The sequence below is a fragment of the Thermodesulfobacteriota bacterium genome, assembly GCA_040753795.1.
Lineage (GTDB): Bacteria > Desulfobacterota > Desulfobacteria > Desulfobacterales > Desulfosudaceae > JBFMDX01.
Genome location: JBFMDX010000003.1, coordinates 173015 through 288357 on the forward strand (window position 1 = coordinate 173015; position 115343 = coordinate 288357).

The 115343-nt window shown below is 57.2% G+C and carries 106 protein-coding genes, 1 other RNA gene and 2 pseudogenes (2 of these 109 running past the window's edge); 64 read left to right on the forward strand and 45 right to left on the reverse strand.

Annotation, left to right across the window (positions count from 1 at the left end):
- The 4 genes from AB1724_05650 to AB1724_05665 all read right to left on the reverse strand — a co-directional run.
- Nucleotides 1-1105: the 5' portion of a DUF362 domain-containing protein gene (locus AB1724_05650; GenBank protein MEW6077273.1), read on the reverse strand. It extends 29 nt beyond the left edge of the window; the window shows 1105 of its 1134 coding nt (coding positions 1-1105); its start codon is at nucleotides 1103-1105; its stop codon lies off the left edge, out of view.
- A 61-nt stretch (nucleotides 1106-1166) separates the two neighbouring features.
- Nucleotides 1167-1991, reverse strand: coding sequence for a sugar phosphate isomerase/epimerase family protein (locus AB1724_05655; protein MEW6077274.1), 825 nt, complete (start codon nucleotides 1989-1991; stop codon nucleotides 1167-1169).
- Between the two features lie 178 nt (nucleotides 1992-2169).
- The gene (locus AB1724_05660) at nucleotides 2170-3696 is read right to left on the reverse strand and encodes an acetyl-CoA acetyltransferase (GenBank protein MEW6077275.1); all 1527 of its coding nucleotides are present in this window, start codon (nucleotides 3694-3696) and stop codon (nucleotides 2170-2172) included.
- 190 nt (nucleotides 3697-3886) lie between these two features.
- Complete coding sequence (locus tag AB1724_05665) at nucleotides 3887-5152, reverse strand: thiolase family protein (GenBank protein MEW6077276.1); 1266 nt, start codon at nucleotides 5150-5152, stop codon at nucleotides 3887-3889.
- Between the two features lie 145 nt (nucleotides 5153-5297).
- Here AB1724_05665 and AB1724_05670 point away from each other — a divergent pair, with 145 nt between their 5' ends.
- Nucleotides 5298-6284: an MBL fold metallo-hydrolase gene (locus AB1724_05670; protein ID MEW6077277.1), complete on the forward strand. Its 987-nt coding sequence runs from the start codon at nucleotides 5298-5300 to the stop codon at nucleotides 6282-6284.
- Nucleotides 6285-6335: 51 nt separating this feature from the next.
- Here the strand turns inward: AB1724_05670 and AB1724_05675 are convergent, their stop codons facing one another.
- A complete protein-coding gene (locus AB1724_05675) occupies nucleotides 6336-7235 on the reverse strand; it encodes an acyltransferase (protein ID MEW6077278.1) in 900 nt (299 codons plus the stop codon).
- A gap of 397 nt (nucleotides 7236-7632) precedes the next feature.
- Between AB1724_05675 and AB1724_05680 the strand changes: the two genes are divergently transcribed.
- The 3 genes from AB1724_05680 (at nucleotide 7633) to AB1724_05690 (ending at nucleotide 9910) form a co-directional block, all read left to right on the forward strand.
- Entirely contained in the window at nucleotides 7633-8847 is a 1215-nt protein-coding gene (locus AB1724_05680; GenBank protein ID MEW6077279.1) for a molybdopterin molybdotransferase MoeA, read from the forward strand.
- A 178-nt stretch (nucleotides 8848-9025) separates the two neighbouring features.
- Nucleotides 9026-9205: a twin-arginine translocase TatA/TatE family subunit gene (tatA, locus tag AB1724_05685; GenBank protein MEW6077280.1), complete on the forward strand. Its 180-nt coding sequence runs from the start codon at nucleotides 9026-9028 to the stop codon at nucleotides 9203-9205.
- A 165-nt stretch (nucleotides 9206-9370) separates the two neighbouring features.
- Nucleotides 9371-9910 carry a tetratricopeptide repeat protein gene (locus tag AB1724_05690; GenBank protein MEW6077281.1) on the forward strand — a complete coding sequence of 180 codons (540 nt, stop codon included), beginning with the start codon at nucleotides 9371-9373 and terminating at the stop codon, nucleotides 9908-9910.
- A gap of 3 nt (nucleotides 9911-9913) precedes the next feature.
- Here the strand turns inward: AB1724_05690 and AB1724_05695 are convergent, their stop codons facing one another.
- The 16 genes from AB1724_05695 to AB1724_05770 form a co-directional block, all read right to left on the reverse strand.
- A complete protein-coding gene (locus tag AB1724_05695) occupies nucleotides 9914-10834 on the reverse strand; it encodes an NAD-dependent epimerase/dehydratase family protein (protein ID MEW6077282.1) in 921 nt (306 codons plus the stop codon).
- Between the two features lie 16 nt (nucleotides 10835-10850).
- The gene (locus AB1724_05700) at nucleotides 10851-11780 is read right to left on the reverse strand and encodes a DUF4037 domain-containing protein (GenBank protein ID MEW6077283.1); all 930 of its coding nucleotides are present in this window, start codon (nucleotides 11778-11780) and stop codon (nucleotides 10851-10853) included.
- Nucleotides 11781-11794: 14 nt separating this feature from the next.
- A complete protein-coding gene (locus AB1724_05705) occupies nucleotides 11795-12205 on the reverse strand; it encodes a pyridoxamine 5'-phosphate oxidase family protein (GenBank protein MEW6077284.1) in 411 nt (136 codons plus the stop codon).
- A gap of 19 nt (nucleotides 12206-12224) precedes the next feature.
- A complete protein-coding gene (locus tag AB1724_05710) occupies nucleotides 12225-13016 on the reverse strand; it encodes an enoyl-CoA hydratase (GenBank protein ID MEW6077285.1) in 792 nt (263 codons plus the stop codon).
- Nucleotides 13006-13971, reverse strand: coding sequence for a nitronate monooxygenase (locus AB1724_05715; GenBank protein MEW6077286.1), 966 nt, complete (start codon nucleotides 13969-13971; stop codon nucleotides 13006-13008). Before AB1724_05715 ends, AB1724_05710 begins: the two co-directional genes overlap by 11 nt.
- Before the next feature lie 12 nt (nucleotides 13972-13983).
- A complete protein-coding gene (locus AB1724_05720) occupies nucleotides 13984-15561 on the reverse strand; it encodes an acyl-CoA carboxylase subunit beta (GenBank protein ID MEW6077287.1) in 1578 nt (525 codons plus the stop codon).
- A gap of 46 nt (nucleotides 15562-15607) precedes the next feature.
- On the reverse strand, nucleotides 15608-16192 hold the full coding sequence (locus tag AB1724_05725; GenBank protein MEW6077288.1) for a DUF4125 family protein: 585 nt from the start codon (nucleotides 16190-16192) through the stop codon (nucleotides 15608-15610).
- Nucleotides 16193-16194: 2 nt separating this feature from the next.
- Nucleotides 16195-17763: an AMP-binding protein gene (locus AB1724_05730; protein MEW6077289.1), complete on the reverse strand. Its 1569-nt coding sequence runs from the start codon at nucleotides 17761-17763 to the stop codon at nucleotides 16195-16197.
- Between the two features lie 234 nt (nucleotides 17764-17997).
- Nucleotides 17998-19542 (reverse strand): vWA domain-containing protein, encoded by a 1545-nt coding sequence (locus AB1724_05735; protein MEW6077290.1) that lies wholly within the window; start codon nucleotides 19540-19542, stop codon nucleotides 17998-18000.
- A 133-nt stretch (nucleotides 19543-19675) separates the two neighbouring features.
- Nucleotides 19676-20521 (reverse strand): AAA family ATPase, encoded by an 846-nt coding sequence (locus tag AB1724_05740; protein MEW6077291.1) that lies wholly within the window; start codon nucleotides 20519-20521, stop codon nucleotides 19676-19678.
- An 80-nt stretch (nucleotides 20522-20601) separates the two neighbouring features.
- Complete coding sequence (locus AB1724_05745) at nucleotides 20602-20814, reverse strand: hypothetical protein (protein MEW6077292.1); 213 nt, start codon at nucleotides 20812-20814, stop codon at nucleotides 20602-20604.
- Nucleotides 20815-21031: 217 nt separating this feature from the next.
- Entirely contained in the window at nucleotides 21032-21268 is a 237-nt protein-coding gene (locus AB1724_05750; GenBank protein MEW6077293.1) for a hypothetical protein, read from the reverse strand.
- 167 nt (nucleotides 21269-21435) lie between these two features.
- Nucleotides 21436-21798 carry a hypothetical protein gene (locus AB1724_05755; protein MEW6077294.1) on the reverse strand — a complete coding sequence of 121 codons (363 nt, stop codon included), beginning with the start codon at nucleotides 21796-21798 and terminating at the stop codon, nucleotides 21436-21438.
- A gap of 82 nt (nucleotides 21799-21880) precedes the next feature.
- A complete protein-coding gene (locus AB1724_05760) occupies nucleotides 21881-24379 on the reverse strand; it encodes a pyruvate formate lyase family protein (GenBank protein ID MEW6077295.1) in 2499 nt (832 codons plus the stop codon).
- Nucleotides 24380-24434: 55 nt separating this feature from the next.
- The gene (locus AB1724_05765) at nucleotides 24435-24599 is read right to left on the reverse strand and encodes a benzylsuccinate synthase gamma subunit family protein (protein ID MEW6077296.1); all 165 of its coding nucleotides are present in this window, start codon (nucleotides 24597-24599) and stop codon (nucleotides 24435-24437) included.
- 283 nt (nucleotides 24600-24882) lie between these two features.
- Nucleotides 24883-25020 (reverse strand): PDDEXK nuclease domain-containing protein, encoded by a 138-nt coding sequence (locus tag AB1724_05770; GenBank protein ID MEW6077297.1) that lies wholly within the window; start codon nucleotides 25018-25020, stop codon nucleotides 24883-24885.
- A 110-nt stretch (nucleotides 25021-25130) separates the two neighbouring features.
- On the opposite strand from AB1724_05770, the pseudogene AB1724_05775 reads away from it, so the two are divergent.
- Nucleotides 25131-25498, forward strand: a pseudogene (locus tag AB1724_05775) (type II toxin-antitoxin system RelE/ParE family toxin).
- Entirely contained in the window at nucleotides 25429-25707 is a 279-nt protein-coding gene (locus AB1724_05780) for an addiction module antidote protein (protein ID MEW6077298.1), read from the forward strand. Before AB1724_05775 ends, AB1724_05780 begins: the two are co-directional and overlap by 70 nt.
- 492 nt (nucleotides 25708-26199) lie before the next feature.
- Here the strand turns inward: AB1724_05780 and hsdR are convergent, their stop codons facing one another.
- The 10 genes and pseudogenes from hsdR to AB1724_05830 form a co-directional block, all read right to left on the reverse strand.
- The gene (gene hsdR / locus AB1724_05785; GenBank protein MEW6077299.1) at nucleotides 26200-28587 is read right to left on the reverse strand and encodes an EcoAI/FtnUII family type I restriction enzme subunit R; all 2388 of its coding nucleotides are present in this window, start codon (nucleotides 28585-28587) and stop codon (nucleotides 26200-26202) included.
- Entirely contained in the window at nucleotides 28584-29780 is a 1197-nt protein-coding gene (locus AB1724_05790) for a restriction endonuclease subunit S (protein ID MEW6077300.1), read from the reverse strand. Before AB1724_05790 ends, hsdR begins: the two co-directional genes overlap by 4 nt.
- Nucleotides 29777-31263 (reverse strand): annotated as a pseudogene (locus AB1724_05795) (N-6 DNA methylase). The gene AB1724_05790 and the pseudogene AB1724_05795 overlap by 4 nt, the downstream one beginning before the upstream one ends.
- Nucleotides 31263-32027 (reverse strand): DUF1829 domain-containing protein, encoded by a 765-nt coding sequence (locus AB1724_05800; GenBank protein MEW6077301.1) that lies wholly within the window; start codon nucleotides 32025-32027, stop codon nucleotides 31263-31265. Before AB1724_05800 ends, AB1724_05795 begins: the two are co-directional and overlap by 1 nt.
- Nucleotides 32024-32470, reverse strand: coding sequence for a hypothetical protein (locus AB1724_05805; GenBank protein MEW6077302.1), 447 nt, complete (start codon nucleotides 32468-32470; stop codon nucleotides 32024-32026). The genes AB1724_05800 and AB1724_05805 overlap by 4 nt, the downstream gene beginning before the upstream one ends.
- Before the next feature lie 261 nt (nucleotides 32471-32731).
- On the reverse strand, nucleotides 32732-34135 hold the full coding sequence (locus tag AB1724_05810; protein ID MEW6077303.1) for an IS110 family transposase: 1404 nt from the start codon (nucleotides 34133-34135) through the stop codon (nucleotides 32732-32734).
- A 234-nt stretch (nucleotides 34136-34369) separates the two neighbouring features.
- Nucleotides 34370-34597, reverse strand: coding sequence for a hypothetical protein (locus AB1724_05815; protein ID MEW6077304.1), 228 nt, complete (start codon nucleotides 34595-34597; stop codon nucleotides 34370-34372).
- A 98-nt stretch (nucleotides 34598-34695) separates the two neighbouring features.
- Nucleotides 34696-35250, reverse strand: a complete 555-nt coding sequence (locus AB1724_05820) for a hypothetical protein (GenBank protein MEW6077305.1) — start codon at nucleotides 35248-35250, stop codon at nucleotides 34696-34698.
- Nucleotides 35247-36581: an HD domain-containing protein gene (locus AB1724_05825; protein MEW6077306.1), complete on the reverse strand. Its 1335-nt coding sequence runs from the start codon at nucleotides 36579-36581 to the stop codon at nucleotides 35247-35249. Before AB1724_05825 ends, AB1724_05820 begins: the two co-directional genes overlap by 4 nt.
- 26 nt (nucleotides 36582-36607) lie before the next feature.
- Nucleotides 36608-37057, reverse strand: coding sequence for a helix-turn-helix domain-containing protein (locus AB1724_05830; GenBank protein ID MEW6077307.1), 450 nt, complete (start codon nucleotides 37055-37057; stop codon nucleotides 36608-36610).
- 242 nt (nucleotides 37058-37299) lie between these two features.
- Between AB1724_05830 and AB1724_05835 the strand changes: the two genes are divergently transcribed.
- The gene (locus AB1724_05835) at nucleotides 37300-38343 is read left to right on the forward strand and encodes a Fic family protein (protein MEW6077308.1); all 1044 of its coding nucleotides are present in this window, start codon (nucleotides 37300-37302) and stop codon (nucleotides 38341-38343) included.
- Here AB1724_05835 and AB1724_05840 read toward each other — a convergent pair.
- The 7 genes from AB1724_05840 to AB1724_05870 form a co-directional block, all read right to left on the reverse strand.
- Entirely contained in the window at nucleotides 38340-39320 is a 981-nt protein-coding gene (locus AB1724_05840; GenBank protein MEW6077309.1) for a glycyl-radical enzyme activating protein, read from the reverse strand. The two genes, AB1724_05835 and AB1724_05840, sit on opposite strands and share 4 nt — an antisense overlap.
- Before the next feature lie 25 nt (nucleotides 39321-39345).
- On the reverse strand, nucleotides 39346-40692 hold the full coding sequence (locus tag AB1724_05845; protein MEW6077310.1) for an MmgE/PrpD family protein: 1347 nt from the start codon (nucleotides 40690-40692) through the stop codon (nucleotides 39346-39348).
- A 55-nt stretch (nucleotides 40693-40747) separates the two neighbouring features.
- Entirely contained in the window at nucleotides 40748-41056 is a 309-nt protein-coding gene (locus tag AB1724_05850) for a hypothetical protein (GenBank protein MEW6077311.1), read from the reverse strand.
- A 16-nt stretch (nucleotides 41057-41072) separates the two neighbouring features.
- Nucleotides 41073-42017: a methylmalonyl Co-A mutase-associated GTPase MeaB gene (meaB, locus tag AB1724_05855; GenBank protein ID MEW6077312.1), complete on the reverse strand. Its 945-nt coding sequence runs from the start codon at nucleotides 42015-42017 to the stop codon at nucleotides 41073-41075.
- An 82-nt stretch (nucleotides 42018-42099) separates the two neighbouring features.
- Nucleotides 42100-43866: a methylmalonyl-CoA mutase family protein gene (locus tag AB1724_05860; protein MEW6077313.1), complete on the reverse strand. Its 1767-nt coding sequence runs from the start codon at nucleotides 43864-43866 to the stop codon at nucleotides 42100-42102.
- Between the two features lie 25 nt (nucleotides 43867-43891).
- Nucleotides 43892-44305 carry a cobalamin B12-binding domain-containing protein gene (locus tag AB1724_05865; protein MEW6077314.1) on the reverse strand — a complete coding sequence of 138 codons (414 nt, stop codon included), beginning with the start codon at nucleotides 44303-44305 and terminating at the stop codon, nucleotides 43892-43894.
- 336 nt (nucleotides 44306-44641) lie between these two features.
- The gene (locus AB1724_05870) at nucleotides 44642-46546 is read right to left on the reverse strand and encodes a sigma-54-dependent Fis family transcriptional regulator (protein MEW6077315.1); all 1905 of its coding nucleotides are present in this window, start codon (nucleotides 46544-46546) and stop codon (nucleotides 44642-44644) included.
- Nucleotides 46547-46622: 76 nt separating this feature from the next.
- On the opposite strand from AB1724_05870, the gene AB1724_05875 reads away from it, so the two are divergent.
- Together AB1724_05875 and AB1724_05880 are read left to right on the forward strand one after the other, a co-directional pair.
- Entirely contained in the window at nucleotides 46623-47372 is a 750-nt protein-coding gene (locus AB1724_05875) for a DUF364 domain-containing protein (protein ID MEW6077316.1), read from the forward strand.
- A 17-nt stretch (nucleotides 47373-47389) separates the two neighbouring features.
- Nucleotides 47390-48118, forward strand: a complete 729-nt coding sequence (locus tag AB1724_05880) for a DUF364 domain-containing protein (GenBank protein ID MEW6077317.1) — start codon at nucleotides 47390-47392, stop codon at nucleotides 48116-48118.
- Between the two features lie 41 nt (nucleotides 48119-48159).
- On the opposite strand, the gene AB1724_05885 is transcribed toward AB1724_05880, so the two are convergent.
- Together AB1724_05885 and AB1724_05890 are read right to left on the reverse strand one after the other, a co-directional pair.
- A complete protein-coding gene (locus tag AB1724_05885) occupies nucleotides 48160-48915 on the reverse strand; it encodes a MerR family transcriptional regulator (GenBank protein ID MEW6077318.1) in 756 nt (251 codons plus the stop codon).
- Between the two features lie 11 nt (nucleotides 48916-48926).
- Nucleotides 48927-49505: a formylmethanofuran dehydrogenase subunit E family protein gene (locus AB1724_05890; GenBank protein ID MEW6077319.1), complete on the reverse strand. Its 579-nt coding sequence runs from the start codon at nucleotides 49503-49505 to the stop codon at nucleotides 48927-48929.
- Nucleotides 49506-50072: 567 nt separating this feature from the next.
- On the opposite strand from AB1724_05890, the gene AB1724_05895 reads away from it, so the two are divergent.
- From AB1724_05895 to AB1724_06015, 25 genes are all read left to right on the forward strand, one after another.
- The gene (locus AB1724_05895; protein MEW6077320.1) at nucleotides 50073-50291 is read left to right on the forward strand and encodes a hypothetical protein; all 219 of its coding nucleotides are present in this window, start codon (nucleotides 50073-50075) and stop codon (nucleotides 50289-50291) included.
- 53 nt (nucleotides 50292-50344) lie between these two features.
- Entirely contained in the window at nucleotides 50345-50917 is a 573-nt protein-coding gene (locus tag AB1724_05900) for a Rieske 2Fe-2S domain-containing protein (GenBank protein ID MEW6077321.1), read from the forward strand.
- On the forward strand, nucleotides 50914-51216 hold the full coding sequence (locus tag AB1724_05905) for a 4Fe-4S dicluster domain-containing protein (GenBank protein ID MEW6077322.1): 303 nt from the start codon (nucleotides 50914-50916) through the stop codon (nucleotides 51214-51216). The genes AB1724_05900 and AB1724_05905 overlap by 4 nt, the downstream gene beginning before the upstream one ends.
- A 116-nt stretch (nucleotides 51217-51332) precedes the next feature.
- The gene (locus AB1724_05910; protein ID MEW6077323.1) at nucleotides 51333-54308 is read left to right on the forward strand and encodes a molybdopterin-dependent oxidoreductase; all 2976 of its coding nucleotides are present in this window, start codon (nucleotides 51333-51335) and stop codon (nucleotides 54306-54308) included.
- Nucleotides 54309-54350: 42 nt separating this feature from the next.
- Nucleotides 54351-55016 carry an ethylbenzene dehydrogenase-related protein gene (locus AB1724_05915; protein MEW6077324.1) on the forward strand — a complete coding sequence of 222 codons (666 nt, stop codon included), beginning with the start codon at nucleotides 54351-54353 and terminating at the stop codon, nucleotides 55014-55016.
- A gap of 61 nt (nucleotides 55017-55077) precedes the next feature.
- Complete coding sequence (locus AB1724_05920; protein ID MEW6077325.1) at nucleotides 55078-56244, forward strand: 4Fe-4S dicluster domain-containing protein; 1167 nt, start codon at nucleotides 55078-55080, stop codon at nucleotides 56242-56244.
- 94 nt (nucleotides 56245-56338) lie between these two features.
- Complete coding sequence (locus AB1724_05925; protein ID MEW6077326.1) at nucleotides 56339-57097, forward strand: molecular chaperone TorD family protein; 759 nt, start codon at nucleotides 56339-56341, stop codon at nucleotides 57095-57097.
- A 5-nt stretch (nucleotides 57098-57102) separates the two neighbouring features.
- Nucleotides 57103-57858: a cytochrome b N-terminal domain-containing protein gene (locus AB1724_05930; GenBank protein MEW6077327.1), complete on the forward strand. Its 756-nt coding sequence runs from the start codon at nucleotides 57103-57105 to the stop codon at nucleotides 57856-57858.
- A gap of 8 nt (nucleotides 57859-57866) precedes the next feature.
- Nucleotides 57867-58613, forward strand: a complete 747-nt coding sequence (locus AB1724_05935) for a hypothetical protein (GenBank protein ID MEW6077328.1) — start codon at nucleotides 57867-57869, stop codon at nucleotides 58611-58613.
- On the forward strand, nucleotides 58610-60844 hold the full coding sequence (locus tag AB1724_05940) for a c-type cytochrome (protein ID MEW6077329.1): 2235 nt from the start codon (nucleotides 58610-58612) through the stop codon (nucleotides 60842-60844). Before AB1724_05935 ends, AB1724_05940 begins: the two co-directional genes overlap by 4 nt.
- 126 nt (nucleotides 60845-60970) lie before the next feature.
- Nucleotides 60971-63619 (forward strand): right-handed parallel beta-helix repeat-containing protein, encoded by a 2649-nt coding sequence (locus AB1724_05945; GenBank protein MEW6077330.1) that lies wholly within the window; start codon nucleotides 60971-60973, stop codon nucleotides 63617-63619.
- 16 nt (nucleotides 63620-63635) lie between these two features.
- The gene (gene glp / locus AB1724_05950) at nucleotides 63636-64928 is read left to right on the forward strand and encodes a gephyrin-like molybdotransferase Glp (protein ID MEW6077331.1); all 1293 of its coding nucleotides are present in this window, start codon (nucleotides 63636-63638) and stop codon (nucleotides 64926-64928) included.
- Between the two features lie 40 nt (nucleotides 64929-64968).
- Nucleotides 64969-65778, forward strand: a complete 810-nt coding sequence (locus AB1724_05955) for an SDR family NAD(P)-dependent oxidoreductase (GenBank protein MEW6077332.1) — start codon at nucleotides 64969-64971, stop codon at nucleotides 65776-65778.
- 64 nt (nucleotides 65779-65842) lie between these two features.
- Complete coding sequence (locus tag AB1724_05960) at nucleotides 65843-67354, forward strand: acyl-CoA dehydrogenase family protein (GenBank protein ID MEW6077333.1); 1512 nt, start codon at nucleotides 65843-65845, stop codon at nucleotides 67352-67354.
- Between the two features lie 89 nt (nucleotides 67355-67443).
- Nucleotides 67444-68562 (forward strand): acyl-CoA dehydrogenase family protein, encoded by a 1119-nt coding sequence (locus tag AB1724_05965; GenBank protein MEW6077334.1) that lies wholly within the window; start codon nucleotides 67444-67446, stop codon nucleotides 68560-68562.
- A gap of 59 nt (nucleotides 68563-68621) precedes the next feature.
- Nucleotides 68622-70232, forward strand: coding sequence for an AMP-binding protein (locus AB1724_05970; protein ID MEW6077335.1), 1611 nt, complete (start codon nucleotides 68622-68624; stop codon nucleotides 70230-70232).
- Between the two features lie 14 nt (nucleotides 70233-70246).
- Nucleotides 70247-70732 carry a molybdopterin-guanine dinucleotide biosynthesis protein B gene (mobB, locus tag AB1724_05975; GenBank protein ID MEW6077336.1) on the forward strand — a complete coding sequence of 162 codons (486 nt, stop codon included), beginning with the start codon at nucleotides 70247-70249 and terminating at the stop codon, nucleotides 70730-70732.
- A gap of 320 nt (nucleotides 70733-71052) precedes the next feature.
- Nucleotides 71053-71442: a DUF2294 domain-containing protein gene (locus AB1724_05980; protein MEW6077337.1), complete on the forward strand. Its 390-nt coding sequence runs from the start codon at nucleotides 71053-71055 to the stop codon at nucleotides 71440-71442.
- Between the two features lie 332 nt (nucleotides 71443-71774).
- Complete coding sequence (locus tag AB1724_05985) at nucleotides 71775-72314, forward strand: carbonate dehydratase (protein MEW6077338.1); 540 nt, start codon at nucleotides 71775-71777, stop codon at nucleotides 72312-72314.
- Nucleotide 72315: 1 nt separating this feature from the next.
- A complete protein-coding gene (purE, locus tag AB1724_05990; GenBank protein MEW6077339.1) occupies nucleotides 72316-72831 on the forward strand; it encodes a 5-(carboxyamino)imidazole ribonucleotide mutase in 516 nt (171 codons plus the stop codon).
- A gap of 263 nt (nucleotides 72832-73094) precedes the next feature.
- Nucleotides 73095-73949 (forward strand): biotin--[acetyl-CoA-carboxylase] ligase, encoded by an 855-nt coding sequence (locus tag AB1724_05995; GenBank protein MEW6077340.1) that lies wholly within the window; start codon nucleotides 73095-73097, stop codon nucleotides 73947-73949.
- 18 nt (nucleotides 73950-73967) lie between these two features.
- A complete protein-coding gene (locus tag AB1724_06000) occupies nucleotides 73968-77651 on the forward strand; it encodes a pyruvate carboxylase (GenBank protein ID MEW6077341.1) in 3684 nt (1227 codons plus the stop codon).
- A 206-nt stretch (nucleotides 77652-77857) separates the two neighbouring features.
- A complete protein-coding gene (locus AB1724_06005) occupies nucleotides 77858-78919 on the forward strand; it encodes a glycosyltransferase (GenBank protein MEW6077342.1) in 1062 nt (353 codons plus the stop codon).
- A gap of 235 nt (nucleotides 78920-79154) precedes the next feature.
- Nucleotides 79155-80450, forward strand: a complete 1296-nt coding sequence (locus tag AB1724_06010) for a radical SAM protein (GenBank protein ID MEW6077343.1) — start codon at nucleotides 79155-79157, stop codon at nucleotides 80448-80450.
- Nucleotides 80451-80525: 75 nt separating this feature from the next.
- The gene (locus AB1724_06015; protein ID MEW6077344.1) at nucleotides 80526-81293 is read left to right on the forward strand and encodes an NlpC/P60 family protein; all 768 of its coding nucleotides are present in this window, start codon (nucleotides 80526-80528) and stop codon (nucleotides 81291-81293) included.
- A 24-nt stretch (nucleotides 81294-81317) separates the two neighbouring features.
- Here the strand turns inward: AB1724_06015 and AB1724_06020 are convergent, their stop codons facing one another.
- The 3 genes from AB1724_06020 to AB1724_06030 are packed head-to-tail and all read right to left on the reverse strand — an operon-like array spanning nucleotide 81318 to nucleotide 83877.
- Complete coding sequence (locus AB1724_06020; GenBank protein ID MEW6077345.1) at nucleotides 81318-82028, reverse strand: hypothetical protein; 711 nt, start codon at nucleotides 82026-82028, stop codon at nucleotides 81318-81320.
- A 26-nt stretch (nucleotides 82029-82054) separates the two neighbouring features.
- Complete coding sequence (locus AB1724_06025) at nucleotides 82055-82714, reverse strand: cobalamin-dependent protein (GenBank protein MEW6077346.1); 660 nt, start codon at nucleotides 82712-82714, stop codon at nucleotides 82055-82057.
- 2 nt (nucleotides 82715-82716) lie between these two features.
- On the reverse strand, nucleotides 82717-83877 hold the full coding sequence (locus AB1724_06030; GenBank protein ID MEW6077347.1) for a uroporphyrinogen decarboxylase family protein: 1161 nt from the start codon (nucleotides 83875-83877) through the stop codon (nucleotides 82717-82719).
- 388 nt (nucleotides 83878-84265) lie between these two features.
- Between AB1724_06030 and AB1724_06035 the strand changes: the two genes are divergently transcribed.
- The 17 genes from AB1724_06035 to AB1724_06115 all read left to right on the forward strand — a co-directional run bounded on the left by AB1724_06035 (nucleotide 84266) and on the right by AB1724_06115 (nucleotide 104757).
- A complete protein-coding gene (locus AB1724_06035) occupies nucleotides 84266-87067 on the forward strand; it encodes a PAS domain S-box protein (protein MEW6077348.1) in 2802 nt (933 codons plus the stop codon).
- The gene (locus tag AB1724_06040) at nucleotides 87051-88538 is read left to right on the forward strand and encodes a sigma-54 dependent transcriptional regulator (GenBank protein MEW6077349.1); all 1488 of its coding nucleotides are present in this window, start codon (nucleotides 87051-87053) and stop codon (nucleotides 88536-88538) included. Before AB1724_06035 ends, AB1724_06040 begins: the two co-directional genes overlap by 17 nt.
- A gap of 337 nt (nucleotides 88539-88875) precedes the next feature.
- On the forward strand, nucleotides 88876-89274 hold the full coding sequence (locus tag AB1724_06045; protein ID MEW6077350.1) for a hypothetical protein: 399 nt from the start codon (nucleotides 88876-88878) through the stop codon (nucleotides 89272-89274).
- Between the two features lie 26 nt (nucleotides 89275-89300).
- Nucleotides 89301-89624: an STAS domain-containing protein gene (locus tag AB1724_06050; protein ID MEW6077351.1), complete on the forward strand. Its 324-nt coding sequence runs from the start codon at nucleotides 89301-89303 to the stop codon at nucleotides 89622-89624.
- A 112-nt stretch (nucleotides 89625-89736) separates the two neighbouring features.
- A complete protein-coding gene (locus AB1724_06055; protein MEW6077352.1) occupies nucleotides 89737-91845 on the forward strand; it encodes a chemotaxis protein CheA in 2109 nt (702 codons plus the stop codon).
- Between the two features lie 50 nt (nucleotides 91846-91895).
- Complete coding sequence (locus AB1724_06060; protein ID MEW6077353.1) at nucleotides 91896-93971, forward strand: methyl-accepting chemotaxis protein; 2076 nt, start codon at nucleotides 91896-91898, stop codon at nucleotides 93969-93971.
- Between the two features lie 46 nt (nucleotides 93972-94017).
- A complete protein-coding gene (locus AB1724_06065; protein ID MEW6077354.1) occupies nucleotides 94018-95958 on the forward strand; it encodes a methyl-accepting chemotaxis protein in 1941 nt (646 codons plus the stop codon).
- A gap of 28 nt (nucleotides 95959-95986) precedes the next feature.
- The gene (locus AB1724_06070) at nucleotides 95987-96493 is read left to right on the forward strand and encodes a chemotaxis protein CheW (protein ID MEW6077355.1); all 507 of its coding nucleotides are present in this window, start codon (nucleotides 95987-95989) and stop codon (nucleotides 96491-96493) included.
- The gene (locus AB1724_06075) at nucleotides 96486-97391 is read left to right on the forward strand and encodes a CheR family methyltransferase (GenBank protein ID MEW6077356.1); all 906 of its coding nucleotides are present in this window, start codon (nucleotides 96486-96488) and stop codon (nucleotides 97389-97391) included. The genes AB1724_06070 and AB1724_06075 overlap by 8 nt, the downstream gene beginning before the upstream one ends.
- 20 nt (nucleotides 97392-97411) lie before the next feature.
- Entirely contained in the window at nucleotides 97412-97861 is a 450-nt protein-coding gene (locus AB1724_06080; GenBank protein ID MEW6077357.1) for a response regulator, read from the forward strand.
- Nucleotides 97858-98418, forward strand: coding sequence for a chemotaxis protein CheD (locus AB1724_06085; protein MEW6077358.1), 561 nt, complete (start codon nucleotides 97858-97860; stop codon nucleotides 98416-98418). Before AB1724_06080 ends, AB1724_06085 begins: the two co-directional genes overlap by 4 nt.
- Nucleotides 98411-99532 (forward strand): chemotaxis response regulator protein-glutamate methylesterase, encoded by a 1122-nt coding sequence (locus tag AB1724_06090; GenBank protein MEW6077359.1) that lies wholly within the window; start codon nucleotides 98411-98413, stop codon nucleotides 99530-99532. Before AB1724_06085 ends, AB1724_06090 begins: the two co-directional genes overlap by 8 nt.
- 406 nt (nucleotides 99533-99938) lie before the next feature.
- Nucleotides 99939-101732, forward strand: coding sequence for a hypothetical protein (locus tag AB1724_06095; protein ID MEW6077360.1), 1794 nt, complete (start codon nucleotides 99939-99941; stop codon nucleotides 101730-101732).
- A gap of 78 nt (nucleotides 101733-101810) precedes the next feature.
- A complete protein-coding gene (locus tag AB1724_06100; protein ID MEW6077361.1) occupies nucleotides 101811-102182 on the forward strand; it encodes a response regulator in 372 nt (123 codons plus the stop codon).
- Between the two features lie 63 nt (nucleotides 102183-102245).
- Nucleotides 102246-103874, forward strand: coding sequence for an HD domain-containing phosphohydrolase (locus AB1724_06105; protein ID MEW6077362.1), 1629 nt, complete (start codon nucleotides 102246-102248; stop codon nucleotides 103872-103874).
- Entirely contained in the window at nucleotides 103828-104382 is a 555-nt protein-coding gene (locus AB1724_06110; protein ID MEW6077363.1) for a hypothetical protein, read from the forward strand. Before AB1724_06105 ends, AB1724_06110 begins: the two co-directional genes overlap by 47 nt.
- A gap of 51 nt (nucleotides 104383-104433) precedes the next feature.
- Nucleotides 104434-104757, forward strand: coding sequence for a PilZ domain-containing protein (locus AB1724_06115; GenBank protein MEW6077364.1), 324 nt, complete (start codon nucleotides 104434-104436; stop codon nucleotides 104755-104757).
- A 12-nt stretch (nucleotides 104758-104769) separates the two neighbouring features.
- Here the strand turns inward: AB1724_06115 and AB1724_06120 are convergent, their stop codons facing one another.
- Complete coding sequence (locus AB1724_06120; GenBank protein ID MEW6077365.1) at nucleotides 104770-105507, reverse strand: J domain-containing protein; 738 nt, start codon at nucleotides 105505-105507, stop codon at nucleotides 104770-104772.
- 455 nt (nucleotides 105508-105962) lie between these two features.
- Here AB1724_06120 and mgtE point away from each other — a divergent pair, with 455 nt between their 5' ends.
- The 13 genes from mgtE (at nucleotide 105963) to AB1724_06185 (ending at nucleotide 114942) form a co-directional block, all read left to right on the forward strand.
- A complete protein-coding gene (gene mgtE, locus AB1724_06125) occupies nucleotides 105963-107345 on the forward strand; it encodes a magnesium transporter (GenBank protein MEW6077366.1) in 1383 nt (460 codons plus the stop codon).
- A 91-nt stretch (nucleotides 107346-107436) separates the two neighbouring features.
- A complete protein-coding gene (locus AB1724_06130) occupies nucleotides 107437-108024 on the forward strand; it encodes an isoprenylcysteine carboxylmethyltransferase family protein (protein ID MEW6077367.1) in 588 nt (195 codons plus the stop codon).
- A gap of 47 nt (nucleotides 108025-108071) precedes the next feature.
- Nucleotides 108072-108599, forward strand: coding sequence for a hypothetical protein (locus tag AB1724_06135; protein MEW6077368.1), 528 nt, complete (start codon nucleotides 108072-108074; stop codon nucleotides 108597-108599).
- Between the two features lie 89 nt (nucleotides 108600-108688).
- On the forward strand, nucleotides 108689-108919 hold the full coding sequence (locus tag AB1724_06140; protein MEW6077369.1) for a hypothetical protein: 231 nt from the start codon (nucleotides 108689-108691) through the stop codon (nucleotides 108917-108919).
- Nucleotides 108916-110295 carry an SAM-dependent methyltransferase gene (locus tag AB1724_06145; GenBank protein ID MEW6077370.1) on the forward strand — a complete coding sequence of 460 codons (1380 nt, stop codon included), beginning with the start codon at nucleotides 108916-108918 and terminating at the stop codon, nucleotides 110293-110295. Before AB1724_06140 ends, AB1724_06145 begins: the two co-directional genes overlap by 4 nt.
- A gap of 30 nt (nucleotides 110296-110325) precedes the next feature.
- Complete coding sequence (locus tag AB1724_06150; protein ID MEW6077371.1) at nucleotides 110326-111891, forward strand: hypothetical protein; 1566 nt, start codon at nucleotides 110326-110328, stop codon at nucleotides 111889-111891.
- 186 nt (nucleotides 111892-112077) lie between these two features.
- On the forward strand, nucleotides 112078-112302 hold the full coding sequence (locus AB1724_06155; GenBank protein MEW6077372.1) for an addiction module protein: 225 nt from the start codon (nucleotides 112078-112080) through the stop codon (nucleotides 112300-112302).
- Nucleotides 112303-112376: 74 nt separating this feature from the next.
- Nucleotides 112377-112592, forward strand: a complete 216-nt coding sequence (locus AB1724_06160; GenBank protein ID MEW6077373.1) for a type II toxin-antitoxin system RelE/ParE family toxin — start codon at nucleotides 112377-112379, stop codon at nucleotides 112590-112592.
- 697 nt (nucleotides 112593-113289) lie between these two features.
- Entirely contained in the window at nucleotides 113290-113682 is a 393-nt protein-coding gene (locus AB1724_06165; GenBank protein ID MEW6077374.1) for a hypothetical protein, read from the forward strand.
- Between the two features lie 168 nt (nucleotides 113683-113850).
- Nucleotides 113851-114138 (forward strand): type II toxin-antitoxin system RelE/ParE family toxin, encoded by a 288-nt coding sequence (locus tag AB1724_06170; GenBank protein MEW6077375.1) that lies wholly within the window; start codon nucleotides 113851-113853, stop codon nucleotides 114136-114138.
- Nucleotides 114139-114141: 3 nt separating this feature from the next.
- On the forward strand, nucleotides 114142-114438 hold the full coding sequence (locus tag AB1724_06175) for a HigA family addiction module antitoxin (protein MEW6077376.1): 297 nt from the start codon (nucleotides 114142-114144) through the stop codon (nucleotides 114436-114438).
- Nucleotides 114439-114544: 106 nt separating this feature from the next.
- Nucleotides 114545-114730 carry a type II toxin-antitoxin system HicA family toxin gene (locus AB1724_06180; GenBank protein ID MEW6077377.1) on the forward strand — a complete coding sequence of 62 codons (186 nt, stop codon included), beginning with the start codon at nucleotides 114545-114547 and terminating at the stop codon, nucleotides 114728-114730.
- Nucleotides 114727-114942, forward strand: coding sequence for a type II toxin-antitoxin system HicB family antitoxin (locus AB1724_06185; protein ID MEW6077378.1), 216 nt, complete (start codon nucleotides 114727-114729; stop codon nucleotides 114940-114942). The genes AB1724_06180 and AB1724_06185 overlap by 4 nt, the downstream gene beginning before the upstream one ends.
- 192 nt (nucleotides 114943-115134) lie before the next feature.
- Here the strand turns inward: AB1724_06185 and ssrA are convergent.
- Nucleotides 115135-115343: a transfer-messenger RNA gene (gene ssrA, locus AB1724_06190) on the reverse strand; it runs 141 nt beyond the window's last position.

A 115343-nucleotide genomic window follows, 5' to 3' on the forward strand; every position in this document is an offset into this window, starting at 1 on the left:
TCACCCGACCGCGCAGGACTATGGCGTTCTCCGGGCACATTTCCTGGCAGCAGTAGCAGCTGATGCACTTGTTCTTATCGGCCTGGGGGCATTCCCCCGGTTTGACGGTCATGGCTCCCGTGGGGCAGTGCTCCACGCACAGACGGCAACGCTTGCAGGCGGCCTCGTCAATTTCGGGAAGGCAGTTGATCCAGCGCGACAGAAACCGGTTCAGAACGATGCCCATCAGGCCGGGAACAAAGGTGGCCGGCATGACAAAATCCCTGACCGGCACGAAATCTCCGTTGACAATGATTTCATCGGCGTCGATGGCGCCAAGGCCCCTGGCGGCAGCCACAGCCAGATGAGGAATGGCTTGCGGGTCTTTTCCCACCAGGCGCAAAGCGATCGCGTCCAGGCAGACGGCATTGTCGGCGGCCATTATTTTTCCCACCCGGCGCGGCCGGCCGTTGCTCGGCCCGTTTCCCTCCATGGCCTCCACCGCGTCCATGATGTTGAACTCCGGCGGCCGGATGGCATAAATGTCCACCAACGCTTCGGCAAAGCGCCGCGGCGTCACGGCCCGGGCGTGAATCCGCATCTTGTCCCCGCCGGTCACATAACCAAAGGTATTTTTCACGGCACCGGTGTAAAAGGTCAGGCCATGGGTCTTGAGCTTGGGAAGATTGACGACGATGTCGGCCGTCAGCACATCCTCTGAAATCATGGCATGACCGATACCCCGGCCGGGCAGTTCATGGCGCACCGGTTTTCCGCCCAGGTGGATAAAGCAGTCGCCGGCGGCGTCCATTATCCCTGAAATCCGGGCGGCCTCGTCGGACCGGCCGTAACCATGGACACCGGAATTGTCGCCCACCATGACCTCGGCCCCGCCTTTTTTCAGCCGCGCGACCACGGCGGCGATCACGGAAGGATGGGTGGTCACGGCCTTTTCCGGCCTGTGGCCGCCGAGGATGTTGGGCTTGACCAGAACCCGTTTGCCGGTCAATTCCAGGGGAAAAGCCTCAAACGCGGCCTCCACGGCCGCGGACATAGAGCCGTCCCGATAATCGGCGTCAACCATCATGACCCGGTGAGGGGCTGTGCTGATATTTTTGCTGGTCATGGATCGGTCTTCCCGTTCACCCATAATGATATGATGTCAAAAAAAGCATTTTGTTCTGTAATTATAAACCCATCAGCGACTTGAAGTACGCCAGGCTCTGGCGGGCCGCCTCTGGATCGGTGCCCACCTTGACCACCTCCAGGATAACGATGCCGTCGAAAGTCCTGATAAAATCAAGGCAGGGCGAATAGTCGAAATTGCCCGTGCCGATAATCAGATGGTCATCGGTCTGTCCGAAATTGTCGGTAAAATGGACCTGCCGGGCATAGGGGCCGAGTTTGGCGATGGCCGCCTCCAGTTCGTTGTTCAGCCGAGCGTGCCCGACATCGATGCAGAAGGACAGGGCCGGCGAATTGACGGCCTTGCGGATGGTCAGCAGATCATCGACATTGCGATCGATGGCGTTATGCTCGTAACCGATGTTCTCCAGGCAGAGGGTGATCCCCCGGGACAGGGCCCGGGCCGCTATCTTTTCCAGGGACTCGATGTTGTACTCCCACTGGATCTCGGCGATCTGGGGGATTTTCTTGCGGAAGTTACGGGACAGGACATAAAGACCGTTATGGATGGTCACGTTTTTACCGCCGATATCGGCGCACAGGTCAATGGCGTCCGACACCTGGCGTATGGACTCGGCCCGCACACCCGGGTTCAGGGCGGCGATGTTCAGGCTGGTAAAGGGCGCGTGCACGGAAACCATCAGGCCCGCGGACTCAACCAGCCGCCTGGCCTCCTTGCGGTCAAACGCACTCACCTGGTCGCACAGGCACTGGGGAAACTCTCCGGACAACTCAAAGGCGTCGTATCCGAGTTCGATGGCGACCGCCATGGCCTCCCGCATGGGTAACAGCATCACGGCGATGCCGGACATGCCGATTCGGGGCATAACAGATCACCTTTCGATAATTGTTGGGATCAGGGCATTCAGTGGGAACAGTTTTTCACCGGCTGATGTTTCTGTCAAATGAAATTGTTTTCCGCCAGGACGATGTAGGGGAAACCTTCAGGTTTCCCGGTTTGCAGGCTGCCTGAAGGTCCGCCCCTACCTGTGCGATAAGCGCGGGCTACAGGGGTTTGAAGGTGTTGACCATGCCTTCCTGGGAAACAGTCCCCGGGACGTCGAAAAAGTCCTCGCGGGTCATGGCGGCCAGCAGGTCAGGATCCTTGGGCGTAAAGGCCGCGAACCGCCGGCCGTCTTCGGTCCGGCCGATGATGATGCCCGAATCCGGCTCGTTGCGCTGATTAAAAGTCACGGTATAGGTCTCGATCAGCCCGGTCCCGGTGGGATCTTCGGCTGCCTCCGGCATGAGGCGGTCGTCCACGGTTCGCTGGCAGCGGTCGAAATCCTCGCGCCAGGGCGTTCCCACCACCGGCGCGGTGCTGTAAACGGCAGCGCAGTGCTTGGTCAGATAAAAGGAGTTGCCGGTCACCAGTCCCCGGCTGCCGGGCCTGGCCCGCAGGACCTCGACCATCCGGGCGATGGCGTGCATGACATAGTTATTGCCGGGACCGCCAAAGTACGGCAGCCCGCCGGTAACCGTCAGGTCCCGGTCGGCATCCGGCGACAGGCCCAGCATGTCCCGGGTGATCTGGATGGAAGAAGGAAAGCAGCTGTAAATATCAAAATAATCGATGCCATCCGGCGTCAAACCGGTATCGGAAAAAACACGGTCGCCGATGGCCCGGACAGCGGGCGAACTGTAATAATTTTCGCGGGTGAGCACATGCCAGTGATCGTGGGCCTCGGCGTATCCGTGAAGGTACACCGGTTTGTCGCCGCCGACCCCCAGCCGCTTTGCCTCTCCGGCGGAAGTCACGATCAGGGCGGCGGACTGATTGACCATCAGCATGGAATTCATCAGTTTGGTATAGGGAAGCGCCGTGTTGCGGTTGGCCGGGGAAACCGTAATTATTTCCTCGGGCGTGCGGAATTGCGGAAACCAGGCCAGAGGGTTTGCCGCGGCCACCGCTGAAAACCGGCTCATCAGACGGCCGACGGCCAGCAGATGATCATGCAGGGAACGGTTATAATATTTGCGCAGGGCGTTTTCGAACAGGGGATAGACATAAGGCGGTACGGACAGGCTGTGGGCGTGCTCGCTGTTGGTGGCGCCATCCGCAGGCCCGACGGTTGAAAACAGGGCCGGCGTTTCCCGGTTTGTTTCGACGCCCCAGTTCAGCTTCAAGCCGAGGCGCCCGGCATCGAGCTTGGTCCGCTGGGCTTCAGCGCCGGCCATCACCACCAGACGGGCCTTGCCGTCGGCGATCAGCCCGGCGGCATGGGCCAGCATGCACTGGGGCGAAGTGCCGCCGAACCCGGACATGACGCAGACGGCCGGTCCGGCGTTGATGGCGTCGGCCAGGCACCCGGCCGGATTGCTCATACCGTCATCCGTGAACATCGTCGTGACCATGACATGATCGGCGGTTTTCAGAATGGCCTCGGCAATACCGGCGTCTCCGGCGGCCAGCTTCACCGCGTCAAGCATGAGCTCCAGGGGCGAGCGCGCCTTATCCGGCGGTACGTCCTTTTCCGTGATCTGCCCGACGCCGATGATGACGGGGGTGTTGTCTGTGCTATCGCTATTCATGATGTAAGCAATCCTTTTTTTCCCAATCTCCCGTCAAAGAACAAGTCAGGATCCGAGGGGTCGAGGGGTCGAGGAGGCAGAGGATTTGCCCGTGCCACCCTTTAGCCCCTTAAGCCCCCTTAAAACCCTAACACCATAACACTTTAAAGCCTTAACCACTTAATCACTTAACCACTTAATCACTTTTCCTTTAAAAATCGGCCTGCAAAATGGTGATAACCATGGCCGCCTCTTCAATGCCGATGTTGCCGCCGCCGTTCTCGGCCAGGGCAGTGCGGGCATTCTGGACCTGCCGGCCGCCGGCTTCACCGCGCAGCTGCCAGACCAGTTCCGCGATCTGGCCGGCGCCGGTGGCGCCCACGGGATGGCCCTTGGACTCCAGGCCGCCGGAGGGGTTGATGGGCAGCTTGCCGCCCAGGGTGGAATGGCCCTGTTCGGCAAAAATCCCGCCTTCACCCCGGGGGCAGAAGCCCATGGACTCGGCCTGAATCACTTCACCAAAAGCGGTGGCGTCGTGGAATTCAGCCACATCGATATCCTCGGGGCCGACGCCGGCCTTTTCATAAGCGATTTTGGCCAGGCGCTCGCCGAGATCCGGATCGTCAAAGCCCCGGTCCATGCCGCCGCCCAGCACCGTGGCCAGAATCTTGACCGGTTTGGACACGCCCAGTTTCTTGACATAGTCTTTGGAGCAGATGATCAGGGCCGCCGCGCCGTCGCCCACCGGGGAGCACATGGGCTGGGTCAGGGGATAGGCGATCAGCGGGGCCGCCAGCACCTCGTCCACGGTCATGGGCTTCTGATACTGAGCGTAGGGATTGTGCACGCTGTGGTTATGATTTTTAGCGCTGACACAGGCCAGCTGCCGCTGGGTCAGGCCGTATTTGTCCATGTGCAGCCGGGTGCCCATGGCATATATTTCCATAAAGGCGCTGCCGCCCTTGGATTTCTTTTCGCCCTTACTTTCGTCTTTGGTTTCGCCCCGGGCCTCGGCCTCCTTGCGTTTTCTCTCGGCGTCGGCCTTCATGGCCGCCACGAGGGCCTCGACGATCTCCACGTCCGCCGAAGATGAAAAAAGCTTGAGCCGTTTCTCCCGGTCTTCCATGAACATCTTTTCCATGCCCAGCACCAGGCCCACGTCATGCAGACCCAGGGCCACGTCCATCCAGGCCACCTGCAGGGCCGTGGCCGATGAACAGCAGGCGTTCTCCACGTTGGTCACCGGAATGTTGCCGATGCCCATGGCCCGCAGCACCACCTCGCCCCGGATGGATTCCTGGCCGGTCACCAGCCCCTGATAGGCGTTGCCGACCACCGCCACCTGGATCTTGTCCTTGGTGATCCCGGCATGTTCCAGAGCACGGTTGACCGCCTCCCCCGCCAGGCTCTTCATGTTCCTGTCCATATGTTTGCCGAACTTGGTCATCCCCGCGCCGATCACATAAACGTCACGCATCACAGACTCCTTTTCTTATCATTGCATTTTTGTTGAAAATGGTCGACACCAAGTAAACATTACAAAGTTGAACTTTAAACTAAACAACTTCCAAATAGCAAGAGACTATTTCAAAAAAGAATGAAGCCTGTATATAATAAATGAAATGGAAGAAATATACCCCGACATTTTCATGATCACCGAAACCGGCACCCTGGGCGCCCTCATGCCGCCGGTGAATATCTATGTGCTGACAGGTCCCGACGGCCTGATCTTTGACGCCGGGTACGGACGGAAAAAAATCCTGGAACACCTGGGCAAGGAACTGCATCGAATCAGGGAACGGGTCCTGTCCAGAGGCGGCCGGTGTACCATCACCCGGGCCCTGCCCAGCCACAGTCATCCCGACCACATCTCCGGCCTGCCTTATCTGAAACGGGAGTTCGGCGTCCGCACCCTGCTGACGGAAAAGATGGCCGCCAGCATGAGTTCCCGGAAACACTACTACAAGGTCGCGGCCGACAGCGGCGGCGGCGCCGGCCCGGCGGAACGGCTGCTGACCACCGTTGTGCTGAAATATTTCCAGCCGGCCCTGCTGGGAACCCGGTTTTCCCGGAACCCGGATGAAATCCTCGGTGAAGACGCCGAGTTGTCCGTCAACGGCGAGCCCTGGCGGATTATGCCGGCGCCCGGCCACTGCGATGACCATATCTTCCTATATAATGAAGCCCGGGGCATCCTCTTTTCCGGGGACAACATCATGCGCTCGGTCACCACCTGGCTCGGCCCGCCTCGATCCGATCTTAAAGCCTATGAGCGGACCCTGGAACAGGTCCTGGCCCTGCCGAGTCTTAACCTGATCTTGAGCGCCCACGGCAGCCCCATCACCGATCCAAGGCCCCGGGTCCGGGAACTGCTGGATCACCGCGCGGAACGCACCCGGGAAGTGCTGGCCCTGATCAAAGGCGCCGGGCCGACAGGCCTGACGATCAAGGAGATCCTGCTGCGGCTTTACACCGGAGCCGAATCCCAGAAACGGCTCTTTGCCGAAGGCTGGGTCCGGCTGACCCTGGAGTATCTGGAAAAACGGGGGGAGGTCGAAAGCACCGGTTCCGGCATGGGCAAAGCCGCCGCATATCGCGCCGTCTCCTGAACGGCACCTGTTTGATCCCCGAGCCACCTGGGGTTGGCCTGGGCCACCTTTTTACAAAGACAGATTGCGGTCCAGTTCCGCCACCCGTCTGTCCTTGTCTTCCCACAGGACGTTGACCCATTCCTGGAAGCGATCACGAAAGGCTTCATCCTCGAAGTAATCACCGATCAGTTCTTCGGTGATGGGGATGGTTTCCACATGGACCCGGACACAGGTGACCCGGCCGCAGAGAAAATCCCAGAAACTTTTCGGCCCCGGCGGGTAGGCGATGGTAACATTGACGATGCTGTTGAGGTGCTCCCCCATGGCGGCCAGGACAAAGGCGATACCCCCGGCCTTGGGCCGCAGCAGGCGGTTATAGGGCGACTGCTGGGACTTGTGCTTGTGGTCGGTGAACCGCGTGCCTTCCAGAAAGTTCATGACCGAAACCGGCATTTCGGAAAACTTCCGGCAGGCCTTGCGGGTGATCTCGATATCCTTGCCCTTCAGGTGCGGATTCTTTTTGATAAATTCACTGGTATAGCGTTTCATGAAAGGGAAATCCAGGGCCCACCAGGCCAGCCCGAGAACGGGCACCCAGATCAGTTCTTTTTTTAGAAAAAATTTTAAAAAGGGAATCCGGCGGTAAAACACCCGCTGGAGAACCAGAATATCCACCCAGGTCTGATGGTTGCTGATGACCAGGTACCAGTCATTCTGCGTCAGCCCTTCCAGGCCGTCGGTGACAATGGTGAGCCGGTTGAAGAGATCCTGGTTGATATTGTTGCAGCGGATCCAGGCAAAGGAGATGTGGATCAGCACCCGGTTGCACAGTCGCCGGAAAACGGGAACGGGAATAAGGAATTTGACGATGGCCACCGCAAACAGCGGGATGCACCAGAACACGGTGTTGATCACATATAGAATGAACGACAGGGATCCCTTGACCGTCGCCGGCAAAAAAGAAAACATATTCATCCTCTCCGCTGCAGCATGCGTTTGACGTTTCAGCCCCCCCTATACATTGCCGGGGACAAGGCAAATTTCTCCTCTTATAAAAGAGAACACCGGCTGACGACCAACGGTTTTTGGCTGTTTACAAATGTTTTACAATTGGGAAGTGATTAAGTGATTAAGTGATTAAGTGGTTAAGTGGTTATGGGGGGCAGGATTCAGAAGCGGTCTTTAACAAAAGTGTGTTCATAAAATGTTCATAACTTGCCAATGGTTTGGATTGTTTGCTTATTGTGAGATGGGATCATGAATGTCCGTAAATGGCGGCGGGGAGATGAATTTTGCCGTTATTGATTATGAAATGAGATGGATGGACATGTTGATAAGATGTTCACAACATGTTAGCATCCGTGCCATGAAAAAATTCATTGGTTACGAAGAGGCCCTGAAACTTACCCTGGACCATGTCGGCCCCATCGGCTCGGAAATGGTCGAACTGCATCATCTGACCGGCCGGATCCTGGCCGCCGACCTGGCCGCCCGTGTCGACAGCCCGTCCATCAACGCTTCCCTGAAAGACGGCTATGCCGTCTGCTCGCGCGACCTGAGCCAGGCCTCACCCGAGCATCCGGTGACCCTGTCCCTGACCGGGAGCGTTTCAGCCGGCAATTCCTCAAAGTTCAGCGTTTCGCCCGGGCAGGCCGTCCGGATCACCACCGGCGCGTCGCTGCCCGATGGCGCGGATGCCGTTCTATCCGAGGAGTTCACCGTTTTAAAGGACAACCATGTCATCTGCTCGAACACGGCCGATCCGGGGAGAAACATTCTCCCTCGGGGAACCGATATCCGCCGAGGCGAAACCGTTGCCGTTAAGCTTGAAAAAATCACCCCGGCCCTGACCGGACTGATGGCCACCGCCGGCCTGGAAAAAGCCGAAGTTTACAAACTGCCCGGCGTGGCCGTCATCGCCACCGGCGACGAGGTGGTGGCACCCGGCCAGCCCCTGCCCGACGGCATGCTGTACGCCAGCAATCTGGTGGAAATCTGTTCCTGGCTGACCCACCATCAGATTACCTGCCGGGTGGACATGGCCAGGGACCGGCAGGCCGACATCATCCGCGCCATCAGTGAAGCCCTGCCCCATGTAGACGCCGTCATCACCAGCGGCGGCATCTGGGGCAGCGAACGCGACCTGCTGGCCGGAGTCCTCAATGACCTGGGCTGGCAAGGCATCTACCACCGGGTCCGCATCGGTCCCGGCAAGGCCATCGCCTTCGGCCTGCTCCAGGGCAAGCCCTTTTTCTGCCTGCCCGGCGGTCCGCCGTCCAACGAGATGGCCTTTCTCCAGCTCACCCTGCCCGGGCTGCTGAAGATGAAAGGCGAGCCCGCCATGCCCTTCCCCACCGCCGCCGCCCTGCTGACGGAAACGGTCCGGGGCGACCGGGAGTGGACCCAGTTCATCCACGCCCGGGTCGAGCGCCGGGGCCGGGATCTGCTGGTGACGCCTTTCAAACCGGCAAGCCGCCTGCAGTCCATGGCCAGGAAAACCGCCCTGATCAAGATCCCGGAAGGAACGGAAGAACTGCCGGCCGGAGCACTAGCCGAAATTCAATTACTGCAAGGTATGTAGCCGGATGTCGCCTTGCGCTCCCCGACCGCAACCGGTATGACATTCGATACATTTGACCGGGTATTGACTTTCCTTGATCTGCGATGGTAAGGAGAAGGCACTGGCCGTTATTTAAAAAACATTCACCCGCACGCGGTGATAGGCAAGACCCGGCTCACAGCCGGACAGGAGGTCGCTCATGTTTGGAATCGGAATGCCGGAACTCATCATTATCCTGGTCATCGTGCTCCTGATTTTCGGAGTCGGCAAACTGCCGGAAATCGGGTCAGGTCTTGGAAAGGCGATTAAGGACTTCAAGAAATCAACTTCCGAAATCGATGATGACAAGACTAAAAAGCTGGAAAACGGCAAACAATAGTATCGCTCCCGTCTCCATCAACACCATGAACGGCCGCGAAAACAGCACAAATTCAATGGTCCAAAGGCCTATTCACCCACCGACCTGCGGACAGTCAGGATCAGATAATGCCGCCGGGAAACCGATCGGGCTGGAGATCCTTCTTCCCGGCAAGGAAACCATGTTTTGACCAATGATCTGCCGCAACGGGTATCCGAGCTGAACGAAAAAGCGCGCCAATGCCTGGAAAACAATGACCTGCCCGGCGCGCTCTTGTTTTTCACCGAGGCACTGGAACACCTGACGCGACCGGACCAGGCCGCGGCCAGGGCAGGGATACTGAACAATATCGGTCATGCCGTCAATTCCCTGGGACGGCCGGAGGAAGCCCTGGCCGCCTTTGGCCAGGCGGCCGATCTTTATGCGGCGGCAAGCGACGTGGCCGCTTACGGCTGGCAGCTGGCCAACATCGGGTCGGTGCTGCGGGACCGGAAGGAACACGCCGGGGCCATAAAGATGTACGAACAGGCCCTGGCGGCGCTTACACGGGCCAAAAACGAGACGGGCCGGGCCGACCAGTTATCCAACCTGGGCTATTCCCATACCCGGGCCGGGAACCGGGATCAGGCGCGCGACTGTTTCCTTCAGGCGCTGAATATCTATGAGCGCCTCGACGAAGAACGAAAGGCCGCCCTGGTGCGCCGCAACCTGTCGGCCCTGGGATAAGGGCTAATAACGCTTCGACTGCCACCATTGCCAGGTCCGGCCCATGCCTTCCGCGAAGGGGGTATATTCAAAATCAAGGGCGCGCGCCAGTTTTTCACCGGACACGATGATGTGGCTGTCCAGGGGAAACGGCAGGGGAATCCGTCGGGCCTCGATCTCCCCGATACCCAGGGGCAGAACGGGAATGCGTTCGGCGGTTATCTCTTCCAGGACCTCCGCGTAGCGGGCATAGGAAACCAGGTCCGGCGCGGCCGCGTTAAAGATGGCGTCCCGGGCCGGTCCGGCATTCAGGCAGCGGATAATGATCCGGGCCAGATCGTCAACCAGCAGAAACTGAAAAAGCGCCAGCCCCTTTTCCGGAATTACCACCGTATCCCCATTTTGTATCCGGTCGAAAAAATAGCTTTCCCGCGGGGCGTAATTGTACCGGCCGTAAATAATGACCGGACGAAGGATGGTCCAGGCCATGCCGGCGGCCCGGCACTTTTCCTTCACCACTGACTCCGCCCGGCACTTGTCAAAGCCGTAATCGGCGGCCGGTCCCAGCTCCGGCTGGGGCGTTGTCAACAGGGGTGAATTTTCCAGCAGCGGCAGGCTCCGGCTGTTGCCGTAAACACTGGCCGTGCTGATGAAAATATAATGGGCCGCCGTACCCGGGGCCAGGGCCGACAGCAGAATATCCACGTCCCGGCCGGTGTATCCGCAGAAATCGACCACCCCGGCCCATCGCTCAGGCGGGATCGCCCGGCCCAGGGCCTCCGGGTCATGACGGTCGGCCCGGAGTTCGGTGACGCCCTCAAGATGGAGGGGCCGGTTGCCGCGGTTTAGCACAAACAGCCGGAAGTCCCCGGTTTTGCGCATTTCCTCGACCAGAACCCGGCCGGCGAAATAGCTGCCGCCGATGATCAGCACCGCTGGCTTCATGGCCTTGCTTCCTTTTTCAGCCGATCCAGACATCGCGCTCCCGCAGGCCCGGGTGTTGAATGCGGCGCTGGACTTCCGGGCCGTGGTCGGCCAGAAAATCGCCGGTCCCCTCCGTCAGGGCCTCCGCCCGCAGAACGCCGACCAGGTCGGCGCAAAGGGACTCGATGAGTTCCCGGCAGCGGGCCGGGTCCGCCGCCTCCCCCATCAGGCGCGTGATCTTGTCCAGGCTGGCGGGGCCGAGCAGCGGCAGGGTTGACGCCGCCCGGCCGACCCATTTATAAAAAGGCAGGTATCGCTTGTTGAGCAGAAAGACGGCGGAAAAATAATCGGCGCAGAATTTGGTCATGGCATAACGGGCGCCGAAGACATCGCCTCTTTTGACGCAGCGGGGGTAGTTGTACTGGCCGGACTGGCCGATGGTCATGCAGCGGGAGGCGATCTTTTTCAGCCGCACGTCCTCGGGGTAGAAATCCAGCAGCACCCGCCGGCGCCGGGAAAATTCATCCGGCGGGTCGGTGAACACTTCACCGTTGGTGCAGGCCGCCAGGGCGGTTTCCGGGAGCATCAGCCAGTCTTCGGGATCATCCGGCGGCTGCCCGCAACCGATAAAACGCCGGTAAAAGGCCCCGATTTCAAAGACGCAGACGCGATCCTGCCCCCACCGGCTTTGGCGGCGGGGACCGAATCCCTCGAACACCGTCGGCAGCCCGTCAATGGCTTCCTGCAATGCCGGCCCGAAAGCGAGGTAATCGTCAGCCGTCAGCCAGACGCAGAAGCCCGGCCCCCAGTCGTGATCGCGGGACAGTTCGTCGTCGAATCCGAAACATTCCGAACCGTCTCCCACCAGGCCGGCGGCAATGCGGTCGCGCACGTGACCGAACCGGCTTTCGATCAGCGGCAGGCCGTGGGCCTCAAAATATTTTCTGGATAATGTCAGGCCCTGCATAAGGCATCTTTCGATCAGACGCCCTGGCCCAGGTCCAGAATAGGCCGCGCCTCCAGAATGTCGAATACCACCAGATGCTTGAGCATATCGGCCGCGCCCCCGATGCGGGCCCGGATTTCAGCCAGGCGCGCCTCGAACCGGGGGCCGGAATCCGCCGTCCGCGCGACTTTCACATACAGCCGGCAGCCCTTCATGCCCATGCCCGTGCCGCCGTGCATAATAATGAGAAAGGCGGCCTGGGGGTTATGACTCAGGTTGGCCCAGGTACGGTTGTCTCCCAGCAGCATGCTGACGCGGTCGTCTCCATCCAGGGCCGGGGACCCGAACGCGGCCACGTTTACCTTTCCGTCGGCACCGGCCGTGGCCAGGATGTTGGTCCGCTCCCGGCTGGCGAAAAACTGTTTTACGGTATCACTGACTTGCATGGTCACTCCTTCCTCCGGATCAACGGCCTTTGAATTGCGGCTCCCGCTTTTCCAGAAAAGCGCCGAAGCCTTCGATGATGTCTTCGGTCTTGCGGCACATTTCCAGCACATAACACTCGTAATCCAGGGCCTGCTCAAGGTCCCAGCGATAAAAATTCTGCAGGCCGCGCTTGGCAAAGGCAATGGGGATGGGCGCGTTTTTCGCTATCCTGACGGCCATCTCCCGGGCGGCCTCGACCAGCTGGTCCTGGGGCACCAGTTTATTGACCAGCCCGATGCGGAAGGCTTCTTCGGCCTTGACGATTTCGGCGCTGAAAATCAGTTCCGCGGCCTTGGCGTAGCCCACCAGCCGGGGCAGAAAATAAATGCCGCCCCAGTCCGGATGGACCCCCCGGCGGGTGAACACCTGGGCGAACCGCGCCTGGTCCCCGGCAAGGCGGATATCACAGGCCAGGGCCAGGTTGCAGCCCCCGCCGGCGGCCATGCCGTTGACCGCGGCGATGACCGGTTTTTCCATGCGGTTGATGGCCAGGACCGCCTCGCACATGGCCGGCCGCCGGCTGGAGACGGTCGCTTCCAGGGCCTTGGTTTCCCCGTCGGCAAACTCCTGGACATCGCCGCCGGTGCAGAACCATTTTCCCGTGCCGGTGATGACCACCACCCGGACATCATTATCACCGGCGGCAGCGTTCAGGGCCTGGACGATCTGCTGGCGCATGTAACCGCCGAAGGCGTTGTACCGCTCCGGCCGGTTCAGGGTGATCCAGGCGACATGGTCCTTTGTTTCCGTGAGAATATAATTATCCGTCATGACTCTCCTTGGAATGAAACAGCGCGGCCAGATTTCGGGAAAGGGCGGCCGCGCCGGTTGTAATCTCCTCCATTACCGCCGCCACATCGGCAATCGTCCGGACCAGTCCGGCGATCTGCCCGCAGGGCATGACGGCCGTGTCGGCGTTGCCGCCGGCCTGGACATAAGTGGCGTCGCCGCCGGAGATCATCTTCCGGTCGGCCTCGGCCTGGTCCATGCCCGCCACCATGGCGGTAACGGCATTGCGCATCACCCGGATGGGCATGGCGTCCTTGCCCAGCAGCAGGGTGGCGTCGCATCCGGCGGCGGCGATCATGTCCTTGAAAAAACCGGGCACCGGCGCCTGAACGGTGGCCACGAAGCGGGTGCCGATTTCGACCCCTTCAGCGCCCAGGGCAAACGCCGCCACCACACCGCGGGCGTCGGCGATACCGCCGGCGGCGATGACCGGAATGGACAGGGCATCCACCAACTGCGGCACCAGGCACATGGTGGTGATCTTCTCCCGGCCCACGTGACCGCCGGCCTCAAACCCCATGGCAATAACGGCGTCCACCCCGGCGTCCTGGGCCTTTTTCCCCATGGCCACGCTGGACACCTTGTGAGCCACCCGTAGACCGGCCGGTTTGGCCCGCTCCATAATCCTGGCCGGATTGCCGGCCGAGGTGGTAATCGTTTTAACGCCGGCTTCGATGGCGGCTTCCAGCGCCTCCAGGGCGTTGGGCCGGTAAACCGGGATATTGACGCCCACCGGTCGGTCGGTGATGGCCCGGGCAATGCCGATTTCCCGTTTGATTTCCTCTTTTTCAAGGCCCGAGGCGGCGATCTGTCCGAACCCGCCGGCCGCGGAAACAGCCCCGGCCATGGCGCCCAGGGTGATCTGCCGCATGGGCCCCAGGGACACGGGATAACGGGTGCCGAAAATGTCCGTGACCCGGTTGGCAAAAAAATTCATGTCGGTCTTTCTTTACAAAGGAATATTGCCATGCCGCTTGTCGGCCCGCGGTCGTTTTTTGGCGGCCAGCATGGCCAGGGCCCGGATGACATACCGCCGGGTTTCCGCCGGGGTGATCACGTCCTCCACGTTGATGTTGGAGGATATATCGTAAATGGGATTGGCGTAGGATTCACGGTACTCCTTGAGCTTCTGATCCAGAAATCCGGGCTCGGCGGCCCGCTCGTGGCTCCCGAACAGGAGCATGACCGACTGTTCGGCCCCGAGAATACCGGTCTCCATGGTCGGCCAGTACAGCACCAGGTCGGAGCCCAGCCCCGGCAGAATGCCCATGCCCAGGTTGCCGCCGCCGTAGGCCTTGCGCAGGGCGATGCAAATCCGCGGCACGGTGGCCTCGCACAGGGCATAAAGCACTTTGGCCCCGTGCCGGATGATGCCGGTATGTTCCTGGCTCGATCCCGGCATATAGGCCGGCGTGTCCGCCAGGATCAGCAGGGGAATGTTGAAGGCGTCGCAGAAGCGGATGAACCGGGCCTGCTTGTCGGAGCTGTCCACCGTCAGCGACCCGGCCATGACCATGGGCTGGTTGGCCACGATGCCCACGGTTTTCCCGTCCAGGCGGCCGAAGCCGGTGATCATTTCCCCGGCAAACTCCTTTTTGACTTCCATGAAATCATGGTTGTCGACGATGGCGTGAATGACCCGGCGCATGTCATAGGGCTGATTGGGATGGGCCGGCAGAATGTCGTTTAGCTCAGGGCAGGCGCGGTCAGGTTCGTCGCCGGTTGGGACCACTGGCGGCTGCTCATGGCAGTTGGCCGGCAGGAATGAGAGCAGCCGGCGTATTTCGGACAGACAGCCGGTCTCGTCGGGGCAGCGAAAATCGCAGGTCCCGGTTTTCTGGGCGTGAACCCTGGCCCCGCCCAGCTCTTCAATGCCGATATCCTCACCGGTGACCATTTTCACCACCATGGGGCCGGTGATGAACATGTGACTGATATTGTCGACCATGAAAATAAAATCATTCAGGGCCGGGGAATAGACGGAGATCCCGGCGCAGGTGCCGAGAATGGCCGAAACCTGGGGAATGGCGCCCGAGGCCTGGGTGTTGGGGAAAAAAATGGCGCCGCCGTGCTTCTGGGAAATGTTCGAAAATATGGCCCGCTTGTTGGCGCTCAGCCATTCCAGCTCGGCGGCGCTGGGCAGCCGGGCGCCCGGCGAATCGTGCAGACCGATCAGGGGGGCCTGCATCTCCAGGGCCCGCTCCACCGTCCGGTACATCTTGTAGCCGTGTTCGACGCCGACGGACCCGCCCCGCACGGTCCTGTCCTGCGAATAGACAAAGACCGGCCGGCCGGCCACCGTACCGCTGCCGCAGACCAGACCGTCGCCGGGCATGTTGACGGCGTGTCCGGCCAGCATATTAATTTCAAAAAAACTGTCCGGGTCAAGGAGCTGATCAATGCGCTCACGGGCCGTCAGCTTGCCCTCGGCATGATGTTTCTCCACTTTCTTCGGGCCGCCGCCCGCCCGGACCTGTTGTCTGACCGCTTCCAGTTCCGCCAGCCGTTTTGCCAGATGCTCTTCCACCGTTCTCTCCTTGCCGTATGATTTCCGGGATCGATTCCCGGGACCGTCATTGTTCCCGTCCGGCCGTCACCGCCTCGGCCTCTTCCAGGGACTGGTATCCCAGGGACCGGACCATGTGGCGGTACACGTCCTCGGACATGTTGCCGCCGCGCCGGTACACTGCTTTCACATGCCGTCCCAGGCAGGCCAGGGTCCGGCCGGAATAGGTCTCCAGTTCACCGGCCAGATAGCGTTTGAAGGAAACGCCGATGTCCGCCTCCTCCACCGGCCGGCCCCGGCCGATCAGGGCGGGATATTTTTGCAGCAGCCGGTGCTGCCACTCCACTTCTATGGCCACGATTTCCTGGATCAGGGGATCCGTGTTCAGCACCGGAATCCGGTCATCCATGCGGGCGTACTTGAGGGTCATCAGATTTTTCCCCGCTGCTTTCGCGACCGTCAGATCATCGAAATAAGATTCCAGGGCGTCATCGGGCCAGGCGTAAAACTGGGACCGGCGCATGGTCCGGAAAGCGTCCGTATTCTGCTGGCAGGGCGCCGGCGTTTCCGAAACGACCGCCACGAACATCTCCTGCTCCAGACCGACAATCCGATCGATCAGCGCGGGCCTGGTTTCGTCTTCAGGCGTCATGATCAGTTTTGCAGATAACTCTGTTTCAGGGCGCCTTTTTTCACTTTCATCGTCGCGGTCATGGGAAGGTCCGCCAGGATCTCCACATGGGCGGGATACTTGTACTTGGCGACCTTGTCTTTTAAAAACTGATGAATCTCCTCTTTGGTGATGGTCTGCCCCTTTTCGGGGACCACGCAGGCCATGCCCACCTCGCCCCATTTGTCGTCCGGCACCCCGAAAATGGCGACGTTGTTGATCCTGGGATGTCCCATGAGCACCTTCTCGATTTCCGCCGGATAAACGTTTTCCCCGCCGCTGCGGTACATGTCCTTGGCCCGGTCGACGATATAGAAAAACCCTTCCTCGTCCATGTAGCCCAGGTCCCCGGTATCCAGCACGCCGTTGACGATGGCCCGGGCGGTCTCTTCGGGCTTGTTCCAGTACCCGCTCATGACCGTCGGCCCCTTGGCGACGATGGCGCCGATTTCACCGGGCGGCAGCCGCTCGCCGGAAGGACCGGCGATCCAGATATCCGTGAAAAATCCGGGTTTCCCGATGGAGCCCATCTTGCGCTTGATGTCCTCTTTGGGGACCACCATCATGGCCGAGTTCTCGGTCTGGCCGAAACCCTGCTGCATATACAGACCGCGTTTGGCCAGTTCGTCGAACAGAACGGGGGGGGTCCGTTCGCCGCCGCCGATCACGGAGCGGACGCTGCCGGTATCGATCTGATCCAGCTTGCCGGTTTCCAGGATCAACCGCCACATGGTGGTCAGGGCGAACACGATGGTGCCGCGATAGCGCTGGATATCCTCGGCGAACTCGTTGGCGTCAAACCCCCGCCGCATGACCATGGTCATACCGGCGGACAGGGCCGGAGTGGTGACGATGAACAACCCGCCGGAATGAAACAGGGGCATCTGGGCGATGAGCACGTCATCGGCGGTGCAGTTGGTGTAATAGCCCACCTGGGCATTTTTGAAAAAGGTCTGCTCGTGGGACAGAACGGCGCCCTTGGGATCGCCGGTAACACCCGAGGTGTAAACGATGGCCAGGGGATCGGAAAGACGCACCGGCTCTTCCGGGACGGGTTCGGCCAGGCTCTGGTCCCTGACCAGTTGAGCGTAAGACCGGGCCCAGGAGGGGCAGTCCGGCAGACGGAAGCCGGGCAGTTCAGGGCTGCCGCTTTTTAAAAAAACGAACTTGTCCTCGTCGACGTTCAGGCTGGTCCGGATCAGGTCGATGCTGCCCAGAAACGAGTCATGAAAGGCCAGCATTCTGGCGCCGCAGTCGTTGATCTGATATTCCAGTTCCGGACCGACCATGCGCCAGTTGAGCGGCACGAAGATGATCCCCAGCTTGGCCGCCGCGAAATACAGCTCCAGAAATTCCATGCAATTGAGCATGAGGACGCAGATGCGGTCGCCTTTCTTGAGGCCCATCTGCCGCAGCATATGGGCGCAGCGGTTGACCCCTTCGTTGAGCTGCCGATAGGTCACCGGTTCATCCTCAAAAATGATCGCGACCTTTTCCGGCGTCATGAGCGCCCGTTTATACGTGATATAGCCGACGTTCCATTCGATGGTCATGTTTCGCTCCTTGTCTGTGTTTCCCTGTTTCCCCGGCAATACCTTTGCCGGCGGCCCGGCATCACCATTGCAATGATGCCGGGCGGCAACCGTTCGCACAGGCTTTTAGCAAAACGGATGCCAACCGGGAGATAAACATTAACCAATTGATATTATGATATTTATCAAAAACAACCGGCGCAGGTCGACATCAAGGTGAGCACAAACGACCCGAAATGGGCCAAAAGGGAACATTTATGCTTTGGAATGATCGCCCAGGGCCAATCGCGGATCGGCGTGGAGAAACAATCGCTGGAACAGCCGTTCCATGGCCCGTGGAAGCTGTTCATACCCTTTCAGAAACTGGATGGTCCGCCCGTATTGTTTTGCCATGGCCGCCTCGTCCGGACACCCGCAGCCCAGGGTCACCAGGAAAATGTTTTCCCGGCGGCAGAAGTCGATGCCATGGGCGACATCACAGCCGAAATTGGATTCGCCGTCGGTGATATGAATGAGCAGGTTGCGCTGCCGGCCGCGTCCCCGGTCCATCAGCCAGGCGGCGGCGATAATGGCCTGGCCCGAAGCGGTCTTGCCCGACGGCGGCACGGTCAGCAGTCGGCCGCCGGAGAGCAGGCTGGAAAACATGCAGATGTTGTTGATTTCAAAATACGCATAGGCCGACAGCCGGTTGCGGCCGCCGGTCAGGGCCTGGTTCAGGTTGGCCATGGTGTTCTCGACAATCCGCATCTTGTTGCCCCGCATGGAGCCGCTGGCGTCCACCAGCAGGCAGATCTGCCAGCGGTCTTCCGGTGCGGCGTACCGCTGGCAAAAGCATTTGCCCGTCAGTTGGGCCCGGTAAAGCCGGCGGGGATCGATTTTCCCGGCGGCGAGTCCCCGGCTGGTAATTTTGCGCCGGGGCCCGTAATTGAGAAAAATCGATTTCAGCCGGGCCACCAGACGACGGTCAATGACCGGACGGCAGGGCTGATGGTAATCCCATCGCGACATGCGGACCACCTCGGGGTTGTCGTACCCGGCCACGGAATGGATGATCGGGGTCAGGTCCACATCCCCGGCGCTCAGTTGCAGTTCCATGTCGTGGACCAGGGCGGACGGCAAGGGCGGCACGCTGCCGCGCGCGGAAATCTGAGGCCGTCCGGCCGCGGAGCGATACTCGGGATAGTAGAGCAGGGTTTTGTCCCGGACCGGCAGTTCCATCAGCCGGGGGCCCAGGATCCGCCAGTGCCGCTGATAAAGATCGGCCCGCCGGCGGCAGCGTTCCAGGGGACGGACCGGCAGGGCCGCGATCGTCTTTAAGGACTGCCGCAGGGGCCGCAGCTCGACCAGCAGCGCGGACGAGCCGGAAAGGGACCCGGCCGTTTCCCCGCCGGGGACCGGCCAGGCCGCCCGTATCCAGTCCAGCAGCAGGGCGTCCAGGGTGCCGGGCGGAAAGCGCCGCTTCATCCATTGGCCGATCGCCTGCCGCCGGGCGATATGGGCGTAAAGACCGGCCACGGTGCGGTCGGCGGCCAGATCCACGTAAATCGTCTCGGCCGTGTCCGCCAGTTTCTGAAAACAAACCGTCTCCCGGCCGGACAGGGTCCCCATGAATTCTTCCAGCAGGCCCCAGACCCGCTGACTCCATTCGGTCCGGCGGAAGGCCTCATGGACCACCTGACCGACCAGGGTGTCGATAATGCGAAAATCCAGGGGGTAGTCGACGTCCCGGGCGGGAGAGGGATCAATGACGATGGCCCCGGCGTCGGCAAAGGACATGCCCGGGAAAAGCACCTGGCCCACGTTGGGGCCCAGGTGACCGGCGACTTTGCGCAGGGCCTTGAGCAGGTTCGCCAGGGCGGACGCCTCCGACAGGCCCCGGTTCCTGGCCCAGAAACGGGACAGCGCCTCAGGTAACGGCTGACGGTTGCCCGGTTCAATAGGATTGATAGCGTTCCTCCCGGCCGCTGTCCAGGGCCCCGGTTTCCAGGTGCAGGGACAGCAGGGCCGACTCCAGCAGGTCGCGGTCGATCTGCAGGCTGTAGGTGATCGCCTCCCGGACCGTGGCGCCGACGGCGATCATTTCCGCCATCATCAGGGTGTGGCGGGTGGAAACGACAATGGGCTCCTGGGCGTTGGCGCGCAGCTTGTTGGCGATATTGACCAGGGTCAGGGCGTCGGCTTCCCCGATGCCGCCCTTTTCCCGCAGCACCTCGGTTTCCACGGCCGGCGGCAGATAGTCCAGGGCGGTCACGTAAAAGCGGTCGGCCAGGGCCGCGTCCAGCATCTCGGTGCCGGCGAACTCCTCGCCTTCATTGAGGGTGGCGAAAAACACCACCCCCGGCGCCACCGTGATCATCCCCAGCTCATCGGTCCAGACGGAGCGGTCGTCGGACAGGATGGAAAACAGCATGTTGAGGGCCTTGGGATGTTCGGGCCGGTTGATTTCCTCCAGGTGAATGACGCAGCCGGGCGTGCGGACGGCCCGGGGGAAAAGAAATTCCTGGTATTCGGTGCGGCCGTCGCGCAGCCGGTATTCACCGAACAGCTGGCCGGGTTCGGACAGGATGCCGATCTGAAAGGTGGCCAGGGGCCGGCGGTGAAGCGCCGCGAACTGGCGCACCAGGGTGGATTTGCCGCAACCCTGCCGCCCGGTCACCAGGACATTGACCGGATGCCGGTCGGCCAGCAGTTTGACGCGGTCCAGATTTTCAATGACCGCCTGGGGCAGAAAAAAATGCTGTTCATGGGCCGGAACGACCAGGCCTTCAACCGACTTCATGTTGTCACTCCTCACCCGGAAATCTCATGGGTATCTGATGAATTGTTCCGGAAAAACGCAGGGGGGCCTTCAGGCCGTCCCTACCAGCCCGACAGTTCCTTCTGCTTGCGCAGAATAAATTCGTTGACCCCGGCCAGGTTCCAGCGCAGGTTGATCCGGTAGAGCTTTTCCATGTTCCCGATGGCGGTCCGCCGCGAGGATTCGTCGTCCCCGGCCGTGACGCGGCCGATATCGGTCATCAGCCGGTCGATCAGGTCTTCCTCCCGGCGCAAGGCCTCCGTCTTTGAAAACACGCACTCGTGTCCGCACCCGGGACACCGCCGGAGTTCCGATTCTCCGGTGGCCGGTCAGCCGTTACGGCAGATATAGGGAAAAAGCATGTGGTCGTCGGTATGACCACAGGCCGTACAGGTAAATTCCATACCGGCTCCGTAAAGACAAAAACAGGCGTACCCCGGCGATCGCGCCGGGGCGCCTGTCACGCATGTTGATTTCTTCCAGGACCGGCAATCAGGCGGTGGCCCGGCCGGTCACGTCTTCCGCCAGGCCTTCGATGCCGGTGGACTTGCCCCAGGGCGCCACGCCGTCCTTGAGCGTCTGGACCACGTCGCCCGTCAGTTCATCCACGGCCAGCTGGGCCCCGCAACCGGTGCACTGCCGGATACTGACCGAGGCGTCGATCCGGGCGTTGTATAGATAACGGAATTTTCCCAAAGGGGCTTCAAAGCCGCATTCTGAACATTTCATGTTTTTTCTCCCTCTCTGTATTCAGGCCATCGCTAAAAATTAGAATTTTGGTTCGAGTTCAAGGCGCGCGAGAATTTTAACCGCAGGAATACATAGAAGTATTTCGAGGATTAAAATTTGAGCGCAACGCCGAAATCGAGCCAAAAGGCAATTTTTAGCGCTGGCATCTATTTATCCTGGAATTGCCGCATAGTCCGCTTATACTGCGGATCACTGCACTCATAACCGTCCTTGTCCACGAACGTCATCTTTTCGTAGTGCTGACATCTAGCCGCGTCGGTCAGGGCCCGGACCATGTAACCGTTTTTGCCTTCCAGCACGTAAACCGGGGGATCAACCGTGATATTCGACCCCTCTTTCAGTTTTTTGCAGGAACCCCGGCCGTCACTGGACCAGGCGCTTTCGGAAAAATTCACGCACAGACCGCAGGGTTTGTCCGGCGCCTCTTTCTCCTGGCTGACCGGCTGCGCCTGCTGCACGCCGAAAGCGCCGGAAGCGTTGGCGTATTCCTGTCGACTTTTTCTTGCCATGATCTTTCTCCTTCCCTCCCCGGATTGATGAATTGAAGGGCGGCCCGCGCCGGGCAATGGCGCGGGCGGCCCTTCGGGTTCACTACAGTCCCTGAATGGTACGTTGAATAATATTATCCTGGGTCTTGCGGCTGATATCCACAAAGTGGGCGCTGTATCCGGCCACCCGCACGATGACTTCCTGGTAATCCTCCGGGTCCTTCTGGGCCGCCCGCAGGGTAACGTCATCGACCATATTGAACTGGACATGATCGATGCCCAGGTCGGCCCAGGCCCGCATATAGGCCTTCCACATCTGGAAGCCCTTTTCGCCGGACAACTGGGTCGGGGAAAGCCGCTGATTCAGCAGAAACGCCCGGCCGTCGGAAATGTGGTCGATCTTGCCGCAGGATTTGAGCACCGCCGTGGGCCCCTTCTTGTCCAGCCCGGGTCCGGGGGAAATGCCGCCGTCATACAGGGCGTCGCCCAGTCGCCGGCCGTTGGGCAGGGCGCCGACGACATTGGCGTAATGGATGTTGCCGCTGACGTTCTCGGGCAGGATCGGCCAGTTGTTGCCCATGGGGTCTTTTATTTCCCGGGAGAATTTGGCCGCCGAGCGCAGGCAGCGCAGCATGATGCCGTCCACGTTGTCGTCGTCATTGCCCCATTTGGGCGCGTTCTTGACAAAGTCCAGCCGCATCTCTTCCCGGCCTTCCCAGTTGGCCTTGAGGGCGTCCCGGAGTTCGACCAGGGTGTACTTCTTGTCATCAAAGACCAGTTTTTTCACGGCCGCCAGGCTGTCGGCGTTTTCCACCCATGTAAAAGCCGTGATCCAGGAGTTGCCCCGGCTGATGGACGGGTCGCAGACATCCTTGCCGCTTTCCACCGACCGCTCGGAAACACCGGACAGGAAAGGCCGGGGGGTCATGGTCGGCGCCAGGGCCCGGGCCCGGTTGACCGGCCGGACCAGCAGGCTGAAGAGGGTCTTCATCTGGAGTTCCCAGGCGGCGTAAAATTTTTCAAAATCGGTCAGTTCCTCCACCGGCGGGGTTTCAGCGCCGATCTGCATGTTAAAGACATTGTCAAAGCCGCTGTAAAACACATACTCGATGATCTTGGCGCAGTTGACGGTGGCATTGGCCATGCGCATGGGCTGGAACCCTTTCTTGGTGGTCGGGGCCGGGGACATGCAGGCCTGATGGACCCAGGTGCGGGCCTCATCGATGGGATGGCCGTGCCAGTTCATGGCGTTGGCGATGAGAATGGGATCGTTTCTCATGGATGGATACCCCAGTCCCTGACGGATGCACTCGAAGCACTCCCGCATGACTTCATCCGATACCTTGGGATGCCAGCGGAAGGCGAAGGTGGGGTTGGCCACCCGCACCAGCCGTGCCGCCTGAAGCAGGGCGATGGTCATGCCGTTGCAGGCGTCGCTGCCGTCCTTGTTGACCCCGCCCAGGGTCCATACCCAGGTGCCGCTGATGCCCTGCAGCCCCTCCCGGGCGAACTTGGGCTTGTACTGTTCCACTTCCGCCGCCCGGATGAAAAACTCGCCGGCCAGTTCCACGGCCTGATCATGGGTCAGGCGTTTATCTTCCAGCACGTCCTTGTTGTAATAGGGCCCGTGATAATAATCGGGACGGGCCGGCCAGGCCCCTTCCACGGCCTCGGTGCGGCTGAAAAGCTGAATGAACAGATCGTACTGCAGGGATTCCTGAAGGGTGCGGGGCGGCTGGGCCGGCACCCGTTCGCAGACCTCGGCGATCTGCAGCAGTTCCTGCTTACGCTTTTCATCGGTTTCAAAGTTCTCGGCCATGATCCGGGCCAGCCGGGCATAGCGTCCGGCATGGCGGATACAGGCTTCCAGGCAGATCTGCATGGCCTCCCAGTTGTTCATCTTGTCGTAAAGGTCCATGATTTCCTGGCTGGCCGCCGGTTCATGGGCTTTGGCGTCGGCTTCGTCGATGTTCTTTTCCAGTTCGTCAAGGACATCGGCGAACCCGCGCTTGCCGGTCATGATGTATTCATAGTCCTTGCCGGAATAACCGCCCCGGGCCAGGGGCACGCCCCAGCCCACGGCGCCGGACAGGACCTTCATCATGTCGTCCAGATCCAGATAGGGCATGATCTTGTCCAGGTCGGACTTGCCGGCCCAGTAGGCCTTGACGTCGGCGATGATTTTCTTGGACTCCTCGACGGGCTCGGGCAGGGAGGACGGATCGTTAAACACCTCTTCGTTGAGGATCGAGGCCACCGACGGGTCCCAGCCGATGGTGCTGGGCAGGCCGGCGTTATATCCCACCAGTTGGGCCTGGTCGGTAATGAATATGGTCTTGTTGTCCAGTATGTGGGCAAACATGCGGGCGAACTTCATCACCGAAGGATCCGGAGACATTTCCAGTTCCCGGGCCTTCTGGGTATGCAGCTGGGCCCTTTCCAGATCCACTTTCACGCCGGGGTTGTACAGTCCGCCCACGGCGCCCTTCTTCCAGATGGCCTTTCTCAGGTAGTCCAGCCGTTTGGAACGTTTTTTCTCGGCCGCCCACCACCACTGCTGCTTTTCCTCCAGCTCTTTTATCGTCTTGGTCCCTTCGTACATTTTATTCTCCTTGAAAATAATTACAGGGTCAGCCCCTGTCTGTTTTCGGATTGACCTACTTTTTCTGAAACTCGGAGCAGGATGCGGCGTTATTGTCGGCGGAAACGGGTTTGGCCGTGTAAAACGCCTGCCGGGGATCCATCTGCCGTCTCACGCAGTCGCCTTTTGCCGGTTGATCTTCCTGGGGAAAGAATTTTTTACATTCCTTGCATGCCGCCATGATTTTCCTCCTTCATTATTAAGATTGGGTACGTTGTATCCAGATGATTCACTGGCCGTGTTCACCTTCCTGAGCAATTAGCATGCCAACAGGTAGTTTTGTTTCAATACACTGAATTTTAACTTATTATTTGTTTTTCGACGAAAACCACCAGATGCGACAAAATGAACCAGCGGGAATCCAATAATTTGATAACTTTTTAATATAATATGATTTTATTTTTCAACGACCGGCCTGGGCGGATTTGGGTCATTGTGACCCACTACCTGGTCGCCTGGCTCCGTCATTCCGGCTGAAACCACCCTGCTATGTGTTCAGACACGCCCATGGGAATTTTTAAGCAGCGCAGAGCATATTCCACCACCAGTTCTTTTTTGCTTTTGCACAGCAGAAGGCCGATGGTCGGCTGATCGCCTTGCACAGACGTTCATGCAGGCGGTTTTCAATTTGTGAATGGCCAGGAGGTTCCGGCCATGATTCAACACCCAATTTTTTTCTTGCGTTAATGTATCCGAATGGATACGGTAACACATGTTCGCTGTATTGCGCTCACAGGAATTCGACAAATGGCTGGCCGGCCTGAAAGATACGAAAGGCAAGGCGCGTATCCTGGCGCGTCTCAAATCCGCGGAGTTGGCAATCTGGGCGATGTGGCGCCGGTGGGCGGCGGTGTCGGTGAGATGCGAATCCATTATGGTCCCGGCTACCGGGTCTATTTTACCCAAAAGGGGAAGATGCTGGTTTTCCTGCTTCTGGGCGGAGATAAGGATTCTCAGAAGCGCGACATAAAAAAGCGATTGCCCTTGCGGCATCGATTGAGGAGTAAGGCATGGCCAAATCTTCAAAATTTGACGCGGCAGACTACCTGGACAGCGAAGAGACTATCGCGGAATATTTAACGGCGGCGCTTGAAGACAGCAACCCGGATGTTTTTCTGGCGGCCATCGGCGACGTAGCTAAAGCCAGGGGCATGGCTGTCATTGCCAAACGCACCGGATTGGGCCGTGAAAGCCTTTACAAGGCGCTGGCCCCCGGCGCCAAGCCCCGTTACGATACGATCTTAAAAGTGTTACACGGCCTGGGTGTCAAAATAACACTATCCGCATGATACTCGGTTCAACTCCAGGGGCTGCCTGATCGGCATCCCGGCCCTTTATATTTTGTCACCCCGGACTCCGATACGGGGTCCAAAAAAAATGGCCTGTTCATCTGATATGACAAGTCGGAAATACAGCGTCATGGTGATACCGGTAATTTGTGCAAGCGACTCTTGCACAATTGCCGGTTCCGGCCAAGATTAGACGTTCCGGAAAGTTCGAACTCGGTGGTAAACCCTTCGCCCAGGGCAATGAGATTTTTTACGTGTACGGAGGGATGCCTGCTGTTTGACGCCGTCCATGGTCTGCTGTGTGCTGAGGATTTTCTTTGATTATCATCCATGATGTTTTCCTTTCGTCCATGAAAGTTGTACTTTATCTTATACTGGTAGCGGCACACTCAAAACCAATATGGCTATCACCCCACCATATTCTGCTATTCTCCAACCGATGGTTGGAGAATCAATTTTAAAGTTCTCTGCCTTCTAAGGAAGAGGCAGTCGTCAATACAGATACCGCTGGAAATCAACAAACACCTGGTGGATGTTCCCGGGAGGCCCGAGATGTTTCACGGCATCACTGATGGTCTGGTATTTGAGCTCGATCAACTGCGGCAGCTTATCGGTATCCAGTTCCCGAACCCCGCGGGCCACGTAATGGCCAAGGACAAAGCTTAAAAATTCATGCAGATTGTAATCACTGTTATGGAATATGTCATTTCGATGGGCTTCCACCCGTTCGGCCCGGGTGATGGGCGGCAGGTCAAAGGCGATGTAGGCCAGCACGTCATAAAGGTCGCTGTTTTCCGCTTCAATGATCTTGCCGACCTCGGCCAGCTGCTCCATGCCATAGCCTTTTTCCGCCAGCCCTTCCAGCAAGGCCTTGCGGGTATCCGGCCGGCTCCAGAGCGCGCGCAGTTCGTCTTCGTCCTTGAACAGCGGGGGCAGTTCGCCATACAGCCTTTTGACAAATTCCGCAGCCGACAGGGGGCTGCCGTCCGGGTTCCAGAAGGAAGTGGCCATAATGTTCTGAATTTTGCGTTCCTTGCCGTCGGCCAGTTTGACCTTAATCATACGTCTCTTTCGGCAGACACAGGGCCGCTGACCGCAAACCGGACAGTGCTCAGGCGGTTCTTTTTCACAGACACAGGGCCGCTGGCCGCATACCGGGCAGGGCCGGGGCGGCTCCTTGACACAGGTGCAGGGGATGTTGCCGCAGCGCGGGCACGGCTCAGGCGGCAGGGGCTCGCCGTCCCACTCCGGATCGCTGAAAAGCTCATAGGCTTTCACAAAATCGTAGATGGTAAAATAGTCTTTGCCCTCGAACAGCCGCGTGCCTCGGCCGATAATCTGCTTGAATTCGATCATGGAGTTGATGGGCCGCATCAAAACGATATTGCGCACGTTGCGGGCGTCCACGCCGGTAGATAGCTTCTGGCTGGTGGTCAGAATGGTGGGAAAGGTTTTCTCATTGTCCCGGAAGGTGGCCAGAAAACGCTCGCCTTCCTTGCCGTCATTGGCGGTCACCCGCTCGCAATAATGGGGGTCGGTACTGACCTTGATCTGATTGACCAGGTCCCGCACGGCCAGGGCATGGGCCTGGGTGGCGCAGAAGACCAGCGTCTTTTGCCGCTGGTCGATCTGATCCATAAACAAGCCCACCCGGTATTTTTCCCGTTCGCGGATCTGAATCACCCGGTTAAAGTCATCCTCGGTGTAGCGGCGGCCCTGTTCGATCTCGCCCTCGATCACCTGGTCGTCGGACGTATAAACGTAATCATCCAGAGTGGTGACGATCTGCCGCACCTTGAACGGGGTCAGGTATCCGTCGTTGATGCCATCCTTTAAAGAATACACATAAACCGGCTCACCAAAATAGGCGTAGGTGTCGGCATTGTGCTGACGTTTGGGCGTGGCCGTCAGCCCCAGCTGCACGGCCGGGGAAAAATAGTCCATGATGCCGCGCCAGTTGCTCTCGTCATTGGCCCCGCCCCGGTGGCACTCGTCAATTACGATAAAATCAAAAAAATCCGGAGAATAATCCCCGAAGCTGGGCGAAGGATTGCCGTCGACATCCCGGCCGGTCATAAAGGTTTGAAAGATGGTAAAAAAAATGCTGCCGTTTTTCGGCACCCGGCCTTTTTTGCGGATGATCTCCGGATCGATGCGCACCAGGGCGTCTTCGGCAAAAGCTGAAAAATCGTTAAAAGCCTGATCGGCCAGGATGTTGCGGTCAGCCAGAAACAGCACCCGCGGCTGCCGGCCGGGTTCTCCGGACTCGCGGGCGGCCAGGCTCCAGCGGGCGTGAAACAGTTTCCAGGCGATCTGAAAGGCAATGGCTGTTTTACCGGTTCCCGTGGCCAGGGTCAGCAGAATTCGGTCTTGGCCCGCGGCAATGGCCTCCAACACCCGGTTGATGGCATTGTGCTGATAGTGGCGCGCCTGCCAGAAGCCGCCCCGGTCTTCAAAGGGCACGGCCCCGAACCGCTCCCGCCAGATATTTTTTTCGGCAAAGGTTGCCGTCCAGAGCTCGTCCGGCGAAGGATAGGCCTCAACATAGCCTTCTGCGCCGGTCTGCATGTCCACCCGGTAAATACCAATTCCGTTGGTGGAAAAGGCAAACCGGGCCTGCAATCTTTCGGCATAGCGTTTGGCCTGGGCCAGGCCTTCGGTGTCGGTCAGGTCGCGGCGCTTGGCTTCCAACACGGCCAGTTTCTGGCCCTGGTAGATCAGCACATAGTCGGCAATGTCCGGCTTAGCCCGCTTGCCCGCGCCCATCAGCCGGCCCGGCGCGATCACCTCCCGCCGAATGCGGCTGGCTTCCACCACACCCCAGCCGGCCTCCTTTAAGGCCGGATCAATCAGTTCAGCACGGGTTTCGGCTTCGTTCATACTGCCGCCTCTTTGCCTTTATTGTTGTCTTTGGCTGTCAGCTCACCGGAAAAGGCTTTTTGCAACAGGGATTGTCTCAGTTCCGCCAGGGCGGCGAGTTTTTGCTGATAGATGGCATCCAGTTGCTTGACGTGTCCGGAAAGATCATCGAGCTTTTCCACAAGCTCTCGTTGAATGTTTATTTTCGGAAATGGAACGGATATTGAGTTGAGCGCTTTCTGGTTGAGCTTGGGCTGTGCCATCCCACTCACATATGGTGCCAGTGATATGGAGTTTAGATAATACTCGAAGAACCGCTGCGACGCAAAATTTAAAAATCTCAGTACATGCGCATGATTGTTAACCCAACTTTTCCCTGAAATTGAAAAAGCAATCGGATAGGTGCGGGCCAATAAATTCGCACCATCTTCAGAGACCAAAAGCAAATCTTCATCAAACAGGTAATCGGCAACGTAATCGACTACTCCAGAAGCGCCATAATATGGAATCTCACCAGCTTTTCGCTTTGATTTGGTTATTGGCACACGCTTACTGTCAAGATTTTCACAGACATCTCCCAACTTTTTCTGATCCCAGGTCTTGCTCTTTGTTTTAAAAACCGAGTCCAGATAGCCCTCAAACAGCTCGCGGGCGTTGGCGAGGTTCTTTTCGGTGTTGGCGACCGCCTTGGCGATCCCCTCAAAGGCTTCGTCGAGAATGGCGACGATGCGTTTTTGTTCGGGGAGGAGAGGAAGGGGCAGTGGATATTTTTCGATAAATTCCTTTGGCACTCGTTTATGCCCGACAGCCCCTGACATTACACGTGCGCCTGAATCCCTAAAGCTATCTTGAGTTAAATAGTAAAACAAATATTCGGGGTCAATTTTATCAGTAGTCCGGAAAACGATGAACTCACTTGACCCAAAGCCAGCTGCATTTGTTAGCCCTTTTGCAATTCCCAGCTTACCATTCTCGAAGCAGGGAGTAATTTTTGCCAACAACACATCCCCGTCGGCAAAATAGGTATAGCTGCCAACGACTTTGCCTAAAGGTCGCTGTTCATTTGGATTAAAGTGCTTTTGACGAATTCCAAGGTCATTCATCGGAACAAATGAAACCATATCCGAAGGAGAAAGCCGCTCTCTTGCCTCTTCCTTTGGCGGCTTTATTTTACAGGCCTTACCCAGCGTACTGATCTCCCATCCCTCCCTCATAAAATCCCCCGAATCTCTTCCAGAATCTCCTCGCTCTCCTTGTCCAGGGTCTGGATCTCGTTGATGATCACCTCGGGGTCGCGCAGGGGCTTTTCTTCGGCCTTATTGGGGTTCTTGACCGACAGATCAACGGTGTCCGGGTCGATGTCGGCAACCTTTACGGTCCAGGAGTGTTCCGAGTCCGCAAATTTTTTCTGCAGGTCGACGAATTCTTTTAAATCATCGTCATTGAGCGGGTTGGTCTTGCCCAGGCTGCGGCCAGGGTCGAGCTGGTAATACCAGATTTTCCGGGAGGGCGCGCCTTTTTCAAAAAACAGCACCACCGTCTTGACGCCCGCGCCGAGAAAGGTCCCGCCGGGGCAGTCCAGCACGGTGTGCAGGTTGCAGGTCGCAAGCAGTTCGGCACGCAAGGCCCGGGAGGCGTTGTCCGAGTTGGACAAAAAAGTGTTCTTGATGACAACTGCTGCCCGGCCCCCGGCCTTGAGGTATTTCATAAAATGCTGCAAGAACAGAAAAGCGGTCTCCCCGGTTTTGATAGGAAAATTCTGCTGGACCTCTTTTCGCTCCTTGCCGCCAAACGGGGGATTGGCCAGGATAATGTCGAACCGGTCCTTTTCCTGAATATCGTTCAAGTTTTCGGTAAGGCTGTTGGTATGGACAATGTTGGGGGCCTCGATGCCGTGCAGGATCATGTTCATGATCCCGATCACATAGGGTAGGCTCTTTTTCTCCTTGGCAAAAAAGGTGCGGGTCTGAAGGCTCTTTAAATCCTTGGTGGAAAGGTGGTTGCCATTTCCGGCGCCGTCGGTTGAGCCGCCCGGGCCATAGCGCAGATAATCGTGGGCCTCGCACAAAAACCCGGCCGAACCGGCCGCGCCGTCGTAAATGGTCTCGCCGATGCGCGGCTTGGTCACCCGGACCATGGCCCGGATCAGGGGCCGCGGGGTGTAGTATTCGCCGCCGTTGCGGCCGGCATTGCCCATATTGCGGATCTTGGCCTCGTACAGGTGGGACAGCTCGTGCTTTTCCTTTTGAGACCGGAAGCTCAGCGAGTCGATCAGCTCCAGGGCGTCGCGCAGACTGTAGCCGCTTTGAAACCGGTTGCGAATCTCTCCGAAAATTTCGCCGATCTTGTACTCGATGTGGCCGGTCCGGCGGCCCGCTCCTTAAACCCTCGCAGATAGGGAAACAGCTTTTTGTTTACAAACAGAATCAGATCGTCCCCGGTCAGGGCCGTGTTGTGATCAAAACTCCCGTCCGCCTTTTTGGGCGCGGCCCAGCTTGACCACCGGAAGGTTTCGTCAATGATAAAGCCGTAAGACTTGCCCTCCAGCCCGGCCGCCAAGGCGTTTTCCCGCTCCAGATCGTCCAGGTATTTTAAAAACAGCATCCAGGAGGTCTGCTCGGTATAATCCAGCTCCGTGGCGCAACCCGCCTCTTTCCAGAGCACATCGTCTATATTCTTGAAGATCTGTTCAAACATCAGTTCACCAGCTCCTCCACAACCTGTTCACGGTCTCCCCATGGGATCGGCCTGACATCATAATTGCGCAAAGCATCGATTACCGGCGGCGCAATTTTCTGTTCCGTATCGTTGAGAATGGCATAGGCCCTTGATTCCGGTGATCGGACTTCTTTTGTATCGATCCAGGCAAAGGCGACAGACTGGGCCGTATCCCGGTTGGGGCGATTGATCGCCTGAAGAATACGTTCAGGCTGATGGCGTGATTTGGGAATCACAAAATCAAAAAGGTGGTCATATCCGGTTTTTCCCGTGAACTTAACTTTAGGCGTGTAGCGCACTTCATGCAGATCAAGCCAGGTTACGATATCCTCATAAAACAGGCTTGAAACCATTGGCATCGACAAATAAAACATGTCATTAACTGCCAGGATCGCCTGAACAATATTATGTTTTCGCAAGGCGAAATTTTCACTTGATGCCTGAACCTCCAGGCGGTCATCAACCAACTTCACCCCGAACCCATTTAATGTCATTTTTAACAACGCCTGCCGTTTGGCGCTGTCCAGCTTGCACCCGGTCTGTTCCAAATCCCTGATGGTATAACCGTCATCGGTCAGGGTGTATCCGCCATTGTGCTGTCTGGCATAAATCTGGATATAATCGTTATGCCGGTCGAGATAGGGCGTAGTAATCTCAACCCACTGGTCAATCTGGCGCAAGACGGTTTTATTCTTCAGCCACGCCAGATAATCATCCAGCAATCTCTGAATATCCTGTATCATGACAACAGCCCTCTTTCTATGTAAGGCGGTTGCGTAATATTACAATAACGCAAAAAATCTTCAAATGTTCCCCACAGATCGTTGGTCCTGGGGAAGCTGTCGACCGGGACGGGGATAGCCCATTTGTGGCCAAATCCCTCACGATATATATGCAAATGCGGAGAAGAAATTTCTTCATCATCGGGGTTGCGATGCGGCGGGCCGCCAAAGTCCAGCCGCACCAACACCACGACCTGTCGAGCACGGTTTTGATATTTGCCGCGCATCAAATCAATTTTTCCCCGGCTTATGTCCAGAAGAAATTGTTCCCGCTTATCCGGCGAGTGTAAGGGAACCGTCAACGACTCACGCCATGGAAAATCATACCGCTCGTTACTAACGCGGTGCTTTTCCATCTTTATCAACGCGTCAGCCTCGGTTTGCGTCAGGTTTATATCTGCCATGATGGAGATACCTCTTTATTATTACTATAGAACAACGTTGTGACAGATCAGGTCACACCAAAACGAAAAGAGTTCCAGACACCGTAAATCTTTCATTGATTGGCTTCTGCCTTGTTGTCCAAAATGCTCACAGAAAGCACGAGTTTTTGCCTAACTCGTTTTTTTCCATAAAGGAACGCCCCCTCACCCAGGATGAAGTTGTAGGATATATTAATAAGGTATAGTTTGTCGACCTCATGTTTCGTTTTCTTGTATGAAACTTCATTGAGCTCCTGCGGCCTCCTGGATGGTTAAGGGCTCGACTTTATAGCCCATTTCTTGCAGGGCCTTGGTATAGGATTTTAAGCGGCGCTGGTTAAAACGGAATTCATATGCATCCGCTCCTGCATCGACATAAGCTTGGCCGAAGCGCACCAGTCGATAAATGTGTTGGGCCAGTTTTCGGGCTGTGGAAAAAACGGCGACCGAAGCGCCTTTACGCCAGGATATACGCCGATAATAGGCGCCAAGAGCCGTTTGGGAGTTGCGCAAAGTGGTTGCGGCCATGCGCAGGGCATTGCTTACACGCGTACAGGTTGTGGCCTTAAACCTGCCGGGAACTTTTTTGCCGGCACTGATCGATATGTTGGGTGCCAAACGAAGGTAGGAGACGAAATTCCCTTCGTCTTTAAACATGGAAAAATCAAGGCCGAGTTCGCTGATAACAACGGATGCGGTCTCCGCCCCGATACCGTCAATTGTAGTCAGGTCGACGCCGGCCATAAGATACAATGCCTGGCGAAGGGGTTCATGATGACGCTTGGCGATGCTGCGCGCTTTTGCCTTGGTCACCGGCGGCGGTACGGGTTTGTTTTTGGCATCCGCAGGCTGTAGTGATTCGATACAACTTAAAATTTTAGCATCGTAATCACTGACGATGGTGCAAAAATGGTCATATACTTTAAGGGATTGTTCAAGGTTGAATAGATGTTCGGGGCGCCAGTTGCCAGTCAGTTCCTCGGCGATTTGGTCTGCCGACTTCCGGCAACGGCGATCACGAAAGCGGGCCAGGACTTTGGGGTCACGCTCACCATCGACAATGGCCCGAACAATGGCCATACCGGTAACGCCGGTGATATCGGAAACCGCGTGATGTACGCAGACATTCATTTGGTCGAGACTTTTTTGCATACGCCGGACCCAGTCCGAACGGTGATCCACAATTGTGTTACGTTCGCGGATAAGGGCACGCAGTCGACAGATGTCATCACAAGGCCGGAAAGAGCCGCGAAGCAATCCGCAGGCATGCAACAGTTGAAGCCACTGGCAGTCAAGCATATCCGTTTTGCGGCCGGGAACATGGCTGATTTGACGGGCGTTAACCAGATGGACACTGATGCCGCGACTTTCAAGAATTTCAAACAAGGGAATCCAGTATACGCCGGTGCTTTCCATGGCAACGGTCGTGATTTGTTGCTGTTCAAGCCAGGCGGTCAGACGCAACAACTCCGGGGTTGTCGTGCCGAACCGTTCTACATTCGGTGAGTTGTCCGGTAATGGCGGGCCGGCGACCCAATGTTCGCATGAGCCAAGATCGATACCGGCGGCTTTGGGTTGAATGATTTTCAACGAACGCGGTTGACCTTTGTGGTTTTTGCTTTTAGCATTCTTGCACTTGTGAGCCATCGTTAACTGCCTCCTTTGTTGGGGTAAAAAAACGGCAGCCCGGGATGGTTTATAAAATATTCTTGTATGGGAGAGTGCATATGCCTCATCAATGTTTAAAAGCAGCCCGGGGTCATGCTGGATCAGGGGCAAAAACGCTCCAGTGTAAAAAGGACCTTGACTGCTGCCGTTCGTGATGGGGCTATTTGTAATCGGACTCACTTTGAAGGACAAGCATTTAAGTTTCATTATCGTTTAAACCGGCGGCACGACGGCGGGGTCGCTGGATCCCGGCTCGCGTTCCGCTTCGCTCCACTTGGCCGGGATGACGAGGGGAGGCTGGATCCCCTGGTCAAGTTTACCAGCCTTGATCGGGTGGCCGTGGGATGACGACGCTGACAGGGCGGACGGGATGACGACGTGGGGTGAAGGCCGGGTCAGAGCCCCGTATAACGAGGAAACCGCCTGTTGTTGCCTTGACATCACGAGGTTATCAAGGTGCGGGGATGGAATATCGATGCTGATCAACGCCTTCGGCAGTTACAGCCGCACACAGGCGGTTTCAGGGACCGGAACAACCTTCAGGCCGCGCGCAGCTCTTGCTTGTTAACCTCCGCGATCAGGGCATCCACATCTATAACTGCTTGTCTGGCTGCTTCCGGTTTAATGTGCGGTTTCAGATCTACAATTTCCCGGGCACGGGCATTCTGATCTTTTATATCGGGCTGTTCAAGTGTCACATAATAAGCCGTGGCCAGTCTTTCCAGATCAACCACGCCCTTGTCGCCCAGTTTATTCGCGATAAAATCGATCTGCTTTTCATATTCGGCAAGGGTTTTTGGGAACCGCTCACAAAGTGCTTTTCCCCCGTCCGTATCCACTACCTGAGGGCCATAGGGGTATTGGGCTTTCAGGTCCAACAGATCAAACGCCCGCATTACGTTAATCTCATCCCTCATTTCAAAAGAAAAAGGGCCGTGTTTATATAGAATAAAATCAAAATCAATGGGGACCCCGGTCAGGTTTTTCAGAAAAAAAGCAGCCTTCTGGATATGGGTTTCCCCGCACCAACTGCCCTTGGACCGGAGAGATTGGATCAGCTTGATCAATACGGCTCGGTTCTGTCCTTCTTTCATGGCTCTTCCTCCTTGCTAATAGACAGCCATTTGGCTTTATTGTCTTCATACCACTTTTCAATGACCGGAAGTATCTTTTTATCGGCAAAGACATAGTCAAACCCCGCGGCCGGAATATTCTTTAACACTTGTGATATCGAATGCGCGGAGACAATAGCTCCGTCTCTTTTGCGCACGGGGAAATCGATGGTGCTATCCTTTGGCGAATAACAATCGTATCTTATATATTCTCCACCAAACTCTTTTTTTGCTGCCTCGGCAATCTGACCGGCTTTCATCTCGCCCCCGGATTCGATGATGTCGCCTAACGACCCCTCATAAAAAACCCGGAAATGATTCCGGTTGATGATCCTTTCGGCATGCACATGGCCGGGATGATCGGAATACTTAGCGGCCTGATGCATGGCGCTGATAACTTCCACGTCCGTATAGGCCAAAAACTGTTCAACATCTGTCGGGTAATGGCCTCCTTCCAACCACGCTGACAAAAAATCCTTCAAATGAATATCGTATATTCGCCGAACCGGGTGAAAGTAGACCTGACTGAACATGAAATAACGCGCCAGCAACAATGCTTCTGCTGACAGCAACCCGCCGGATTCAACGCCGATATAAGGTTCAGAGGAGCGTTCCTCTTCTTTTCCGTGCGCGGGCGGCGTTAAAATGCGCATGGTGTCAATCAGCCTGAAATGGTCGAATCGGCCATAGGCAACACCGGTATGCAAGGAATCTCGTAACAGATAATCCATGCGGTCCACACCAAAGGCGTCGCCGACGATGATTTCGGCCAGCAGGGATTCCCAATCAGAAAAATGGAGCCCCTTGGCCTTTTTGGGGCCAAGAGCGAGCTTGACGATATCCTCGGGATCCGGTTTTGGATCCAGGCTTGACCAAATCTCTCTCATGGCCGGGCTGAGAATCAACTCCCGCGTCATTTTTTCATGATCCCAATCATCTGGCATCAACTCTTCGGCGGCATGAGAGAAGGGCATGTGGCCAAGATCATGGCACAAGGCCGCCAGCCGTAAAATACGCCGCCAATGTGGCCGCGTCAAAGGATCCGTCGTTTGAGGAAACAGCGCGCGAATTTCATCAGTAAGGTTTTCCGGATTGGTGATGATGTCATACACACGACTGGCCAGTTCCATCACGCCTAAAGAGTGTTCAAACCGGCGATGGGTGGCGCCGGGGTAAACCAGATAGGTCATGGCCAGTTGATGAATATACCTCAGCCGCTGGAATATCGGTGAGTCAAGGACATGGCGTTCCTGCGAATCCAGTTTGATAAAGACATGAATGGGATCACGTATTTCGTGTGTATTCTTGGCCACGACGCGTTCTTTTTAGAATAATCTTGTTATCGTCCGGATAATTCAACTTTCAGATAAGAAGCACCTTCCCCCAAAGAGCCTTCTTGCTGAATCCGGATAATCGTTGCCTGCAATTGTTCCGTATCAAAACGAAAAAATTGCTGCATGGAAGTGGCGCTAAAATACATTCCCTTTTCCATGACAATCATCTCCTGGCCATCGGTAAAAATAATCAGTCGTGAAAGAGGGTCGGAGCCAGGAGGAAGAACCTTTGCTAAATTATCGATGCCCTTACGAATGGTTTGAAGGCTCAATCCATTGTTTTTCAGACTAATTATGACTTTGAGCTTCAATATATCGCGAAACGTGTACCAATACTTTTTGCCATCTCTGGTGGGCGCCACCAATCCTATTTTTACCCAGTATTTTAACTGATTGGCGCTGGCGCCACTGACGCGCAAAACCAAATCGGTTGGGAATTGAGTTGTTGAGGTCATGTTTGGTTGAAAACCTGTCAGTTTTTGAACATTTTTCAACTAATAAGACAGAAGCAAGCCCAGGTCAAGAAAAAACAAGCTGAAAACGAACCGCAAGCGCATGCCAAGCTCAACAGTGAAAGGATTATTAAATTTTTACTGCAATACGTTTACCCCGTCAAGGAATCAATTGACACACCATCCCGATTTTGCTATAAAAACAGCATAAAAAAATAACTTCCTGGCCTTTTCTTACGGATGGTATGAAACCAAAATACCAACCACCCTATACCATCACCCCGGCGATTGTGAATCTGGTTGCCGAGATCGGCGAAACCATAGGCCGCTACACCGTGCTGGCTGAACAGAACCTGACACCGCGCCTGCGCCGGGAGAACCGCATCCGTACCATCCAGGCCTCGCTGGCTATTGAGAACAACTCGCTCACCCTTGAACAGGTGACCGCCGTTATCGAGGGGAAGCGGGTGTTGGGGCACCCCCGCGAGATTCAGGAAGTACGCAATGCCTTTGCGACCTACGAAGCCATGGAAGACTGGGACGCCAGTACCGAGAAAGACCTGCTGACGGCTCACGAGTTACTGATGCGTGGGCTGGTGGATGAAACGGGTCGATATCGATCCGGCGGGGTCGGCATTTTCCGGGGAGAGCAACTGGTACACATGGCTCCTCCTGCTGATCGTGTGCCCAACCTGATGGCAAACCTGCTTGATTGGCTGGAAAACACCACCGAACATCCGTTGGTGGCCAGTTGCGTCTTTCATTACGAGTTGGAGTTTATCCACCCCTTTGCCGACGGCAACGGGCGGATGGGACGGTTGTGGCAAACCCTGATCCTCCGCAACTGGAAGCCGTTGCTGGCTTACCTGCCGGTGGAGACGGTGATCCGGGATCGACAGGAAGACTATTACCGGGTACTCACGGTAGCCGACCAGCAGGCAGACGCCACTCCATTTATCGAATTCATGCTGAACGCGTTGCGCGATGCCGTGCGCGAGGCTGCGGCGACCGACCAAGTAGCCGATCAAGTAACCGACCAAGTAGCGGTATTGATCCGCTTGATCGGGACCGGCGAAATGGGCAGCAACGATTTGATGCAGGCTTTGGGTCTATCACACCGTCCCACGTTCCGGAATAACCACCTCAACCCGGCCCTCGAGGCCGAATGGATCGAGCGCACTCAACCCGATTCCCCACGCAGCCCGACTCAACGTTATCGGTTGACCGGTAAAGGCCGGCGTTGGCTGCTCCACCATGCCGACGAGCAGAAAAGGGAAACGCGCGGCTAACCCGCCTGCCTCCTGGCCGCCTCTTCAAATCCGGAGCCGCCGATGGTCACGTTCAGGCCTAGGTCCCGATACACTTCGGCCGGCATTTCCAGGAAAAACGGCGCCATGGCTTCGGTGGTCTTCAAGGGCCAGTCCAGGCCGAGCCAGTCGTATTTGCTTTCGCACCAGTTGTGAAACGGCAGCAGGTCGATCCGGGCCGGCGCATGCGGCAGGCCGGCCAAGAACCGGGCGGCGGCCTTGTGGAAGGCCGGATCATCGTTATAGCCGGGAACGACCGGAATTCTGACCCAGACATCGGCGCCGGCGGCCGATAGTTTCTCCAGGTTTTCCAGAATAAGACGATTGTCGACGCCGGTGCCGGCCTTGTGGCGCTCCGGATCCAGGTGTTTGAGGTCAAACAGGATAATATCGGTCATGGGCAGAAGCGCCGCCAGGCTTTCCCAGGCGCAGAAGCCGTTGGTGTCCAGGCAGGTGTGAATTCCCCGGCGTTTGGCTTCGGTCAGCAGGGCCAGGGCAAAATCCCCATGGGAAGTCGGTTCACCGCCGCTTAGGGTCATGCCGCCGCCGGAGGTATTATAAAAGACCAGGTCGGCCTCGACCTCCGCCATGATATCGGCCACGGTCATGGGCCGGCCGGAAACCGTCAGGGCGTCGTAGGCGCAGGCGTCGACGCATTTGAGGCAGCGGTTGCAGCGTTCCCGGTTGATCTTCCAGTAGGTCGATCCTTCCTGCCGGGCCTGTTCGGGCGGAATGGGCGGAACCACGGCGTCCCGGTCGCAGGCATCCAGGCAGGCGCCGCACTGCACGCACTGGCGGCGTTTCCAGAGCAGATCCGGCTCCGCGGAAATGGTCTCCGGGTTGTGGCACCAGGCGCACTTCAAGGGGCAGCCCTTGAGATAGACATTGGTCCGGAATCCCGGTCCGTCATTGACGGAGTAGCGCTGAATATCGGTCACCAGACAGGTGGGCTGATCCATGGTTTGGTCTCCTTGCGCAAAGGCGTCAAAATTTTTCCACGAACGTCTTTAAGGACGGCAGTTGTTCCAGGTTATCGATCTCTTCGACGGCCCGGGCGGCCCTGTCTTTGCCCAGAACCGGCTCGCACAGGTCCAGAAATTTCTGCCGCACGCGGGTTTCCTTGAGTTCCAGGGGCGGGATCTGCTGCAGGATGTCGGAAAACCGCTCGGCCCGGCCGCCGCCTGTATCCTCCACCACCACCGTGGCTTCCAGGGCGGCTTTTCCGGCATCCTGGGTAACGGTGATTTTCTTCATCAATTCCCGGATGCGCGGGTCATGGACCCGCTCGTCGGTAAAGGCCTGGTCCCCGGTGATGCCGGTAACCAGGGCATTGGCCACGCAGAAGGGGATGCTGAACTTGCCTTCCAGGCCGGTTTTGGGGTCCATTTTCCCGGCGGCGCCCAGGGCCAGGGCCGAGGAGTGGACCGTGATGCCGGCGATCCGGTCCAGCGTCAGGCCCGCCTCGCTGACCGCCGCCAGGGCCGCCTCCAGGGGCGAATGGGTGGCATGGCAGGAGGCGTGATATTTCTGGGAAAGGTTGACCACATCCCAGCCGTACCCCATCAGTTCCACGGCATCCTTGTTGATGGTGCCCTTGAGGGCCTGGAAAAATCCCTGAGGCCCCTCCAGAATATCCTCGGCGCTGGTAAACCCGTCCGCCGCCAGCATGGCCGCCATCAGGCCCGATTGCGAGGCCCGGCCGGCATGAAACGGCTTGCACATGGTGCCGAAGACACGCTTCAGGCCGGATGACTGGGTGGCGCCGATGCCCAGGGCATAGCGCGTCTGTTGCCGGCCCAGGCCCAGGAGCCGGGCGCAGCCCGCGGCCGCGGCGATATGGCCCAGCGTCGAGGTGGCGTGCCAGCCGGCCATATAATGGTCCAGACTGGCGCAGGCGCCCACCACCGAACCGGCCTGGAGGCCGATCAGGTAGGCGGTCAGAAAATCGCGGCCGTTTTCTTCCCGCCATTCGGACAGGGCCAGCAGGGCCGGAAACAGGGTCACCGAGGGGTGGCCCAGAAATGAGACCAGGGTGTCGTCGTAATCCAGGGCATGGGAGGCGGCGCCGTTGATCAGGGCGGCGTCGGCCACGCTCTTTCTCATGCCCCCCCGGCCGATAATGGTCGCCTGGGGCGCGCCCCCGAGCTTGTCGGTGAAAAAAATCAGCTTGTCCACCAGGGGATCGTCCTTGCCGCCCAGGGTGACGGCCAGCCAGTCCATGAAGGCCACCCGGGCGTGCCGGTACATCTCCAGCGGAATATCGGCGGCCCGGGTTTCGGCGACAAAAGCGGCGATCTTTTCGGTAACGGGAATCGGGGCGGTATCGGTCATGATTAACTCCTCAATTTTAGTGGCTATTGGACGCGGGGTTCAAGGGGTCGAGGGGTCAACCCTTGGGATGCCAGGGCAGCCGGGCATCGGGATTGCTCCAGAATATGGCCAGGTACAGGGAGATCACGAATCCGCCCAGGCCGAAGGCCGCCCAGGCGGCCGGGCCGGCCTGACGGCAGCAGAAAAACCAGGCCAGGACCGCGCCGGCGACGATATTGACCCAGGCCCAGACGATGTTGACCCAGGCCGCCGACCGGGGCGCAAAAGGCGTCATGTGGGGCTTGCCGCAGATGCCCTGGACCAGATGGGGCACGGCGTTAAACAGCAGCAGACCGGAAACAAAGGCGGCGAGAAGTGTTGTCATGATAGGACCTCCTTCCCTACTTGATTTGCTCAATCAGATCGTTCAGCAGTTCATCCACGGCCGAATAGGGGTCGCGTTCCCGGCCGGCGATCATCTCCACCAGCCGGTCGATTCGTTCGTCGCCGGCGGCGATCCGGTGAAGCCGCCGCGACACTTCCCCTTCCAGCAGACTCATGATCTCTTCCCGGATGTTCTTTGTTTCCATGGACCGGTTGCGGGACCGCGGCGCCAGAATGGCCTCGGCCAGTTCCCGGATGCCCTCTTTCTTCAGGGCCGACGTTTTGATGACCGGCGGCTTGAGCCCGTCGGCCAGGGTGGACAGCGCCAGCATGGCGGCGATGTCGGCGGCCAGTTCCTCGGCCCCGTCGCGGTCGGCCTTGTTGACCACGAAGAAATCGGCGATCTCCATGATGCCGGCCTTGATGGCCTGGATGCCGTCGCCCTGGCCGGGAACGCAGACCACCATGACCGAATCCGCCACGCGGACGATGTCGATCTCGTCCTGGCCCACGCCCACGGTCTCGATGAGGATGACATCCTTGCCGAAGGCGTCCATGAGGCGGGTGACGTCCCGGGCGGCGTGGCACAGGCCGCCCATGCGGCCGCGGGTGGCCATGGAGCGGATAAACACCCGGGGATGTTCATACAGCTCCTGCATGCGCAGGCGGTCCCCCAGCAGGGCACCGCCGGAAAAGGGGCTGGAGGGATCCACCGCGATGATGCCGATGGACAGGCCCTTTTCCAGCAACACCAGGGACAGCTCCCGGGTCAGGGTGCTTTTCCCGGCGCCGGGAGAACCGGTGATACCGAAAATCCGGGCCCGGCCGGTGTGAGGATAAATCGCTTTCATCGCGACTTCCCATCCGGGCTCGCGGTTCTCCACCCGGGTGATCAGCCGCGACAGGGCCCGCGTGCCGCCCTGACACATTTGCCGGATCAGTTCCTCCCAGTTGTTGTTCATAAACGGCTTTCCTGTATTTTCTAATCCATTCACCGGCACATCGTAAAAAGGCTTTTGTGAGCGACATGCGATCATTTTGGGTTTACAGTTTGACCGGTTCCGCCTCGCCAAACACATCCCTGAGCACGTCGCAGATTTCCTGCAGGGTGGCCTCCTGCTCGACGCAGTCGCAGATATCCGGCATCAGGTTGACGGCCGGATCGGCGGCATGGGATTTGAGGACGGCCAGGGCCGCGGACACGGCCGCGTCGTTTCGCTCTTTCTTTAATTGCGCCAGGGCTTTTTTCTGGCGCTCCTCGGCGGTCTTCATCAGTTCCGGATCATAGGTGGCCTCGACCTCGCGGTTGACGTTGACGGTGATCTCGTTTTCGCCGGTAAAGCAGTTGACGCCCACCACGAACTCCTCCTGGCGCTCGATCTGCTTCTGCCGCTCATAGGCGCTGCGGGCCACGGCCCGCTGCATGTAGCCGCTCTCGATGGCCGCCACCGCGCCGCCCATGTCGTCGATCTTCTTGATCTCCGCCAGGGCGGCCGCCTCGATCTGGTCGGTCAGGGATTCCATGAAGTAGGAACCGGCCCAGGGATCGTTGACGTCGGCCACTTTGGCCTCGTAAATCATGATGCGGGTGGCGTCCAGCTGGAGCTGAACCGCCTCCTGGCTGTGACCCAGGCCCAGGGGTTCGTCAAAGGGCGGGTAAACGCCCGGCATGCCGCCGGACATGCCGGCGGCGATCCCGCCCACCACGGCCCGGGCCAGGTTGTTCAGGGGCCGGTTGAGGGTGGTCGAGGAGCAGCCGATATGGGCGGTGATGGGCTGGCGCAGCATCATGCTGCGCTTGTCTTTGGCCCCGAACTCTTCTTTGAGGATCCTGGCCCACATGCGCCGGGCCGCCCGCTGGAAGGCGATCTCCTGATAGATTTCCATGCTGCCGCCAAAGGCGTTGAAGGTAAACCGCGGCGCGATCTCGTCCACCGCCAGCCCGGCCTCGGTCCCGGCCGCCAGATAGGCCTTGCCGTTGGCCAGGGAAAAGGCCAGGTCCTGCACGCGGGTGGCGCCGGCCTCACGGATATGGTAGCCGCCGATGCTGTTGATGTTTAGTTCCGGCATGTGACGGACGCAGAAAGCGCAGGTGTCCCGGAACAGTCGCAGGGATTGGCGGGGCGGAAATATATAGGTTCCCCGGGCGATGAATTCCTTTAAGATGTCGTTCTGGGGCGTACCGGCCAGCTTTTCCAGGGGGATCCCTCTTTTTCTGGCCAGCACGGCGTACATGGCGATGATCACGGCCGCCGGCGCGTTGATGGTGAAGTTGGACGGCACTTTGTCGATGTCCAGGTCGCCGGTATAGGCCTCGTAAATGATCTGAAAATCCCGGAAGGAGGCCACTGACACGCCCACGCGGCCCACCTCGCCCACGGCCCTGGGGCTGTCCGGATCATAGCCGCACTGGGTGGCCAGATCGAAGGCGATATTGGGGCCGCCCTTGCGGCCCATGGACTGCATGCGGAAAAGATAGTCCCGGTAATCGGCCGGAGTTCCGAATCCGCCGTATTTGCCCACCTTGCCGGCCCCGCCCCAGTCCGGCCGGTAGCCCATTTTGGCGGCGTCCGCGGCATAGGCCCGCCAGAAATCAAAGGGGTGGTTGCCGGCCGTGAAGGGATACTCCCCGGGGAAACCCACCTTTTCCATAAAATCATGATCCGGCGGCAGGGCCGTGGGGCTGTAGAATTCGGTCGGGCTCTGGGCCAGGTTGAAACGTTTGACCCGTTTGCCGCGGACATTCTGCCGCCAGTTGTCTTCAGCCCGGCGGATCTTCTCCATTTTTTCTTCCGTATTATGGTGACTCATGAAAACCTCTTTTGTATCGCGATCATTATTCAGAAAAACGCCCGGCGGCAACCTGTTTGATGGTTTCGGCAATAGCGGAGATGGGGGTGCCGGAGGTGAAAATGCCGGTCACGCCCATATTTATTAACGCCGCGAAATCAGCTTCCGGGATGATGCCGCCGACCAGGATCATCATGTCATCGGCCTTCAGCTCGTGAAGCTGACGGATCACCTCCTGGGTCAGCAGCAGGTGGGCGCCGGACAGAATGGAGAGGCCGACCACGTCCACGTCCTCCTCCACCGCCGCCCGGGCAATCTGGCCCGGCGTCTGGCGCAACCCGGTATAGATCACTTCAAAGCCGGCGTCCCGCAGCCCGTAGGCAACCACCCGGGCGCCCCGTTCGTGGCCATCCAGTCCCGGCTTGGCGATCAGGACGCGAATTTTCCTTTCCTGGTTCATGATGCCTCCATCTCATAGGTTAACGGCGACGCCTTGAAAATTCTTCTCTGGAACCGCCCGTGGTTTATCATCAAGCCCGTCCCCGCAAAAAGGGCGAGAAAACCCAATGGGTTCAATGGTACCATCATAGCAAATAAGGTGCCAAGGCCGGCCGGTCCGGGAAAAGACAGATATCGTTCTGTTTTTATTTGATTATGAAATAAGACGGGGGTGGAAGCGGACGGGAATGAGATTGGGAGTTGAGGACAAAGGGGCCATTTTGGGCACAAACGGCCCAACGCATCAAAAACACAATACGGGTTGAAACCGGGAAAATTGCATCGGAGACGGCGGCCATTACTCCAGTCCCAGCCGCTCCATTTTTCTGGCCAGGGTCTTGCGGGAAATCTTCAATTTTCCGGCGACTTTGCTTTTATTGCCGTGGCACTGCCGCAGGGTCTTTTCGATCAGGGCTTTTTCCAGGGCGTCGACATTGTCCTGGAGGCTTTCCCGGTCCCCGGCAATCTCCGGGGCCGCTGTTTCCGCGGTCGCGCCGGCGGCCGGCTTTGCTCCGGCGGGGGCGGGGAGTCCCGTTTCCAGAAAATCGACGTTGCCCACCGCCAGATAACGCTGGATCACATTCTGCAGTTCGCGGACATTGCCCGGCCAGGAATAGGCCATCAGGGCTTCCAGCACCGGTCCCGGGATCTGGACGATCTTGCTGTCGACCAGCAGCCGCCGCAGAAAATCCTCCACGATCAGGGGGATGTCCTCCTTGCGCTCCCGCAGGGGCGGCAGGGTGATGGGCAGGATATGAATGCGGTAAAAAAAGTCCTCCCGCAGTTCACCCTCGCGGATCATGGCCGGCAGGTTCTTGTTGGTGGCCGACAGCAACCGGAAATCGGAATGTTTGACGATATTGCTGCCCACGGGCGAATAGGAACCCTCCTCCAGGGCCCGCAGGAGTTTGGCCTGAAGGTTGATGTTAAGATCGCCAACTTCATCCAGGAACAGCGTGCCGCCGTCGGCCAGGTCGAGGTAACCGGCCCGGTCGGCGTGGGCGCCGGTAAAAGCGCCTTTCTTATGGCCGAAGAACTCGCTTTCCAGCAGGTTCTCCGGAATAGCCGAGGAATTGACCGGCACGAAGCTCTTGCCGGAGCGGCGGCTCATGTCGTGAATGGCCCGGGCCACCAGTTCCTTGCCGGTGCCGGATTCACCGTAAATAACCACGCTGGCGTTGGTGCCGGAGGCGTTGAGGATCTGTTCGTAGATCCGCTGCATGGCCGGGCTCTTGCCGACGATCTTGCCGAAACGGTAGCGCTCCTGGATGGACGAGCGCAGCTTGACGTTCTGGCGCCGCAGGTTGTCGGCCTCCTCCTGCATGGAGATTTCCTTTAACTTGGCCTCGGTGATATCCCGGACGGTCAGGAACACCGTCGGCTCGCCTTTCCACTCCAGCCGGTTGCCGATGCCTTCCACCCACAGGACCTCTTTTTTCCGGTTCAGCCAGCGGGCCTGGAAAAACCGCTCGGCGCAGATGCCGGATTCCAGGGCCTCGCACATGTCCTGAAAATAAATTTCAAAGCCGGAGGCGATCATATCGCGCAGGTCGCCGCCGATCAGGGAGGCGGTGTCCTCATATCCGAAAATGGAGAGAAAGGCGTTGTTGGCAAAAAGGATTTTGAACCGCTTCAGCAGGATCACGCCCTCGGTCATGCGCTCGGCCAGAAGACGATAGAGGGCTTCGCTTTCCTGCAGTTCTTTCAGTGTCTTCTTATAAGCGCTCAAATCCAGTCCCACCCCGACCAGAAACGATTCATCACCGATGGTGGCGCCGACACCGGTAAAATGATAGGGGCGGCGCTCTCCGCTTTTGGAAACCAGCTCCGCTTCGACTTCTCCCTGATGGCTGTCAAACACCTCCTTAACGGCCTGTTTCACTTTTTCCAGGTCATCGCCGGAAAACAGATCAAAGAGATTGCGGGCAAATATCTCCTCCTGGCTGTAACCGGTGACCAGTTCCAGGTTGCGGTTCCACTTCAGCACCTTGAAGTTGCTGTCAAAAAGATAAAACAGGCCGGGCAGGCTGCGGACGAGCATCTCAAAGAACTGATTGCTTTTTTCGTAGGAAACGATCTGTTGTTTCAACGCGGCCAGTTCCTGCTCCAGATCCTGGACGGACAATGGTTGGTTCTGGTTGTTCTCCATGACGGCTGCCCTCTTGATATCGGTACTTTTATCGGTGCTTTTTACTGTAAGCATATTATCCCATAACAAAAATCGTTGCCATAAACAACAAACGGGACTATTAAAAAATCCATAAGCCGGGATTACGGATATGACGCTATATGAAAGATTGTTTCAGCGGTTTGAGGATAAGGCCCGCCATACAACGATAGAGCACCTCTGCCTGGGCCTGGGGTACACGGCGGTGTGCACGTCCGACGGCGGCATCGGCATCGCCTATTCTTATTTTGAATCCAAAAACACCTGCATGATGCACCACAATTACCAGGATCCCGAAGGAGAGCCCGCCATCGGTCTGGTGAGAAAAATATTGGCCGACTCGCCTCTGGAACGATCCATGGCCCTGGCCGCGATCAACGCCCTGAATTATGACACGGCCCGTAATCTTCCCGCGGAGCCGGACAATCAGGTGCTTCTCGACCAGCTGGGCGTCGGTAAGGGAACCCGGGTGGTCATGGTCGGCGCCATCAAGCCGCTGATCCACCTGATCGAAAAACGCGGCGCTGATCTGGTCCTGTGTGACCTCGGTCAGCAGATCGGCAATCAGCAATCTGTTTACGAAAAATTGAGCCAATGGGCCCAGGCGCTGGTCCTGACGTCCACGTCCTTGTTGAACAACACCGTTGAAGACATCCTGGGCCATGTCAGTCATGAAACCCGGACGGTCCTGCTGGGCCCCAGCACACCCATGGTCGGAGAGGTGTTTACCTCCCTGCCTGTTCACTTTCTGGCCGGGACGGTCCCCGTTGACAGGGCGGCTACCCTGCGAGCCATCCGCCACGGCACCGGCACACCGGTGATTCAGAAAGCCGGCCGCAAGGTGATCATGGCGATCAGATAAGACAAAAGGAGACAACGATGGCAGACGACATCCACGGTCAGCTCAGAGAAAAGTTCGCCCGCATATGCCGGGAGCAGAACCTGATGGACCAGAATGTCCAGGTCAAGGCCAGAACCCTTACCGTCGAAGAAGCCATCGGCAATCCCGAGGCCGACGATTTTCCCTTGCAGCAGGGCAAGGAGCGCCTGATGCAGGCCGATTTTCTGGGTTCGTCCGGCCAGGCCTTCACGGACCGGTTCGGAAATTTTGAAGGGGCCCTGCGGGACATCATCGACAGCCCCCTGACCAACAACTTCCGCCGGGCCGTGTTCGTGGCGACCCTGAACGCGGTGCTCAAGCACCTGGGCCGCACGGACCGCACCCTGCACTGCCGCGACAGGGAGCCGGTTGAATGCGCTTCGGAACTGGCCCGCTTTATTGAAAAGGAATACGGCCGTGCCAAAGTCGTCCAGATCGGATTTCAGCCGGCCATGGTGGAGGCGGTCAGCCGGAATTTTCCTTACCGCATCCTGGACCTGGATCCGGAAAACATCGGCATGGAAAAACGCGGGGCCCGCATCGAGGGGCCGGACGCCACGGCGGACGCCCTTGCCTGGGCCGACCTGCTGCTGGTCACCGGAACGACCATCGTCAACGGAACCGTGGATCAGTTTTTAACCGGCAAGCCGGTTCTTTTTTACGGCACCACCATTGCCGGCGCGGCCGCCCTGATGGGCTGGAAACGGTTCTGCGCCAGGGGGAAATAGCGGAGAAAGCGGAAAACGCGATCACAGGCAAAAGGGCCTGATCACTTAATCACGAGGGATTCTCTGACTTTCTTGCTCAACCGCCGCCGGTGGATCAGCGGATACAGATCCTTGAGTTCTTCCAGCAGTATTTCCGCCATCTCGTTGGCTTCCTCGACCGTGATCTTGTTGTTGATCACGTTTTTAAGGAAGACCTCGAATTCCATGTCCACCAGGGCTTCAAACATCTTGTAGTGTTCGACCATCAGATCAAACGAGAACCCCCTGGCATCGGTCAGAAATTCCCGGATGCGGGCAATCTTCCTGGCGATCAGGATCTCTTTTTCGTGGAACAGGCCGTCCTCATCGGCTAAGACCATGCCGTTATGAATGGCCTCCCCCAGGTCTTCGGCCGCCATTCCGGTGATCTGGGCCAGCTTTTCCCGGGTCACGGCTTCAAGAGAATTCTGATCGGATTCCGGATCGGAAAGCCACATCATCTGCTTGGCCCGGTCGAGCTTGTTGACCACGGCCTGAAGGTCGTAGCCGCTCTCCTTGATGCTGACCCGGATCACTTCCAGCGGCAGGAAATAGTCCTTTTGCAGTGTTTTAATGAATTTGATCTTGTCGATAAACGATTCGTCATAATACGCCATGTTGCGGAACGGCTTGTAGGGTTTGGGCAGCAGTCCTTCATTAATATAATAGCGGATCGTGGCTCCGTTGACGCCGGTGGCTTCCGACAGATCCTTCATCTTCAGGCGTCGTTTTTTGCCGCTCTGTCTTTTCCCGCGGCCGGCATGTATTGCGCTCATCATGTCCAACCCGATTACATGTTATCGATATCCTGGTAATAGCCTTTTCCCTGGCAGGCCAGACAGGGGCTGCCCTGGTCGGCCAGATAGGCCTCGTGACATTTTTCGCAGATCCGGACCTCGCCCTTTTTCTGCCGCTCGCCGTAATCGACGACGCGTACCGCTTTGGAAGACAGGATCGATCGGCCGGCGGCAAAAATCGCCTCATGCAGTATTTCTATGGGCAGTTCCTTTTTGGAAGCGAGCCCATTATACCACTTATAAATCGTTTCATGGCCGGTCCGGGCCTTGTCCAGATCCAGCCAGACTCTGTGCCCCTCGCGGGTATGCCGGTCATACATGGTCAGCGCGAATTTTCCCAGATCCAGGATCTTGAGCCAGCCGTTGCCGATGGTGCAGGGGGTGAAAACCTGAATGGCATCCGGCAGGCAACGCCGGGTTTCCACAATGGCGTCGGCTTCCACTTCCCGGCCGATCTTTTCATAGGCCAGGTCCACCATGAACGCGCCGATCAACAGACCAGGCGCCACAAAACCATGGAAATCCCGGATGTCGGCCATGGCTTCTTCCCGAGTTCTTCCGCAGATGATCATAAAGTACTCCCTTCTGTCGTTTCTCCCCAGGCGCCGGGCATCATTGCGTCCGGCATTGTTTTCAAACCTGTTTCCCCGGGGAATTCACTTCGCTTTCATCTTTTGGAATTATAAAATACAACCGAACTTGTCAACAAAAAAGTGAAAAGTTTTACTACGAACTTTTTCCATTGACATTCAGCGGCCGTTTCCGATATATTTTTATATCTTCACCATTAACATGACGATCCGTACGGCTTTTCCCATAGATAACGGATCAGTTCCTTTGTTTTTTTATAATATATTTATTTAATTAATAAAATTTATAAAAAAACGGTAAATACAAAAAGCGGTTACTGTTTTGTTATCGTAATTTCCGTTAAGCGCTATCCCCTTTCGGCCGGGTTAACGGGATTTGCCGCCGTGATCAAAAAAGACTTGACAACCGTTTTTGCCCGCTGTAGTTTTTAATTAAAAGTTGAAAGTTGAGCTTTTGATTTTTAAGGAAACTCATGAACGGAATGCAGTCATCATTTAAACAATCGCCCGGACACAAACCGATCCATCCAAAATCAAAGGAAGGTGCCCATGTTTAAAAAAATCCTCAAATCTCTGGTTTTCGCCGTCATTTATACGGCCATTTATTTTGCCGTGGTCAACTTCTTTTACTGGCGTTTCAACATGCACCAGACCATGTTCCAGAATTTTCATTATTATGCCTGGGTACAGTACGCGGAAGGAGCCGGAGGGATGTTTATCCTTTCCTTTATATTTGAGATGATCCGCAGCCTTCTGGGTAAAAAATAACTCCAGGCCGGGGCACTGCCCTGTCCGGAACACGCATGATTCGGTGAGCAGGAATGGAAGAAATTTTACAGCCAGGCAGTCTTTCCAATCATCAGCCCGAGGAAAAAACCGGGCTGACGAGAAGGGCCTTTCTCAACAAAGGCATCACGGTGGCCGGTTGGGGCGTCATCTTCACCGGCATGGGCGCGGGCATTTATCAGGGGCTTCGTTTTCTGTATCCGTCGGTGGTGTTCCACCCGCCCAGCAAGTATGTCATCGGCCATATTAATGATTTTATCACGGACAAGCGCCCCGACCAGTACGGCGTCATCTTCATCGACTCCCGTTTCAAAAAGAACCATCGCTTCTTCGTGGTCCGGGACAAGGACCGGGTCTTTGCCCTGTTCGCCCGCTGCACCCATCTGGGCTGCACGGTCAACTGGTTCGAGGACTTAAACATCTTCAAATGTCCCTGCCACGGCAGCGAGTTCCATTCCAACGGCGTGGAGTTCGCCGGGCCGGCGCCCCGGCCCCTGGACCGTCATCACATCACCCTGGACAGCGAAGGCAACCTGATCGTGGATACGGCCCTGGTGTACACCAGGCAGGAATTTGAAGACCAGAAAATCTATATCGAAGTGTCATGATGTTAAATACCGCCGTCACCACCGCGGCCGGGGAAAAACCGGCCAGGAAAACACGGGTCAAACGAAGCGCCCGGATTGCCGACTGGTGTACCGGTTGCGGCGGCGTGCCGGTGTGCCGGGTGTATTGCAAGTTTGATGCCCTGCAACTGGTGGATGACCCCGAAAATTACCCTTTCCGTAAAATGACGGTGGACGCCGGCCGATGTGTCGGCTGCGGGGCCTGCGTCTCCAGCGGCACCCAGGGAATCGTTCTGACCGGATGTCCCTGGAACGCCATTCGGCTGGTGCCGGTATCATGAAAAGCGCCGGGTATCGCCGGCGATAAATTGTTATGTGCCGAACGGCATTTGTAAATAGTGAAACAACAGAGGTAATAACCAGACTCAAGGATCAATAACGAAATGAAGGGGGCACTATGAAGCACATGAAATTCTCCCGAAGGACCTTCTTGAAGGGAACGAGCGCAACCGCCGCGTTGCTGTCCCTCAATTCTCTTGGCTTTCTGGGAGGCAACGGCATCGCCAACGCTACGAACAAAGTTGTTGAAGACTGGAACTATGCCGGCTGGGAGGATCTCCACCGGCAGGAATGGACCTGGGACAAGGTCACCTACGGCACCCACCTGGTGGACTGCTATCCCGGCAACTGTCTGTGGCGGGTCTACTCCAAGGACGGCATCGTCTTCCGGGAAGAGCAGGCCGCCAAGTATCCGGTCATCGACCCGTCCGGCCCGGACTTCAACCCCCGGGGATGCCAGAAGGGTGCTTCTTACAGTCTTAATATGTACAACCCCGACCGCCTGAAATACCCCATGAAGCAGACCGGCGGCAGGGGCAGCGGCAAATGGAAACGAATCAGCTGGGACCAGTGCCTGACGGAAATCGCCGAAGGCATTGTCAAGGGTCTGGATGCCCAGGGCCCGGAATCCATTGTTTTTGAAAGCGGCCCGGGCAACGGCGGTTATATCCACGTCATGGCCGTTCACCGGCTGTTTGTCGGCCTCGGGGCCACGCTGCTGGACCTGGATTCAACCATCGGCGACTTCAACCGCGGCATTTATGAAACTTTCGGCAAATTCCAGTTCATGGATTCGGTGGACGGCTGGTACTTCGGCAAACTGCTCCTGATCTGGCACATGAACCCGGTCTACACCCGTATCCCCGACTATCATTTTATTTCGGAAGCCCGCTACAACGGCGCCGAAATCATCTCCATCGCGCCGGATTACAACCCCAGCACCATGCACGCCGATGAATACATCCCGGTGGAAATGGGCTCCGACACCGCCCTGGGCATGGCCGTCTGCCAGGTACTCATGGAAAAAGGCTGGGTCGATGTCCCCTTTGTAAAAGAACAGACCGACCTGCCCCTGCTGGTCCGCACGGACACCAATCAGTTCCTCAACGCGTCCGAAATTGAAAAAGGCGCCCGGGCCGACCAGTTCTGCTTCTGGGATTCTAAAAACAACAAGGTCGTCAAGGCCCCGCTGGAAACATTGAAGCTGCCCTGCGATCCGGCCCTGGAAGGCGAATTCTCGGTAACGCTGCTGGACGGCAAATCCGTCAAAGTCCGGCCGGTTTACCAGAATTTAAAAGACCTGGTCAACAAAGAGTACACCCCGGAAAAGGCCGCTGAAATATGCAAGACCCATCCGGACACCATCCGGCGCCTGGCGGAAAAATGCTACAAGGCCAGCGGCAAGATTCAGGTGCTGGTGGGCTGGAACTCACCCAAGTACTACCACGGCGACCTGATCGAAAGAGCCATGTGCCTGGTGCTGGCCCTGACCGGCAGCTACGGCAAGAAAGGCTGCGGCATCCGGGGTTGGAACGAGTCCCTGTTCGAAGGGGCCTTCACTCACGTCTTCAAGGAGAAAATCGGCCTCTCCAACCTGTCCAAGCAGCTGCCGCTGATGAGAAGCGTTTTCAATAAGAAGAAGATGGAAGATCCAACCCGTTCGGATGAAATGTGCTCCATCGAGCAGGAACGGGTCATTGACCGCAACCTGGTCAACATGACCATTCCCGCCCATCTCTACTATAACCACTCCAATTACAAGAAGGCCTGGGACAACAAGGCCTGGCACTGCCCGACCATGAAGCGGGAATTCAAGGAGTATTACGACGAAGCGGTGTCCAAGGGCTGGTGGGACGGCTACATCAAGCCGGCCGCCGACCAGACCCCGACCGTTTACTCCTGGATGGGCACCAACCCGGCCCGAAAAAACCGCGGCTGGGTCAAGAATATTCTCGGGTCCCTGTGGGACAAGTACCAGCTCATCTTCGGCTTTGAAACCCGCTGGACCACCACCCTGCTGTATGGTGATTACGTTCTGCCCTGCGCCGGTTTCTACGAAAAACTCGACACCCGTTTCCCCACCCCCCATGTTCCCTGGCTGACCCTGACCGATGAAGCGGTCAAGCCCCTGGCGGAAACCAAGACCGAGTGGGAAATCTGCCGCATGCTGGGGGCCAAGATCGAAGAAGTTTCCAGGAAAATGGGCAAGACCAAGTTCACCCCCCGGACGCCGCTTCAGGAAGAATACAAGATGTTCCTGGATCAGTTCCCCTGCCGTGACAAGGAAGGGAATGTGGTCCTGGACAACTATTCCGTCTGGCAGAACATGGGCGCCACCAACTATGAGGAAGTCATGGACGACGCCCTGCAGTCCAGCGTCATGCTGAGCAACCTGCCGCCTGGGACCAACCTGGAATTCATGCGCAAGGAAGGCATCGTCCGCTTTGTCGACGTCTCCATCTTCGACCCGGTCACCATGAACCTGGCCACGGACATCAAGCCGGATGAACCGATCGTTCCGTTGACCTGGCACACCGGCGAAAAGAAAATTCCCTACCCCACTTACAACCGGCGGATCCAGTTCTATATCGATCATCCCTGGTTCCTGGAAGCCGGGGAGCAACTCCCGATTCACAAGGACAATCCCAAGATCGGCGGCAACTTCCCGCTGCGCCTGACCAGCGGTCATCAGCGCTGGAGCATCCACTCCATCTGGGTCAACAACGAACAGCTCCTGCGGACCCATCAGGGCCGGCCGTTCATGTTCATGAGCAAGGAAGACGCTGAAAAACGGGGCATCAAAGACGGCGACCTGGTCCGGGTGCACAACGATTTTGACGACTTTAAAATCCACGTCAAGGTCACGCCGGCGGCCCGTCCGGAAAAAGGCGCGGCCATGCCGGGCCAGGTCATTATCTACCATGCCTGGGAACCGTTCCAGTTCCCCGGATGGAAGAGCTATGACACGGCCATTCCCGGCATGATCAAATGGCTGGACCTGATCAATGACTACGGCCACCTCCGTTACTGGAGATGGAACTGGTGCGCTCAGCCCATTGACCGGGGCATTTCCGTGGAAGTCAGCAAGGCCTGATTAACGAGTTAATTGAATTCAACCATACTATAGAGGTGTCACATGGCAAATATTACCTGCAAGAAAGTTTCCGCCGCCACCAAGGACCTGCTGGACTGCAAAAACCCCTTGTGGCAGACGGAAAAAGAGTTGATTGAAACCGCGGCCACTCCCCTGGCCAACCAGCCCTCGCCTTACATCAAAGGCGTCTACAGCGAGGACAAGATCGGCGCCGTGAAAAAGCTGTGGATGAAAAGTGTCCACAACGGAGAGTCCATTTTCTTCTATTTTGAATGGGAGAGCCCCCAGGCCAATATGAAAATCCAGGACATCAACGTCTTTGCCGACGGGGTCGCCCTGCTCATGCCCTTAAAGGAGATCGACAAGACCCCCATCACCGAAATGGGCACCAAGGATTTTCCCACCACCTCCTGGTACTGGCGTCCGGATTTTGACGATAAGCCCAAGAACCAGGTGGCCCACGGTCTGTCCACCTCCCTTTACACTGAAAAGAGTTCCATCGCTGCCAGTTCCAAGTGGGAAAACGGGAAATGGCACGTGGTCATGGGCCGCACCCTCAAGGCCAACAAGCCGGGTGAAGAAACCGTCGACCTGGCCCCGGGCGGAAAGATCGGCATCGGCTTCGCGGTCTGGGAAGGTTCCAACGGCGAGCGGGGCGGAGTCAAGGCATTCAGCAAGGAGTGGCGGGATCTGGTAATCGAAGCGTAACCGCCTGCGGTCAGTCATTATGGATTGAATTTCAATATTTAATATTTAAGGAGATAAACCCATGGCTGTTGAAGAAAAAGTACTTACAGACAGGGAAAAGGAACTGGCCAAGACTTTTGAAGCCACCAAGGATATGCTTCGAAAGTCCGATCACCAGGTCGGCATGGTCATGGACCTGAATAAATGTATCGGTTGTCAATTATGCTCCATGGCCTGCAAAACGCTGTGGACCAGTTTTGAAGGCCGGGAATACATGTGGTGGAACAAGGTCAACACCATGCCCGGCAAGGGCTCTCCCAAGGACTGGGAGAAGATGGGCGGCGGTTACAAGGTGCTGTTCGAGGGCAAGGTCATGGAACCCGTCCAGGGCAAGCATCCCACCCGCAAAGAGTTCGGCGACCTGTGGAAATTCAACTGGAACGAGGTGGTCAACAGCAAGGCCGGCGACGTTCACCTGCAGGCCAAGAACCAGGAAGACGACAGCGTTCCGGACTGGTCCATGAACTGGGATGAGGATCAGGGCGCCGGGACCTACCCCAACTCCTTCTATTTCTACCTGCCCAGAATATGCAATCACTGCTCTTATCCGGCCTGCGTCGACGCCTGTCCGCGAAACGCCATCTACAAAAGAGAGACCGACGGCGCCGTGGTCATCGACCAGGATCGCTGCAAGGGCTACCGCTTCTGCCTGGAAGCCTGTCCTTACAAGGTTATCTATTTCAACTTCGTCACCGATAAGAGCATGAAGTGCATCTTCTGTTATCCCCGGCTGGAACAAAACGTAGCCAACGCCTGCGCCCGGCAGTGCACCGCCCGGGTCCGCTGGGTCGGCTTCGTGGATAAACCGGAGAGCATCATCTACAAGCTGGTCAAAGTATGGAAAGTGGCCCTGCCGCTGCATTCCGAGTTCGGGACCAATCCTAACGTCTTCTACATCCCGCCCCTGGCCCCGTCCCGGCTGGATGATAGCGGCAAGATCGACCCGACCAAACCGAGAATCCCCCGGGATTACCTGCGCTACCTGTTCGGTCCGGAAGTGGACAAATCCCTGGAAGTCATGCAGACGGAACTGGACAAGGTCAGAAAAGGCGGCAAGTCTGAACTGATGGACATTCTCATCGCCAGGGAGTGGAAAAAGATGTTTGACATCTTTGACAAAGACCCCGCGATTATGGAGAGGAAACCGGCCAAGGCCGGAATTTATACCCGTCCGGGGATCAAGGAATAAAACCAGCGAGACATAGCATCCGCCGGCCGGCCAACCCGCGCGGCCGGCGGATAATTTTCCTTCTTTTTTTGAATTCATAAAACAGGATAAACCCATGAACCAAGCGGCGGAAAGCATCAGTACGGACCAGGCAACAGGCGAAGGCGCTGGCGGTGTGTTTCAAACCGGTGAGCTGAAAACGGAACAGGAGATCCAGAACGCGGCCAGGAGCAACATGTACGCCCTGATGGCGGATGTCTTCCGCTATCCCGACCAGGCCTTCCGGAATTTTGTCAGAAACGGTGAGTTGGTCGACGGGTTGAACGATATCGTGCCGAACCTGCCGTTTGAATTTGCCGTCAGCGACCAGGAAAAAAGCGTGCTGCGTTTTTCGGACAAGTTCAGCGATGACGACGTGGAATCGGAATTTATCCGGTTGTTCGATGCCGGCCCGGGAGATCCTCCCTGTCCGCTGGTCGAAGGCAAGCAAGTCAAGGGTTCCAACCGCCGGACCATCTTCGAATCCCTGATCCGTTTTTACAACAACTTCGGGCTCAGCTATCAGGAAGGGTCCATGGAAGACCGGCCGGACCATGTTTCCTACGAACTGGAATTCATGCACTACCTGGCCTTTCTGACCATCAAGGCCCTCCAGGACAAAAAGGAAACCCACGGCTACCTGCTGGCCCAGAGGGACTTTCTGGAGCGTCATCTGAACCGGTGGGCATCCCTGCTCGCGGAGAGGATGAAAAGCATTCTTGCCGAAATCGCCAGCCCGGATGAAGCGGTGTTGTTTTATACCTGCCTGCTTCAGGTTCTGGCCCGGTTCGTTACCGCCGATTTTACCTATTTGAAAAAATTACTGGCCGACTAACCCACATGAAGCTGAAAAAAATTACGGAAAGCGCTGCCTGGCGCTCGGTGTTCAGGCACAAACTCACGGATACGCCCCGGAACAGGTCACTGGCGGTTACCTCCAACGTCTTCCTTCATCTTCACCCGGTGCAGATGAAGGCTTCGGCACTGAAGTTCCGCTTTACCTTCTGCCTCGGGGGGCTGACCCTGCTGATGTTCATCATCGAAACCGTCACCGGCGTGCTGCTGATGTTCTACTACCGGCCGGTTCCCGAATACGCCTACCTGGACATGAAGCTCATCGAGCACACGGTGCTGTTCGGCATGTTTCTGCGGAACATGCACCGCTGGGCCGCCCATGCCATGGTCATTCTGGTGATGCTGCACATGCTCCGCGTCTTTCTCACCGGCTCCTACAAGCCGCCCCGGGAGTTCAACTGGGTGATCGGCGTGCTGCTGCTGGTGGTGACCCTGCTGCTGAGCTTCACCGGATACCTCCTGCCCTGGGACCAGATCGCCTTCTGGGCCATCACGGTCGGCACCAAGATGGCCGCGGCCACGCCGTTTCTGGGTAACGAAGGCCCTTTTCATCAGTTGCTGAACATCAACCAGTACAACGACATGCAGTTCCTTCTGCTGGGAGACAACCAGGTGGGAGGGAACGCGCTGTTACGGTTCTATGTACTTCACTGCGTGCTGCTGCCGCTGGTCTGCGTCATCCTGATGGCGGTTCACTTCTGGCGGATCAGAAAAGACGGCGGCATCTCAAGACCTTTATAAGAGGAAAAATGGAAACAGCGGAAAACAGACAAGACGAACCCCCGATTCAGACGGCGCCCCCCATGGAGGCGGCCGATGATCAGGTGTTCACCTTCCCGGACCTGGTCGCCCGGGAATTCATCGCCATTCTTCTGGCCATGATCGTCCTGTCCGTCTGGTCCATGGGAATCGACGCGCCCTTAAAGGCGATCGCCGACCCCAACTGGACGGAAAACCCGGCCAAGGCCCCGTGGTATTTTATCGGCCTGCAGGAAATGCTGGTTTACTTTGATCCCTGGATCGCCGGCGTGGCCCTCCCGGGTCTGATCATCCTGGGGCTGATGCTCATCCCTTACATTGATCCCAACCCCAGGGGCGTCGGCGAATATAACTTCAGGGACAGAAAACTGGCCGTCTCGATGTTCATGGTCGGCTACACCCTGTGGTTTGTGCTGATTGTTTTCGGTCAGTTTTTCAGGGGGCCCAACTGGCATTTCTACTGGCCCTGGGAGGACTGGTCCATTGCCAAGGCGGCCGAAGAGCAACTGGTGAATATCCCTTCGGCCTTCGGATATCTGCTGATCGGTCTCTATTTCGGGCTGGGTATCGGGCTGCCGGCCCTGCTGAAACGTTCCTTTTATAAGGAAGTGGGCGCGTTCCGGTACCTGACCACCATGATGTTGATACTGCTGATGTTCGGGACGATCATCAAAGTTGTCCTGAGACTCTTCTTCCATGTTAAATACATTATCGTGACACCCTATTTCTCAATATGAAAACGACTTCCTTTATTCAGGCGACCTTCAGACTGCGCGTTCTTTTTGGTATCATTTCGCTGTTGATTCTGGCCACGATCATCGGGGTGATTGTCAGAGAGGAGCGCAACCGCAACCAGTGGAAACGATTCCAGGCCCAGTACAACAGCCAGTACGTTGAGTTGCTGGACGGTAAAATCAAAGAGGTCGAACAGGCCGGCGATCAGGAGGCCATGAAAAAATGGGCCAAACTCAAGGACGACCAGTTGCGGTCCCAGGAAATCAAGATGCAGCAGGTGTTTCTACCAGGGACACAGACCCGGGATCTGTGCATGACCTGCCATATCGGCATGAAAAACAGTCTGTTTGCCGAAGCGGCCAACCCGTTGAAGGCGCACCCCCCGGAAATCCTGAAAGATCATAAAATCGACGGATTCGGATGCACGCTGTGCCATCACGGCCAGGGCGTCGGCCTGACGGTGGACAAGGCCCACGGCAAGGAGCACAACTGGGAGCTGCCCCGGCTTCCCATGGAATATGTCCAGAGTTCCTGTTTCGAATGTCATGAAAACGTCTTTGGTCTTAAGGGCGCGGAAAAAGCCTCGGAAGGCCGAATTTTGTTTGTTGAAAAGGGGTGCTACGGATGCCATGACGCCAATGTCATGGAAGGGCTGCCCAAGTTCTCGGTTCCCTTCAGCGGTCTGGCGGGAAAAATCCAGAGCCGTAACTGGGTGGCCAAATGGGTAGAAGATCCCCAGGCCATCCGACCGGCGACGCTCATGCCCAAATTCCGGATCAAGCCCGAACAGATCCGGGACATCAGTGAATACATTTACAGCCTGCCGGACAAAGATCTGCAGTTGAAAGCCTACAGCGCCGGTCAGGCGAAAGCCGATACCGGACGCCAGTTGTTTACGGACAAAGGCTGCGTCGCCTGTCATAGCCCGGAGAGAGACAAGCCGGGCTTGACCAACCGGATACCCCTGCTGGCCGACGCCGGCCTGAAAATGAAATCCGACTGGCTGTCTAACTGGATCGAAAACCCCAAAACCGTCAACCCCGACACCTGGATGCCGAAACTGGAACTGACGGCCGATGATATCCTGCATCTGACGGCTTACGTCGGCACATTAAAGGACGCGACCGTCGCCGATCGGTTGAAGGAAGAGAGTCCCGCCGGCAATGGCGAGGAGGGCAAGGCCCTGGTGCAGAGCCTGGGATGCCTGGGCTGCCACAAGATCAAAGACAAAACCGATCCGGCCAAAGTCGGCGTCAGCGTCATGGATGTGGCCGATAAAAGGATGGAGGAACTCCCCTTTGGCAACTCCAAGGTTCCCCACACCAAATGGGACTGGCTGCGCAACAAAATCTCCACCCCGGAAGTTTATCAGACCGACGACATGCCCATGTATATGCCGAATTATGTGCTGTCCGACACGGAAATCCAGCGGCTGACCGTGTTCTACCTGTATAACCGGCTGCTGAAAATTCCCGAGTCATTCATCTCCCGCGCGTCCGCCGGCGACCGTATGGAAGAACGGGGGGACTGGATGATCCGGCATTTCAACTGCCAGGGCTGTCATCAGATTCTCAAAGATGCCGATAAGCCCAGAATCGACGCCCATCTGGACAGAAAGACCATGGTCCCGCCCATGATTGTGGACGAGGCGGAAAAGGTCCAGCCCGACTGGATGTTCGACTATCTGCGGCGCCCCAGCGCCATGAGACCCTGGCTGCAGATTCGCATGCCGCAATTTAACTTTTCCTACCATGAAGTGACCCTGCTCATTGAATACATGCATGCGATCATGCCCGATGAAAAACGCGAACAGTTCGCCATCCCCTATGATTCGCAACTGGTCAGAAGCGATTACACCGATGAGACCATTGAAATGGGCAAATACCGGTTCAGAAATGACAAATGCATGCAATGCCACCCGGTTTCTTTTACCGGTGAACTGCCCGAAGGTAAAAGCGTTGAAGACATGTCCCTCAACCTGATGTTGGTCAAATCAAGACTCCGCTATCATTGGATTATCAATTTCATGCGCGACCCCGCTCAATTTGTCGGCACCCAGACCCGAATGCCCTATGTCTTCTACACGCCGGACAAAGTGCCGCGCATCCCCGATCCGGAGGCCTGGCTGGAAAGAACGGCTCTATTCCTGATGTTCATGGAAGAGATACCCGAACCCCTGGCGGAAGAAGAAAAAGCTCGGGAGGTTCAGTCGTTTGACTTCAATAATTACTGATGTATTTTAACATTGACAATAGATAATCGCCCGGGGATGCATTCGAACGATTCCCGGGCCTCAATGTTACTGCGTTACCGCGTTTGATTTGATGTTGTATCCCCGCATATTCAGGAGGAAACTACGATGAAACATGACAATCCTTTCAATTATCCTCTGATTCGAACGATTATCCTGATGCTGATGGTTCTCTGTCTTTCGTCCTGCGCCCTTAAAAAAGCTTACCGGTTAAGCAACTATGAAGATTTTGCGGATATTTCCAACACCATATGGTCAAACCTGTACTTTAAAATCAACAAAATCGAAATCCCTCATTATAAGCAGGTGCTTTACAAGGACACCCGCTGGCGTAAAAAGCACAGCCCCATCATACTCGACGGCAGCGTCTATGTACTACCCGGGGTATCCCTGACCATTGATCCGGGTGTCACGATCAAAATGGCAAAAGACGTGGGGATCAGCTGCAACGGCCTCATCATCGCCAGGGGCACGGCAGCCGAGCCGATCATCTTTACCCGGCTGAATGACGGGGAGTACTGGAACGCCATTGAATGCAACAACGCCTTGAAAAAAACCGGCAGTGAACCCGCCCGGGTCATGTTTGAAAACTGCGTATTCGAGTACGGACACGGCGTGGACATCAACTCCAGCGACACCATCGTGTCGTCCTGCGTGTTCCGGTACCACCGCACCACCGCCCTGCGGTTTGTATACGCCTCGGGCCTGATTTCCGGGAACCGGGTATATGGCAACTCCACGGAAACCCAGACGGAAATCGGCAACGGCTGCGGCATCAACATTTACACCAACAAGACCGTCCGGGTGGAGAACAATGAAATTTATGAAAACGCCTCCCTCGGCGGTCGGGACGGCGGCGGCGGCATTTACGCCTTTGCCTATGACGAGGGCCAGGTCACGGTAACCGGCAACACGGTCAGAAACAATACCAGTGACTACAAGGCCGGCGGCATCTTCGCCTATGCCGCCAAAGTCACCGGCAACACGGTCATAGACAACCGCTCGGATAAATCCGGCGGCGGCATTCACGCCATTGAATCGGTGGTCAGCGACAATGTGGTGTCCGGAAACCGGTCCAACGAAGGCGGCGGCGTTTATTCGGAACACTGCGAATTGTCGCACAATCTGATCAAGGGCAATACCGCCTTCGACGGTAGCGGTTTCTTCCATATCGGCGGCGGCGTCATTCAGTATAATACGGTGACGGCCAATCAAGGCACCCGGCCGGAGCGGAGCGCGGCGGTCGCCCTGTCCGGCAATCCCTTCATCGAGGACAACAACATCGTCGCGCCGAACGGATACGCTGTCAAGTTCCTGTCCCACTCGCTGTCACCGGATTTGAAGGCGGATAACAACTACTGGGGGACCACCGACCAAGCCGTCATTGACGAACTGATCTGCGACTGGATGGAAAATACCCAGGTGGGACTGGTGAGTCGGGATCATTTCCGATCCGCGCCGGTGGAGGAGGCCTACCCGGAGACCGACGCAGCCAACCTGAAAACAGGCGTAACCGCCAGCCCGGTGCCGCCGGGCACCCTTCGGGGTATGCTCGAATCCGACACTTTCCTGGGCAGAGATGACGCCAAGCGCTATGCCGTCACCGGCAACCTGCTGATCCGGGAAGGCGCCCTCCTGGATATCGCCCCGGGCTGCGAATTGACCCTTGCCGGGGATGTCACTATCCGGGTTCGCGGTCAACTGACAGCCGCCGGAGAGGCGAAGCGACCGATCAAATTTACCGGCGACCGTAATCAGCCGTGGGGTCATATCCTGTTTGAAAACCGGAGTCTGGACGCTGACGACCAGTCGGCTGCGGCGCAGATTACCAACATCATGCAGCACTGCCTGATCGAAAACGGACAGGGCGTGCTCATGGACGGATACGGCGCCGACTTGACCGGCTGCACGGTCAGAAATCACCGGGGCACCGGTATTCGCATCAAGGAAGTACCCGCCGCCATCAAAGATTGCCTGATTCAGGACAATACCAGTGATTCGGACGGCGGCGGTATTTATGTCTACGGCAGCAAACGAGTCCTGCTCCACAACAACCGGATTACCGGTAACACGGCCGCCGACGGCGGCGGTATTTTCGCCTACGGCTACCGTTCCAACGTCGGGGTGGATATCCGCGATAATCAGATTACCGGCAACATCAGCCGGGGAGACGGGGGCGGCATCTGGACCTCCCGGACAGCGATGGTCAACAATACCATCACCGGCAACCGGACCGAAGCCAAGGGCGGCGGCGTTTATGCCAGTTTCGCGCTGGTCGAAGGCAACCGCATCAGCAGGAACACCGCCGAAGAAGGCGGCGGCGTTTATGCCGAAGCCAACAGTTCCCTTACCGGCAACACGATTACCGACAATAACGCCCGGGGGAAACTGGGCGGCGGCGTTTATCTGAATTTCTGGGGATTGAGCCCGCACAATAAACTGTTTACGGTCAACACCGTGGAAAAAAACACGGCCCAGGGGGCAAACGGCACCGGCGGCGTGGTCATGAGCGGTGAGTCGGCCTTCGGCGGCAATATCATCGCCGGGAATTCGGGCTTTCAGTTGAACAACCGGAATCCGGCCGAAGGTAAAAGCATCATCGTCAAGGATTGCTACTGGGGAACGACCGAAACCCGGCAGATTGAAGACCTGATTTACGACGGCCTGGATGATCCCTCCCTGTCCGTTTCCGGTTATACCCCCTTTGCCCGGACAAAGGCCGAGGCGCTTTCCAAAATCGTCGTGCCTGAAGAATAGAAGAGGTATTCGCGTCATGAATCACCCGGAACCGTATTCGCCAACGCCCCCCATCGTTCAGGAAAAACGCCGGACGCGCCCTGCCTTTGACCGGCGCCTGATCGATTATGAAGAGGCCCTGCACCTGTGCCTGTCCCATGTCACCGGAAACGTGGCCGCGGAAACCGTGTCCCTGATCGGCAGCCTGGGCCGTATCCTGCGCCAGAACGTGGAAAGCGGCATCGCGGTGCCGCCTTTCAACAAGTCCATGATGGACGGGTACGCGCTCAAGGCGGACGATGTCCGGCAGGCGACGGCGGAAAGACCGGTCCGGCTGGAGGTAATCGATGAAGTTCCGGCCGGAAGCGTTTCCCGCAAAACCGTCAAGTCCGGTCAGGCCATCCGGATCATGACCGGCGCCCCGGTTCCGGAAGGCGCTGATGCCGTCATTATTATCGAGCACACCCTGCTCGCGGAAGGCGGGCACGTTCTCGTGAACGCCCCGGCCGGGGACAACAATTATATTATCAACAAAGGGCAGGACATTCTTGCCGGCGACCGGATCGCCGCGGCCGGGGAGACCGTGACGGCGGTGCTGATGGGCGTGCTGGCCAGCTGCGGCATCACGGCGGTGGATGTTTCCCGGCGGGTAAAAATCGGCATCATCTCCACCGGCAGCGAACTGGTCAGCCCCGGAACCGCCGCCCGGGAGGGCCAGATCTACGATATCAACGGCTTTTCACTGCTTGGCCTGACGACCGAGGCCGGCGCGGAAGCGACCTTCCTGGGCGTCGTCAGGGACAAGTCCGATGATCTGCTCCAGGTGCTCAACAACGCCCGGCATTTTGATATTATCCTGTTATCCGGAGGGGTTTCCGTCGGCGACTATGATATCGTTCACGAAACCCTGCAGAGAGCTGATGTTCAGGAAATCTTCTGGAGAGTCAAGGTAAAACCCGGCAAACCGCTCTTTTTCGGCAAAATGGGCGACGCCCTCATATTCGGCCTGCCGGGCAATCCGTTCTCGTCAGTCAACAATTTTTATCTGTTTGTCCGCCCGGTCATGGACAAGTTTTCCGGAAAAACCCGCTGGGGGCTGGAGACCGGCCAGGCGCCGGTCGCCAACAGCATGATCCTGCAGCCGGGGAGGCGGAAATTCCTGCGAGGCCAGCTCCGGTTGGAAGCGGACGGCTGCCGGAAAGTATGGATCATCCCCGAGCAGCGGTCCGGCGTGTTCAGCCCCATGACCCGGTCCGACGTTCTGGTGGAAGTGCCGGAAGACCGGAAAATGATCAAAGAAGGGGATGTCGCGAAAATATATTACCTGTAGACATGGGGGAAAACTTCCGTTTTCCGTTTGAGGTAAGCGCATGGATCAGATCAATCTGAAAGGAAAAACGGTTTTCATCACCGGCGCCTCTTCCGGCATCGGCAAGGAGCTGTCCCGCTGTTTCGCGGCCGAAGGCGCCAGCCTGGTCATCGCCTCCCTGGAGGCGGAAAAAGACGCCTTGAACGCCTGGGCCGAATCCCTGAGGAAAGCCTATACAATCGATGTCCGGACAATCACCGGCGACCTGTCTCTGGCCGACGGACCGGAAAAAATTTACAACCAGGTCAAGGCACTGGCCCCGGCCATCGACGTGCTGGTCAACAACGCCGGCACCATCACCTTCGGCCCTTTTTATGACACCTCCGCAGCCGCCCAGGACCGGGTGCTGGCAGTCAACGCCCGGGCCTATATGATGCTGATGCGGCTTTTCATTCCCGACATGGTCAGCCGGGGATCCGGCCATGTTTTCAACGTCAGTTCCGTTTCCGCCTTTGTCCCCACCCCCCGTCACGCGGTTTACGGGGCCACCAAGGCGTTTGTCCAGAGCCTCAGTGAAGCCGTGGCCCTGGAACTGAAGGACACCGGCGTGAAAGTTTTCACGCTCAACCCCGGCTACACGGACACGCCCCTTTTAAAAGTCCAGGGATTTCCCGAAAAACTGAGGTTTTACCGTTTTGCCGGCAAGAGCACACCGGCCACCATCGCCGAAAAGGGGGTCCGGGCTTTTTTGCGGGGCAAGCGGGTTTATATACCGGAGCCGCACCTGTGGTTCCTTTTCTTTGTCATGAACCGGTTCACTCCCAAGCGGATCATCAACGCCATTTCGGAGATGATGGTCAAGGGGATTTAACCGTAAATATTTTCACGAACAACTTTTTTCACATTACCGGCTTGTCCGGACCCAGGAGGAGACGATGATTTCCCGGTCAGAAATAAAAAGGTACACAGAAAGAGAGCCCGTCTTTGACGATATCATGTGCGGACTCAATGCCACCGGCAAACAGCCCAGGGGCATCATCAAGGAAACCCGCGAACTGGTCGCCCTGGCCAGAAAATTCAACCAGGAGGTCACCATTCCGGGAGCGCTTGAACTGGACCGGACCATGCATGCCGACCCCGATCACCTGGCCTGGGAGTATGTCAAGAAAGCCAACGAATGGGGTTTTTACTCCCTGTTTCTGCCCAAGCTGTTCGGCGGCAAAGGGTACACCATGTCCGCCATCGGCTATTTTCTGGAAGAGATCGCCTCCCGCTGCCTGGCCATCGCCAACATCATCGGCGTCCATTACCTGGGCATAACCAAGGTATCGGCCTCCTGGAACATCAAAATCGCCGACCGGATTCTCCGGGAGGTGGTAGCGGGAGAAAAAACCGGCCAGCCCTGTTTGGTGTCCCTGGCCATGACCGAGCCCGACGCCGGCACCGATTCCCAGAACGTGGAATTCATGAACACCGGCAACCTGCGCTGCCATGCCGAAAAGGTCGCGGGCGGATACAAACTGAACGGCACCAAAATCTTCATTTCCATGGGCCACATGTCCACCTGGCACCTGGTTCATGCCTACACCGATCTGAACCGGGCAGCTGAAAACACGGTCATGCTGGCGGTCAAAACCGGCGACCAGGGATTCTCCTTCGGCAAGAAGGAAAAAAAGATGGGCCAGAAGGCCAGTGTCGCCAGCGAACTGATCTTTAACGATTGCTTCGTGCCGGATGAAAACGTCTGTATCGACAATGCCCAGATCGCCAAACTCAACCGCTGCTGCCGGGACACCAATGCCCAGATCTTCGCTTATATCTGGGGCGCCTCCCGCATGGGCGTGGGTGCGTTCGGCACCGGCGCCGCCAGGGGCGCCTTTGAAACGGCCCTGCGCTTTGCCTGCGAAAACGAGTTGGCCGGCCGGAAGATGGTCGATTACGAGTGGTGCCAGAGCATGCTGGCGGAAATGTACAAAAACGTGGCCCTGGCCCGGGCCGCCTATTCCGAGGCCAACTACGCCAACGGCCTGCACGGCCTGATGAAGATCCTCAACCACAAGCCGGTTTATTACATGATGAAGTTCCTTCCCACCGGATTGGTCAACGGGATCAACCGATGGGCCAATGCCAAGCCCCTGAACACCTGGCTGATGCGGAAGATCAATTTCGACTTCCAGACCGACGCCGAAATCGACCGGGTCGACGGCTGGGGCTCCCTGGCCAAGGTGGCCGGGACCGACGCCGGCATCGTCAACTGCCGGATGGCCCTGGAACTCATGGGCCAGGCCGGCGTGCGCCAGGACCACTGGGCCGAAAAAATGCTCCGGGACGCCAAGCTGCTTCAGATCTATGAGGGCACCAACCAGGTCAATCGCATCAACCTGTTCAAGCGGCTGATCGCCCGGAACTGTCCGGGCGCTCCGGTTTTCTCGGACAACAGCATATAAATGACCGCGGGGCAACCGGCCCGGTTCCATCACCGGAGAAACGACGCAAACCGAAAATAACAAAAAATTTCAATATCAGGAGATTCGCCATGAGCGCAGCCGATAACAATGAATTAAAACTTCTGGACAATGCCTCCCGGGAATTTGCCAGAAAAGTCCTGGCCCCGGAACGGGAAGAAACCGATAAATTCCCCTTTGGGCCTTTTTTCAGCCATATTCTGGAGAAAGCCTTCGGTCTTGATTTCTTCCATATCACCCTGCCCGAGGACCTGGGCGGCGTCGGCCACGGACTGGAAGCGCTGTGCGTGGTGCTGGACAACATCTGCCAGGAGGACAGCAGCCTGGGGGGCATCATTTTCACCAACGCCTTTGCCCAGCAGATCATCCTGGCGGCCGGGGCCGGGGACATGCTCAAAGGCTTACCCGCCGACCCGAAGAAACCGACCGCTTCCCTGATCGCCTGTCCGGTCCTGTGCAACCCTTCGGAAACCCCTGTCCGGGTGACCGCCGTCAAGGAAGGAAACAGCTACCACCTCTCCGGAACCGTGAACTATGTGGTCATGGGCGGCCTGGCCGGCCAGGCCCTGATCCCGGCCACGGTCCAGGGCGGCACGGGCTATACCTGGTTTCTGATCAACCCGGCCGATTCATCCGTCGCGAAAAGCGACCCGGTCATGAGCCACGGGCTGCACGCCTGCCCGGCCGTGGACATGACCCTGAATAAGACCGTCGGACGGGCGGTCGGCGATCTGAACCAGGGGGCCGCCTGCTTTGACAAGGTTTTCCCGGCCATGCAGCTGGTGGCCGCGGCCATGTCCTGCGGCATCATGAAGGGCTCTTTTAATGAAGCGATGGGATACTGCCGGCAGCGGAGCCAGGGCGGCCGGAAGATCAAGGACTGGTCGGAGATGCAGATGCTGCTTTCCAACATGGCCATCCAGATGCAGGTGGCCGACCTGCTGGTTTCCCGGGCCGGCCGGGCCATGACCGACCAGGAGAAAAACTGGCAGACCAAAGCCCAGGCAGCCGCGCTGCATGTGATTTCCACCGCCGCCGTCCTGGCCACGGACGGCATCCAGGCCATGGGCGGGGTGGGCTACATGAAGGATTTCGGTCAGGAAAAACGGTTCCGGGACGCCGGCCAGGTCCAGGCGTTCCTGGGTAATTTTCCCATGAAAAAGATAAGCTTTATTAAACAGATCCTTTAATCCGCCGCTAAACAGGAAAGGAATACCGCCGCGGTCGGAAAGAAAAACAAGGAGCGATCATGCATCAACTGCCCATCTTTCAATGCCTGAAAATAAAAAAAATAAATCCGGACCAACTGGTTTACATTTTCGTCAACTCCGATGAATCGGAAGAAAGGGTCACCTTCGGCAATCTCTTTGAACAGAGCAACCGCATGGCCCATGTTCTGCTCAAAGCCGGCATCAGCCAGGGCGACACCTTCACCATGATTATGCGAAACTACCCGGAATTTCTCTACGCCATGTTCGCGGCCCTGTCCATCGGCGCCATCGCCGTGCCCGTCGACCCGCGGTCCAAGGGGGACAAGCTGGCTTTCCAGATCAACAACACCCGATCCAAGGCCCTGCTGATCAGCGATGAATTCATCGGCAATATCAAAGAAATCGAAAGCCAGATTAAAAGTGTCCCGGTGGCCGGCGTACTCTATAAAAAGCATCATCAGATTCCGGCCGTAAAAGAGTGGCCCTCCCTGGCCGATGTCATGGCCCAGGCCTCCCCGTCCCTGCCGGACAAGGTCGTCTCCTTTTCCAAGAAAAGCCCCGTCCAGATCATTCATACTTCCGGCACTACCGGCGATCCCAAGGGCGTGGTCCTCAGGGCCGATCGGTTCCGTCAATACGCCCTGCTGGATCGCCTGGTCTGGAAGTATAAGAACGACGATGTCCTGTATACCGGCCTGTCCATGACCCACGGCAATGCGCAATCGGTAACCGTTATCCCGGCCCTGGCCCGGACCGGTTTCCCGGCCCTGGGCCGGAAGCCCATCGTGGCCGTTATCAGCGAAAAATTCACCAAAAGCCGCATCTGGGACATCTGCCGCAAATACGGCTGCACCACTTTTTCCCTGCTGGGCGGCATGATGGCCGGCATCTTCAACGAGCCGCCCAAGAACAACGACGCCGACAACCCCGTGCGCCGGGTCGTCAGTGCCGGTACCCCCCGGGCCATCTGGGAAGACTTTGAAAGACGGTTCAACGTCCAGATCCATGAATGGTACGCCGCCATCGAAGGCGGCCTGGCCCACAACCCTCCCTGGAAAAACGGCCCGGTCGGCTCCTTCGGAAAAAACCCGCTGTTCATGCTGATGAAAATCGTGGATGAGAACGATCGCGAGCTGCCCCACGGCGAACGGGGCGAACTGATCAGCAAAATGCTCATCGGTCCCACCACGGTCAACTATTTCGGTAAAAAGAAGGAATCCAGCGAAAAAACCCGGGGCGGCTGGTTGCACAGCGGCGACATCTGCCACCGGGATGCCAATGGGTATTTCTACTTTGACTTCCGCAAGGGCGGCGGCCTGAGGCGCCAGGGTGATTTCATCCAGCCGGATTTCGTGGAGCGGGTCGTGGGCGAACATCCTTCGGTTTCCGAAGCCTGCGTCTACGGCATCCCCGCCCAGTCGGGCGCGCCGGGCGAAAGCGACATCGTGGTGGCGGTGACGCCCTTCCCCGGAGCGACCGTGGACCTGGACAGCCTCCGGGCACTGTGCCGCAAGAAACTGGAGGCCAACTCCCTGCCCAGTTACTTTCAACTGGTCAATGAAATTCCCAAGTCCAGTTCCGAAAAACACCTGGCCCGGCTGCTCAAGGACGAGTTCTCGCCGAAAGCGGAAAACGTGGTGGCCTTCTGAGGGATATTGATCTCATGCATATTGTTCATGTCGTGGGCCGCTCCAAAAACGGCAAGACCACCCTGATAGTCGAGCTGGTCAAAGAAATGACGCGCCGGGGTCTGAAGGTCGGGTCCCTCAAGCACAGCGGCCATGAACACGAACTGGACCGCCCGGGCAAGGATTCCTATCGTCACCGGGAGGCCGGGGCCGTTCCGGCCGCCATCACCACCCCCGGCCAGATGGCCGTCTTTCTGCCGGCCGTGCCGGGAGAAAACCCCTTTGACCGCCTGGGCCCCCTGTTCGGCGACTGCGATATCGTCCTGGTGGAAGGCTATGTCACCGGCCCCGGCACCAAAGTCGAGGTCTGGCGGGCGGCCACGGGCAAAGATCCGTTCTTCAAAGAGCGCCCGGAAATCCAGGCCGTGATCACCGACGACCCGGTCGAAACCGCCCTGCCCGTCCTGCCCCTGTCGAATGTTCCGGCGGTGGCGGATTTCCTGCTGGATATAGGGGAATAAACCGGCCGTTTTTTTCTTTGATTCCCGTGGTTGGCCTGCCATATATTCTTCATGTTTTTTACATTCATCACTTTTCCTCAAAACCATAAAGGGTAGCCGATGTTTCGCCCGTATTCCGATTCAAACCGATCGTTCCTATGGTTCCCGCCGGCCTCTTCCGGCTGTCCTGCTGACAGTGTTCTGATGTCTCCCGCCTGAAAGCCCCTTAACAATGTAATGGCTGGAAAAACGTTGACACACAAAGCCGGCCTTGCTATAAATAACGGCCGAAAAAACACCTCCTTATCCTTATCGTTAACATTTCAGAAAACTTAAAAAGAATGATGAAAACCAAAGGTCAGCTCGAGGCCAAAATCTGCGAAGCGGTAATAAAGTTTGAAAAAGAGTATATGGGGAGAGGTCCCCTTGAGACCAAAGCCTACATTATTGATGATATGGTCCTGGTCAGGCTGAAGGACGTACTGACCCAGGCGGAGTTGAAACTGGCCAATACAACCAATTTGAATGACGGACGGGAACTGATCAAGCGTGTCCGGATCACCTTGCTGGAACAAGGCCGCTCCCTGCTGGAAGAAGCCGTGGAAAAAATTCTGAATGTAAAGATTAGAAGTCTGCATACGGATATCAGTACGGTGACAGGGGAAAGGGTGATTATTTTTTCGTTGTCGGCGGCGCCCGAATACGTCACGGGGATCAGTAAGAAGGTTTGATTGGACGCCGCAGGCGCCATGAATAATTCCGTGCGGCGAGTTTTTTGTTGACAGACATGTCCGGGTCGTAGTTTGATCAAATCCAGCCCGGCAAGGAGGTGCCGCCATGCGGCGCTTTTTTGAAGGGTAGCGGGTTAAAGCCCGCGGAGGTCTTAGCGTTTAATCGAGCCTTTCGCCGACGGCGAAGGGGGCGGGAAGAAGATAAGGCCGTCGTTCGTTTGATTACGAACGGCGGCTTTTTTTTTGCAACCGGAGACACCGCCGTGCAAGCGGCAGAAAGCTGCTCGTTTTTACGGCAGGAAGAAAAACTGAACTCATCAAATGGAGGGAACATGCTGTATCGCAATCATGCCGGCGATAAGCCGGTGGTGGCCGCAACGGCGACGATTCATCCCTCGGCCGTGGTGATCGGTAACGTACACATCGGTGAAAAGGTTTTTGTCGGGCCCAATGCCGTCATCCGGGCGGACGAGCCGTGCCCCACCGGCAAGGTGGAGGCGATCATCATCGAAGCGGAAGTCAACATCCAGGACGGCGTCATCATCCACGCCCTGGGCGGTTCGCCGGTGCGCATCGGCAGGGGCAGTTCCCTGGCTCATGGATCTGTAATTCACGGGCCCTGCAACGTGAACGAGAATTGTTTCATCGGTTTTAAAACCGTCGTGTTCAATGCCGAACTGGGCGCGGGGGTCGTCATCCAGCACCAGACATTGGTGGAAGGCGTCGTCATACCGGCAGGCCTGCACGTGCCTTCCATGTCCGGCGTGCTGAACCAGGACGATGTCCGGCAACTGCGCCCCGTCACTCCCGAACTGACCGCTTTCGCGGAAAAGGTCCGGCAAACCAACATCTTTTTAGCGGAGGTAGGCTGACATGAACGATCCAACCATTCGACAAAAGCCCAAAGTGGCTGTGGTCATGGGGAGCAAGTCTGATGACGAAACGATGAAGGAATGCGCCGGCGTTTTAGCCGCTTTCAAAGTGCCCTACGAAGTCCGGGTGATCTCGGCCCACCGGACCCCGGATCGCGCCCACGAATTCGCCGCCGGAGCCGAAGATCGGGGTATTCAGCTGATCATCGCGGCCGCCGGGAAAGCGGCTCATCTGGCCGGCGTGCTGGCGTCTTTGACGACCTTGCCGGTTCTCGGCGTGCCCATGACCACATCGGATCTGGGCGGCCTGGATTCTCTGCTTTCGACGGTTCAGATGCCCGGTGGAATCCCGGTAGGCACCCTGGCCATCGGCAAGGCAGGGGCTAAAAACGCGGCCTTGCTGGCCGTCTCCATTCTGGCCCTGAGTGACGAACGGTTGCGTTCGGAACTTAAAGCCTACCGGGAAAAAATGCGCGCCGAGGTCGCGGCCGACGACGAACGGATGAGGGATATCTGACGGCTTGCTGTCCGCGGCAACCGGAAAACGGGCGGATGAAAAACCGGATGGGGTTCTCCGCGCCGGTAAACGTGCCTGTTGCTATAACAAGAAAGCGTTACAAATTATTTGACAACAGAGATCAGAGATTGTAGAAAGTTTCGCCTTTTGAACACAGATGTCCAGATTGATCTTTTGACCGGAATTCACCCGCGGGTTGGGAGTTCCGGTTTTTTATGCCCTCCGGAACCGGTTCCGACGGAGAATAACAGGCTGCTGAAAAAATGAATGAAAACTTTACCGGGCACGGCGCGATAAGCGTCGCTCCGCCGGCCGGAAACCCCGACTTGCGGGAGAAAGCGACCGCTTCCGAAACCGGGGGGCACTCACCCCTGCGTCGGGTGGATTCATCCGGCGCTTTTGCCGTCTACTATTGCGACCACGCTACGTCGACCATGGACGCGGCCTTCGGGCTGGCTGCCCGGGGACGGTTCCCGGAAGGATCGTCGGTAATGGCCGGGCGCCAGACAAAGGGGCGGGGGCAGTTTACCAGGCCCTGGGTTTCTCCGCCGGGCAATCTTTACGCCTCCATCCGCCTGCCGCAGCCCGGCCGGGAGTTTCCCCTGACGCCGTTTGTTCTGGCCCTGGCGGTCAACCGGGTGCTCAGCGGCCTGGGCCTGTTTGCCGAATTCAAATGGCCCAACGACATTCTGGTGAACCGGAAAAAAGCCGGCGGCATCCTGGTGGAGGAAAGGTCGGGGGTGACGGTCGCGGGAGTCGGCCTCAACCTGGCCAGCGCCCCGCCGGATTCGGAACTGAGGGACTCCCGGTCGATCCCGGCAATCTGTTTGAATGTTTGCGGCGTGTCCCGGCAGCCGCTGGCGCTGTGGCGGGAGCTCGCCGGGTCCATCATGGACCATCTGGACCGCTTCCGGGCCTGCCCGGACCGGAACGGCCTTGTCCGCTCCCTGGAAAAAAATCTCGCCTTCATGGGCGAACGGGTGGTGACCGCCTCTGCCGGCGGGCATGAAATTCCGGCCACGGTGTCGGGGTTATCGGAATCCGGGGGCATCCGGCTGAAAACTCAGGAGGGAGAAAAAATCCTGTTTTCCGGAAGCATTCTCCCCCTTATCTGTTGATGGCTGATCGGAGGAATCATGAAAACATTCGCTGACGTGTGCGCAGAAATCAGAGACAAAAAAATACTGGTGGCCAACCGGGGCATCGCGGCCCGGAGAATCACCCGGACCATCCGGGAACTGTTCAGGGCCGTCCCGGTCATGACCGTGACCGACGTGGACAAGACCGCCCCGTTCACGGCCGGCGCCAGGGAACTGGTGCTGCTGGGCCAGAACCCCCGGGCCTACCTGGAACTCGACCGGATCATCGCCCTGTCCAGAAAGCAGGGCATCGCCGCCATCCACCCGGGCTGGGGGTTCGCCTCGGAGGACGCGGGCTTTCCGGACAAGTGCCGGCAGGCGGGCATTCTTTTTATCGGTCCCTCCTCCGAAGGCATGGAACTTCTGGGCAACAAGGTCAGGGTGCGGGAACTGGCCAGAAAACTGGACATCCCGGTCGTACCGGGGTCTCCCGGCGCGGTGGACGTGGAAACCGCCCGGCAGGTGGCCCTGGAAATCGGCCTGCCCGTCATGCTCAAGGCCGAAGGCGGCGGCGGCGGCCGGGGCATTTACGCGGTCCACGACCTGGAGCAGATGGAAAACGCCTTTGCCAAGGCCTCGGCCCTGGCCCACGCCTCCTTCGGGAACCCCAGGCTCTTCGTGGAAAAACTGCTCACCTCGGTGCGCCACATCGAAATCCAGGTCATCGCCGATTGCCACGGCCATGTCTTCGCCTTTGACGAACGGGACTGCACCGTTCAGCGCAACCACCAGAAACTGGTCGAGATCACCCCCTCCCCCTGGCCGAAGATGACCGCGGAACTGCGGTCCCGCCTGAAAGAGTACGCCTCCCGGCTGGTCAGGGCCGTCAACTATCACTCCCTGGCCACGGTGGAATTTCTCGTGGATGCCGACGGGAACGTCTACCTCATCGAGGTCAACACCCGCCTCCAGGTGGAGCACGGCATCACCGAGTGCCGTTACGGCATCGATTTGGTGGAAGAGCAGATCGCGGTGGCCTTCGGGGCAAAGCTCCGCTTCAACGAGGCGGACACCCTGCCCCGGTCCCACGCCATCCAGGTGCGGATCAACTGCGAGGACCCCCGCCACGGTTTTACCCCCAACTCGGGGCTCATCACCCGCTATCTCTCGCCGGGCGGCCCCGGCATCCGCCTGGACTCCTGCGTTTCCGGCGGCTACGAGTTCCCGCCCCACTACGACTCGGCGGCGGCCCTGCTCATCGCCTACGGCGGGGACCGGGACAAGACCCTGGCCATCATGGACCGGGCCCTGAACGAATACATCATCGGCGGCCCCAAGACGACCATCCCCTTCCACCTGCGGATCATCAACCACCCCCGCTTCCGGGCCGGGGATTACGACACCCGCTTCGTCGACACCACGCCGGAACTGATGTATTACAAGGACCTGGACCTGGAAGCCCTGCGGTTGAGCCGCCTGACAGCCGAAATATCGGCCCGGGGGTACAACCCCTTTGTCCAGCTCGGCGAATACCGGGGACTGGAGGACAAGCGCATGCCGGTTTTCGAGCCGGTGCTGCCCAAGCTGGACAAGACACGCGTCGACCCGGCCTATCCCCGGGGAGACCGGAAGGCCCTGCTCGACTATGTCCGGGATTCGGGCCGGGTCCACTTCACCGACACCACTCCCCGGGACATCACCCAGTCCAACAGCGGCAACCGCTTCCGCCTGGCCGAAGACATCCTCATCGGCCCCTACCTGGACCGGTGCGGCTTCTTTTCCATCGAAAACGGCGGCGGCGCCCACTTTCACGTGGCCCTCATGGCCAACATGACCTATCCCTTCAACGAGGCCAAGGTCTGGAACCAGATCGCGCCGGCCACGCCCAAGCAGATCCTGGTGCGCTCCACCAACCTGCTGGGCTACAAGCCCCAGCCCCGGAACCTGATGCGGCTCACCGGCGAGATGATCTGCGAGCACCACGACATCGTCCGCTGTTTCGACTTCCTCAACCACATGGACAACATGGCCCCCCTGGCCGAAGTGGTCATGGCCGCGGAGGGGAACGTGTTCGAGCCCGCCATTTCCCTTTCCTGGGCCCGGGGATTCGACGTGCCCCATTACCTCAACGCCGTGGACGAGATCATGGCCATGATTTCCCGCGTCACCGGCCGCCCGGCGTCCCGGGCCCAGAAGGAGTTCATCCTGGGGCTCAAGGACATGGCCGGCGTCTGTCCCCCGCGGTTCATGAAGGGCCTGGTCGCCGCCATCCGCAGAAAATACCCCGAACTGGTGATCCACTACCACCGCCACTTCACCGACGGGCTGTTCACCCCCTCGGTCGCCGGGGCCGCCTGGGCCGGCGCCCACATCGTGGACACGGCCATCGGTTCCGCCGTCCGCTGGTACGGCCAGGGCGAGGTCCTGTCCACCGCCGCCTACATGGAAGAGGAGCTGGGCCTGAAAACCTCCCTGAACAGGGAAATGATCCGCGCCTGCAACTTCGTCCTCAAGCAGATCATGCCCTACTATGACCGCTACGCCGCCCCCTACTTCAGGGGCATCGACCATGACGTCATTCACCACGGCATGCCCGGCGGGGCCACCTCCTCCTCCCAGGAAGGCGCCATGAAGCAGGGCTACATCCGCCTCCTCCCCTACATGCTGCGGTTCCTGGCGGGGACCCGGAAGATCGTCCGTTACCACGACGTGACGCCCGGCTCCCAGATCACCTGGAACACGGCCTTCCTGGCGGTCACCGGTGCCTTCAAGCGCGGCGGCGAAGAGGAGGTCGGCCGGCTGCTCTGGGTGCTGGAAGAAGTCGCGGGCGTCCCGGAAAACCAGTTGAGCGCGGAACTGAAAAAAGAACGCCTGATTCTCTACCGTGAAGCCAACGACGCCTTCCGCAACCTGCTGCTGGGCCGGTTCGGCAAAATGCCCCTGGGATTCCCGCCCGACTGGGTGTACGAAAGCGCCTTCGGCCCGGATTACCGGACCCATCTGACCGGGAGGACCGAAAACTCTCCGCTGGACTCCCTGGTGGACATCGATATCGCGGCCGAAAAGGAGGCCCTGACCGTCAAAATCGAACGGGTGCCCACCCGTGAAGAGCTGGTACTCTATCTCAACCATCCGGCCGACGCGCTCAAAACCATCATCTTCCGGCACAATTTCGGCAATCCCAACCGCCTGCCCCTGGATGTGTGGTTCGAGGGACTGACCGCGGGAAGGGAGATGAACTTCTGCGACACCGACGGCAAGCCCCACCGGATGACCATCATCGACATCGGTCCGGTGGATCCCCAGGGGGTCCGCCTGGTTCGATACAACCTTGACGACGAGACCTTTACCCATCCGGTGCAGGTGGCCGAACCGGCCAGCGCGGGCGTGGGCGGGATCGAAATGGCCGACAGGAAAAACCCGTTCCATGTCGCCTCGCCCAGCACGGGAGACCTGTGGGTCATGTACGTCAAGCCCGGAGACACCGTGGTCAAAGGCGAGGAACTGTTCAACATCACCATCATGAAGCAGGAGAAGGCCGTGCTCTCTCCCGTGGACGGGATGGTGGAGCGCGTTCTCAAGACCGCGGACTTCAAGCACGACAAGAACATGGTGCCGGTGCGGGAGGGGGAGCTCCTGGTGGTGCTGGCTCCTGTGCCCAGGCGCTGCGATCAGTGCCAAAGCCCGGTCAAGGACGACGCCTTCAGCTTTTGCCCGTCCTGCGGCGCCGGACTCAAATAGGAATCAGGCCCGGGCCAAAAATGACGTAGTGAAAAAGATGGATGATAGCCGGTGTTTTAAAAAACAAGGTATCATTACATTCTTCTTCTGCATTCCCTAATATGCTGATTGGGGTGTCCCCTTATACCGCTTGCTATGGTCAAATTTATGGAGTTGACGGTAAGATAGTAGACAAGAAAACTTTTCGCGAAAGCCAGTCTATCGCCTTGGTAACACGAGGCATCCTTGACCCCGGGCAGCATCTGCGTTACCTTCCGGTCATGATACCGCGTGTCAGCATCCTGCTTCCCGTGTTCAACTCCGAGGAGACGCTTACCGAATGCCTCGACAGCCTCCTTTCCCAGACTTTCGGCGATTTTGAGATCATCGCGGTAGATGACGGCTCCACCGACGGCAGCGCCGGCGTGCTGCTGGATTACCAGCGCAGGGACAGGCGCATCAAGGTGATCCATATCGCGCACTCCGGCATCGTTACCGCCCTCCAGACCGCTGCCGGACTGTCCAGCGCGCCCTGCCTGGCCCGGATGGACGCCGACGACATCAGCCTGCCCCGGCGGCTGGAAAAGCAGGTCACCCTGCTTGACCGGCGTCCGGACATCGCCCTGGCGGGATGCCGGGTGGGAGAGGTGCCCGGCTTTCCCATACGGGGCGGCTACGCCATGTACTTCCAATGGGTCAACGCGCTGATCGAACCCGATCAGATCGCCGGCAACCTGTATGTCGAATCCCCCCTGCCCCACCCCACGGTGATGTTCCGCCGGGAACCATACCTGGATGTGGGCGGATATCAGGACCATGGCTGGCCCGAGGATTACGACCTGTGGCTGCGGATGCACCTGGCCGGGTACCGGTTCGCCAAGGTGCCCGAAGAGCTCCTGCTGTGGCGCGACCACGGCGCCCGCGCCAGCCGGCGAAATCACCGTTACGACGTGGAGGCTTTCTTCAGGGCCAAAGCGTATTACCTGGCCCAGGGCCCTTTGAAGGGAGTCGGGGAGGTGGTGATCTGCGGCGCCGGGAAAACCGCCCGCCGGCACGCCGCCCACCTGACCGGATACGGCATCAGGATCGCGGCCTACGTGGATGTGGATCCCGGGAAGATCGGCCGCTTCATGGCCGGTGTGCCGGTGGTCGGCATCGATGACCTGACCGCCTTCGCAGGCCGGATCATCCTGTCTTTCGTGGCCAGGTGGGGCGCCCGGGAAGCGATCCGCGACCGGCTCAACGCCATGGGAAAGATCGAGGGCAAAGACTACCTCTGCTGCGCTTAGCCCTGGCGGCCGCCATGGCAATCCCGTATAAGTCGTCCATCCAGCCGATCGGGCATGTTCCTGAGCCCACCAGACCGTGGGCTTTCATGGCCACCCCTCAGACATAAAAATCGCCTTCGAATTGAATATCTCGAGACAGTATATATATAAATTGATAAAAAAAAGGTTTTTTATATTTCAGTCAAATGATAGGGTCATAGGAAAAATGCCGGAATGTTCCGGTCGGGGAGGTTTGATGAAAAAACTGCTGCTGGTTCTTCCACGCCATGAAAAAGGATATTGGGGCCATCTATCCAGGTCCGGCAAGGCCGGCATGGCCAGGCTCAGCCTGACGGTAATCGCTTCGCTGACGCCGTCAGACTGGGAAGTGACTATTCATGATGCCAGAGTAAATCCGATTGACTTTAATAAAAAATTCGACCTGGTTGGAATTACCGCGTTTACCGCCGAGGCGCCCGCCGCTTATGAAATCGCCGACAGGTTCCGGGACAGGGGGGTGCCGGTGGTCATGGGCGGTTTTCACGTGTCCGCTCTGCCCGAAGAAGCCCTGCGGCATGCCGACAGCGTGGTGGTCGGGGAAGCCGAGCCGGTATGGCGCCAACTGCTGGAAGATCTGGGAAATAAACGGCTGAAGTCGATTTACAAAGGGAATAAACCGTCGGACATGACCGGCATGGCCGTCCCGGCCCGCCATCTTTTAGACAGAAATGTTTACTCCACCGGTTTTTACACGGTTCAGGCCACCCGCGGCTGCCCGCATGATTGCGAATACTGCGCCGTCAGCGCCTTTTTCGGGAGAAAGTACCGGGTCCGGCCGGTGGCCGAGGTGGTGGATGAAATCCGCCGGTTCGATACCCGGAATTTTTTCTTCGTGGATGACAACATCACCGGACGCAAGGCATACGCCAAAGAACTCTTCCGGGCGCTGGCGCCGCTGCGGATGGCCTGGGGAGGTCAGACGGACATCAATATCGCCGACGACGCCGGACTGCTGGACCTCTATGCCCGCGGCGGCGGCCGCTACGCCTTTATCGGCTTTGAATCCTTGTCCGAAGCCAATTTGAAACGGATGAACAAATCCTGGAACTCGCCGGACCGGTACCGCCAGGCGGTCAGGCGCATTCAGAAAACCGGGGTGAGCGTTCTGGGAAGTTTTATCTTCGGGCTGGATGATGATGACCCCGGCGTTTTTGACCGGACGATTGATTTTGTCAAATCCAGCGGCATCGACGCCGCTCAGTTTCATATCCTGACGCCCCTGCCCGGCACCCGTCTCTATCGGGATATGGATGCGGCCGGCCGCATCGTCGACCGGGACTGGTCGAACTATCACACCGGCCAGGTAGTTTTCAAGCCGGCCGGCATGACGGCGGAAGAATTGCAGCAGGGCTACTGGCGGGCGTTTCGTAAAATTTATGCCATGCCCCATACCCTCAAGCGGTCCTTCCGGCGTTTCCGCGGCCTGAAATACCGGGTGGCGCTGAACCTGGGATACCGGAAAAAAGCCCTGCTGATGCCGGACACGGCGTAAACCCAGGACTTTTTCTTGATTCACAGAGGCCCTGCTGTTTATACTGTTTATATGGCGGAACACGAACAGAGGGTAATGTCGCATTCCGGTATCCGGGTTAAATTCAAGGCCGCCGCCATGGCGGTCTTTCTTTTCGTGCTGGCCGTCGGCATGATGTCGTGCGCCGGCCCGGGCCTTCGGAAAAAAGGCCCCGGGGAAATCCCCCGACTGGGGTATGCCGTTCAGGTGGGGGCCTTTTCGGACGTGAACAACGCCGCCCGGCTGACCGAGTCGCTGCGCCAGCAGGGTCTGGACGCCACCTATCTGGTGGCCCGGGCCGGCCTTTACAAGGTTCGGTTCGGCAACTTTTCCACCAGAGAGGCGGCCCGGCGGCGGGCCGAGGGGCTCAAGTCAAAAGGCGTCATCGAGGAATTCTACATCGTCCAGCCGGAAGAGTACGCGGCCTATAAACGGGACGCATACGGCGAAAGCTATCTCCGGGAGGAGATCATCAAAACCGCCGAGAGCTTTATCGGCCTTCCCTACCTGTGGGGCGGAACCTCGGCCGACACCGGTTTTGACTGCAGCGGCCTTACCCTGGCGGTGTATCGGATCAACGGCCTGGACCTGCCCCGGTCATCCGGCGAACAGTACGAAAAAGGAGAACCGGTCAAGCGCGGCGACCTGGCCAGAGGGGATCTGGTTTTTTTCAGCAACACCGGCGGCAAGATCAGCCATGTGGGCATTTACGCCGGAGAGGGTCGCTTCATTCACGCCCCCGGCCGGGGCAAGACCGTGCGTTACGACTCCCTGGACCTGCCCTATTTCCGCGATTCCTTTCGCGGAGCCCGCTCGTACGTGTGACGGTCCTGCCGCCAACTCCGGAGTTCAGGCTCTCCGGTGGTCGCAGGTCATGTTCCGGCAGAAGGGGCAGGGCCAGGCCAGGGGCACCTGGTCGGCGGTGATGATCACCGCGGACACAGATTTTGACGGCAGCATGGCGCCGGAAGGCAGGGCCTTGACGCCGATGACGGCCGGGTCCAGAAAAGCGAACATCCCTTTCTGGCCGGCGGCCAGGGGCCAGTCGCAATATCCCGGGCTGAACCGGCGGGAACAGGCCATGGCGTTTTTTTGCGCCCAGCCGACAATGTTGTCCTCGACCCGGGCGGCCGCCTGTTCGATCAGTTCCGACCCGAATCCGTCCAGCACATAGGCCTCAAACAGCTCCATCCGTTCCCTGACGCGGTCAAACGCCTCGCCCAGGGTCAGCACGAAACAGACCATGGCCCGCGGCGCCGCCATACGGGAGACAACCCGGGCCCAATGGGGGCTGAAGACAACGATTTCCCGGCCCGTGATCTTTTCCTCGTCCCAGGCGTCGATGGCCGTCATCCGGCCGATACCGGCCAGGCTGACCGCGTCCAGGCCGGTCTGGATCGCTGCCCGGATCTTTTCCCGAATGGGCTGGGAGACGTTGTCGGAGTCATAGCCGACGCGGACAGTGGTCCGGGACACATAATCGGCCGCTTCCCGGCTTAAAGAAAGCCGATCGGGAGAAAAGCCGGAAAACAGAAAACCGTCGGTCAGATGATCCCACATAGGCTTGAAGCGGTATCGTTTACCCGTTATTTGTGAGCGATCCGGCCGGTGGTGTGAACGGTCAGGACGCGACGGGTCTCATCCGGTAGAGTAATGGCGTTCTCGGCGTAACCGTCGGCGCCGATCCGTCTGGCCAGTTCCGGGTCAAAGGGCGCGCCGCCGACAAAAATGATTATTTCAGGCCACCGCTGCCGGACCTGTTCAATCAGCTTGCCCATGTTTTCAAGGGGCGTGGACATCATGGTCGAAAGCGCCAGCACCTGGGGGTTAAACGATTCAATGGCTTCAAAAAACACCTCGTTGGGCACGTTGCGGCCCACGTCCCGGACCTGATACCCGCTGGCTTCCAGAACCGCGGCCACGATGTTCTTGCCCAGGTCATGGACATCGCCCTCGACCACGCCGATGACGATCCGGGGGGCCTGGTCATTGTGGGCCGCCGGAAAACGCTCCTTGAGAAAGGCGGTCCCCCGACGGTAGGCGTCGATAGACAGAAGAAAATCGGGGATGGCGTATTCTCCCTGTTTGAACTTCTTGCGGGCGTTTTCAATGCCCCGGTTCAATGCCGCCAGGAGCTGGTCGGCGGTGACGTCGTCCCGCAGGGCCGGCAGGGTCTGCGTCAACCCCTCCATATCGCGGGCCGTCACCTTTTCTTCAATCCCCTTCAGGCAGGATTCATCGGCCATGGTTATTTCCTCCCGTATGTTTTCGCCGCCTTGATCAGGGCAAAGGCGTTGGTCAAAGGAATATTAGGCGGATACTCGCACTCCGGCGCCAGGATAAAACCTCCCCCCGGCGCCAGCACGTCGATCTGTCTTTTCGCCTCATCCATGACTTCTTTGGGCGTTCCATGCACCAGCAGCGCCGTCGGCACATACCCCAGCAGGGTGGTCTGATCCCCGTATTTCTGTTTCATTTCCTGAGGCGTTTGACAATCATCCGGCAGCCTGCCGAAACTGATAAACTCCGGTTCCATGGACCGGATCTGGGCGTCAAAATAAGGCGCGTCCCCGCAGTTGTGAATTCCCACCAGGTGGCCGGTGGCTTTGATCGCCCGGCTGATTTCCCGGGCGAAGGGCCCTTCGATGTCTTCCCAGACATCCTTGGGCAGGGCGCTTCTGGAAGCAAACAGAGTATCGATGGCCACGGCCGGCACACCGGCGGCGCACTGGGCCTGGACATATTCGATCAGCACGCCGGTAATGGTCTCGCAGGCGGCTTTGACGTCATTGGGATATAGCAGACAATCCTTGAACAGATGCTCCGCCCCCCGCATCATGTTCAATACCCCCAGCGGGCCGAAGACAAACCCGGACACGATGGACCGCCAGCCGACCTTTTCCACCATGATGCGGCACAGCTTCACGAATTCGCTCATCCGGCGGGCATCGGACAATCGCACCGGTTTCACCTTCCGGTAGTCTTCATGGCCGGTCAGCATCGGCCGGTTGTAGTCCGGCTGGGGCGTGGACCGTTCGGGGTAGACCATGGCCTGGCCGAAATCAGCCGCTTCCACCGACAGATCCAGCAACAACACCACCGCATCGCCGCCGACAAATTCAAATCCGTCCAGATAGACCCGGGCGGCTTTTTCCGCGTCCAGGGCAAAATCCGGAAAAGTGATGCCTGAGATCTGCCGGGCGCCGGAACACAGGATCGGCGTCACCGGCACCCGGTCGGGTTCCTTGTGACAGAGGGTTATCAGCATCCGCTCCAGATTGGACAATTCCTGAAAACGTCCCCGCAGGCCGGCCATTGAGGCCAGCAGGTTGAGCATCGGCTCAGGCACCAGGCCCATGGGCGGCACCTTGCGGTCCCTGATGTGCTGCAAGATAATTCGCCAGTTCATTCGCTGTTCCTTAAACTTATGATACGATAATTTTTTAATTCGCCCCTGCTTTTGGAATTATGTTGGAAGGAGTTAATTTTCTGAGGCCGAATAAGTCAAAAGCTAAACTTTTAACTTTTAATAAATTCTCGTCGCAATCCTACCATTTGTCAAGTTTTTTTCTTATTACAACCTAAAAGTTAATCCCTATCATTTGTGTTGATTTCTCCTCCCCGAGCAGGTATTCTTCTTATTAATTAGGGGGCATCACAGGGCCTTTACGCGATTCCCGAAGATTGAAGCGTAATCCGTCCCTGATGAGCGTTTATGCTGCTTCGTCATAAATACCGATTCGGCCTTGCCATTGATCGGCGATGACGGTAGCCATCTCTATTTTAAAGACAACGAGATGAAGTCAATTCTCATTAAAGCATTTTCCGCCTTGCGCCGGCTTTTCGCCGCGGACGCCGGTTCCTGTTCCGGGAAAAATCGGAAAGCCGTGCTCCCCGAATCCGTGGACAAAGACGCCGATACCCGGCTGATTCTCAAATCGACCAGCATCATGCTGGCCGTCCTGGACCGCGATGTCTGTTTTACCTACGTCAGTCCCTCTTATGAACGGTTCCTGGGTTACATCCCGGATGAATTGATCGGGAAATCAGGGCTTGATCTCATTCACCCGGACGACCTGGACCGGTTGTTGGCCATTCTGGCCAAGGGGGTAGCCGGCGTCATCGACGACGTCAAGCTGATCACCTACCGGGCCATCCACAAAAACGGCGGGATTCGATATATCCGATCTTCTTTTGACTCTTTCCGGGACGGGCAGGGCAACCTTGAAAAAATCATCGCCGTGGGTGACGATATTACCGAACGCATGGCCATTGAATCCGCCCTGGCGGAAAGCGAGCAGCGGTTAAGGGCGATAATGGACACCGTGCCTCTGGTTATTTCCGAAATCGACTGCGCCGGAAGATTCCAGTTCGTCAACAATGCCTATGCCCGGATCTTCGGGTACACATCGGACGATTTAAAAACCATGAGCATCAGGGACTTGGCCGTGTCCCGGCGGGAAGGCGACCGCCTGATGGCGATGCTGGAAGAACTGGCCGCGGAGCAGCCGCCGCCCCTGCCCTGGGAAGGGCGCAACCGCGCCAAAAGCGGCAAGATCCTGGATGTGGTGGTGGACTGGGATTACAAACGAGACGAGCGGGGGCAGGTCACGGGATTCATCACGGCCATCTCCGATGTCTCGGAAGCAAAAAAAACGGAAGACGCCCTGCGACAGAGCCAGCAACGCTATCAGGCCATGTTCAATAACGTCCCCGCCGGCGTGGCGGTCTACCAGCCGGTCGACGACGGTCGTGATTTTGTATTAATCGATTTCAACAACGCCGCGGAACAGATTGAAAACATATCCCGGGAAGCAATCATCGGCAGAAAAGTCAGTGACGTTTTCCCCGGCGTGAAATCCTTCGGTCTCTTCGAGGTCCTGCAGCGGGTTAACGAGACCGGCCGGCCGGAGCAGCATCCGGTTGCCCTGTATCAGGACGACCGGATCAGCAGCTGGCGAAAAAACTTTGTCTACAAGCTGCCCAGTGGTGAAATTGTGGCGCTTTACATCGACGAAACCGATCGCGTCCGGATCGAGGAAGCAAGGCGGGAAAGCGACGCCCGGTTCCGTTCCCTGGTGGAGTATTCCGCTGATCATGTTTTCATGATCAACCACGAAGGTGAGTACCTGTTCAGCAACGACCGCCTGAACCGGAACGACTTTTTGGGGAAGGAACCGCTGGCCGGCAAACCGCTTGAAGCCGCCTATCCTCCGGAACTGGCCGCCCGTTTCCGGCGTCTGGTGGCCCATGTTTTCAAACACGGCAACGTCACGTCCTTTGAACACGAGATAAGGGAGCCGGGCGGTCTGTTCGTCTATCTGAATACCCTTTACCCTATTTACAAAAACGGCAGGACCTGGGCCGTGGGCGGCATCAGCCGCGACATTACCACCCGCAAACGATACGAGCAGGAGCTACAGCAGAAGACGCGGGAACTGGAAAGGACCGTCGAGGAACTGCGCCAGACCCAGCGCCGGATCATCGACCAGGAGCGACAGCGGGCATTGTCACTGATGGCCAGCGGCATCGCTCACGATTTCAACAATTCCCTGACATCCATCCAGGGGATTTCCGATCTGCTACTCCAGACGCCGGAAAAAATGAACAACCCCAAAACCGTCAAAGACTATATCACCCTGATCAACAACGCGGCCAGGGATGCGGCCCAGATCGTCCGGCGCTTGAGAAAATTTTACCGTCCCGGCGACAACGAACCGATCGGATCGGTTGACGTCAATGCCTTGATCGAGGAAGCCCTTGCCCTCACGGAACCCGTTTGGAGGAGCAAGGCCCAGGCCAGGGGCGCTTTTATCACCATTGAGAAAGACCTGGAAGACAAGGCCGCCATCACAGGAAACCGGGCTGAAATTCATGACGTCATCACCAACCTGATATTTAACGCCGTCGATGCCATGCCCCAGGGCGGAACCCTGCGGCTTCTCACCCGCCGGGACGGCGAATGGCTGGAGATTATCGTCAATGACAGCGGTATCGGCATGGACAGCAACGTTCGCGCGCAATGCCTTAACCCCTTTTTCACCACCAAGGGAGAGGCCGGCAGCGGCCTGGGCCTGGCTACGGTCCAGGGAATCATCACCCGGCACGGGGGAGAGATCAGGATTGAAAGCGCGCCGGGCCGGGGAACGACTTTCGTGCTGCGCCTGCCGGCATCAATCCATAAACAGGTGCCGGCACCGGCCAGGCAGTCACCGGGAGGCACCCTCCCACCGCTCAACATTCTCATTGTTGATGACGAGGAGCATCAGCGCCTCCTGCTGCAAAAATATCTGCAAAAGGATAACCACCGGATTCAGACCGCCAGCAACGGTGAAGACGGCATGCGCAAGTTCAGTGAAGACCGTTATGACCTGGTCATTACCGATCTGGCCATGCCCAATTTGAGCGGCACCGCCCTGGCCCGCGATATCAAGCGCAATGCGCCGGACAAACCGGTTATCCTGTTGACCGGATTCGGCGATATGCCGGACACAATCAAGGAAAACCAGGATATCGTTGATCTGGTCATCACCAAGCCGGTCACGCTGGCGCGGCTCCGGGAAGCCATTTCGCAGTTGATTTATGAAAGAGAAGGATGACCCGTACCCCAAAAGCACATACGAAAGCAATGGCAGAAACATGACCACCATACTCATTATCGATGACGAACCATCCATTTGCATGCTGCTGGCGGAAACCGTGTCCCAGGAAGGCTGGACTCCCGTGTTCGCTCATACGCTTGCGGAAGCCCGGGACAAAACGACCACCGAAACTATTGACATTGTCCTGCTGGATATTCATCTTCCCGACGGCAGCGGCCTGGAATCCGTATCCGCCTTTGTCAGCAGCCCCGGATCTCCGGAAGTCATCATCATCACCGGCTACGGTCATTCGGATGCGGCCGGCCTGGCGCTGGAGCACGGCGCCTGGGACTATATTGAAAAACCGATCAACATTAAAAAAATCATCCTGTCCATCCGTCGCGCCCTGCAATTCCGTCAGGCCAAACAGGACGGGAAAAAAAGCCGGGTACTCAAGCGCAACGGAATTGTCGGAATCAGCCAGGCCATCAACGAATCACTGGAACAGATGGCCGAAGCGGCCGAAGGGGAACACAGCGTTCTGCTGACCGGTGAAACCGGCACCGGCAAGGAACTTTTCGCCCGGGCCATTCATATGAACAGCCAGCGCGCGGAACAGAACTTCATGGTGGTGGACTGCACCGCGCTCAGCGAAACCCTGATCGAAAGCAGCCTCTTCGGCCATGTCAAAGGCGCTTTTACGGACGCCGGGAGGGATCGCGACGGTCTGATCAAACTGGCCCACCGGGGCACGCTGTTTCTGGATGAAGTCGGCGAACTGCCCCTGGAAATACAGAAAAAATTCCTGCGGGTCCTGGAAGAGAAAAAGTTCCGGCCGGTCGGCAGCACCGTGGAGCTGAAAAGCGATTTCCGCCTGATTTCAGCCACCAACCGGAACCTGGAGGCAATGGTCGACGCCGGCACCTTCCGCAGCGATCTGCTTTATCGCATCAAATCACAGAAACTGGTGCTGCCGCCCCTGCGGAGCCGGAAAGAAGATATTCCCGAGCTGGTCAACCATTACCAGGCCAGAATATGCCGCCGACTGGCCATTCCGCCCAAAACCATCCACCCGGAGTTCCTGCAGTGCCTGTGCGACTATGACTGGCCGGGAAACGTCCGGCAACTGGTCAATCTGCTGGATCAGGTCATCTGTTCGGCCAGAACGACCGCGGCCCTGTTTCACAAGCACCTGCCGGTGGAAATTCGCTCGGCCGTCATCCGGCAGCAGACCCAGCCCGGGAGAGTGGTTATTGCCCCTGGCGGAAAGGAGCCGGAACCTGCTAAAGCGGCCGGAAACAGTCTGCCGAACTGGCAGGATTTCAGGAAAACTGCCCTGGAAGACGCGGAAACAGAGTATTTCAACCGCCTGTTATCCGTAACCCAGGGTGATATCAAACAGATGGTAAAAATCGCCGACATGAGCAAATCCAGGATTTACGGCCTGATCAACAAACATAATCTCACTCAGAAAAAAATTTCCGGTTGAGAACGTTCCTTCAGCGAGTGCCCGACCGGAACGGGCAGGGGTTTTGTCTAATGATTCAGGACACTGTTCCAAATTTTCTGGAAAAGCCCCGGGCGGCCGGCAAGGCCGCAAACACTTGCCAGTCAAGGATTCAGCCGAATTTCTCCGGACGGGATGAACAGCGGTGTCCGGCCCCCCGGACGGCGTGTCTGGCCGGCAGCATCTTGCCGCTTTTTCTGGAATAACACAACTATTTGTTTTTCATATAATTTTTACCCAAAACCCCCTCAAGGCACAATTATTGCTGTGGTAAGGTCGCTGTTTGAATAACAATGCATATTGATGAGGACGCATTCACATGATCGTATATGCAGACTTATGTCGACCCGACCACCACAAAAACGGCCTGGAAAAACTGATGCGTCAGAAATTACCCGGCCGGGCGGAATATATCCACGGACTGGATGAACTGAAAAATCGACTTCGGGCATCGCTATACAATATCGACATCATGGTCATCCATGTCGGTGATTCCTCGCCGATAAAGGAACTCCTTGAACATCAGAACGACTTAAAAGAACTGAATATCATTCTGATCATTAACGAAATCGCCTCCAACGAACGAATCGCGCAACTACTCAAGCTGTATCCGCGATACATGACCTTTGACCCGGCCGATCAGATTGTCATGTCCCTTCTGGAACACCGGCTCAGAGAAAAAGAGCAGCCGTTTAAAACCGCCGCGAATACCAACTGATTTTACCGGCAGGGGGGAAGCAGTGTATGGGAGAAATCATTCTTCACAGTGACTGCCTGATCAACCGGGCGGGGGAACTCCACCGGCTTTTTCTTCATCTGCTGGCCGGCGCCGATGAACAGGTGGAAATCGACATGTCGGCGACCGGCAGATGTGACGTCTCGTTTTTCCAGTTACTATGCTCCGCCTGTCGCAGCTATTTCCACGACCACAAAAGAATCGTACTGACAGCACCACTGCCTCCCGCCCTTTCCGAACAATTCAGGAAAGCCGGCTTTCACCTGGCCTGTTCCACCTGCGGCCAGACCGGATGCCCGTTGAAGGGAGCGCTGTCCCCTGATAACTCATAAACGATTCGAGGCCCGGGGGTGAGCGGGCTCGAAGAGCAGACGGAAAAATCAATCCGTTAAAAAGATACATCTGACAAGCACAAACCCATTAACATCATCAATCGGCCCGGACATGACCAAAGAATTCAAAGCCAGACAGATATTTATCGAAGAAGCCCGGGATGAGCTGCTGCCGGAACTGGAAAACGCCCTCCTGGAACTGGGCGGCCATCCGGATGATCCGGCGCTGATCAACCGGGTTTTCCGCGCCCTGCACACCCTCAAGGGCTCCGGCGCCATGTTCGGTTTTGACCGGCTCTCCGGACTGGCCCACGAAATGGAAACGGTCTTTGACAATGTCCGCAACGGTCTCTACCGGGTTACCAACCCGCTGGTGGAACTGACCCTGACGGCCAAGGATCAGTTTCATCTGCTGGTTAATGATCCGGAGTCCGTTAGCGCCCAGACGATTCAGGACCTGGCCCGGGCCTTCCGGGACATGGATGCGGACAAGACACCGGCCGGCAGCGCCCAGGACGGTCGCGCGACTGCAGACAGCCCGGCCGATCCGCAGTCCTGGGCGGTCTATCACATCCGTTTCAAACCGCGGCCCGGGATTTTCAGCACCGGGACCAATCCGCTTTTCCTGCTGGATGAATTAACCGAGCTGGGCGTGACGCGCGTTATCGCCCATGCCGGCGGCATCCCCCTTCTGGAAGCCATGGACCCGGAGGCATGCTATGTCTGGTGGGATATCCTCCTGGCCACGGACCGGGGAATCAACGCCATAAAAGACGTGTTCATATTCGTGGAAGGCGACTGCGAATTAACGATTGATGTTATTGCCGATCATGTGCAACCGGGTCATGAGTCACCGGTTTTCGAGGAACTGGGGCGGCGGCTGCTGGAGGAAGAGACCATCGGCCTGGAGACCCTGCGCCAGGCCTTTATCGACAAGATACGTTCCACGGACGGAAAAGACATCGTTGCGGAAAACATTCAGCGGCCGGCCGCGACCGGAGGCCCGGACCGGACTTTAACCGACCGGCGTTCCGGGAAAGACCGCCGCGGCGAGCCCAGGTCCATATCCAGCATGCGGGTCCAGGCCGTCAAACTGGATCAACTGGTCAACCTGGTCGGGGAACTGGTCATCGCTCAGACCCGTCTCTCCCGGCTGGCAATTGAAAAAGACGATCCGGCCCTGGCGGAAATCGCCGAAACCATTGAACGTTTAAGCAATGACCTGCGGGAAAACACGCTGGATATCCGCATGCTGCCCATCGGCGCCAGTTTTGGAAAATTCAAGCGCGTCGTCTGGGACCTGTCGTCCCAGCGGGGGAAAACGGTGGAACTGGTCACCGAGGGCGCGGCCACTGAACTGGACAAGACCGTTATCGAACGACTGGATGATCCCCTGGTACACCTGCTGCGGAACAGCATCGACCACGGCATTGAACCCACGGAAGAACGGCGCCGGGCGGGAAAGCCGCCCCAGGGTAAAATTATCTTCTCCGCCGAGCATTCCGGCGGGCATGTCATCATCACCATATCCGATGACGGCCGCGGCATTGACCCGGACGCCGTCAGGGCCAAAGCCGTTGAAAGAGGTCTCCTGAACCCTGACGCGACCCCGGACGAAAAAGAACTGTTCAACTTCATCTTTGAACCCGGCTTTTCCACCGCCAGCCAGGTTACCGATCTGTCCGGCCGGGGGGTCGGCATGGACGTCGTCAAGCAGAGCATCACCGCCCTGCGGGGCAAAGTAACGGTCGCCAGCGAAAAAGGACGGGGCACCACCGTTACCATGAAACTGCCCCTGACCCTGGCCATTATCGATGGTCTCCAGGTCCGCATCGGCGGGGAAAACTTCATTGTACCGCTGGCCGTGGTCAGCGAATGCCTGGAGTTGGCCGGCGGCAAAAACGGTTCCCGGGAAAACCGGCTCATCAACCTGCGGGATCAACTGGTCCCTTTTCTTAACCTGCGGGAGTGGTTTTCCATCAGCGGATCACCGCCGGGCAATGAACAGGTAGTGATTGTCTCCTCGGAAAAGGCCCTGGTCGGACTGGTCGTTGACGAGGTCATCGGCCTGCAGCAGACGGTCATTAAAAACCTGGGCGCGGCCTACAAGGACATAAAGGGCATTTCCGGCGCCACCATCCAGGGAGACGGCAGCATTGCCCTGATCCTGGACGTGGATCTGCTGGTCCAGGAAGCGGAGGAAAGAGCCGGAACCCCTTAAACCGGATCCGGTGTCCCGGGATCCGGAACAGCGGAAAAGGAAGTAAAAAAATGAAAAATATTTCCGTAGCCAAAAAGCTGGCCATCGGCTTTGGCGCCCTGATCGTGATCATGGGCGTTGTCGGGTTCATCGGCCTGGCTCAGATGGGGTCGATCCGCGCCGCGCTGAAGGATTTCAGCCGCTGGGGCGATTACGACATGGTCATGAACGAAGATGTCGTTCAGAACGTCATCAAGGTTCAAAACTGGTTCGACGCCTATATCGCCGACCCGGGAACAGACCGTTTCGCCGATCTCCAGAGCGGCCTGCAGGAGGCCATCGACGGCAGCCGGTCCTGGTCCGAACTGGTTTCCGACGCCCCCCGCCTGAAAGAGCAGGCGGACAAAAGTCTGGAAAACCTCAGCAACCTGAAACAGTCCGCGGAGGAACTGGCCAAAACATTCTCGTCTTTGAGCAATATTCGGCGTCAGCAGGAGATGCTGGTTGAACAAATTCTTTCCCGCCTGGATCACGCCATGAAGGAAATCATCGAGCCGGCCATCAGTTCCGCCGTGATTGCCAAAGACATTCAGTCCTTCATTGACTGGAACGCCATCGGCACCCTGGCCAACGATGCCATCATCGTCAATACCCTCAAGCTACAGGCCGCGGCGCACAGTTACGAGATCAATGGCAATGAAGCCGACTGGAAACAGCTGCAGGAGCATCAGGCCGCGCTGGCCAAAGGACTGGAGGAGTGGAAAGCGCTCATCACCGATAAGCCCCCCCTGGTGTCCACCTACGAGAACGCCGCCGAAAGCCTGAATACCTTTTCCGGCCTGTCAAACAGTTTTCATGACGCCTTCCTGTGGGTCAACGATTACAGGAAAGAAACCAGGGGGAAACTGCAAGACCTGGTAGACACCCTGGAAAAGCTGATGGAAGAGGTCATCGACCCGGAAAAATCGGCCCGTGTGGAAAAGGCCGAGCAGGCATACGGCAGTGGACGATTGCTGATTCTGGTCGGACTGATTCTGGCCGTTATGACCGGACTTCTCCTGGCGGCTCTGCTGACACGGGGAATTACCGGCCCGCTGCGGTCCGTGGTCGCATCGCTGAACGCCATTGCCGACGGCGACCTGACCGTGGCGCCGGCGGTATCCCAGCAGGATGAAATCGGCCAGCTGGCCGATGCGCAAAGGAACATGATTGACCGGTTGAAAGAGGTGGTCGTCCAGGTCCAGTCCGCTTCCGAAAACGTCGCTTCCGGCAGCGAGGAGATGAGTTCTTCTTCCGAGGAACTGTCCCAGGGGGCTACTGAACAGGCCTCCCATCTGGAAGAGGTGACTTCCAGCATGGAACAGATGGGATCTAACATCAACCAGAACGCCGACAACGCCGTGGAGACCGAAAAAATCGCCCGGCAGGCGGCCCGGGACGCCGAAGCGGGAGGCCGCCAGGTGCAGAACACGGTCCGGGCCATGAATGAAATCGCCGGCAAAATCTCCATCATCGAAGAGATCGCCCGGCAGACCAACCTGCTGGCCTTGAACGCGGCCATTGAGGCGGCCCGGGCCGGAGAAGCCGGTAAGGGATTTGCCGTGGTGGCGGCGGAAGTGAGAAAACTGGCCGAGCGCAGCGGACTGGCGGCCAAGGAAATCGGAGAGCTGTCGGCCAGCAGCGTGGACGTGGCGAAACAGGCCGGAATCATGCTGGAAAAAATGGTACCGGATATCCGCAGAACCGCCGAACTGGTCCAGGAAATCAGCGCCGCCTCAAAAGAACAGACGGCCGGCGCGGACCAGATCAACCAGGCCATTTCCCAGCTTGACCAGGTAGTACAGCAAAACGCTTCCTCGGCCGAAGAGGTCTCCTCCACGGCCCAGGAACTGGCCAGCCAGGCCCAGCAACTGCAAAGCGCGGTAACCTTTTTCAAGGTCGGTGAGTCAACCGGCAAAAAGCAGGGTTATCTCCGGGCCACAAACGATCCGGGGAAAAGGATACCCGCCCTGACCCCGTCAAAGGCCGGCAATCATCTGGATGAGACGGCTGGCGAAACGCTATTGCCCGGAAAAGCAGCCATACGGCAGCCCGTCCCCGGCGCGGCGGTCAACGATAGGGTTGATCATGAATTCGAACGGTATTGAATTACCAACAGCATCGCGTCCGGCAAAAAGGTAAGGAATAACCGCCATGGAATCAAAAAGCATGAATATCGGGGCCCGGATAAACCTGATCATGACCGGAATGATTGTTCTCATATTCGTCGTGTTCGGAGCGTATGTCAATTACCTGCTTCACAAACAGATCAGGGACGCCACCAGTGAAAGAATGGTCGAGCAGGTAAACGACCTGGTTGAAGTCATCGCAATCGAACTGCAGGGCAACCGGGAAAAGATCGGCCTGTCGATGCATCTGGCCAGCAATTACTTCCAGCGGCAGGGGCAACTGGTTGAGGCCCCCGACGCCTTCGTGGAATTTACCGCCACCAACCAGTTTACCGGTGAAACCGCCGCGGCAAAGGTCAATCAGTGGTATCTTGGCGAACAGCCGGTCCAGAACCGGTTCGAAGTAGTGGATGCCATCAGCGCCATGGGCGTCGCTACCGCCACCATCTTTCAAAAAATACCCCAGGGTTATCTGCGGATATCCACCAACGTGAAAAAAACCGACGGCAGCCGGGCCGTGGGCACTTTCATCCCCTCCAGCAGCCCGGTGGCCCAGGCCATTGACCGGGGAGAAACCTATTCCGGACGTGCCTGGGTGGTAAATGACTGGTATGTTACCGGTTACGAGCCGATCCGGATAGACAATGAAATCAAAGGGATCCTCTATGTGGGAATGCCCGAAAAAAACCTCCCCAAGATTAAGGCATTATTTAACAGCAAGAAATTCTTCCAGACGGGATTCCCCTACATGGTGGACGGGGAGGGGAAACTGATTGTCCATCCCGTCAGCGCCGGCGAGAGTGTCGCTGGAACCGACTTCTTTAAAGCCATGCTCGACCATAAGACCGGCGCCGTCGAAAAGCACACGTTTTCGTGGGAAGGAAAGAAAAAAATTCAGTATTTTCGGTATTTCGAGCCGTTAAACGCTTTTGTGGCGGTTGAGTTTTACGCCGCTGAAATGAACAGGATCCTGAATCAAATACGTCTGATTCTACTGATCGTCACCATCGCCGCCATTATTCTGGTGACGCTGGCGTTGCGCGCCATTGTCCGTTCCGTGGTGTCGGCTTTGAACAAGGGCGTTGTCTTCGCCACCCGAGTGGCCGCGGGAGATTTGACCGCCACGATGGATATCCGGCGCAAGGACGAAATCGGCAATCTGGCCGGAGCGCTCAAGGAAATGGCCGAAAAGCTGAAAGCGGTCGTCACTCAAGTTCAGGAGGCAGCCAACCATGTCTCGTCCGGCGGCGAAGAGATGCGGTCCTCTTCCGAAGCACTCTCCCAGGGCGCCACGGAACAGGCCTCTCATCTGGAAGAGATTACTTCCAGCATGGAGGAGATGGGATCGAACATCAACCAGAACGCCGACAATGCCGCTGAAACCGAGAAAATCGCCCGGCAGGCGGCCGGGGATGCCGAAGAAGGCGGCCGCCAGGTGCAGAACACGGTCCGGGCCATGAAAGAAATCGCCGGCAAAATTTCCATCATCGAAGAGATCGCCCGACAGACCAACCTGCTGGCCTTAAACGCCGCCATTGAAGCGGCCCGGGCCGGAGATGCCGGAAAAGGATTTGCCGTGGTGGCGGCGGAGGTGAGAAAACTGGCTGAACGCAGCGGCATGGCGGCCAAGGAAATCGGCGCGTTGTCGGCGACCAGCGTTGACGTGGCCGAAAAGGCCGGGCAAATGCTGGAAAAAATCGTGCCCGATATCCGCAAAACCGCCGAACTGGTCCAGGAAATCAGTGCCGCTTCCAAGGAGCAGACGGCCGGCGCGTCCCAGATCAACCAGGCCATTTCCCAACTGGACCAGGTCGTGCAGCGGAACGCCTCTTTCGCCGAAGAGGTCGCCTCCACGGCCCAGGAGCTGTCCGGTCAGGCGCAGCAGCTCCAGGACAGCATGAGCTTTTTCAAAACAGCCGGTGATGCCGGCGCCGGATCGGGTCCGCGACCGTTGTTAACGAAATAAACCAAACCCGCCGAAATAAGGAGAGACCATGAACGACACGAAAAACGCCCAGAGCAACACCTATCTTACCTTTTATCTGGATGAGGAGTTGTTCGGCCTGAATATCCAGATGGTACGTGAGGTCCTGGAATACACGCCGGTCACCCGGGTACCCATGACCGCCGATTTCATGCTCGGTGTCATCAACGTTCGCGGTCATGTGGTGCCGGTCGTCGATTTGAGGCGGAAATTCGGATTAAACCGAACGGAGCAGACCGTCAACACCTGCATCATTATTGTGGAGATCGCTATTGAAGGCGACTCCTCGACCATGGGCGCCCTGGTAGACGGCGTTCAGGAAGTCATGGATATCATGCCGGAGCAGATTGAAAAATCGCCCCGCCTGGGCAGCCGCATTGAAACCCGTTTCATTCAGGGCATCGGCAAGCTGACCGACCGGTTTGTCATCCTGCTGAATATCCAGTCCGCCTTTTCCCTGGATGAGCTGTCCATGATCGCCGAAATACAGCAGCAGACCGAGGAGCAGAATGCCTGATCTTATGTGCGCGAATCACGGTACCGCCCTGAACACGGGCCAGGGGAAAACAGCGGAGCCCATCTGGACCCCTCCGCCGCCCATGACCAGCGGAGAATTCAAATCCATCGGCGGCTTTATCCAGTCGGAATTCGGCATTAAAATGCCGCCGGCAAAAAAAATCATGCTGCAGTCCCGCCTGACCAAACGCCTGCGGGCGATGAAGATGAGCAGTTACCGCCAGTATATGGAATACCTTTTTTCACCGGAAGGAATGGAAAAAGAGCTGCCTTACATGATCGACGCGGTCACCACCAACAAGACCGACTTCTTCCGGGAGCAGGCACACTTTGACTTTCTCTATAACACCCTGCTGCCCCAATGGTTCCTGGCGACCGGCGGCAGGGAGGTGTTCACCGCCTGGAGCGCCGGCTGCGCCACCGGCGAAGAACCTTACAGCCTGGCCATCATGTTGAGCGAGTTTGCCAGAGTGCAGCCGTCTTTCACGTTTGAAGTCACGGCTACGGACGTCTCCCGGGAAGTGGTTGAAAAAGCCAGTCAGGCGATTTATCCGGCCAGAAGAACCGACACCATTCCCGCCGAACTGCGGAAACGGTATCTGATGAGGAGCAGAGACCGTCAGAAACAGCTGACGCGCATCGTGCCGGAAGTCAGGAGCCGGGTGAAATTCTCTTTGCTGAACCTGATGAAAACCTTTTCCTGCCCCCGGGAATACGATATCATCTTCTGCCGTAATGTCATCATCTATTTTGAACGGGTGGTGCAGGAAGAACTGTTCAATAAATGCTGCAACTGTTTGAAGCACAATGGTTATCTTTTTATCGGCCATTCCGAAACCTTAAACGGCATGCGCCTGCCGCTGCGGCAGATCCGGCCGACCGTATATCAAAAAGCGTAAGGCTTTTGCAGGAGGTAAACATGCAGAGAATACTGATCGTTGATGACAGCCCGTCCATCCGTGAGGGAATGCTCGCCATTCTGACGCCGCTGGCGGAATGCCACGTGGCCACCAACGGCCAGGAAGCGGTGGACCTGATCAAGCGCACACAGGGAAAAGGGAAATATTTCGACCTGGTAATAATGGACGTTATCATGCCGGAAAAAGACGGCCTGACAGCCGTCAAGGAAATCCGGGCATTCGAAAAAGAACAGGGCTGGAGCGGTGACGATACCCTGACCATCATCATTGCCACTACCATTAAGGATCCCGCCAGGATTCTGGTCGCCCAGTATGAATGCGGCGCCGACGCCTATATCGCCAAGCCCTTTACCGAAAAAACGGTCCTCCAGACCTTGCGCAACAACGGCCTGAATTCCGGTTCCGATGACATCGTCGACAACCCGAATCAGTGGAGCTTTTCCGAATGAAACCTGAACCGGAAATCCTGCCTAAAAACAACGACCTGGCCGACTGGGTGAATGTGTATTTAAAACAGGGTGAATTCTATATCTCCGGCGGCAGTCCGGTTCAGGTTCGAACGGTGCTGGGGTCCTGCGTTACGGTGACCATGTACTGTCCGGTCCGTAACATCGGCGGCATCACCCATTCCCTGCTTCCCTATCCCCTGCCCAATACGGTCGACGCGCCCAATCTGACCGGCCGTTATGTCAATCTCAGTATCCGCCACGTGTTCAGCCGCATGGCCGTTCTGGGCGTCAACGTCAAAACACTGGAAGTGAAAATCTTCGGCGGCGGCCAGATGTTTTTACCGGTTCCGGGGAAACCGGTGCAGGAGGCGCTCAATATCGGACGCCGGAACGTGGAAACCGCCTTAAAGACCATCCAGGAGCTGGGATTGAATATCACCGCCACTGATGTGGGCGGCAATCATGGCAGAAAGCTGCTGTTTTTCCCTCACCGGGGAGACGTCTGGATCAAAAAAATCAACCGCACTGTAAACCAGAAAACAGAAGGCCATGACTAAACCTCCCATCCGGGTTCTGATAGTTGACGATTCCGCCCTGGTCCGGCAGACCCTCAAGGAAATCCTGGACGTGGACCCGGACATCCAGGTCATGGGAACGGCCCCGGACCCCTATCAGGCGGCCAGGAAAATGAGCGCCGACATGCCGGATGTCCTGACCCTGGATATCGAAATGCCTCGGATGGACGGCCTCACCTTTTTAGACCGGATCATGGCCCAGCACCCCATCCCCGTTATCATCTGCTCGGCGCTGACGGAAAAGAATTCGGAACTGGCACTGAAGGCCATCGAACATGGCGCGGTGGATGTCATCAATAAACCGCGGCTGGGTGTACGCCAGTTTTTTGAAGAAGCCCGCATCCGGATCACCGACGTGGTGAAAGCCGCCGCCGGAGCCAGAATCTCGCGGCCGCCGAAGATCCCCATCCCGTCCCGGGCATACGCGGTGGAACCGAAACTGACGGCCGACGCCATGATGCCGGGCATCAAACCGGGCCAGACCGTTTTCCAGACCACCGACAAGGTCCTGGTCGTGGGGGCCTCCACCGGCGGCACCGAGGCGCTGCGGGTGCTGCTGGAGGCCATGCCCCTGGACGCGCCGGGCATCGTGGTGGTTCAGCACATGCCCGAACACTTCACCACCGCTTTTGCCCAGCGGCTGAACGGGATCTGCGGCATTACCGTCAAGGAAGCCGACGACGGCGACCCGGTGCTCAAGGGCCAGGCCCTGATCGCTCCCGGCAACCGGCACACCCTGCTGAAAAGAAGCGGCGCCAAGTATCTGGTCCAGGTGAAAGACGGGCCCCTGGTGTCCCGGCACCGGCCGTCGGTGGATGTACTGTTCCGGTCGGCCGCGCGCTATGCCGGCGGAAACGCCATCGGCGTCATCATGACCGGGATGGGTGATGACGGCGCCCGCGGCATGCGGGAGATGCACGATACCGGCGCCTACACCATCGCCCAGGACGAGGTATCCTGTGTTGTCTACGGCATGCCCAAGGAAGCGGTCAAAATGGGAGGAGTCGATCAGGTTCTGCCGCTGAACAAAATTGCCGCGGAAGTCATCCGCTACTACAAAAAACACACGGAATACTCGATCCAGACTGTCTCATAACCGTTTTTTTGTCTAACGATTCAGGACATCACTCCCAATTTGCTGGAAACAGGCCATGTTCTTCGACCGCCGCCAGCCAGCGCTATGCAAGGGATAGCGCGTCTTTTTGCTGCCGTTATCCAAACCGACCTTTTAATCGATATGTCACCGGCGCCCGGTTGAGACACTTCTCTTAATCCCACAAAATGAATGTAAGTATTTGAATTTAAAAATTAAAAATGATATATTTCTCGTTGAGGCACAGTTTTTGCTACCCTTACAGTAAATGTTATCAGGTACATAAACGATGAGATTTGCGGCTCTGTTAAAAAAAATATCAAAAAATCAAACGGATGACATCGATCTGAAGGAATGGATGCCGCCCGGGGGATCTCTTTGCACGGAGAGCCCTCAGCCGCAAATCCCTGTGCATGTCGACCAGACGGAAGCCGCCGAGGTTCTGGAACAGACCTTTCCCGATATAACAGCGTCCATGGACGATTTTATTGAAGGGTCGGAGGCCGATTTCATGCTGCTGGGCATCGGATTGCGGACCGTTCATGCCAACGTGACGGAACTCACCGAACTGATGCTCGGCACGGTAAAACGCATGGGTTCGGACACCAAAGGCGGTTTTCTGGACAGGGGCCGGCAGATCCTGAACGAATCCATGGCCGATATTCAAACCCGCCAGAATGAGGTCCGGGCCAACCTGACTCGTATCAACGCCCTGATGGGCGACATTGAAAAACTGCACACGACCAGCAAACTGATAAAAAAATTCGCTCAATCGCTTAAAACCGTCGCCCTGACTATGCTGGTGGAAAACGCCCGCACCATCGACCTGTCCGTCAACATCTTTTCCGACGTCGCCCTGGAGATCAAAGACCTTTCGGTCAATATCAGCGGCATTGCCCATGACGTTTATAAAAACGTGGAAAAAGCCCGGGAAGTCCACCGCATCACCCGGGAAGAGATATCCGACGGCATCAAGCGACTGGAAACCCTCACCGACCAGATCCGGACGACGGTCCAGGAATCAACCCATGACACCGAAGAACTAATGCGTTTTTCCGTCGACACCATTGAAGAGTCCGGGAGGCGCTCCCGGGAAATTTCCCGGCAGGTGGCTGAAATCGTGGTCGGTGTTCAGTTCCACGACAACATGAAGCAGCGGCTGGTGAAAATCATCGAAATTCTCAACGCCATCCTGACGGCCATGGAAAGGGCCCCTGATTCAACTTCACCGGAAGGACGGGCCGACCGCGTCACCGTAGCCGCGGTCATCCGGGAACTGGTCGACAGGCTGGATGAAATAAACAAGGAGCTCAACGGCGTTTATGATAAAAACAGGACGGCCTTGAAAAGGATTCACGGCGAGGTAAACGACCTGCTCCAGGGCCTCCGGCCCATCACTTCCGACGAACGGGATCTGCGGGCGGTCACCTTCATGAACGACCCCTTCTCCCACCTGAAGGACGCCCTGCGTCAGTTGCACGACCTGCTGAACCGGGGGGAGACATTCTACCGCCAGATTCAGGAAGCGGCCGATCAGGTCGCCGATATCGCCTCCGACCTGTCCAAGCTCCTGGGGCTGGTCCGCAGCATCAGCGCCAATACCCACAACAAGGCCATCAATTCCATTATCGCGGCCAACCGCCAGGGAGAAAAAGGCGGCGCCCTCAAGCTGCTGGCCCAGGCCATGAATGAGCTGGCCACGAAATCCGACGGGTTTTCCGGTGAGGTCGAAAACATCATCACCTCCATTATCAGTTCCGCCGAAGAAATCAGCCGCAAAGAGACAACGGCGCCGGCAGGCCCGGGAGAAGATGACTTTTCCATCACCCGCCTGGAAAAGATCATGAATGACATATCCTTAGAATACGAACGGTTCAGGGACAACTCCCTGGCCGCCTACGAACGCGCCAAAGATCTGAAAAAAGCTACGGACACGACATTGACCAGCCTGGATTTCTTCAAGGGCCTGTCACAGAGGATTGATGAATTCCGCGACCGGCTGGCCACTCTGACGGTCCGGAACAGCCTTCAGGACATTCTTATCGCGGCGGATGTCACCGACCGGGGCCACGTTCCTGGAAAACACACCGCCGAGCAGAAAGACAACATCATCCTCTTTGAAGAGGCCCGACGGTCGATCATGGGAAACGGTTATGACGCCTCCGGCCATGAAGAAATGGACAGCAACGTGGAGCTTTTTTAGCGAGACGATAATGATCGCCTGACGGATGACAGGATTCTTACGGTGATCATACCGAATTCGATAGGGAGAGAATGGCAGATGGGTCAGACAATTATGGTGGTGGATGATTCAACCAGCGTCCGGAAAATGGTTGCCTTTACCCTGGAGAACGCCGGTTACAAGGTGCTGGAAGCCGAAAACGGCATGGACGCGCTGGAGAAATTAAACGGGGCGCAGGTCAACATGTTCATCGTGGATTTGAACATGCCGCATGTGGATGGATTCGAGTTGACCCGCTCCGTGCGCGCCATGCAGGAATACCGGTTTACCCCCATTGTCATGCTCACGACGGAGTCTCTGGAGGCAAAAAAAAGGGAGGGAAAAGCCGCCGGCGCCACCGGCTGGATTACCAAGCCGTTTAAACCGGACCAGTTGATCGGCGTGGTCAAAAAAGTCATGCCCCATAATTAAGCCATGCCGTGATGGTCAATCATGCGCGTATTCTTCCTTTAAAACGTTTACAGCGGCCCCCCCATGCGATCCGAGATATCCTCCATACTGATCATTGACGACAAAGAAACCGGTACCGGCTTGATGAAGGCGGCCCTGGAGAGTTTGGACTGGTCGGTGGTCGAAATCAATGATGCCCGCCAGGGCCTGAACATGGTTTTTGAAATAGACCCGGACATCATCTTCCTGGCCGTTGAGGGAGACGGATATTACTGGCCCCAGATCCTGTCGCAGATATCCAGAAAAGCGCCGGACCGTCCGGTCATCACCTTCTTTACCGGAAAACCCGTCATGGATGACATCAGCCTCTCGTTTCAGATGGGCGCCTTTGACTGCCTTTCGTTTTCACCGGCCGCCGCCCTCGACCTGGGTCAAACCGTCAACCGTGCCCTGAAGGAAGCCCGGCGTCGCCGCCGGGAGCGGACGGCCCGGGAGCGTTTTGAAAAATCTTTGCGCGAATCGGAACAGACCATCGCCCGCCTGCTGTCAGAACTCCAGACAACCAGAAAATCGCTGGCGGACGAGCAGAACCGGCGGTTATGCGCGGAACAGGCTGCCCGGCAGAACCAGCAGACCTTTCAGATCATGTTCGAAAACACCCGCGATGCCATCATCCATTTAAACCGGGACGGATTTGTGGTCAACACCAACGGTACCGTCCTGGACGTCTTCGGCCTGAGACCCGACGAAGTAATGGGCAAGGATTTGAGCGGCTACGAATTCCTGGGATGCGATTACCGGCAGGCACTGGAACTTTATAAAAACGCCCCGTCGGACGTTCCTTTCCCCGCTTTTGAAGTGGAGGCGTTTCACAAAAACGGGCATAAAATCTATATCGAAACCCAGGCCAAACAGATGATAACCGACAACGCCTGCGACGGTATCATCAATATCATCCGGGACATCACCCCCCAGAAAAGGCTGGAAAACACAAAAAACGCCACCATCCTGGGGCTGGCCAAACTGGCGGAATCCAGAGACGACAGCACCGGCCGCCACCTGGAACGTGTTCGGGAATATGCGCGGCTGATCACCCAGGCCATCAGCCGGCTGCCCAAATACGCCCGCTATATTACCCCGGCTTACATCAAGGATATTTACCTCTCATCCATCCTGCACGATATCGGCAAGGTCAGTATCCCGGACGCGATTCTGCTCAAGCCGGGACGTCTTAGCCCGGAAGAATTCGATATCATTAAACAGCACACGCTGGTCGGCGGAGACGCGCTGGCGGCCGTGGACGCGGAACTAAAGGAACAGTCGTTCCTGACGCTGGGCAAGGAAATCGCCTATTACCACCACGAATCATGGAACGGCCGCGGATACCCCAGAGGGTTGGAGGGTGAAGAGATCCCCCTGTCGGCGCGGATCGTCGCCCTGGCGGACGTCTATGACGCCCTGACGACCAGACGGATATACAAGGACGCCTATTCCCACGAGGAGTCGGCGGCGATTATCCTGGAGGAGAGGGGCCAAAAATTCGATCCGGATATTGTCGATGCCTTTGGCGCCAGCCTGGAGGAGTTTGACAGAGTCCGCCGCAGGATAGACAGCAGAGACAAAGGATGCCGTTTCAATGAATACACCCATCAACCAGGAAAATCCTATGCCAGACAGGAAAAGACCTTCCGACGCACACAAACCCGACCTTGACTGGAGCCAGATCAGGGAAACCGTCATGATGCTGAATGTCGCCCTTTCCCAGGTGGAACGGTCACTGACCGAAGGCGACGAATCGGTCAACGCCCTGACCCGTCTGTTCGTCACACTGATGGGAAAATTGCAGGTTATTCTGATGGCCTCGGAAACAATGCCGGAAGGCCGGGAAAAGAGCGCCATCCTGAAAAACTGCCGGGATGTTTCGGAAATCGTCAACGACGTCATCGTCGCCTTTCAGTTTTACGACAAGATGACCCAGCGGCTGTCCCATGTCAGCCTGAATCTTTCCGCCCTGGGCGACCTGATCAATGACCCCCACCGCCTTTACTCCCCATATGAATGGCGGGGGTTGCAGGAGATGATCAAGTCGAAGTATTATATCGATGCCGATCGTCAGATGTTTACCGCCATCCTCAACGGGGCCAGTGTCAAAGAAGCCCTTGAAATCGGGGAGATGAACCGGCGCAGGGAAAAGGACAGGAACACCGTGGAGGTCTTTTAAGATACACGGGTTTAACGGGGACACTAACGATGACGCGATCAGGATCGATCCATGACAGCCGATGATCATCAGGACAGACCCGTCCAGCCGTCAGGGGAAGACTGGGTTAAAAAAAGGCATCATCCGAGAAAGAATCTCAGGTTGTGCGTGACCATGGCCCACGGGCAGAAGACCGGGGAGCATCACGCGCGCGATATCAGTCTGGGAGGCATTTTCGTGGAAACCAGAGAAAAGCTGTCTCTGGGACAGGAGGTCCGGATCACGCTTCCCTTTTCCAATCAGAATCGTCAGATCAAAATGAACGGCAAAGTCGTCCGGGTAACCGAGGAGGGCGTCGGCGTTCAGTTTGATATCCTCGATATTGATATCGCCTGAGAATTCGGCAGATCAGTGGTACCGGAGCCGACGGTTGTGCTGTTCCATTCGCCCGACCATCAGATTGATCTGGATAAGGGACATCAGGCCGTTTTCTATAAAATGCCGGCCGAACAGCGGCTGCATCCGCCGCTGCCTGCCGGTCACGGCCAGTTGTTGAAAATGGGAGAGCAAGCCGTTTCTCCGGGCGCATTCACCGAACATCTCTCCCCGTTTCTTGATCTTCAATATCAACCGGATCTGCTCGTCGGAGAGAAAATTCCACTGCCGGGCGATTTCTCCGAACAGGGGGCGCTGCCGTTTCTGCCAGACAATGGCGCCAATCAGCGTTCTCCAGGAAATGACTTTTGAATAGTACAGATATTCCCCCAGCCGCAACTGCCTCTGCGGCAGGATCCCCTGATGGTAAAAGTCGTTCATGACCGGCCGGCGCACTCGGGCCGAAGACCACTGCGGCCGGGGCCGTTGGTGCGTTCGGGGGGTGACACGATCCGTCGCCCCCCGCAACCGAAAGGTCTGCAGGGCCTGGTAGGCGAAAGTCAGCTCCTGAAACAGGCGGGTCAATTCTTCCGGGCTGCGGCCCAGGGCTGATGACCGGTCCGGGTGTGTCTTCAGGGCGTTTTTGCGGAAGGCCGTCTTGAGATCTTCCTCCGCGAGGGCCGTTAAAAAACCGGCATCAATAATTCCGGCGGTCGGGAACATCAGCTTGCAGGCATTGAGTATATCGGCTCCGAGGAACGGACCGCTCATGGATCTTTCTCCTGATGATCGTCAACCCGGCCGGAATAACCGGCAATTCATAAAACGCTATTTTGAAAATAATACGGGGGATATGCCCGGGTGTCAAGCACCTGTCCAAAAAAGAGAAATCCGGGGAAAAGGCGGCTCCGGTAACAAGGGGAACCCGCCGCCCGAGGAAAAACTGCTTGAAAAAAGGAGGGGAGTCCGCTATAAACCAGAAGAACTTTTTTCTGCGCGTGACAACAACCGCCACAGGAGACTGTTTTATGAACGACTCGGATGGACCTCCCTGTCGAAAGGCCATGATTCATAAATCGGCACAAAGCGAACTTGACGACCCTGGATCGCGGGGGTATTGTTTCGCGGCCTGCAAAGTGAACGGTCGGCGCTCCATCCGGGCGTAACCAGCCGGTTCACCGCCGGCCGCTTCAAACCACCTTCGCGGCCGGGGGAAAAGGTGAACCATGAAAACCAGAAATCCTCTCCTTATCCCCGAATTGCGGGAACTGCTCGCGTCCGGGAACATCAAGGCCATTCAGACATTCTGCAAAACGGGTCATCCGGCGCAGGTCGCCGAAATGATCTCGGCCCTCCCCGCCCCGGAAGTCTGGGATATCCTGCGGCAGGTCGACCTCCCCTTGCGTTCGGAGATCTTCAGCCGCATGAGCGAGGACCTGCAGATCGAAATTATCGGCTCCCTCCGCCGCATGGAAGTGGCTCTTCTGCTGGCCGACATGCCCCCGGATGAACGGGCCGATCTTTTCAAGGAATTGCCTGAAGAACTCCAGGAATCGGTTCTGCCGGCCATTGCCCAGGCCGAACGGGAAGATCTCCGCCGCCTGACCGCCTATGAAGAGGGCACGGCCGGAGCGGTCATGACATCGGACTACGCCACCCTGCCTGCCCACCTGAGCGCTTCAGAGGCCATCGAACATTTGAGAAAAGAGGCGCCGGACAAGGAAACCATCTATTACGCCTATGTGGTGGATGAAAACCGGAAACTCCAGGGATTTGTCTCCCTCAAAGACCTGATCGTGGCCCGGCGGGAGTCCCGGGTCGGCGACATCATGAACCCGGAAGTCATTTTAGCCCGGGCCAATGACGACCAGGAAGAAGCGGCCCGCAAGATTCAAAAATACGACCTGCTGGCCCTGCCCATCGTCGACAACAGCGACACGCTGGTGGGCATTATCACCCACGACGACGCACTGGACATCATCACCCAGGAACAGACCGAAGACATGGAAAAGCTCATGGCCATCGCCGGCAGTCACGAGGCCGGGGTGTACATGAAAACATCCGCCTGGGAACACCTGCGGAACCGTTCTCCCTGGGTGGTGATGCTGGCCTTTCTGGGCATGGTATCAGGATATATCGTGCAGAGTTATGAAGGGTTGCTGCTGCAGTTCGCCATCCTGGCATCGTTCATGCCCATGCTGGCCGATACCGGCGGGAACACGGGCAGCCAGGCCGCGGCCCTGATTATCCGCGCCCTGGCCCTGAAGGAGGTCTCCACCAAAGACATCTTCCGGATCCTGCTCAAGGAGTTTCACGTCGCCTTTGTCCTGGCGCTGATGCTGGGACTGGTGGCCTTCGGCCGGGTGTTTCTTTTCGGCCAGTCCGCCGTTCCGGAAGCCTATTCCCTGTCGAGCATGGGCGGCGCCATTGCCGTTGCCCTGGGCCTGCAGGTAATCACCGCCACCCTCATCGGCGTTCTGCTGCCCATGGGGGTGGCCATGCTGAAAAAGGATCCGGCCGTGGTGGCCAGTCCGGCTCTGACCACCATCGTGGACATCACCGGCCTGCTGATCTTTTTCAGCACCGTCAAGCTGCTGCTGGGGATATGAAGGACGACCCGAACGGCCAAAGCAAAACAAATTCTTGCAAACTGGAAGGAAAACAATAAAATTATTCAATTAACCTTGAAAAGGACTGATAATGCTGACGAACCTGGTTTCCTATATCAACGAACTGTTTAACAACCGGAAGGTCCGCAAGACGCTTCTGAAGCTGAGGCTTCCCCTCGGGCTGGTGCTGTTCGCGCTGCTGCTGCCCCATGTCCGGCCGGCCTGGTTTTTCCCCGGACTGATCGTCTCGATTCTGGGGGAAGGACTGCAGGTATGGTGCTTTGCCACCATCAAAACCCACAGGAAGCTTACCGTCACCGGCCCCTACCAGTTTGTCCGCAACCCCATGTACATCGGCCGTTTCTTCCTTATTTTCGGCATTCTCATGATGACCGGCAGCCTCTTGCTGTTGATCGTCTTTACGGCCATCTACTGGTTTTACATGACCAACCGGGTCGGCCGCGAAGAAAAACTGCTGACGGAACTGTTCGGCGACGATTACCGGGGCTACCAGAAGGCCGTGCGCCCCTACCTGCCGTCTTTTAACCAGTGGCGGCCGGATCTGCTCTGGTCGTTTGACCGGGAAAACTTCTTTCGAAACAACGCCCACATCAATATCGCGGCGGTCGCGATCGTCTATGTCATCATATTTTACTTCACCTTTCTCCGCCAGGCATGATCCGCCGGGGTAACGGGAAATAAATGGCGGAAAAGCCTTTATCAAAAATGTCCTGGCGGACCGCGCTGACGGACTGTGCCAGGTTCCTGGCCGAAAACCCCGGCATGACCAGTTCGGAAGTGATGGCGATGGGCCGGGAGATGCTGGCCCGGAAAAAGGCCGGGGGGTTGACGGAAATTTTCCCCGTGCCGCCGCGGCTGATGACCGCCACCCTGGATGACGGCATCGGCCAGGGACTCGCCCTGATTCACTGCTTTGCCGAACTGGCCGGGCTGACGATTCTCCCGCTGGGCCTGATGCGCCCGCCGGAAACCATTGTGGCGGAATGCCGGCGGCAGCGGCCGGACATCCTCGGCCTGACCGTGCTGCGCGATGACGCTGAAGAAGTCCTCTGTGATCTCATCATCCCTCAAGTTCCGGACACCGTCCGGGTCATCGCGGGAGGACCGGTCTTCAACATGATGACGGCCGGAGCCCTGGCGGACAAACCCTACCGGGTCCTCAACCGCATCTCCCTGTTTCTGGCCTACCTGCTGGATCTGCCATCAGATGAAGAGCCCGGAAAGCAAAGTTGACAAATAAGGCCTGTGCCATTCATAATTACGCAATCTCTCCATAATGGTAATCAAAAACGGAAACCTTCTCCAGCGGAAGGAGATCTGCAATGGTGACGATCCTGATTCTGGCCCTCTGCCTTTTAATTCTGGGCATGGACAACGCCTGTGCTTATATTGATCTGGGAACAGGCAGCTACGTGCTTCAGATCCTGGCGGCTTCGGCCATCGGATTTGTTTTTGTTATCCGGAGTTATCTTAACCGGATAAAAGGCTTTTTCATCAGGAAAAGCCCGACCGATGAAAAGCAGGCGGACGGCGACAAAGGCGATAAAGCATGACCGTCGTGCCGTCCTCCTTCCGTGACCCCTCGGGCCGGCTGTTCTGGCATGAAGGAAAACTCTATCGAACGGTAACGGAGCAGTATATCGAAACCTACCGTGCCGTCAGGGATTCCGGGCTGTTTGAGAAGCTGACCGCGGATCACCGGGTCGTCCCTTTCAGGGAACGCCCGGCCGAGGAGTTCCCTGGTCTTCCCGGCCAGGCGGCGCTGATCCTTGAGCCTGACCTGCTCCCGTTTATCTCCTATCCCTATGAATGGTCCTTCGGCCAGTTGAAAGACGCCGCCCTGCTGACCCTGGATCTGCACATGGCCGGGTTGAAGAAAAACTTTCTGTTAAAGGACGCCAGCGCCTACAATGTCCAGTTCTGCCGGGGCAAACCGATTTTCATCGATCATCTTTCCTTTGATAGATGCGACCGATACCCGGTCTGGCCGGCCTATGGCCAGTTCTGCCGGCATTTTCTGGCGCCGCTGGTGCTGATGGCAAAGGTCGATCCCGGGCTCAATCAGCTTTTAAAGCTGCATATCGACGGCATCCCCCTGCCCCTGGCCCGCAAGATGGTCCCCACGCGCCGACTGCTCACCCTCGGGCTGATGATCCATTTTTCAAGTCATGCCCGTTCCCAGGAGAAGTACGCCGACAAAGGGGAAATCGTAAAAACCGTCCGGACGCTGTCCCCCCGGCAGATGATGAACATCGCCCTGTCCCTGCGGGAAACCGTCAGCGCCCTTGACTGGCAGCCGGCCGGGACGCAATGGTCGGAATATTACGACGGGACCAATTACAGCGATCAGGCCATGGCCGATAAAATCCGGCTGATGACGGATTTTATCGGCGCCATCCCGCGGCCGGCCATGGTCTGGGATTTTGGCGGCAATACCGGCGTCATGAGCCGGGCCATCCGGACATCGGCCGGACAGATCATCTGCTTTGACCTGGATCCGGCGGCCGTGGAAACCAATTACCGGCTGACAAAAAAGAACCGGGAGGACAATATCCTTCCCCTGGTAATGGATTTCAACAACCCCTCACCGGGCGTCGGCTTCGCGTCCGAGGAACGGCTTTCCCTGGGCAGCCGTGGCAGGGCGGATCTGGGCATGGCCCTGGCCCTGGTGCATCACATGGCCATCTCCAACAATCTGCCGCTGGCTTACCTGGCCCGGTATTTTGCTTCCCTGTGCCGCTACCTGATTATTGAATTCGTGCCCAGGGAAGACTCCCAGGTGCAACGGCTGTTGCTCAGCCGTGAAGACATTTTCAGCCAATACACGGAAGATCATTTTATCGAGGCGTTCCGCGACGGCTTTGAAATCTGCCGCAGAGAAAAGATCGCGGATTCGAAACGGACGCTTTTCCTGATGAAAGCCAACTGATTGCCAACTTTCCCGAAAAGGTTGTCGGACATGTATCTTTATTTTTTCACCGCCCTGTTGGCCGGGTTCTATCCGGCCATTTTCTTCTTGAGCAACAACTGGCATATCTTCTCCTGGCAGCAATCCCTGGTTTTATTGTCCGGCGCCTGCCTTATCGCGCTGGCTGCCATCTTGCCGCTTTCCTGGACGATGGGATATGTTCTACGCGTCTTTTTCCGCCGACCTCTTTCCGGCCCAGAGGAAAAAACGAACGGCAATCCGTTCATCGTGCCCCTGATTTCCCTGGTCTCCCTGCTGCTGTGCGCCATTTTTTTAAGGGGTACCCTGGCCGCCATAAACGCCCGGCCAATACTGGTATATGCCCTGACCGGCCTTGTTGTCCTCGGCTTCGTGTGGAACGCCCATAAAAAGGGGCTGAAACCGACCTTCTTTACCCTGCTGATTCTATCCTCTCTGGCGGCATTCAACCTGATGGGCAACATTTACGCCGGAGCCCGCGAGACTGCCGATGGCTGGCTGACGAAGCACAAAGCCGTCTACGACCAGGTCAGATTGAAATCCACGCCCGACGTGTATCTGATCATCGCCGAGGCCTATCCCAGCCGGGCTGCTCTGAAAGCGGTCTACGATTTTGACAATGATGTGTTTTACCGGCAGTTAACCGGACTGGGATTTAAGGTAAACCATGATTTTTTCAGTAACTACAACCACACCCTGTCGTCACTGCCGTCCCTGTTCGGCATGGCGCATCATTTCGGATCGCTGAACCTCGGCAATCTGGACTCTCTGGGCGGCAGGCGAATGCTGGAAGCCAAAGCCTATAATCCGGTCATTGATATGTTCCGTGCCAACCATTACAAAATTCAATATCTTCATGAAGTCAACTCGCTGCTGCCCAACGGCGCCGACGTGGATGTCTGCCTGCCGGCGCCGTCGTTATGGTACGGGTTGAATGCCTTTCTGCTCCAGAAGGAAAACCCGGCCGACGGCCCCGGCAGGTCGGAAACGATCGCTTCTCTCAAAGACCGTCTCACGGCCATGGACCTGGGCCGCGGTCCTTATTTTACCTTTATCTATGTGAATCTTCCCGGGCACTCGCCCTCAAGGGTCAAAGAACGCACACGGGAAGGCATTAACAAAGCGATGGAAGCATTCAGAAGCAGCTATGGCAGCAGAGTCGAGTCGGCCAATAAACACCTGCTGGATCTGGCGCAACTGATCACCAGCCGGGATCCGGATTCCATTGTCATCATTATCGGCGACCATGGGAGCTGGGGATTCCGGTTGAGAGAGGACGCCGACGGCAAACCCGTTTCCACCCCTCTTTTCATTCTGGACCGTTTCGGCGTTCTGGCGGCCATGTATGCCCCGAACGAATTATCCGGCCGGCTTGAAAACGGTGAATTAAAGAGTCACGTCAACCTGTTCCGGCATGTCTTTGCCTATTTGAGCGGTGACCGGGAACTTCTCTCCACCATGGCGCCGGACCACGCCTTTGAAAACGAGATGATCATGGCCATAGAAGACGGTAACATACTGGATAATTTTGTTAAAATCGTATTGGTACCGAAGAGTGGCAACGGCGAAGCAAAGTGAACCATCTTGAGGCTAAGGCGATGCTAAAGACCTGGCGGTGGGAGTCGAACCCGCGTCCGTTCAATACTGACAAGGGTTTGCGATGACCCCGCTACACCAGCGCTACACATCCGATATCAGATTGCATCAAATCCGGAAAAATGATATTTAATTATCCATCGTCAATTTGTATTTTTCGGAGACAAAATGAACCCAAACAATACCTCCCTGTTCGATCTCAGCCCACCGGAAAAACTGCAGCTGGTGGAAGACCTTTGGGATGATCTGGCCGCATCACCGTCAGCGGTTCCCGTCCATGAGTGGCAGAAAGAAGAACTGGCCCGCCGAAAGGCCAATCTTAAGAGCAAGCCGGGTTCCGGTCTTACCTGGGACGAGGTTAAAAACAGGGTCAGAAGCCGTTATGGCCGTTGACCTGATCATCGCCCAGGAAGCCCTTGAGGATTATTGAAGAGGCTTACGGCTGGTTTGAAGAATGCCGGGTAGGATTGGGCGAAGATTTTCTGACCTGTATTGACGCCTGCGTACAAAATATTTGCCGCACACCGGAATTATATCCCAAAGTCCATGAAGATTATCGCCGGGCTCTGGTAAGGCGCTTCCCCTATGCCGTCTTCTACGAGTTCACCGGAAAACATGTAACCATCTACAGTATATTTCACACTTCCCAAGACCCCAGGAAATGGCGGCTTCGTCTGATTTAAAAACAGACCTTCCCGCCTGGTCCGGCCGTTTCCCTCCCCTCCTTCTTTCAAGCCCATGTCCATGCCCCTCCGGCTGGCATGGACATGCAAACGTCCATCCTTGCGCAGTCCGGTCATTATCCGCACGGCCGATCTTTTCATGAACGCATCTGCGCCGACCAGACGAAAACCCATTCCTGCCTCCCTGCCCTCATCCCGCAGGGATAGAGCGAGGCATAAAATGACTGTTCCCTTTCGAGCGTAACCGAAAACCTGGAATGATGCGGCTCTTTAGAGTTCATATATCTCGCACATTTTCCCGACCTCGTCCGATAAGAGACAAGGTAGATTATTTGGTGATCAATCACAATTACACAAAGTATGTGTGTCAAGGTTGTGACGGCTATTCAGAAATTGAAAGAAGAAGCCAGAGGGAACGTAATTAATTTTAAAATAAGGTCAAAATTAAATCCCTGATAAGTAAAATTTGAAATTATCAAGCATGCTCGTTTAACACCCGAAAAGCCACTTAAACGTGCGCCGATCAATTTATCAATAAGCTAAATTTTAATTGTAATACTTTGAAATTTATTGTATTTATAAAATTGTTCGCCTTTAAAACAAATCACTTGTAATTAATCAATATTATCGTTAATGATATATCCCGGGGATGAAATCGAGATTTCTATCTAATAACATTGTTATGTTTCGGGAAATCATGGTCACTGAAGAATCACGTATCATTCAAATTATTGTCGGCGTTATTGCGATTTTTGCGGCAATAGTTAGTGCCGTCTTAGGCATCATACTTGTCAGCCAACTCAATCGACTTTGGGAAATTGTTTGCGTTGGATTGTTGTTCATCTTTCTGTTCTTGTTCTTCACAACAATCGCCTATCGCTTGATTAGAAATGTTCACCGTAAGGATGGCGGTCTTTTGCCGAGGTGGGGTATCCTGTTTGGCTCATTTATGTTTAGCGTATATTTTATAGTTCTTGCTCTATCCTTAGACGGGGTAAGGCAGTTGTTGTCGATACTCGGAGTTCCTCTATTTGCATTGGTAGGGATACGAACATTCGTTGAGCGTGGTAGGGGCAGGAACGAAACATAACCAGAAAGCCCAAAGGACAGCCAGGGCACTCGGGTTTTGAAAAGTCGGGGAAAATGAACAATTAAAATCCTTAACCAAGTCAGTGGAAGCCCTGGCTGCCATTGGCTTTCGCCGTTGGCCGGTAAAAAAATTTCTTGACTTATAACGTTATACGTTATATTGTCTGATATGATAAAAAGCTTCAGGTGCAAAGAAACGGAACGAATTTTTCAGCGTGAATATTCGCGAAGGCTTCCGACCGATATTCAGAAGACCGCCTTTCGGAAATTGCGCATGCTGAATCGCAGTTCAAGCGTTGAAGACCTCCGCGTTCCTCCCGGAAACCGCCTGGAAGCTCTTTCGGGAAGCAGAGAAGGGCGGCATAGCATACGAATCAATGAGCAATGGCGAATCTGCTTCGTCTGGCGCGATGGCGGTGCGCATGAGGTTGAGATCGTAGATTATCACAAGGGGTGAGCCATGAAGAAGATTCCTCCCGTACATCCGGGCGAGATTCTGGAAGAAGAGTTCCTCAAGCCGCTGTCCATAAGTCAGAATCAGCTTGGCAAAGACCTTGGTGTTTCCCCTCGCAGGGTAAACGAGATCATCCACGGCAAACGAGCTATTACAGCCGATACGGCTTTGCGGCTGTCTAGGTACTTCGGCAACTCCGCCAGTTTCTGGCTTGGCCTCCAAATGGACTTTGATTTGGACGTAGCTAACGATGCACTGGCAGCACGGATCGACAAGGAAGTCCGTCAACTGACCATTGCCTAAAAGGATACGGCCGACCATTCGCCGCACCAGACTGCTTACAGCGTCTGGTGAGCGAAGCCGTTAGGCAGGAGTTGATCGTTTTTTAACAATTTGATAATATTTCAAAATAAAGGTTCGGGAAGCTATCAAAGTGATCGAAAAGGATGGTTGGTATTTGGTTGCCACGCGCGGCAGTCATCGCCAGTATAAGCATACATCCAAGACTGGTCGTGTCACCATCGCTGGGCAACTTGGCGATGATCTCGCTCCCTGCACACTCAATAGTATCCTCAAACAAGCGGGGTTAAAATGAACAAGTATCTTGTCATTGTTGAACAAACTAAAACGGGATACTCGGCGTTTTCTCCGGATCTTCCCGGATGTGTCGCAACCGGCAAGACCCGAGATGCGGTTGAGCAGGCCATGCGGGATGCAATTCAATTCCACCTTGACGGCATGCGTCAGGATGGGGAAAGAATTCCTGTATCACATTCTTACTCGACCTATTGCGAAGTTCCTGCATAACCACACGTTGGTAAGGGCCACAAGGGGCGTCCGTTTTTGGCTCTTACCAAATTTTTCAAAAACGCGTCTTCTGTGTCGGCCGGTTTGCCTTGCGGCCCCACACCGTGGCCGTTATAAAAATTCCACTACACCCGCGCTACACATTTTAGTAGCGCAACAATTTGATAATTTATTGATTTAATTAAGAAATGCTGGTGGAGGCGGCGGGAGTCGAACCCGCGTCCGGAAACATTCAACACAGGCGTCTACATGCTTATCCTGAACTTTAAATTTCTCCCTGCAAATACTGTTCAGGCAAAAGATTTGAAGGGATAGTCTGTGGGGTTTCGCGTTTCTTCTACAGACATCGAAGGCCCGCTATCCTGCAAAATGACGTTCTATCAGACTCCGCAGGAAGGAGA

Coding starts and splice junctions, on each gene's coding strand:
- AB1724_05655 (MEW6077274.1), bottom strand. CDS start 1,991: ATGCCCCGAATCGGCATGTCCGGCATCGCCGTGATGCTGTTACCCATG.
- AB1724_05660 (MEW6077275.1), bottom strand. CDS start 3,696: ATGAATAGCGATAGCACAGACAACACCCCCGTCATCATCGGCGTCGGG.
- AB1724_05665 (MEW6077276.1), bottom strand. CDS start 5,152: ATGCGTGACGTTTATGTGATCGGCGCGGGGATGACCAAGTTCGGCAAA.
- AB1724_05670 (MEW6077277.1), top strand. CDS start 5,298: ATGGAAGAAATATACCCCGACATTTTCATGATCACCGAAACCGGCACC.
- AB1724_05675 (MEW6077278.1), bottom strand. CDS start 7,235: ATGTTTTCTTTTTTGCCGGCGACGGTCAAGGGATCCCTGTCGTTCATT.
- AB1724_05680 (MEW6077279.1), top strand. CDS start 7,633: ATGAAAAAATTCATTGGTTACGAAGAGGCCCTGAAACTTACCCTGGAC.
- tatA (MEW6077280.1), top strand. CDS start 9,026: ATGTTTGGAATCGGAATGCCGGAACTCATCATTATCCTGGTCATCGTG.
- AB1724_05695 (MEW6077282.1), bottom strand. CDS start 10,834: ATGAAGCCAGCGGTGCTGATCATCGGCGGCAGCTATTTCGCCGGCCGG.
- AB1724_05700 (MEW6077283.1), bottom strand. CDS start 11,780: ATGCAGGGCCTGACATTATCCAGAAAATATTTTGAGGCCCACGGCCTG.
- AB1724_05705 (MEW6077284.1), bottom strand. CDS start 12,205: ATGCAAGTCAGTGATACCGTAAAACAGTTTTTCGCCAGCCGGGAGCGG.
- AB1724_05710 (MEW6077285.1), bottom strand. CDS start 13,016: ATGACGGATAATTATATTCTCACGGAAACAAAGGACCATGTCGCCTGG.
- AB1724_05715 (MEW6077286.1), bottom strand. CDS start 13,971: ATGAATTTTTTTGCCAACCGGGTCACGGACATTTTCGGCACCCGTTAT.
- AB1724_05725 (MEW6077288.1), bottom strand. CDS start 16,192: ATGACGCCTGAAGACGAAACCAGGCCCGCGCTGATCGATCGGATTGTC.
- AB1724_05730 (MEW6077289.1), bottom strand. CDS start 17,763: ATGACCATCGAATGGAACGTCGGCTATATCACGTATAAACGGGCGCTC.
- AB1724_05740 (MEW6077291.1), bottom strand. CDS start 20,521: ATGAAGTCGGTTGAAGGCCTGGTCGTTCCGGCCCATGAACAGCATTTT.
- AB1724_05750 (MEW6077293.1), bottom strand. CDS start 21,268: ATGAAATGTTCAGAATGCGGCTTTGAAGCCCCTTTGGGAAAATTCCGT.
- AB1724_05755 (MEW6077294.1), bottom strand. CDS start 21,798: ATGGCAAGAAAAAGTCGACAGGAATACGCCAACGCTTCCGGCGCTTTC.
- AB1724_05760 (MEW6077295.1), bottom strand. CDS start 24,379: ATGTACGAAGGGACCAAGACGATAAAAGAGCTGGAGGAAAAGCAGCAG.
- AB1724_05765 (MEW6077296.1), bottom strand. CDS start 24,599: ATGGCGGCATGCAAGGAATGTAAAAAATTCTTTCCCCAGGAAGATCAA.
- AB1724_05780 (MEW6077298.1), top strand. CDS start 25,429: ATGGCCAAATCTTCAAAATTTGACGCGGCAGACTACCTGGACAGCGAA.
- hsdR (MEW6077299.1), bottom strand. CDS start 28,587: ATGAACGAAGCCGAAACCCGTGCTGAACTGATTGATCCGGCCTTAAAG.
- AB1724_05790 (MEW6077300.1), bottom strand. CDS start 29,780: ATGAGGGAGGGATGGGAGATCAGTACGCTGGGTAAGGCCTGTAAAATA.
- AB1724_05800 (MEW6077301.1), bottom strand. CDS start 32,027: ATGATACAGGATATTCAGAGATTGCTGGATGATTATCTGGCGTGGCTG.
- AB1724_05805 (MEW6077302.1), bottom strand. CDS start 32,470: ATGGCAGATATAAACCTGACGCAAACCGAGGCTGACGCGTTGATAAAG.
- AB1724_05810 (MEW6077303.1), bottom strand. CDS start 34,135: ATGGCTCACAAGTGCAAGAATGCTAAAAGCAAAAACCACAAAGGTCAA.
- AB1724_05815 (MEW6077304.1), bottom strand. CDS start 34,597: ATGTCAAGGCAACAACAGGCGGTTTCCTCGTTATACGGGGCTCTGACC.
- AB1724_05820 (MEW6077305.1), bottom strand. CDS start 35,250: ATGAAAGAAGGACAGAACCGAGCCGTATTGATCAAGCTGATCCAATCT.
- AB1724_05830 (MEW6077307.1), bottom strand. CDS start 37,057: ATGACCTCAACAACTCAATTCCCAACCGATTTGGTTTTGCGCGTCAGT.
- AB1724_05835 (MEW6077308.1), top strand. CDS start 37,300: ATGAAACCAAAATACCAACCACCCTATACCATCACCCCGGCGATTGTG.
- AB1724_05840 (MEW6077309.1), bottom strand. CDS start 39,320: ATGGATCAGCCCACCTGTCTGGTGACCGATATTCAGCGCTACTCCGTC.
- AB1724_05845 (MEW6077310.1), bottom strand. CDS start 40,692: ATGACCGATACCGCCCCGATTCCCGTTACCGAAAAGATCGCCGCTTTT.
- AB1724_05850 (MEW6077311.1), bottom strand. CDS start 41,056: ATGACAACACTTCTCGCCGCCTTTGTTTCCGGTCTGCTGCTGTTTAAC.
- meaB (MEW6077312.1), bottom strand. CDS start 42,017: ATGAACAACAACTGGGAGGAACTGATCCGGCAAATGTGTCAGGGCGGC.
- AB1724_05860 (MEW6077313.1), bottom strand. CDS start 43,866: ATGAGTCACCATAATACGGAAGAAAAAATGGAGAAGATCCGCCGGGCT.
- AB1724_05865 (MEW6077314.1), bottom strand. CDS start 44,305: ATGAACCAGGAAAGGAAAATTCGCGTCCTGATCGCCAAGCCGGGACTG.
- AB1724_05870 (MEW6077315.1), bottom strand. CDS start 46,546: ATGCTTACAGTAAAAAGCACCGATAAAAGTACCGATATCAAGAGGGCA.
- AB1724_05875 (MEW6077316.1), top strand. CDS start 46,623: ATGACGCTATATGAAAGATTGTTTCAGCGGTTTGAGGATAAGGCCCGC.
- AB1724_05880 (MEW6077317.1), top strand. CDS start 47,390: ATGGCAGACGACATCCACGGTCAGCTCAGAGAAAAGTTCGCCCGCATA.
- AB1724_05885 (MEW6077318.1), bottom strand. CDS start 48,915: ATGATGAGCGCAATACATGCCGGCCGCGGGAAAAGACAGAGCGGCAAA.
- AB1724_05890 (MEW6077319.1), bottom strand. CDS start 49,505: ATGATCATCTGCGGAAGAACTCGGGAAGAAGCCATGGCCGACATCCGG.
- AB1724_05895 (MEW6077320.1), top strand. CDS start 50,073: ATGTTTAAAAAAATCCTCAAATCTCTGGTTTTCGCCGTCATTTATACG.
- AB1724_05900 (MEW6077321.1), top strand. CDS start 50,345: ATGGAAGAAATTTTACAGCCAGGCAGTCTTTCCAATCATCAGCCCGAG.
- AB1724_05905 (MEW6077322.1), top strand. CDS start 50,914: ATGATGTTAAATACCGCCGTCACCACCGCGGCCGGGGAAAAACCGGCC.
- AB1724_05910 (MEW6077323.1), top strand. CDS start 51,333: ATGAAGCACATGAAATTCTCCCGAAGGACCTTCTTGAAGGGAACGAGC.
- AB1724_05915 (MEW6077324.1), top strand. CDS start 54,351: ATGGCAAATATTACCTGCAAGAAAGTTTCCGCCGCCACCAAGGACCTG.
- AB1724_05920 (MEW6077325.1), top strand. CDS start 55,078: ATGGCTGTTGAAGAAAAAGTACTTACAGACAGGGAAAAGGAACTGGCC.
- AB1724_05925 (MEW6077326.1), top strand. CDS start 56,339: ATGAACCAAGCGGCGGAAAGCATCAGTACGGACCAGGCAACAGGCGAA.
- AB1724_05930 (MEW6077327.1), top strand. CDS start 57,103: ATGAAGCTGAAAAAAATTACGGAAAGCGCTGCCTGGCGCTCGGTGTTC.
- AB1724_05935 (MEW6077328.1), top strand. CDS start 57,867: ATGGAAACAGCGGAAAACAGACAAGACGAACCCCCGATTCAGACGGCG.
- AB1724_05940 (MEW6077329.1), top strand. CDS start 58,610: ATGAAAACGACTTCCTTTATTCAGGCGACCTTCAGACTGCGCGTTCTT.
- AB1724_05945 (MEW6077330.1), top strand. CDS start 60,971: ATGAAACATGACAATCCTTTCAATTATCCTCTGATTCGAACGATTATC.
- glp (MEW6077331.1), top strand. CDS start 63,636: ATGAATCACCCGGAACCGTATTCGCCAACGCCCCCCATCGTTCAGGAA.
- AB1724_05955 (MEW6077332.1), top strand. CDS start 64,969: ATGGATCAGATCAATCTGAAAGGAAAAACGGTTTTCATCACCGGCGCC.
- AB1724_05960 (MEW6077333.1), top strand. CDS start 65,843: ATGATTTCCCGGTCAGAAATAAAAAGGTACACAGAAAGAGAGCCCGTC.
- AB1724_05965 (MEW6077334.1), top strand. CDS start 67,444: ATGAGCGCAGCCGATAACAATGAATTAAAACTTCTGGACAATGCCTCC.
- AB1724_05970 (MEW6077335.1), top strand. CDS start 68,622: ATGCATCAACTGCCCATCTTTCAATGCCTGAAAATAAAAAAAATAAAT.
- mobB (MEW6077336.1), top strand. CDS start 70,247: ATGCATATTGTTCATGTCGTGGGCCGCTCCAAAAACGGCAAGACCACC.
- AB1724_05980 (MEW6077337.1), top strand. CDS start 71,053: ATGATGAAAACCAAAGGTCAGCTCGAGGCCAAAATCTGCGAAGCGGTA.
- AB1724_05985 (MEW6077338.1), top strand. CDS start 71,775: ATGCTGTATCGCAATCATGCCGGCGATAAGCCGGTGGTGGCCGCAACG.
- purE (MEW6077339.1), top strand. CDS start 72,316: ATGAACGATCCAACCATTCGACAAAAGCCCAAAGTGGCTGTGGTCATG.
- AB1724_05995 (MEW6077340.1), top strand. CDS start 73,095: ATGAATGAAAACTTTACCGGGCACGGCGCGATAAGCGTCGCTCCGCCG.
- AB1724_06000 (MEW6077341.1), top strand. CDS start 73,968: ATGAAAACATTCGCTGACGTGTGCGCAGAAATCAGAGACAAAAAAATA.
- AB1724_06010 (MEW6077343.1), top strand. CDS start 79,155: ATGAAAAAACTGCTGCTGGTTCTTCCACGCCATGAAAAAGGATATTGG.
- AB1724_06015 (MEW6077344.1), top strand. CDS start 80,526: ATGTCGCATTCCGGTATCCGGGTTAAATTCAAGGCCGCCGCCATGGCG.
- AB1724_06020 (MEW6077345.1), bottom strand. CDS start 82,028: ATGTGGGATCATCTGACCGACGGTTTTCTGTTTTCCGGCTTTTCTCCC.
- AB1724_06025 (MEW6077346.1), bottom strand. CDS start 82,714: ATGGCCGATGAATCCTGCCTGAAGGGGATTGAAGAAAAGGTGACGGCC.
- AB1724_06030 (MEW6077347.1), bottom strand. CDS start 83,877: ATGAACTGGCGAATTATCTTGCAGCACATCAGGGACCGCAAGGTGCCG.
- AB1724_06035 (MEW6077348.1), top strand. CDS start 84,266: ATGAAGTCAATTCTCATTAAAGCATTTTCCGCCTTGCGCCGGCTTTTC.
- AB1724_06040 (MEW6077349.1), top strand. CDS start 87,051: ATGAAAGAGAAGGATGACCCGTACCCCAAAAGCACATACGAAAGCAAT.
- AB1724_06045 (MEW6077350.1), top strand. CDS start 88,876: ATGATCGTATATGCAGACTTATGTCGACCCGACCACCACAAAAACGGC.
- AB1724_06050 (MEW6077351.1), top strand. CDS start 89,301: ATGGGAGAAATCATTCTTCACAGTGACTGCCTGATCAACCGGGCGGGG.
- AB1724_06055 (MEW6077352.1), top strand. CDS start 89,737: ATGACCAAAGAATTCAAAGCCAGACAGATATTTATCGAAGAAGCCCGG.
- AB1724_06060 (MEW6077353.1), top strand. CDS start 91,896: ATGAAAAATATTTCCGTAGCCAAAAAGCTGGCCATCGGCTTTGGCGCC.
- AB1724_06065 (MEW6077354.1), top strand. CDS start 94,018: ATGGAATCAAAAAGCATGAATATCGGGGCCCGGATAAACCTGATCATG.
- AB1724_06070 (MEW6077355.1), top strand. CDS start 95,987: ATGAACGACACGAAAAACGCCCAGAGCAACACCTATCTTACCTTTTAT.
- AB1724_06075 (MEW6077356.1), top strand. CDS start 96,486: ATGCCTGATCTTATGTGCGCGAATCACGGTACCGCCCTGAACACGGGC.
- AB1724_06080 (MEW6077357.1), top strand. CDS start 97,412: ATGCAGAGAATACTGATCGTTGATGACAGCCCGTCCATCCGTGAGGGA.
- AB1724_06085 (MEW6077358.1), top strand. CDS start 97,858: ATGAAACCTGAACCGGAAATCCTGCCTAAAAACAACGACCTGGCCGAC.
- AB1724_06090 (MEW6077359.1), top strand. CDS start 98,411: ATGACTAAACCTCCCATCCGGGTTCTGATAGTTGACGATTCCGCCCTG.
- AB1724_06100 (MEW6077361.1), top strand. CDS start 101,811: ATGGGTCAGACAATTATGGTGGTGGATGATTCAACCAGCGTCCGGAAA.
- AB1724_06105 (MEW6077362.1), top strand. CDS start 102,246: ATGCGATCCGAGATATCCTCCATACTGATCATTGACGACAAAGAAACC.
- AB1724_06110 (MEW6077363.1), top strand. CDS start 103,828: ATGCCAGACAGGAAAAGACCTTCCGACGCACACAAACCCGACCTTGAC.
- AB1724_06115 (MEW6077364.1), top strand. CDS start 104,434: ATGACAGCCGATGATCATCAGGACAGACCCGTCCAGCCGTCAGGGGAA.
- AB1724_06120 (MEW6077365.1), bottom strand. CDS start 105,507: ATGAGCGGTCCGTTCCTCGGAGCCGATATACTCAATGCCTGCAAGCTG.
- mgtE (MEW6077366.1), top strand. CDS start 105,963: ATGAAAACCAGAAATCCTCTCCTTATCCCCGAATTGCGGGAACTGCTC.
- AB1724_06130 (MEW6077367.1), top strand. CDS start 107,437: ATGCTGACGAACCTGGTTTCCTATATCAACGAACTGTTTAACAACCGG.
- AB1724_06135 (MEW6077368.1), top strand. CDS start 108,072: ATGTCCTGGCGGACCGCGCTGACGGACTGTGCCAGGTTCCTGGCCGAA.
- AB1724_06140 (MEW6077369.1), top strand. CDS start 108,689: ATGGTGACGATCCTGATTCTGGCCCTCTGCCTTTTAATTCTGGGCATG.
- AB1724_06145 (MEW6077370.1), top strand. CDS start 108,916: ATGACCGTCGTGCCGTCCTCCTTCCGTGACCCCTCGGGCCGGCTGTTC.
- AB1724_06150 (MEW6077371.1), top strand. CDS start 110,326: ATGTATCTTTATTTTTTCACCGCCCTGTTGGCCGGGTTCTATCCGGCC.
- AB1724_06155 (MEW6077372.1), top strand. CDS start 112,078: ATGAACCCAAACAATACCTCCCTGTTCGATCTCAGCCCACCGGAAAAA.
- AB1724_06165 (MEW6077374.1), top strand. CDS start 113,290: ATGGTCACTGAAGAATCACGTATCATTCAAATTATTGTCGGCGTTATT.
- AB1724_06170 (MEW6077375.1), top strand. CDS start 113,851: ATGATAAAAAGCTTCAGGTGCAAAGAAACGGAACGAATTTTTCAGCGT.
- AB1724_06175 (MEW6077376.1), top strand. CDS start 114,142: ATGAAGAAGATTCCTCCCGTACATCCGGGCGAGATTCTGGAAGAAGAG.
- AB1724_06185 (MEW6077378.1), top strand. CDS start 114,727: ATGAACAAGTATCTTGTCATTGTTGAACAAACTAAAACGGGATACTCG.